Origin of the sequence: Actinomadura sp. RB99 (assembly GCF_014706005.1) — a bacterium.
In the GTDB taxonomy this organism is placed as follows: domain Bacteria; phylum Actinomycetota; class Actinomycetes; order Streptosporangiales; family Streptosporangiaceae; genus Spirillospora.
The window spans coordinates 108,579-223,921 of record NZ_JABMCA010000004.1 but is presented as its reverse complement, the minus strand read 5'-3'; the positions used below and the strand labels follow the sequence as shown (position 1 = coordinate 223,921).

Genomic DNA, 115,343 nt, shown 5'->3' with positions numbered 1-115,343 from the left:
CCGCCAGTACTACGCACCAGGCCATGCGAGGCCGCGAGGCTCGGCAAGGCCCGCCGAGAACGTCTCCACCGAGCGCCGAGCGCCGAGCGCCGAGCGCCGAGCGCATCGCCCATCTGCACATCCGAGGAAGGCAGCATCTGGGCGGAATCCTCAACGAGTTACGAACATGCCGATTGACCTGCGCGGATGTACTTCTCGGTGAGCGCGGCGTTCTTGCCCACTTCAGATGGGCGGTATCAGATCGCTCCAGCTGATGGTGTACGTCAGCGGGGGATAGACGAAGTCCGTTTCGTTGTTCTCACGGCGCCGTAGCCGGTAGAAGTCGCGCCTCTGCTCTTCGTCGGCCAACGTGAGGCGCGCACCCTGCGGAAGGAATGCGTGCCCGTCACGAAACCGAACGAGGGTCTTTGACGTCCGGAAGGTCGCGCCTAGCCATTGGTTGTCGGTCGCCTGGGCGGACGGGTCCAGTACGATCTTGTGTTTGAGTCGCCGATTCGAGTCGGTGGAGAATGCGACGATGCTGTTGTGGCCCAGGGTGATCTCGAATTTCTCGTCACCGCCCCCCTTCGATTCGAAGATCAGCTTCCTCGAAGGGCTCGCTTCGGCGTGCTGATAACAGGAGAAGACGGCGATGAACGACCCGTCGGCCAGATCGAGGGCTTGGTCGGAGTGGCTGCTCATGGTTTTGTAAGCGTTCGTGTAGCTCTCGATGAGAGCGTTGTTGAAGCCGACCGGAAGTGCCGCACGTTCTTGGATCTGTTGAGCTAGGCGTTCGTGGACCGCGCGAAAACGCTGCGTCGGGCTGCTGTATTGAGTGGTGGTACGTACGAGAGGCACGCCTCCCGCCTCGTCGACCCTGGTGAGCACGCCGCCGCGCCGACCCTTTCCCACGTCTTCCAAGCGAATCGACGCTGACAGTTCTGCGAAGAGGTTCCCTCCGGACGGCAAGGCGTACGAAAGGATCTCAGTCGAGATGCTAGACCTGGGGGGCACTGTAGTCTCCCGTGTTCATGCTGAAGAAGAACGCGTCGCCGTAATCAATGAAGGACGAGGTCTTGTTCTCCTCGGCGTACAGTCTGCGCAGTTCGTTCATGCCTGCCTGGGTGGGCGGCTCCAGCCTCACCAGATCACCGTCGACTTTGAGGAATATGCAGCCGTCCTTGTGGACGGCTTCGGCGCTCGAACAGCGCACCACATATCCCAAGCGGGTGGGGAGTAGTTCGGCGTCCAACGTCGAGGGGCGGATCTCGTGCGTGTACAGGCGGTTGATGGACAGTGGCATGAAGAACACGGATCCGGGATAGAGAGTCACCGTGAACTGCGGAGGGAACGCGACCCCGTCGCGTTCTCCGGTCGGCTCCTTGAGGCGAAAGTGGAGCTTGGTCAGACCGCTCGCACCCTTCACGCCGTAGTCGAAGGGGTCTTCGGCCAGAGGTTGCAGTTTGTCGAGCCGGTCATAGAAGGTACAGAAGGCCATGATGCCGTTGACGGGCATGTCCTTGGTCTTGTCGGCATGTGCTGAGATCTTGGCCTTGGATTGCCTACGTTCGTCCGTGGCAGGGGTGTTGTGGTAGATCTGAGCGAGGACGTGGTTCAGCTGCGCCTGGTTCCGGAAGACGGCGGCGGCCTCGCGGTTCAGTGTCTCGACGATGCGCGTGTCGGTCGAGCGAAAGCCCTCGGTCGGCCCGGACAGATTCGTTGAGCACCGGAGCAGGCGGAAATGCAGTTCGTCGCCGTTTCGCGTGACCGGCGTCAGATAGATTCCGCTGCGATGGGCCGTTCCGGGTTTGGTGGACTCCGTCAGGGACTGGAACTCATGCTCTGCACGGATCCGGTTGAAGTGATCGGAGTCGAGGTCGAAAAAACGCCGATAGTACACGCCGGCGCCGTGTACGCGGATGGGAACCCGACCGAGGTCGATGAGGGGCCAAGGTTCGTCACCGTCCTCGTGATACCCGTGGGAAAGCTCCCGGATAACGAATACCCGGGCCGCCGTCTGCAGTTGGTGGCCGCTGATACCGGATACGTCACCACACAGGTAGATGGTCTTCTGTGCGAGGTCGGGGGAACCAGAAGCCAGATCGTCTTGCGTGATCACGGATCCGAAAAAGTCCCGGATCAAGTCATGGTCTCGCAACGTCGAAGGCGCAACCAAGATGGTGCGAATATCCTCAAGGCAGGCTTCTGCTGGTTCCGTCGTGGACATTGAGTTGTACCCGCCATTCGCGCTCTGGGACACGAACCCGCAGAGCCGACCGGATGCCTGCCGGTCCGTTCGCCCCGTTCCCTGATCTTCCGGACGGTAGAGGACGCAAGATTATCACCTTTTGGTCGGTCACGACTTGGCTGAACGGTGATCGGCGCCCGGAGGCATATTCACAAAGTTCGGCGAGCGTGTGCACGGCCTTCTCGAAGACGCCGGAGCCCTGTCGGCCATCGTCGACGCGGCGCAGGTCGCGTGAGAGCCGACGTGCGCTTCGCGGGCGCGGCCTTTACTGAGTCGCGGCAGGCGGGGGGAAACTGGTGGCGGTGCGCAGCCGTCGTCGCGTACGAGGTGCATGTGTACGAGGGCATGGCCGAGCGCGCCAAGGCCGAGCGGACGGAACGCCGCGCAGGCTTGGGCGGCACTTGGCGACCATCACCGGTGTCTGCAGGAACAGCCGCTCGAACGACGCCTTCCAGACGTAGGCCGACCTATCCAGCCTGAACGGCGCGCCCTCGGCGTCGGGATCGGCGTCCTCTGGCAGCTCGAAGCCGAGGTCCCGTTCCAGGCCGAGGCCCTGCACTGGCTGGCCTCCCGTCGCCAAGGGCGCCGGGGCGGCGTCGTCCCCTGAGTCCGAAGCGCATGCCGTCGACCCCGGTAGGGAGAGGTCAGTCCTGGTCAGGGCTGGTCCAGCGCGACTGGCGGCCGGAGGGCCGAGGGAGCGTGCCGCGGGCGAGGATCTGCTCGTGTATCTGATCGAGGGCCGTGTGCAGCGGCGCGAGCAGGTCGGGGTCGAGCCCGTCGAAGAACATCTGCTTCACCAGGGCGGCATGTCCGGGGGTGGCGCGGCGCAGCGCCGCGGCGCCCGTCGGGGTCAGCGCGGCGTCGGTCGCCCGGGCGTCGCTGCTCGACGGGCGGCGCTCGACCAACCCGCGCGCTTCCATGCGCAGCACCTGGTGGGAGACCCGGCTGCGCTCCCAGCCGATCCGGATCGCCAGGTCGCTGAGCTGCAGTCGCCTGTCCGGGGAGTCGGCCAGCGCGTTGAGGACGTGGAAGTCCTGGTGGGAGAGGTCGGCGTCGACCTGCAGTTCGCGGTTGATCTCGTAGTTGAGGCGCAGCGCCACCCGCATGTACGCGAACCAGGTCGCTTCCTGCTCGGCGGTCAGACCACCGGCCTCGCGGGGCGCCGACCCGTCCGCGCGGTCCCGCCGGTCCTTCGCCTTCGCCATGCGGCCTGCCCCTCTGCGAGATCACCGGCGTCGCGCTCAGGTTAGCCAACCAGGTGCGCAAGACGCGCCGGGACTATTTACGTGACACATCACGTTAGGGCATGCGTGACACATCACGTAAAGCCGCAAGGGCGGCGGATGGAGACGGTGATGACGAAGGCGATCGTGCTCAGTGACTACGGAGCCCCCGAGGTGCTGGTCCCGAGCGAGGTGGAGGTCGGGTCACCGGGGCCGGGGCGGATCCGGGTGAACATCGCGTTCGCCGGGGTGGGCCCGACCGATCTGGCGATCCGGTCGGGGCGGCTGAAGGGCGCGTTCGGCGCGCACCCCGGGTCGGTCCTCGGCTTCGAGGCGGCCGGCACGGTCGACGCGGTCGGCCCGTCCGTGGACGACGTTCGGCCAGGTGACCCGGTCGCCGTCTTCCTCCCCGGACTCGGCGGCTACGCCGAGCAGGTACTGGCCCGTCACTGGGTGCGAGTGCCGGAGCAGGTCGGTCTGCAGGACGCCGCGGCGCTACCGGCCTCGGGGGAGGCTGCGGCGCGCGTGGTCGATGAGGTCGGCGTCGCCTCTGGCGAGACGGTGCTGGTCGTCGGGGCGGCGGGGTCGGTCGGGCTGATCGCCGCCCGGCTCGCGGCCGCGCGCGGTGCCCGGGTGCTGGCCGCGGTCCGTCCCGAGGACTTCGCCCTCCTGGAGAAGGCGGGCGCCACCCCGGTCGCCTACGGTCCCGCGCTGGCGGCGAACGTCCGGGCGGCCGCCGGGCGGGTGGACGCGGTCATCGACGCGTCCGGCGCCGGCGTGCTCGGTGCCGCGGTCGAGCTGGCCGGCGGGCCCGGCCGGGTGGTCACCCTGTCCGACCCGCACGCCGCCGACTTCGGCGTCCGGCTGTCCGGACCGGACGGCCCGCGCATCGACGAACGGCTGCGCGACGTCATGACGGCGCTGGCCACGGGAGAGATCACGCTGCGGTCCCGGACCGTCGCGCCGCTGGCCGACGCCGCGAGGATCCACCGCGAGCTGGAGACCGGCGGGCTGCGGACCAAGGTCCTGCTGTCCGCGCGGGCCTGAGACATCCGAGAGGAGCATCGATCATGGGTCAGCTGGACGACAAGGTCGCCCTGGTCACCGGTGGTACATCGGGGATCGGTCGGGCGACGGCGCAGCGGTTCGCCGACGAGGGCGCGTTCGTCTTCGTCACCGGGCGCCGCCAGGCCGAACTCGACGCGACCGTCGAGACGCTGGGAGCCAACGGCCGGGGAGTGCGCGGCGACGTGTCCCGCGCCGACGACCTCGAGGAGATCTTCGCGCAGATCCGCCGGCACGGACGCGGCCTCGACGTGCTGTTCGCCAACGCCGGCGGCGGCTCGTTCGCGCCCCTGCCGGACGTCACCCCCGAGCACTTCGATGAGACGTTCTCGATCAACGTGCGCGGCACGCTGTTCACCGTGCAGAAGTCGCTTCCGCTGCTCAACCCGGGAGCGTCGGTCATCCTGGCCGGTTCGACCGCGGCCACCAGCGGCACGGCGGCGTTCGGCGTCTACGCCGCGAGCAAGGCCGCGATCCGGTCGTTCGCCCGCACCTGGGCCGTGGAACTGGCGGACCGGGGCGTCCGGGTGAACACGATCGTGCCGGGCCCGATCGAGACCGAGGGGCTGCGCGGCCTGGCCCCCGACGAGGCCGCGGCCGACGACCTCGTGCGGCAGTTGGGCGAGGCCCTGCCGCTCGGCCGTCCGGGACGGCCGGAGGAGGTCGCCAACGCGGTGCTGTTCCTCGCCTCCGACCAGAGCAGCTTCGTCACCGGCAGCGAACTGTTCGCCGACGGCGGCGACGAGCAGCAGTAGTCCCCCGGGGCCGCCGGCTGAGCCCGGCGCTGTCCGGAGCGGTCCCATGCGGGACCGCTCCGGACACACGGGCGATGAGCAAAGAGCGTCGGCGGGTTCGATCGCCGACCGCCGGACCCGGCGTCCGCTCAGGCCGGTGCGGGATCACCGCCAAGAGCGTGCCCGTGAACACCGGGCGCGCTCGCAACGGCCGCCGCCAGGCGGACGGCGTGGTCCTCCTGGAAACGCGTGAGCCGCCACACCACCAGCGCGCCGAACACGGCCGCGGCCACCCCGTCCACCGCGACCGGCACATAGAGGGTGAGCACGTTGCCGATGTGCCCTCCGGTACCGGCGAGGGTCAGCCGCGACGACAGCCGGACGCCCGCCAGATAGACGAGCCACGTCGCCCACCACGCGTTGACCTGCCAGATCGACGCGCCGGGCGGGGCGTTGGCGCGCCATACCGTGCCGACGATGGCGCGCGGAACGCGCAGGTTCAGGAAGGGAACGAACCAGCCGAAGATCACCCACGGACGGCCCCAGCCGTCCGGGATGTCGATGACGTCGGCGTTCGTCCGTGCCCGCCACAGCCAGACGATCACGGGGACGGCGGTGAGGAGGGTCAGCCCGTACTCCGCGGCCGATCCGACCGCCAGGACGTCGCACACCCGGTCGGCCGTCGACGTGACGCCGCCCCCGCTGAGCAGCGCGATCGCCCAGATCGCCGTCCCGGCGAGGACGGCGAGCAGCAGCGCGTTCGCGGCGAGCCCGGCCAGCGCCGCCAGCGCCGCCGCCCGCGGCGGCTTGATGATCTGATGCGTCACGGGTGGACCGTACCTTTCGCCTCCGGGGGAAAACGAAAAGTGATCTTTGCAGAAGCGGCCGGTGCGCGGAACCGCACGAAGATCACAAGACAGTGACGGCTCAGGCCGCCGGTAATTTCGGCGCGTCCGATTCCGGAAACCGATGTAGCTCACCGCAACTACGGAGGGTCGCGTTTCTCGTTCGGGCCGAACGCGAACCGAGCTGCCGACCGAGATCGACGGCCCCGAACGTGCCCTCTCGAGCTGCTGAGCGGCGGGGCCACGGCCTGCGTCCGGGCGGCGAACTACCGCTGTCTCACCGCCGATGTGACTGCCGAAAACCATGTCCATGCGGATGAAATCGACGGGCCGGCGGGGCTCCACCATGGGACTCGATCAGCCGTAAAGAAAGAGCGCCGATAGTTCTGGTGCTGCGGCATCAGATCGGCGTACAGGAGCATCAGCTTGCCGTTTCACTGCGCTGGACGTCGCTGGCGGCGCTGCCGCACCGGCGGTGGCGACACCTGCTCAGCGCGTCGGACGGCGACACTGCCGTCTCAACGGAGTTGGCCTCCTGCCGCACCGTGGCTAAGCTACACGCACAACAGTTTGATCTTGAGCGGAGGCCATTCGTGCCCGAGGACGGTCCATCACCGGAGATCGACACCACTCGGCCGAGTGTCGCCCGCATGTACGACTACTACCTGCACGGCAAGGACAACTTCCAGGTCGACCGCGACGCCGCGGACCGGGTCGCGCGGGCCATGCCGGAGATCGGCGAGCTGGCCCTGGAGAACCGCTCCTTCCTGCGCCGCTCCGTGCGGTACATGGTGCGCCGGGGAATCCGCCAGTTCCTCGACATCGGTTCCGGGCTGCCGACCGTCGGCAACACCCACGAGGTGGCGCAGGAGATCGTCCCGGACGCCCGCGTCGTCTACGTCGACAGCGATCCGATCGTGCTGGTGCACGGGCGCGCGCTGCTCGCGACCAACGAGTTCACCACCGTCGCCCAGGCCGACATGCGCCGGCCCGCGGACGTCCTGGAGCACGCCGCGACGACCGGTCTGATCGACTTCTCCGCTCCGGTCGGCGTTCTGATGATCGCCATGACCCACTTCCTCACGCTGGACGAGCGAGAAGGCGTCATGGCGCCTCTGCGCGACGCCCTGGCGCCGGGCAGCCATCTCGCCGCGACGCACGTGACGACGGAAGGGCACGACGCGGCGGCCGTCGAGCAGATCGAGGCTGCCTACGCGGCCACCCCGACGCCCATCTATTTTCGCGGCAAGGCGGATATCGCACTGTTCTTCGAGGGCTTCGAGTTCGTCGATCCGGGTCTGGTCACCATCGACGCGTGGAATCCCGAAGACGATAAGACGGACAGGCCGGCCAAGGATGTCGGTAAATGGCTTTACGGCGGCATCGGCCGCAAAATCTGAGTCCACGCCACGCCGTTCGTCGAGGCGGCGGCGCGTTTCCGCCTCCTATTCGGCCATGGGCGGCAGGCCCACTCGGGCGCGGCGGTCGTGCAGTCCGTCGGGATCCTCGATCGGCCGCGGTCCGTACCCCGTCGCGGTCATGCCGTACTGGGTGCCGTACCGCTGAGGCAGGCCGGCATTGACCCGGACGCGATCCTCCAGGTAGGCGAGATCCTTCGGATCGGCGTCGCCGCGCTCCACCGCCTCTCGCATGGCCCGCAGGAAACGGCGTTGCGCCCGCCGGCGCCAGTCGGCGTGCTGGGCGAGCCGCCAGGCGGCGTGGGCCGCGTCCCTCCCGACCAGCGCGGTCCCGGGCCACTCCCGCCGCCGGACGACGCGGTCGAGCCACGCGGTGTTGCCGCCGTCGACCCAGACGAAGCGCAGGGCCTTGAGAGGCGAGAGGAAGGTCTGCGGGGTCGATGCGCGGACCCTCTGGTCCCGCGCGGCCCGGCGCAGCAGATCCGCCCGCAGTCTCCGATCCACGACCCCACTATCCCTCTCCGGGCTCCCGGTACGGTCGGGGGTCATGACCGACCGCCTGGACCGATCCGGCGACCCGTGGCAGCGGCGGTGGACGTGGGACCGGCGGTTTCCACCGCGTTGGCTGCTCGTCGGATTCACCGGCACACCGCAGTTCCCCGACGACGACGCCCTGGCGTTGTGCGCCGACATCGACGGGTTGTTCGTCGACCTGCCGCCCCGTCCGCGGGAACGCTTCACCCTCCTGGACTGCGTGCCGGACGGCGCGCTCGCCTCGGTGATCGACTCGCCGGCCTCCACCACCGCGGGGTCAGAACGAGCGTGGCTGGGCAACCTTTGGCTGTCGTCCAGACCCGATGACCCTGCGGCACGGCGCGGCTGGATCGGTGAGCAGTTGCTGGACGTGACGGTCGTGGGCCACCGGCCGTCCAAGACGTCCCCGGAACACCTCGACATCGACCTGGAGGGCCTGGCCGATGTGCAGGACCGCACCGACGGTGTCGCCCGTCCTGACGACGTCATCGGATTGGTGTTGAGCGGTCCGGACGGCGCTCCGTGCGGTGTCTGCGCCGACATCACCGGCCTGTTCCGGGAACCCGCCGAGCCGCCGGTACCGCACATCACCCTGGTCGGTTGCCGGCCCGAGCCGCCGCTGCTGACCGCGATCGCTGCGGCACACCAGACGACGAAGGCCGGGCTGCGCCGCCGCCGGATGTCGGCGGACGTGGGAGCGGTCGCCGCCGACGGTTCGGCGGTACGTCTGGTCGGCGGCAACGTGTCCGGCACTGTCATGTCGAGCGTCCCGTCCGCGCTCGGTCCCGACCTCCTGGACGTCACCATCGCCGCCGACGCACGCGAACCGCACCCTGCCGCGACCCGCGACATCGTGGACCTGTGGTTCACCGGTCGGCCCACCGAACGCAACCTGTGGGCGCGCTATGACCGGACGCTGCGGCACGAGTGGGCCGGCGTGGCGCTGGCCCATCACCGTTACAACGACCCCGACCAGCGGGCAGGAACCGTCTTCCACCTCGACGGCCGCTTCGTCACCGACATCGAGGGCTTCTACTGCGCCATCGGTGAGGCGATCAACGGCCCAGGCGGCTACTTCGGCTGGAACCTGGACGCCCTCGACGACTGCCTGAGCGGGAAGTGGGGCGCCGCGGCTCCCTTCCGGCTGGTCTGGCACGACTCGGCGGTGGCCCGCCGGCACCTCATCGCCGGCCACGACCGCCACCGACACGCGCCGGCGGTGCCCCTCGACACACTCCTGGAGATCCTCACCGCCCACGGCATCGACGTCGAACTACGCTGAACATCGACACGCGATGGGCCGGGGCGGGAGCGTCCTCAGCGCCAGCCGAGCTCGGGTGCCACGTGAGTCAGGATGTTCTCCAGGACGTGCACGTTGTAATCCACGCCGAGCTGGTTGGGAACCGTGAGCAGAAGCGTGTCCGCCGCCTGGATGGCCTCGTCGCCGGCGAGCTGCTTGACCAGCACGTCCGGCTCGGCCGCGTACGAGCGTCCGAAGACCGCCCTGGTCTTCTCGTCGATCATCCCGATGTGGTCGTCCGAGTCGGCGCTCCGGCCGAAGTAGGCGCGGTCCAGATCGCTGGTCAGCGCGAAGATGCTGCGGCTCACCGAGACGCGCGGGGTACGTTCGTGCCCGGCGTCCTTCCACGCCTGCCGGTAGGCCTCGATCTGCTTGCGCTGCTGGACGTGCAGCGGCTCGCCGGTCTCATCGTCCTTGAGCGTGGAGCTCTGCAGGTTCATGCCCAGCTTGGCCGCCCACACGCTGGTGGCGTTGGAGCTCGAGCCCCACCAGATGCGGTCGCGCAGGCCCTCGGAGTGCGGCTCGACGCGCAGCAGCCCGGGCGGATTGGGGAACATCGGCCGCGGGTTCGGCTCGGCGAAGCCCCTGCCCTGCAGCACCATGAGCAGCACCTCGGTGTGCTTGCGCGCCATGTCGGCATCGGTGTCGCCCTCGGGGGGGTCGTATCCGAAGTACCGCCATCCGTCGATGACCTGCTCCGGCGATCCCCGGCTGATGCCGAGTTGCAGCCGCCCGCCGGAGATCAGGTCGGCGGCCCCGGCGTCTTCGGCGAAGTACATCGGGTTCTCGTACCGCATGTCGATCACGCCGGTGCCGATCTCGATGCGCGAGGTCTTCGCACCGATCGCGGACAGCAGCGGGAAGGGAGAGGCCAGCTGCCTGGCGAAATGATGCACCCGGAAGTAGGCGCCGTCGGCGCCGAGTTCCTCCGCGGCCACGGCGAGGTCGATCGACTGCAGCAGCGCGTCCGCCGCGGACCTGGTCTGCGAGCCCGGGCCGTCACTCCAGTGACCGAACGAGAGAAAACCGATCTTCTTCACACCGTCGTCAACCGTCCCGACGCCCACGAGATTCCTGGACGCCTGACCACGGCCGTGCCACGATCATCGACCGTCGCACACCCAGCCCAGTGGGACCCCTCCGTTCAGGGTGCCGGCGCGGGGCTGGGCGGGAGCTGCACCGTCGTGATCAGGTCGCAGGGACTGGTGCCGGAGCCGCTGTAGGCGTGGGTGATCTGGTCGGCGGTGGTGATGCGAACGGCGCGGTCTTCCGGCGGCCCTTGCATGAGAGGGACGAAGATGCCGAGGGTGTCGGCCAGGTGGACCAGAGTGGCGAGGTTGCGGTTGCCCTGGCGCTGACCAGCTCGCTGGCCTACGGGTGCGCCGATCTCCTTGGCGTCCGCGAGCCTCGTGGTGGAGCTGGCTGCAGCAGGCGCCCGGCGGTAGCGGAGTCGCCCCGCTGGTCGGCGGCCGGCGGGGTGCTCGACTCGATCGCGAACCTGCTGATCCTGCTCGCCGCGCGCAGCGGCGACCTGTCGGCCGTGGCGGTGATCGTCGCCCTGTACCCGGCCGGGACGGTCCTGCTCGCCCGCGGCGTCCTGCGCGAGCGGATCGGCCGCGTCCAGATCGCCGGACTGGGCACCGCCGCCGTCGCGGTCAGCCTGCCGGCCCTCACCTGACCCGGATCCTGCCTCTCATCGCTCCCGATCAGGCAAGGGCGGCCATCGCCGACACCGGCCCCGGCCTCAGAGGCGGTGGGCGGGCAGGGTGGGGACGGTGTCGGTCCAGCCCTGACGGCGGACGAGGGTGTACCCGTCGAGCTCGCCCGCGAGGCGGCTCTCCACGGCGAGGGGGCGTCCCGTCCGCGGGTCGATGATCAGCCTGGTGTCCATGGCTCCGGTGGCGGTCCAGAAGGCGACGCCGTGGCGGCCGAGGCGGTCGGTGACGGTTCCATGGCTGCGGTCGATCGGAAGGCCGGCCAGCACTCGGTACAGGGCGGCCTGGACGGCGGGCGGCGCGGGGGCGCCGACCAGCAGGTCGGTGATCTGCTGGAACGTGACGTCCGGCGGGGGAGTCCGGCCGGCCTTCGGTTCCGTCGCCGGGGTGGTGGAGCCGAGCCACAGCTCGTCCAGCGCCGTCTTGAGCGCCGTGGGATCGGTGGGCAGCACGGCGATCTGATCGAGGGTGATGGGAGCGCCCGCCGCGCTCGGATAGGTCGGTTCTTCCTGCCGGGTCGTGCGCATGGTGCGTTGCAGGGCGAGCGCTGCGGGTGGGGCCGTCCGCAGCCCGACGCTCATGCCGTGGATCTCGCACGTGCCGGGACGCGGCGCGCCGGCCCGCCGCCAGGCGCGTTCGTCGGCGCCGCTCAGCCTCCGGTCGGTGACCGCATCGACGACGAGCCAGCTGGTGTCGCGCCCGGATCGGGCTGCCCAGAGCCGAGCGTGGCACGTCGAGGAGAAGCGGTACAGAGGTTTCGCGGTGGGGGGCGGCGGCCCCGCGGCGGCGTCGCCCAGGTAGCTCGCCGTGGTGTAGGTGCTGAGGTCGGCCGTCCAGTACCGTCCGGTCGCCGTGTCGCCTTCCTGGAGTGTCGTGGCGGCGGCGAGGAGGGTTCGGCGTGCCGACGGCGGATCGGTGTCCTGACCGGTCGGGCGTGCTACGACGATCAGCCCGGCGACCAGGGCCGCCGCCGCGACGATGGCGCCGCCGTACCGGACGCGCCGTCCGGGCGCGCGGGCGGGGACCCGGCCCGGCTCCGGTCCGGACATCGCGCGGGCGCGGATGCGTTCGAGCCGTCCGGGATCGGCGGGCGGGTCGAGCCGGTCCGGCCGGACGGCCGCCATCGTCGCCAGCAGATCAGTCTTCCTACTCATCGGTGTCACCTTCACTTCCCGGATCCGCGTCGCGCGCCGCGTCGTCGATGTGGCGGTCGAGGTGGCGGCGCGCCCGGTGGACGCGCATGGCGAGCGCGGGCCGGGAACAACCCAGGACCTCGGCGGCCTCGCGCGGCGACAGCCCGTGCCAGCCGAGCAGCATCAGGACCTCGCGGTCCCGTTCGGGCAGCGCGGCCAGCGCCCGCAGCAGGACGGTCCGGTCGACGATCAGCTCGGCGACGTCCCCGGCGACCGGCGGCGAGGTCGCCGCCCAGGCATGCAGTTCCGCGGCGATCAGGTCCTGCCGCACCTCCTGCCGCCACTGCTCCCGGATCACGTTGCGCGCGACGCCGATCAGCCAGGCCAGCGGGACGTCCGGCACCACGTCGCGCCGCCGCCACGCGATGACGAACGTCTCGCTGGCCACCTCCTCGGCGAGCGCGCCGCCGACCCGCGTCACCGCGTAGGCGTACACGCGGGCGAAGTACCGGCCGAACAGCTCGTCGAACCATTCGGTCGACCCCCGGTCCGCGCGCTCGGCGCGAGGCTCCCGACCGCTCACGCCACGCTCGTCCAATCCCGTCACACTGAGAAGTGAGCAAAACCGGCCCGATATCACTGAGACAGGAAAATGATCCTCCGCTCGCCCGGGAACGGTGCCGGAGGCCAAGGACGCACGGCTGCGTGCGGACGCTCACGGGGGGACGCGGCGACGCGGTGGCTCTCGACGGCCGTGGCCGCGGGGTCATAACACCGGGATCCACCGGACAGGCCCTAGAGTCGATGGCTCCCGGTCACTGCAGGGAAGGTGCGCGATGGTGGGCTCTGTGGGATTGGACGCCGGTGCCGTCGGCGAATGGTGCGCACGTGCGTTCACCGGGGCGCCGACGGTGGCCGCGCGGTTGCCGGCCGGTTCCGGCAGAGCGCACGGCGAATGCACCGAGCGGGCACTTGCCCTGCGCATGGGCGCTCTTGTGCAACAGGCGCCGCCGTATCGCGCGCTGCGCGGCCTGCAGGCGGTCGTTCCCGACGGGTGGGCGGACCGCATGGCGCGGCGGTACGCATCGCACGCGCAACTGGTCCCGCCCTTCCGGGAAAAGGCCGCCGATATGCGGCCCACTACGTACGGGTGGGTCGACAGCCTGCGGGAACGGGACCTGAGGAAAGCGTTCATCGCGTTATCCAGCCCGCCGGAGCCCGGTCCGGTGGAAGCGGTCCTGTCCGAGCTGATCGACCGCGTCCGGCGCTATTTCACCGCGCACTCGAGAGTCGGCGTGATCGGCGGCGCGGAGACGGGGCTGGCGCGGCTCTGCCTGATGCTGGCCCGGTTCGAGGCGGGTGTGCTGCCGGAGGCGGACGCCACCGTCGAGCAGATTCACCGGAGCGTCCCTGAGGACGAGGTGCGCGAGCTGGTCGGCCTCGTCCGGAAGCTGCCCCGCGCCCTGGGCGCCCGGCTGGGCCGGCCGGGCACCATGCGGGGCGTCGCCGAGCCCGTGTTCGTGCACGGGCTCGCGGAGGGCGACCTGATGATCGGCGACACGCTGGTCGCGGTCAGCCTCGGCGGCGCGGCCGAGGTGGCCCGGCGGCTCCGGCACCTCGTCGCGCACGCGTGGCTCGACACCGGCGACCTCTATGGCGTCCGCACGGTGGGGGTGTACCTCGCGGACTCGGGCGCCCTGGTGACCTGGCCGGTCACCGACCTCGCCGCCCGGTTGCTGTCCGGCGCCGACCCGGGCGCCGCCCGCGCCGAGTTCCGTGCTCTGGCCGAACGGGAGATCGCGGCGCCCAGGCCGGTGGCGCGTGCGGACGCCGCGCTCCGGCACCGGCGCGACTGCGCCCTGGTCGAGACGACGATGCCCGCCTCCGGTGGGCGGCCGCGCCCCGGCTGGTCGGTGACGCCCAACGGACCGACCTGCCCCAGCCGGGACCTCGCCGAGCTGGCCATGCCGTTCTGCGCCGGCCTCCCCGACGGCTGGCGCCTCGACTACTCCGAGGACCCCTACGGCACCATGCCCCCGCACTGGGAAGTCGTCAAAGGGCGCCAGAAGTACCCTTCGCCCGGGACCGATGCCGACGGTCTCGCCCTCGTCCACTTCTTCGCCACCGTGCACGAAAGCCGGAGTGCGCCGGTCAAAACGGAGGAGCCCATTCGCGCGACTCCGAAGAAGGCCACCGTCTACGGGCCGGAAGTGTGGAACACCGCCTTCGGTGCCGAGTGGACATACTGGGACCTGTGGTTCAGCGCCGTGTGCGTCGCGGACCACAACGGCGACTGGGACGAACTCGACGCGAGCCTCTTCGCGAAACCCGCCAACCGGGATTTCGCCGAGCGCATGTGGTCGCACCTGGTCGACCTCAGGAAGCGTCTCACCGCCGTCGGGAGAACCGCCGCGGATCTCGCCGGTGCTCTGGCCACCGACCGCAAGACGCTGACCAAGGCACGGTCGAAGGTGAAGAAGGGCACGGGTGTCCGGGACAAGGACCATTCACCCGCCATGCGCGACACCCCGAGCCAACGGCACATCGTTCGGGCGCACTTCGGTAGCTGGGATCTGTACCCGGTCTCACCGCGCCCGTTCTACAAACGACTTTCCGCGGCCGCTCCGTTCGACCTCGAAGCTCCGGGCTGGGGCGTTTCGGCCTTGGAGAAGGTCAGTCCCCTGTTCGACAGGCTGAACGAACTGGAGGACGAGCACGCCGACGATCCGCCCGTCCTGCTGGCCGTCCGCCGGGCCGGGCTCACCGCCGCTTCGCTGGCCTTCCACCGTTGCGACGACTCCTACGGCGTACTCGGCGACGATGCCTCCGCCGCGATGCTGCGCTTCACCTGTACCGACTGGCGCGCCACCGGCATCGACCCCACCATGTTCTGGCGCGACGTCCTCGAAATTTTCGCTGTTCTGGCCGACTTCGGAGCGACGTACAAGCACGAGAGCGAGTTGATGGCGAATCTCGGCGCGGACCGCGACCGGGCGTTGCTCGACGCGGTGGTCGAGGACCTGCGCAGCTCGTACATCGCCGACCGGCTCGACTGGTTCGCGAAGGAGGTCGCAAAATTCCGGAATTCCTTCTAGGAACCGTCCTAGGAGGATGTCTCGGCCATGACCGTGCACCAGTGGGCCGCTGCACGCAGAGGCCCATCTGCGGACGGGGATCGGTGCCCCGGGATCCGGAACCCGCCTGGTCAGGCATCGTCCGCCGGCGACTCGGGTTCGTGCGACCGGTCCTTGAGCTGCTAGACATCTGGCGCATGGAACAACGAACCGTGCGCTGTCACCGCTATCTGCTGATCATGACGGCGCTGGTGGTGTTCCTGGCCGTCAGTGCCGGCCTGCTGGTGCGAGCACTGCTCCGGGGTCTGGCGTACCTGGAGACGCTCGGCGCGATCCTCCTCCTGGCCGTTCTCGCCGCGGCCCTCGTGACGGCCGTCGGCGCGCTGCGCAGCCGCGCCATCGTCGACGACCAGGGCGTCACGGTCGTGGGTGCACTGCGCCGCTGGCGCTACGCCTGGGACGACGTCACCGAGATCACCCTGCACGCATCGCTGCGCTACTGGGAGGTGTACCTGCGCACGGCCGACGCCGAGCGCCGGATCTTCTTCTATCCGGTCGGGGTGTTCGCTCCTCCGGCTTCCGGGGAGCGCTACTCCACACCCCCGCCCTACACCCCGCCCGGCCTGGCGAGGCTCTACGCGCGCCTTACAGACCCGGCAGGGCACCCGCGTCCCCGCCCGTAGCGGCCATCCCGGAGTGAACAAGATCAAGCCACACGTCCTGAGCTATATGCTGACCTGCGCAGATTTCGCCTAGCAGGATCGAACAGGGTGACGGGACAGCGATGCCGACGCACGAGTGGACCATGGCCAACGACGATCACGGCTCGCGTCCGCGCCCCGGGCGGCGGAAGTACTTGATCTTCGCCTTGGGCTTGGCGGGGGTCCTGGGGCTGTTCGCCGTGCTGTACCTGATCGGTGGGCAGGGAGGAAGCGCCCAGTCCCTCGGCCCGAAGAGCTACAGCACCCACGTGGAATGCCAGGTGAACACGTCCGGATCGCAGGGCACGGTGACGGTCAGCGGCACGATCACGGGCAATGCGACCCGCTACGCGGTCACCGTCGAGGTTCTGGACGCGGCCTCTCACCAGCGGATCGGCCTGCAGACCTTCGAGGTTCGAGGTTCGACGACCTTCGGCGGAACCACCGCGGCGCAAGCTCCGATCGGACCCGCGGGCATCGAATGCAAGATCACGAAGGTCGCCTAGGACGCCGTCTCCTACGGTGCCGGTCTGGCGGATGGCGTCGCGCGGTCCTCGGCACCTGAGGCGGGGGAGGGGGCGCCGGCCTCCTCCAGGCTCACGCCATTGGTCTCAGGGGCCCACAGGGCGGTGAAGACCATGCCCAGCAGCAGGGTCGCGGCCGTGGCGACCATCACGGCGCCGACTCCGCCGTGGTCGAGCATCACCGGGAGCAGGAAGGTGCCGGCGGCCGCCCCGACGCGGCTGATCGCCGCGGTGACACCGAGGCCGGAGGCGCGCAGCGCGGTCGGGAACAGCTCGCTCGGGTAGATGAACTCCAGGTTGCCCGCCAGCGCGAGGACGACCGCGAACAGGACGAACACGATGATCGTCAACCATGCGGGGCCCGGCAGGAGACCGACCCACAGGCTGAGCACCGCCAGCACGCCCATCGAGTACAGCAGGGCCGGACGGCGGCCGATCCGGGGGAGGACGGCCAGCCCCAGCAATGAGCCCACCACCGCGAAGGCAAGCGGCAGCACCGTGCCCCAGAACTCGTCGCGGACGTCCAAGGCGTTCAGGACGTCGGGGAGGAACACGAACAGGGAGAAGTTCGGTACCGCGAGCGCCGTCCAGAACAGGCCGCCGACCAGGGTCCGGCGCCACATCGCGCGGCCGAACAGGTCCCGCCAGGGACGCTGCTCGGCGGTGTCCGCCGCTTCGTCGAGCGACACGTTGGAGCCGAGCCACCTGTCCACGACGGCCCGCGCCTCGGCGCCGCGGCCCTTGCTGATCAGCCAGCGGGGCGACTCGGGCGCGCCGACGCGCATCAGCAGCACCACGGCCGCCGGCACCGCGCTGGACGCGAGCGCCCACCGCCACCCCTCGTCCCCGGCCTCCCGGACGATCACGTAGCCGACCACGGCCGCGGCCAGGTAGCCGACCGCCCAGAGCGCGTTGAGGGAACTCATCACCGAACTGCGCAGCTTGCGCGGGGTGAACTCGGCGAGCAGCGCGGGGCCGATGGCGTAGTCGGCCCCCACGGCGAGCCCGAGGACGAGGCGGACCACGCCCAGCTGCGCGGGGCCGGAGGCGAACAGTTGGAGCGCCGAGCCCACCAGCAGGAGCAGCAGGTCGAAGGTGAACAGCCGCTGGCGTCCCACGCGGTCGGTCAGCCAGCCCACGACGATGCCGCCGATCACGACGCCCAGCAGCGGCGCGGCGGCGACGAGGCCGTCCCACCAGGAGTTCATGCCGAAGCCCGCGGGGATGGCGGGGAAGGCGAAGATGACGGCGCCGAGCAGGTAGCCGTCGATGAACGTGCCGCCGCTGACGATGGCGGCGGTTCTCAGGTGGAACGGCCGGAGCGGCATGTCGTCCAGTGTCACGGAAGGTGGCGATGGGCTCATGGGGGTCACCGTTCGAAGAAGCGGATAGGGCGAGCGTTCCGGGACGGGAGCGACGGCCGGACCGTGCGGGGCGGGGGACGTGGTGCGCGGGGGAGCGTGTCAGATGGCCCGCGAGTCGACGACCTCGCCGAGCGGGAAGTCGAAGGCGTGGCGGTCGACGCGGGCGGCCAGCACGTCGAGCCCGCCGAGGACGTCGAGGTCGTCGCGGGGGCCGCTGGTGACCTCCAGGGTCGCGGTCGCCCGCGTGCTCTCGTACTGGACCGAGTTGGGGTAGTCGATCCGGAGGACGTCGGCGTGGTCGGGGACGCCGAACGGCGTGGGTGCGTAGTGGCGGACCTGGAGGCTGGACGGCCCGATCGGCGGGTACCCGACCTCGTCGGGCCAGCCGTCGGCCGCCTCGTCGCCGAGGGTCACCGTGCTGCGGAACAGCAGGTCGCCGTGGCGGCGGCAGTCCAGGCGCAGGCGCGGGCCGTCCTGCTCCCAGACGAAGTCGCCGCCCTTCTTGGGGTACGACCAGTACTCGCGGCCCGCGGCGAGGCCCATGTCGAGGTCGATGTACTCCAGCACGCAGCACTTGCCGGTGTGCTCTCCCACGCGGGCCGGGACGCTGACGGCCACGTTCTTGCTGCCGGCGTAGCCGTCGACGTCGCCGATGAGCAGCCAGCTCACCAGGATGACGTCGCCGGCCGGCTCCAGCGGCGTCGGCAGCAGCCTGCCGGCGAGCCCGTCCTCGCCCCGGCAGGCGAGCAGGACGCGGGTGCAGTCGGCGAGCTCCTGCTGCGGCCGCCGGCGCTGCAGATCCTGCGGACGCTCGGGGACGACCTGCTGCACTACGCCTTCAGCAGGCCGCCGGAGGAGACGGACGACTACCTCACCGAGGTGAAGATCGCCATGCGCAGTTACTGCCGGACGATGCTCGGCGGCCCCGACGCCGCGCTGCGCCGCGCGAACGCGCCCGGCCGGATGTCCCTCACGCCCTGACCGGCGCCGCGGACCGGCCCGTCCGTGTGGTCACGTTCACGGGATGGCCAGGTCCAGGACGGTCTGCGCCGCCTCGTCGAGGGCGCCGGCTCGCGTCAGACGGCGCACCCGCCTGGCATCTTTCCAGCGCAGCAGTATCCAGAGCATCCGCTTGGCGACGTCGAGCGACGCTTCCAGGCGAGGCGAGTACACGTCCGGGACGGCCTCGGCCAACTCCCGGTGCAGCGCCACGGACTCGCGGATGGACGCGAACCCCCCGAGGAAGTCGCGTCTCCGGGCCTGGGCCACGGAGAGGGTGTAAAGGGACATGGCGAGGTAGCGGGTGAAGCTCCCCGGATCGCTCGCGGCCAGCGGCCGGCACAGGTCGACGGACTCGCGGGCCGCGTCCAGCGCGTCGCGCCCGCGTTTCAGCTCGCCCAGGATCGCCGCGAGGTTGTTGAGCGTCTCGGCGAGATCGGCCTGGTAGGCGCCGGGCGTCGCCTCGGCCAGGTCGCGGTAGATCCGTACGGACTCCTCGGTGACCGCGGCCGCTTCCTTGTTCCGTCCGGTCTCGGAGAGAACGGCGCCGAGGTTGCTCAGCGACATCGCGACGTCCGTCATGTACGCGCCGGGGGCCGCCTCGGCCAGCCGCCGGTACCGGTCCACGGCCTCCCGGCCCGGCGCCAGCGCCTCCTGGAAGCGGTCCAACTCGATCAGCCTCGTGCTGAGGTTGCTCAGGGAGTTGACCAGTTCCGGTTCGAACGCGCGGGGATGGGCCTCGGCCAGCCGCCGCCGGATGTCCACCGCCTCCCGTGCCGCGTCGAGGGCCTCCTCGAACCGTCCCAGCTGCCCCAGCCTCGTGCCGAGGTTGCCCAGTGCCAGGGCCAGGTCGGGCTCGAACGCGACGGGGTCCGCGGCGGCCAGCCGCCGCCGGATCGCCACCGCCTCCACGGCGACGTCGAACGCCTCCTCGTACCGGCCCAGTGCGGCCAGGTCGATGCCGAGGTTGTTGAGGGACGTGGCGAGGCCCGGTTCGAACGCGGCCGGGTTCGTGCGGGCCAGCCGCCGCCGGATGTCCACCGCCTCCCGCGCGGCCGCGGCCGCCTCCTGCCGCCTCCCCACCGCGTTCAGCGTCGTGCCGAGGTTGTTCAGGGTGGCGGCGAGCCCGGGCTCGAACGCGGAGGGGTCGGCGCCGGCGAGCCGGCGCTGGATGACGACGGCCTCCTGGGTGGCCGCGAGCGCCTCCTCCCGGCGGCCGAGCTTCCACATGTTGCCGCCGAGATGCTGCAGCGTCGCCGCCAGATCCTCCTCGAACCGGGACGGGTCCGCCTCGGCCAGCCGTCTGCGGATCCCGACGGCCTCCAGCGTCGCCGCCAGCGCCTCGTCCCGCCGTTCGAGCGCCAGCAGGATCGGGCTGAGGTTGTGCAGCGAGGTGGCCAGGCCGGACTCGAACGCGGCGGGGTCCGCGTCGGCGAAGCGCCGCCGGATGGCCACGGACTCCTGGACGGCCTTCAGCGCCTCCTCACGGCGGCCCAGTTGCAGGAGCGTCCCGCAGAGGTCGTTCAGCGACGTGGCGAGGAGGGGCTCGAAAGCCTCCGGATCGGTGCCCGCCATGCGCCGGTACAGGTCCACCGTCTCGGCGATGGCTTCGAGGGCCTCGCCGTGCAGTCCGGCGTAGCCGAGGCGCACGCCGAGCTCGTGCCGGATGCCGGCGATCCGGCCGGGATCTCGGACGGTGGCCAGCCGGTGGGCGGCCAGGCGCCGGGTGAGGGCCGCGATGCCGACGTCCAGGTCGACGTGGCGGCGGCCGGGCACGTGGGGCTCGATGGCCTCCAGGAGGCCGACGGGCACTTCCGCCGACTCCGCCAGGGACGCCAGGGCCGTGCCGCCCGCCTCCAGCGCCAGCCGCGGCCGGTCCCGCAGCAGCGGGTAGACCTGGTGCTCCGCGACCCGGCGCCACCTCCGGCCCGTCTCGATCAGCGTGATCACCGCCTGCCGGGTGTAGGGGAGGGCGCCGGGGCCGTCCTGGTCCGGGGCGAGCAGCCGGACGGGCGCCGTGGACGTCCACGGGTCGGTGGCGTGGTAGCCGGCCTCGTCCTCGGCGCCGGGCAGGGTGAGGGCGAGGAAGTCCTCGCCGAGCCGGTCGGGGTAGAGCGGTTCCAGGAGGAGCGCCGGATCGGCGGGCGGGTAGCAGCGGGAGTGGTCGCGCAGGATCCCCTCGCGTGCGGGCGCGGTGTCGGCGACACCGGCGCGCGCCAGCGCCGCTTCCGCGTCGGCGGGCGGCAGCGGGCGGGTGAGGACCGCGACGTACACGGCCTTCCCCATCGTCGCCGCCGGTGTCCCTAGGGGGCCGTTCCCGCCGTCATGGGACGAGCGCCAGTGGTCGTGCTCGCGGTCCAGCAGGTAGGACGACAGGCGGGCCTGATCGCCGCCGGTGGGCGCGGCCGTCCCCCGTGAGGCGGCGTCGACGTCGGCCAGCGCCCGCATGTGCAGGGTCAGCGGCGAGGCGAATCCCGGGTCGTCGAAATCGGCGGGGCCCGCGATCGCGTCCGGGTCCGGGACGTCGAAGATCTCCGCGAAACGGTTCCGGGCGGCGGCGTACATCGCGGACCGCACATCGGACCCGCCGGGGAGCGCCCGCATCCGCACCGCCTCGGCGTCCGGCACGTCGAGCTTGGCGAACTGGTGCGCGAGGCCCTGCCACCAGGTGCCGGCGGGCCGTGCCAGAAGCAGGACCCGCAACCGGTCCCGGGCCGCGTCGCGATGCCGGCGCACCAGCGCGACCAGGTCGCCGAGCGGCCACCGTTCGGCGTAGTCGACGACCAGGACGAGGCCGGGCGCCCGCACCGTCAGGTGCACGTCGCCGCCGTCCGCGGAGGCGACCTCGCTGACGTGGCGCGCCAGGGCGACCGTCCATCCGGCGGCCGCCGACCGCGCGGCGAACTCGGCGGCGAGCCGCGTCTTGCCCTGGCCGCCCTCGCCGTGGACGAGCCGCACGGACAGTTCCGTCCCGGCGTCCTCCCGCCACGCCTCCAGCAGGTCCAGTTCCGGCCGGGGGAAGTACGGCACCACCTGGTGGCGGGCCATCAGCAGGCGGCTGGGGACCCGCGCCAGGTCGGGCAAGACCGTCGCAGGCCCCGGAAGGGGGAACGGCTCCACGCGGTAGGGCGGTGCGCCGCGGTAGATGTAGTTGTACTGGTCGCCGTGCTGGACCGCGTTCACACTGCCATCACCGGCCGCCGCGACGTTCTGGGTGAACACCGGGCGGTCCGGTCGTCCGGTCGGGTCCGTCGGGTCCGGCCCGCGATCGGTCACGCCTCCGCCTCGCCATCACCCGAACCCGCGCCGCTCCCGTCCTGCGCGGGCCGTCCCGGAGCGGGCGCGTCCATGTAGAAGGTGTACTGGTTGCCGTGCTGCACCGCGTTGACGACACCATGATCGTCGGCGGTGTTGTTCTGCAGCCAGACCCGCTGGGTGACGGGGAGCTCTCCGCTCACGTCGTCGATCAGCGCGCGAAGGTCGGCCTCGGACTCGGGGAGTTCACGCAGGAGCGCCGCGAACCGCCGCTTCCACGGCCCGACGAGGTCCCGCCGCGCGCCGTCCGGATCGTCCTCGCTCCGGACGAGTTCCGCGTCGCCGTCGAGCTGGGCCTCGACCGCCGACGCGGCCCGCCCCTGCCGGTGGAACAGCCGGGCCGTTCTGGTGCGGGTCGCCTGCCACGCCTCGGTCGCCATCGCCGCCACCACCGTCGTGGCGCCGGTGAGCGCGAGCGCCTCGACCACAGCCTGAGCGTCCTGAGGGTCCGTCATCGATATCCCCTTAGAGCGAGCCCGCCCGCCGACCGGTTCTCCCGGCGAGGACGCGGGAAGCGCGTCACGCCGATTGGACGTCTCGACCCCGCTCACCGGTACTCCCGCGCGTCGTCCGCTTCCGGTCAGTCGCAACCCCGCCGGTCGCGATCGACGAGGACGCCCGAGTGGACCGGCACCGCCGACCGTACGCGCCGCCGAGCCGTCATGACGCGAGCGATGTGCCGCAAGGGGAACCCGTTCCGGGCTTGCGAGGAATCATCCATGACGGATCCCCGGCACAGGAGGCCAAAGTGCACAGAACGACGACCCGGCGGGGACGGACGTGACTCTCATCGACGAACCGGACCGGTGCATCGCCGCCGCGTCCGAGGACCCGAACGGGTCAGGTGCCGTCGACGCCGATCCGGTCGCGCACTCCGGCGCGGAACCCGGGGACGCGGTCCTCATGGCGCGGTCGCTGGCGCAACCCGAGCAGTTCGCGCCGCTGTTCCACCGGCACGCGCCCCGCATCCACCGTTACATCGCCCAGCGGCTCGGGCCGGACGCCGCCGACGACCTGGTGGCCGAGACGTTCCTGGTGGCGTTCCGGAGCCGGCACCGTTTCGACCCCGGCCGCGCCGACGCCCGGCCCTGGCTCTACGGCATCGCCACCAACCTCATCGCCCGGCATCGGGCGGCCGAGGTCCGCACGTATCGGCTGCTGGAACGCGCCGCGCCCGCCGGCGGCCCCGCCGCGCGGTCCGGTGACGAGGTGGGCGAGCAGGTCGCCGACCGGGTCACCGCGCAGAGCCTGCACGGTCCGCTGGCAGGGGCGCTCGCCGGGCTGCCCGCTCGCGTCCGCAACGTCGTGTTGCTGGTCGCGTGGGCGGACCTCAGCTACGACGAGGTCGCCGAGGCCCTGGACATCCCGGTCGGCACGGTGCGGTCCCGGCTGCACCGCGCCCGCCGCCGCCTCCGCGACGCGCTCGGCGGCGCCGACCCCACCCTGATCTCGGAGGAGGACACCCCGTGAACGAGCTGGACATGCTGCGCGCGGCGCAGCCCGACGTGCCCGCACCGAGCCGGGAGTCGCTCGACGGCGCCCTCGCCCGGATCCTCGCCGACGGGCCGGAGGCCGGGCCGACCGGCCGCCGCGCCGTGCTGCCGCGGCCGGGCCGCCGGGCGGTGCTCGCCGGGGGAATCGCCGCGGCCGCCGCGGTGGCGGGCGGTGTCGTGCCGGTCCTCGGCGGGCACGGCTCCGCGCCGGCCGAGGCCGCCGTCGTGCTGCGCCGGGCGGCCGCCGCCACCCGCGCCGGGACCGACGCCGCCGCCCGCCCCGGCCAGTGGATCTACGTGGAGTCGACGGTCCGGGGCGTCCCCGGCGCAGGCGTGATGTGGGCCCCTGGCGAGGACGCCGACACCCCGCACCCGACCACGAGCTTCCACATCCGCAGCTGGTATCCCGCCACCGGCGGGAAGATCCGCGACTGCAAGCCCGCGGGCGGCCGCCACGGCTGGTGCGCGATCGACCCGGCCATGGTGGTGCGCCAGGTGAACGGGCGCGAGGAGAAACTCGCGCTGTTCCCCGACCAGCATGGCTGGGATCCCGACAACGAGGAGTTCGTCCGTTCGCTGCCCACCGACCCGGCAGTGCTGCGCGCGCGTGTCTACGCGCAGGCCGACGAGAAGTCCTTCCTGCAGAACTTCGACCGGGACCAGGCGGCCGTCGAGACGGTCGCCGATCTGATGCAGGGCCACATCCCGCGCGACCTGCGGGCCGCGCTGTACGACGTCCTCGCCCGCGTCCCGGGCGTCCGCCTGGACAAGGACGCCGTCGACAACGCGGGCCGGCACGGCATCGGTTTCGCCCGTACCGGTCAGGGTGAACGCCTCCAGATCATCGTGGCGCGCGGAAGCTACCGCTACCTCGGCGACCGGCTCACCGCGGTCGGCGACCTGCCCGGCGGCGTCAAGGCGGGCACCCTCCTGCGCTGCAGCGCCCAACTGCGCGTCTCCGTGGTCGACAAGCCGAGGCAACAGCCCGCCTGATCGGGGGGAGCCGCAGCGCGATGGTCGGCGACCGGGCTCACATCGCGGGGCAGGCGCTGGTCAGGCTCCCCCTCTGTGCCGTCAGCCGGACGCGCCGGTGGTAACGATGATCTTGCCGGGGGCCTGCTGGCCGCTCTCCAGGTACCGGTGGGCCTCGACGATCTCCTCCAGCGCGAACACCCTGTCGACGGCCGGGTCCACGGCGCCGCTGCGCAGGCCGGCGAAGAGGAACGCCGCGATGCGCCGCACGGCCGCGGGATCGAGGGTGTGCTCGAAGCTCATGTAGCGGTGGGTGGTGATGGCGTTCGAGGGGTAGGGCGCGGGCCGCGGGTCGAGCCATCCGACGGTGACGAGGGTGCCGGTGAAGCGCTTGGCCGCCGCGGCCAGGTCGGCGAGTCCGGGACCCATGACGGAGTCGAGGATGACGTCGGCCCCGGCGCCGCCCGTGAGCAGGGAGGCGGTTTTCGCGAGGTCGTCCTGGTCCGCGGCGATGACGGCGGCGGCGCCCGCGGCAAGGAGTTCGTCCCTCTTCGCGGTGTGCCGGGTCACCGCGATGGGGACGGCGCCGATCTGGTTGGCGATCTGGATGGCCGCGAGGCCGACGGTGCCCGAGGCGGCGGTGATCAGGACGTTGTCGCCCGGCTGCATCTTGGCCTTCTCCACGAGCGCGCCATAAGCGGTGGAGTAGGCGACCCAGAGCGCGGCCGCCTTGGCGGGGGTGAGGCCCGCAGGGCGCTTGACGACCCGCGCGGCCGGAAGCACGGTGTAGTCGGCATAGGTGCCGTTGGACGTCATGTCGGGCACTGCGGTGATCAGGACGGCGTCGCCGACGCCGAGCCCGTCCACGCCAGGGCCCAGGGCATCGACGATGCCCGTTCCCTCGCAGCCCAGCCGGGCGTGAGGGAGCCGGATCGGCACGGGGGAGGCGCCGGAGCGCGTCAGTTCGTCGAGCCGGTTCACGGCGAACGCCTCGATCCTGAGGCGCACCTCCCCGGGCCCCGGTTCGCCGGCCGGCTCCTCGACGACGCGCAGGACCTCCGGGCCGCCGATCTCATCGAAGACAACGACTCGCGCCATAGGACGACTCTCCTTGAACGGGGCGGGCGTCACCTTCCGCGGTGCCGCCGCTTGCCGGCCCCGCTCCATTCTTTGTACGTTCGTTCTATTAAGTCAAACCGGATCACCAGGAGGCGGCGGTGGCAGGACGGCCCGTGGACCATCGGCGACGCGCCGAGTTGCTCGACCGCGTGGTGGACTACACGGTCGAGCACGGGTTCAACGACCTCTCATGGCGCCCCATCGCCGCCGCTCTCGACGTGTCGCCGACCACGCTCGTCCATCGCTTCGGTTCGAAGGACCAGATGCTCCAGGACGTCCTCGGGCGCCTGCGGGAGCGCATCTTCACGGCCATCGGCGAGGCGGCCGACCACCGGCCCGGACTGGCCGGGGCGGCGCGGGCGGTCTGGGAGCGGACGTCCGACCCGCGGCAGGAGGCGGAGTTCCGGCTGTTCTTCGCCGTCTACGGTCGTGCGCTCCAGGCCCCCCGGCAGTTCTCCGACTTCCTGGACCACGTCGTCGCCGACTGGATGGATTCCCTGTGCGACGCGCAAGGCCCGCACGTCGACCCGTCGACGGCCGCTCGCGAGGCCACCCTCACCATCGCGACGATCCGCGGTCTGCTCCTCGATCTCCTGGCCACCGGGGACCGGGCCAGAGTCCAGGACGCGGCGGAGCACTTCCTTGCAGGACTCCAGGGCAACCCCTAGCAACGCTGTGAACCGCCGGCGGTGAACGCGTCCCTCGCGGTGACGGGCCGCCGACTCCCGCACCGCTGATGGAGCGTTCCAGGTCGGCCCCGGAACGATCAGCCGAGCCTGCGGAAGGCGCTGGCGTGGAAGACGAGGGGCGGGACGTCCGCGGCCGCGTCCAGGTCGTGGACGCGGAAGACGACGATGTCGTGGTCGCCTGAGCGGACCTGCTGCTCGATGGCGCAGTCGAACCAGGCGGACGCGCCTTCGACCAGCACGCAGCCGTCGGCGGTGGACCGCCAGGCCACACCGGCGAAGCGGTCGCCGGTGCGGGCGCCCAGGCGCCGGCCCACATGCTCCTGGTGGGCGCCGAGCACGCTGATGCCGATGCGCGGCGACTCGCGCAGCAGCGGCCAGGTCGTGGAGGTGCGGGCGACGCACACCGACACCAGCGGCGGATCCAGGGACACCGGGACGAACGAGCTGGCGGCGATGCCGGCCGGTCGTCCGCCGACGAGGCCCGCCACCACCGCCACCCCGGTCGGGTAGGCGCCGTAGACGCGGCGCAGCTCCAAGCCGAGCGTCGTCATCGTGAGGTCCCCTTCGCCGGCACATTTCCTACTATCCCTACTCGCATAGTGAAGATTGTGAGGGTTCGTCGGCTTTCGGTCAACGCCGTGATCGTCCGCGCCGTGCGGGTCCGGCGCGCCTCCTCGCTGGTGGGCGCGCGGGCGAGCGATCAAGGAGTGGCCTTAATCTCTACTAAACAGGTCTGTTTTAGGGTAATCTCCTCGCCGTGTCCCAGGCAGCTGACCTCTACGGTCGGCGGTACCTCGACTTGTGCCGCCTGTTCGGTTCGCGCTGTCGCTGAACCTCCCGGTAATACGGCTCCCAGCCCCGTCCGTGCCGCCGTCCCCACCAGGTGCGCGGCGCGCCGATGACGCGCGCCCGCCGACCCCCTTCCCCGGCCAGCACCGAGAGGTCCCCTCACCATGACCACAGACGAATCGACCCTGCACGAAAAGCGGCCGCCGTCCCCGCGGCCCGCCCCGGCCGCCCCGGCGGGGGAACTCCGCGCGGACGCCGTGTCCGGCCTCGGCGTCTTCGCCCAGGGCCTGGCCGCCGCCGCGCCCAGCGTCGCGATCGCCGGAGTGCCCGGCTCGCTGTTCCTCGTCGCCGGGAAGGGCGCCTTCTGGGCCGCCATCGTCGGCGGCGTCCTCGCGTACCTCATCGCCGCGGTGATCGCGCTGCAGGCCCGCCGGACGGTGTCGTCCGGATCGCTCGGCACCTACGCCGGGAACGGCCTCGGGCCGGCGGCGGCCTTCGTCACCGGCTGGGCGCTCATCATCGGCTACATCGGGTTCGCCGCCGGCGGCGTGCTCGGCGCCGTCCTGTACTTCAACTCGTTCCTGCAGGAGATCGGCCTGCACACCGACCACCTCGCGGTCAAGGTGCTGCTGCTCGTGCTCGCGTCGGCCGTGGCGTTCCTCATCCCCTACCGCGGGGTGAGCCTGTCGGTGAAGGCGGGCCTCGCCTTCGAGGTCGTCTCGCTGCTGGCGATCTCCGTCATCCTGGTCGCCTCGTACGTCCACTACGGCGCGCACGTCGACTCCGGCCAGTTCGGCCTGGACCACCTCGGCCGCAGCGTCACGCTGATCGCTGCGGTCACCGCCGTCGGCTCGTACGCCGGCTTCGAGAGCGCCGCGTCGCTCGGCCACGAGGCCAGGGACGCTCACCGGAACGTTCCACGCGCGATCCTGCGGCTGGTCATCGGCCTTTCGCTGGTCTACCTGATCGCGACCTACCCCGAGGTGCTCGGCTTCCAGGGGCCGCACAGGTTGGACGCCGACAGCACCCCGCTGCCGGTCGTCGCGCGGAACGCCGGCGTCCACTGGGTGACCTACGTCGTCGACCTGTCGCTCGGCACCGCGATGATCGTGTTCTCCTCGGCGGTCATCAACTCGGGTGCGCGCAGCCTGTTCACCCTCGCGCGCGAGCGGGCGCTGCCGAGCGCGCTCGGGCGCGTGCACGCCGGCTTCCGCACGCCGCACGTCGCGATCGCGTTCGTGAGCCTCGTCGGCTTCGCGGTCGGCCTGATCGGCACCGTCAGCGACGTCGGCCGGTTCAAGTGGGACGTCTACGTCAGCATCGTGTCCAGCTACTCCTACCTCTTCGCCTACCTGCTGGTGGCGATCGCCACCCCGCTGTGGCTGCGCGGCATCAGGTCGCTGACGCCCGCCGGCCTGGCGGTGTCGATCCTCGCCGTCCTCGGCATCGGATACGTCATCTACAAGAACCTGGTCCCGGTTCCCGAGGGCGCCTACCGGTACCTGCCGTACGTGTTCCTGCTGCTGATCGCCGCCGGTCTCGCCCGCTACCTGTGGCTGCGCGCCCGACGGCCGGACGTCGCCGCGCGGGTGGGATCGATCCAGACGCTGTCGGAGGCCGAGCAGGAGCGCCTCGCCTCCCTCGGCATCCTCGACGCCGCCCGCGCCGGAAGGCGCACCCGGCGCGCGCCGGAGTGACCGGCGCCCACCATCCGCCCACCGAGAACGAGGGATCAGACCGTGCCCATCCACCTGCACTGGTACCTGCCGACGAACGGCGACAACCGCGACATCGTCGGCTCCGGCGACGGCTCGCAGAAGACGCTGTCCGCCGTCCGGTCCGGCTTCCGCCCGCCGACCGTCGAGTACCTCGGCGGCATCGCCCGCGCCGCCGAGCAGCTCGGCTTCGAGGCGGTCCTCACCCCGACCGGGACGTGGTGCGAGGACGCCTGGATCACGACCGCCGCGCTGTCGGGGGTGACGAGCCGGCTGAAGTTCCTGGTCGCGTTCCGGCCCGGGCTGGTCTCGCCGACGCTCGCCGCGCACCAGGCCGCGACGTTCCAGCGGATGTCGGGCGGACGCCTGCTGATCAACATCGTCACCGGCGGCGACTCGGTGGAGCAGCGGCGCTTCGGCGACCACCTCGACCACGACCGGCGCTACGAGCGGACGGAGGAGTTCCTGCGGGTCTTCCGCGGCGTCGCCGACGCCGCGGAGCCGTTCGACTTCCGCGGCGAGCACTACGACGTCGAGGGGGCGGCGATCCCGTTCGCGCCGTACACGCCGCCGCCCGTCTTCTTCGGCGGCGCGAGCCCGGCGGCGGAGCGGGTCGCGGCGCGGACCGTCGACACCTACCTGGCGTGGGGCGAGACGCCGTCGCAGATCGCCGAACGCCTGAAGCGGATGCGCGGGCTGGCCGAGGAGGCGGGCCGCACGCTGTCGTTCGGGATCCGCTTCCACGTGCTCGGCCGCGACACCTCGGCCGAGGCGTGGGCGGAGGCCGACCGGCTGCTCGACCGGATCGACGAGTCCCGCGTCCGCGCGACGCAGGAGGCGCTCGCGGCCAGCGAGTCCGTCGGGCAGCGCCGGATGCTCGCGCTGCACGGCGGCGACCGGCGGAACCTGGAGGTGTACCCGAACATCTGGGCCGGCTACGGCCTGGTCCGCGGGGGAGCGGGCACCGCGATCGTCGGCAGCCACCAGGAGGTCGCCGACCGGATCGAGGAGTACCACGACCTCGGCATCGACCACTTCATCCTCTCCGGGCAACCGCACCTGGAGGAGGCGTACCACTTCGCCGAGGGCGCCGCCGCCGAGCTGCGGAGCCGCGGACTCGTCGCGCCCGCCGCCGGCGCGCCCGCGGCGCGGCCCTGACATGGGCTCCACCACTTCACACCCCGAAAGGACCGACATGACCGCAGGACCCGCCGTCGACATCGCCTACTACGCCGGTGTCACCGATGAGGAGTTCGCCACCTGGACCTCGGTGGCCGAACGCGTCGCCGCGGAGCTCGCCGAGACCGCGCTCGCCCGGGACCGGGCCAACCAGAACCCCGTGGCGGAGCTGCGCCTGCTCCGCGAGGCCGGCCTGCTCGGCTTCGCGGCGCCCCGCGAGCTCGGCGGGGGAGGCGGCAGCCTGACGCAGGCGCTCAAGCTGTCGCGGATCGTCTCCGCGGCGGACGGCTCGATCGGGCAGCTGCTGACCTACCACTACTCCAACGGGGTCTGGACGCACATCCTCGGCACGCCCGAGCAGCGGGAGCGCATCGCCCGGGGCGTCGGCACCGAGGGCTGGTTCCAGGGCAGCGTGAGCAACCCGCGCGACCCCGGTGTCACCGTGGAGCGCGACGGCGACGGCTACCGGATCACCGGCCGGCGGACGTTCGCGACCGGCGTCGCCGTCGCCGACCTGATCACCGTGCTGCTCTACGGCGACGAGCCGGTGAACGTCGTCATCCCGCCCGACCGTCCCGGCCTCTCCTTCGGCGACGACTGGGACAACCTCGGCCAGCGGCTGACCGCGAGCGGGAGCGTCACCTTCGACGGGGTCGTCGCGCACGCCGACGAGGTGCTCGCCGGGCTCGGCGACGGCGCGGCCGACCGGCGCCGCGACGGCCTGCGCGGCCTGTTCAGCCAGCTGATCTTCGCCCACCTGTACGCCGGCATCGCCGACGGCGCGCTCACGGCGGCGGCGCGGTACGTGCGGGAGAAGGGACGGCCCTGGCCGGAGGCCGCCAGCCGGGACGTCACCGAGGACCCCTACCACCTGCAGCTGCTCGGCCGGCTGTCGGCGTCGCTGGCCGCCGCGACCGCCCTCGCCGACGCGGCGAGCGAGGAGTTCGAGGCCGCCCTCGCGCTCGGCGCGGACCTGACCGAGGAGCGGTGGGGGCGGCTGGCGATCCTCATCGACCAGGCCAAGGCCGTCACGACCGAGACGGTCCTGGACGTCACCCACAACATCTACCAGGCGACCGGCGCGCGCTCCACGGCGAACGCGGTCGGGCTCGACATCTACTGGCGCAACGCCCGCACACACACCACGCACGACCCGCTGCCCTACCGGCAGCGCGAGATCGGCCGCCACGTCCTGACCGGCGAGCTGCCGCGGCCCCGGCAGTTCGCCGACCTCGCCAAGGCGGCGGACGTCACGCAGGGCGCGGCGGCGGGCACCGCGACCGGCACGACCGCCGCGACCGGCCCGGAAGCCGTGGAGCGATGAGCGTCGAGTTCCGCACGCTGACGGCGCCCGACGAGGTCAACGCGGCGTTCCGGGTCTTCCTGCGGGCCATGGTCGGCCTGCCCTTCCGGGACGTCGACGCGAGGGAGATCACGGAGGAGGGCCGCTACCTCGGCGCCCTCGACGCGGGCGAGGTGGTGGCCGGCGCCGACTCCTACACCAGCCGGCTCGTCGTCCCGGGCGGCGCCCGCGTTCCGCACGCGGCGGTGACCCATGTCGGCGTGCTGCCGACGCACCGGCGCCGCGGCATCGTCAGCCGGCTCATGGAGCGGCAGCTGCGCGACGCCGCCGGCCGGGGCGAGGCCGTCGCCACGCTGCGCGCGTCCGAGGCGGTCATCTACGAACGCTTCGGGTACGGCGTGGCGTCGTCGGCGCAGCCGGCGCGCGTGACCCTGGACCGGGCGCGGCTGCGTCCGGAGGTCCCGGCGGGCGGGAAGGTCCGGCTCGCCGACGGGGCCGCCACCGTCGAACTGCTGGCCGGCGTCTACGAGCGGGCCGCGTGGACCGGCGCGATCGACCGGCCGGACGGCTGGTGGAGGCTGCAGCACCGGCTCCGCGAGTCCGACGCGGTGGCGCACTACGTCGCCGTCCACAGCACGGGCGGCGTGGACGACGGATACGCGATCTACCATCCGCTGGACACGGCGGGCTGGTTCACCAGCTCCGAGCGCGTGGTGGCCGTCACCGACTTCGTCGCGCTCAACGACGGCGCGCGCGCCGGGCTGTGGCGCCACCTGTTCTCGCTGGACCTGATCGACGTCGTCGCGTTCGACTCCCTGGCCCTGGACGACCCTCTGCCGCTGGCCGTCACCGACCGTCGCTCGGTCGCGCTGGGCCCGCCCCGCGACGAGACCTGGCTGCGGCTGGTCGACGTCGAGGCGGCGCTGCGGGCGCGCGCGTTCGGCGGCGAGGACCCGGTGGTGCTCCGGGTGAGCGACCCGCTGCTGCCCGGCAACGACGGCGCCTACGAGATCGGGCCCAAGGGGGTGCGGCGCACGTCCGCGCCCGCGGACCTCGGCGCCGACGTCGCGACGCTGGCGGCCGCCTACCTGGGCGGGACGCGCTGGCGGCACCTGGCGGCGACCGGGCGGGTGGCCGTCCACGACCCCGGCGCCGTCCGGCGGATCGACGCGCTCTTCGCGGTCGACGCGCTGCCGTTCTCGGGCACGGTCTTCTGATGCCCGGACGCCCCGGCGCGCGCGCCGCCCTCCCCGTCCCGAGGCTCGTGAAAGGCGGTGACCTGCCGTGACCCGGCCCGACCCGTTCATCCTGTCAGCGTTCACCATGTCGACCGTGTCGCACGGCAACACCGGCCTCTGGCGGCACCCGGACGACCGGACCGCCGGCTACACCGAGCTGTCCTACTGGGTCGACCTCGCCCGGCGCCTGGAGGCCGGCGGGTTCGACCTGCTGTTCATCGCCGACGCGGTGGGGCAGCTCGACGTCTACGGGGGCAGCGCCCGCGAGGCGCTCGCCCGGGCCGTGCAGACCCCGGTGACCGACCCGCTGCTCGTGGTCTCGGCCATGGCGGCCGCGACCGAGCGCCTCGGGTTCGGCGTCACGGTGTCGACGACCTACGAGCACCCGTACCTGCTCGCCCGCAAGTTCAGCACGCTCGACCACCTGACGGGCGGGCGGATCGGCTGGAACATCGTCACGTCCCTGCTGGACAGCGCGGCGCGCAACATCATCGCCCGCGAACGCCAGATCGGCCACGACGAGCGGTACGCGATCGCCCAGGAGTTCCTGGAGGTCGTGTACAAGCTCTGGGAGGGGTCCTGGGAGGACGGCGCGGTCCTGCGCGACCGCGACGGCGGTGTCTTCACCGACCCCGACCGGGTCCACGGCATCGGTCACGCCGGGCGGTACTTCTCCGTCCCCGGCGCCCATCTGGTCGAACCGTCACCGCAGCGGACGCCGCTGCTGCTGCAGGCGGGGACGTCGGCCGCGGGCCGCGCGTTCGCGGCGCGCAACGCCGAGCTCGTGTTCGCCGCCGACCCCCGTCCCGAGGCGCTGCGCCGCAACATCGACGACATCCGGCGGCGCGCGGTGGAACTCGGGCGCAGGCCCGAGCACATCAAGTTCATCACCTCCGTCACCGTGGTCGTGGACGAGAACGACCGGGCCGCCGAGGCCAAGGCCCGCGACCTGCGCCGGTTCCGCGACACGCGCGGCGGCCTGGTGCTGCTGTCGGCGCTCAGCGGCGTCGACTGGTCCGGGCACGACCTCGACCGGCCGATCGGCGAGTTCGCCACCGACGCCAGCCGCTCGGTGCTGGCCTCCGTCGCGGACCCCGCCGTCCGCGAGCGGCTCACGCTGCGCGACTACGTCGACGGGCTGGGCGGGTTCGGCGGGGACGCGCTGGTGGGCGGACCGTCCACCGTCGCCGACGCGCTGGAGGACTACGCGGCGAGGACGGGCGTCGACGGGTTCAACTTCGCCTACCTGGTGACCCCGGGCAGCTTCGACGACCTCGCCGAGCACCTCGTCCCGGAGCTGGGCAGGCGGGGCCGGGTGCGGGAGCGCGGCGCGCCGCGTCCCGTTCGCGACGCGCTGTTCGGCACGGGCCCCCGGCTTCCCGACGACCATCCGGGCACCGCCTTCCGCCATCGCGCCCTTCGACCGGCCTCTACTCGATAAAAACGGTAGGAAAAATGAAGAATAAGAGCTCGTCCACGTCCCCTCGGCGCGCCGCGTTCGCGTGGACCGCCGCGCTCGCCGTATCGGCCCTCCTCCTGTCCGCGTGCGGCGGGTCGGGGAGCGGCGCCGCGGCGGGCTCCCGGCCCCGTGACGGCGGCACCCTCGTCGTCGGCCAGTACCAGGAGGTGACGCAGTTCGACCCGAACCGCCAGTACTCCTGGGAGACCTGGCGCATCGACCGCAACATCTACGAGACGCTCGTCGACGAGGACCTGTCCTCGCCCACCGGCGTGCCGAAGATCGTGCCCAGGCTGGCGACGTCGTGGAAGGTGAGCGACGACGCCAGGACCTACACGTTCACCCTGCGGCAGGGCGTGAAGTTCAGCGACGGGACACCGTTCGACGCCGAGGCCGTGCGGTTCAACGTCCGCCGCTTCTCCGACCCCGCGTTCAAGTACTACGACAAGGTCAGCGCCGCCACCATGTCGCTGGTCTACGGCGACCTCGCGTCGGTCGAGGTCGTCGACGACCACACGGTGCGGTACTCCTTCAAGCACCCCTTCCTGGACTTCCTCCGGCAGATCCCGAACAGCGGCAACGCGGCGTCCGGCATCTTCAGCCCGGCCGCGCTGGAGAAGTACGGCCAGGACGGCCTCGCCGACCACCCGGTGGGCACCGGGCCGTTCACCTTCCAGGAGCGGGTCCGCGGCGACCACACGACCCTGGTGCGCAACACCGGCTACTGGGGCGCCCGCCCCCACCTCGACAAGGTGGTCTTCAAGCCCGTCGGCGACGACCAGAGCCGGGTCGCCGCACTGCGCAGCGGCGCCGTCGACCTCATCAGCCGCGTCCCGCCGGACTCGGTGGCGTCGCTGGAGAAGGCCGGCTTCACCGTGCCGGAGAACAAGAGCGTCCCGCAGATCATCTACTACAGCTACAACTTCCAGAACCCCTACCTGCGGGACAAGCGCGTCCGGCAGGCCATCGCCCAGGCCGTCGACCGCAGGCAACTCGCCGCCAAGATCTACAAGGGCTACGCCGAGGCGGCGACCTCGATCATCAACCAGGGCAACGAGGCCTACGACCCCTCCGCCGTCGATCACCCGTACGACCCGGCGGCGGCGAAGAAGCTCATCGCCGACGCCGGCTACCGGCCCGGCCAGGTCACGTTCACGATCCTGAGCGACACGACCGGGCAGCCCACGGCCGAGTTCATCCAGCAGGGCCTCAAGGCCGTCGGCATCGACGCGAAGGTCGAGTCCTTCGAGTGGATCACCTACGGGACCCGCACCGCCAACCTCACCCCGACCGACGGGATGTACCTGGGGGAGTGGGGCTACGTCGCGGCGAACTGGGTGCGGATCGCGCACGACCACAGCGTGGTCGCCCACGACGGCGACAAGTACTCCGACACCAGCGACGCGACCAACAAGGCGATCGAGGCGGCCGCGCACAACGCCGACCCGGCCAAGGCCGCAGGACTGTGGCAGGACGCCGCGCAGGCGTGGGCCAAGGACGCCACGATCCTCCCGCTGTTGTCGTTCAACCGCTACTACGCCGTCTCCTCCCGCGTCGGCGGGTTCGTCTGGCCGCAGCAGGACCACTACGACCTGTCCAGGATCTGGGTGGCGAGCTGACGATGGCGCGTCGGATCCTGTGGCGGCTGGTGAACGTCGTCCCGCTGCTCTTCGTCATCAGCCTCCTGGTGTTCTTCATCTCGCAGGCGGGCCCGGCCGATCCCGTCCGCGGCGCGCTCAGCCAGAAGATGTCGCCCGCGCAGATCGAGCGGATCCGGCAGGCGTACGGGCTGGACCGGCCGGCGTGGGCGCAGTACCTGAGCTGGCTGAAGGACATGGTCGCGCACGGCGGCGGCGTCTCGCTCAGCCTGCGCAGCCCCGTCTCCGGGATCGTGTTCCCGGCCTTCCGCAACACCCTCCTGCTCGTCGCCGGCGCCACGCTGCTGACGGTCGTGCTCGGGGTCGCGATCGGCTTCGTGGCGGGGATCCGGCACGGCCGGCTCGCCGACCGGGTCACGATGCTGTTCGTGCAGATCGGCAGCAACCTGCCCATCTACTGGCTCGGTCTGATCATCATCTACCTGACCGCGGTCGAACGGCGGTGGCTGCCCGCCGGCGGCATGCACGACCTGCGCGGCGACGGCGGCTTCGGCGACCTGCTGCTGCACCTGGTCGCCCCCGCGTTCGCCGCGTCGCTGGTGTCGACGCTGATCATCGCGCGGTTCGTCCGGGCGGCGGTCATCGAGAGCGAGCGGTCGGACTACGTCCGCACCTACCGGTCCCAGGGGTTCGGCCGCGCCGCGATCCTCGGCAAGCACGTCGGCCGCAACGTCCTGCCGCCGATCGTGAACATCACCGGGCTCACCGTCGGCTCGGTGATCACCGGGGTGGTCTTCGTCGAGACGATCTTCTCCTGGCCGGGCATCGGCAGCGTCCTGCTCAACGCCATCGCCGCGTCGGACTACCCGGTGATCCAGTCGGGCGTGCTGCTGGTCGCGGTGACGTTCGTGCTCGTCAACCTCGCCACCGACGTCGCGCTCGACCTGCTGAACCCGCGGCTGAGGCACGGTGCCGCATGAGCGCGCCCACCGTCTCCACCGCCGGCGCCGAAGGGGCGGCGCCGCCGCGGCCGCGGCGCTCCGCCTTCGCGCGGTTCGCGCGCGACCGGCAGGCCGTGCTCGGGTTCGCCGTGATCGCCGTCGTCGTCGCGGTCTCGGTGCTCGCCCCGTGGCTGGCGCCGCACGACCCGAACGCCGCCGACGCCGAGAGCGTCCTCGCGCCCGCCGGATCGGCGGGGCACCTGCTCGGCACGGACGAGCAGGGCCGGGACGTGCTGAGCCGCCTGGTCTACGGCGGCCGGACCGCGCTCGTCGTGTCCGTCGCGTCCGTCACGGCCGCCCTGGTCGCCGGGACGGCCGTGGGCCTGTTCGCCGCGTTCGCGGGGCGCCGCGCGTCCGGGGCGCTGATGCGGCTCGTCGACCTGATGTTCGCGTTCCCGGTGATCCTGGTGGCCCTGTCGCTCGCCGCGGTCGTCCGGCCGGGCGCGTGGGTGCTGGCCGGGACCGTCGTGTTCGGCGCCGTCCCGTACGTCGCCCGGATCGTCTTCGCCGAGGCCCGGGTCGAGCGCGAGAAGGACTACGTCGAGGCGGCGCGCTCGCTCGGCGCCTCCGAAGTGGCCCTCGTGTGCACCGAGGTGCTGCCCAACCTCGCCTCGTCCGTCGTGATCTACGGGACGAGCCTGGTCGGGGTGAACATCGTCTTCACCGCCAGCCTCAGCGCGCTCGGCCTCGGCGTCCAGCCGCCCGACGCGGACTGGGGCCGGATGATCTCCGAGGGCGCCAAGGTGCTGGTCACCGGCAGCCCCGGCGTGGCCACGTTCCCCGCCGCCGCCGTCCTGCTGGTCTCGCTGGCCTTCAACTGGCTCGGCGACGGCCTGCGCGACGTCCTGAACCCGTGATCCCGGCCATGACCGCGCCACGAGACCCCGGAGGTCGGAAATGAACGCCGTGCTCACCGTGCAGGGCCTCAGCGTCGAGTTCACGCTGCCCGGCGCCCGGGTCGAGGCGGTGCGGGGCGTCGACCTGGAGATCGGCGAGGGCGAGGTGCTCGCGCTCGTCGGCGAGTCCGGATCGGGCAAGAGCGTGACGGCCGCCGCGATCCTCGGGCTGCTGCCCCGCGGCGCCCGCGTCACCGCGGGCAGCGTCCGCTTCCGCGGCACCGAGCTGGTCGGGCTGCCGGAGCGGCGGCTCAACGCCCACCGCGGCTCCGGCATCGGAATGATCTTCCAGAACCCGGTCACCTCGCTCGATCCCTCGTTCGCCGTCGGCGGCCAGCTCGGCGACACCGCCCGCCTGCACCTGGGCGTCTCCCGGAGCGAGGCGGCACGGGTCGCGGGCGGCTGGCTGGAACGGGTCGGCATCCCCGACCCGGACCGCGTCCTGCGCTCCTACCCGCACGAGCTGAGCGGCGGCATGCGGCAGCGCGTCATGATCGCGCTCGCCGCGCTGTCCGGCCCGGACCTGCTCATCGCCGACGAGCCGACGACCGCGCTGGACGCCACCGTGCAGAAGCAGATCCTCGACCTGCTGCTCGGCCTGTCCGCCGAGACCGGGACGGCGGTGCTGCTGATCACCCACGACTTCGGCGTGGTCGCGCACACCGGCTCCCGCGTCGCGGTGATGCGCGAGGGCGCGATCGTCGAGGTGGGGGACACCCGGCGGGTGCTCGGCGCGCCGTCGCACCCCTACACGCGGTCGCTCATCGAGTCGGTGCCCGAGATCGGGCGGGGCCGGCCGGGCGCGGGCCGCCGCCCGCCCGCCGCCCGGCGCGCGGGCGGGGCGCCGCCCGGCGGGGCACGGCCCGGCGGCGCGTCCTCCGGCGAGGCGATCCTGGAACTGCGGGGCGTGTCGAAGGAGTTCGCCGTCGGCGGCTTCGGGACCGGACGCCACCGGAGCGTGGTCCGCGCCGTCGGCGACGTCTCGCTGAGCGTACGGCGCGGCGAGACGTTCGGGCTCATCGGCGAGTCCGGGTCGGGCAAGTCGACGCTCGCCCGGCTCTCCGGCGCCCTGCTCCGGCCCACCGCCGGGTCGGTCCTGTTCGACGGCGCCGACGTCGCCGCCGCGGACGCCCGGGGCCGCCGCGACCTGCGGCGCCGCTTCCAGTACGTCTTCCAGGACGCGGCCACCGCCCTGAACCCCCGGCTCAAGGCGGGCGACCAGATCGCCCGGCCGCTCGTCCGGCTGGGGAAGGCCGCGAACCGCCGGGAGGCCGCCGCCCTCACGGCCCGCGCGCTGGAGCTGGTCGGCCTGCACGCCGCGCACGCCGACCGCTACCCGCGCGAGTTCTCCGGCGGGCAGCGCCAGCGGGTGAGCATCGCGCGGGCCATCGCGCTGGAGCCCGACCTGCTCGTCCTCGACGAGCCCACGTCCGCCCTCGACGTGTCCACCCAGGCGAGCATCCTGGACCTGCTCTTCGACCTGAAGGACGAGCTCGGCCTCACCTACCTGTTCATCGGCCACGACCTCGCGGTGATCGAGTCGGTCTGCGACCGCATCGGCGTGATGCGCCGCGGGTCGCTCGTCGAGACCTTCCCGGTGGACGACCTGTCCGCCGAGGACCGCCATCCGGCCACCCGCGCCCTGCTCGACGCCGTCCTCCCGATCGGCGCCGCGCACGAAGCCAAGGAGATCTCATGACCACGCGTCCGCTCATCCTCAACGCCGTCGAGATGAGCACGGCGGGCCACATCGCCTTCGGCCTGTGGCGCCGCCACTCGCCGGCTGCGCGCGACTACACCGACGTCGGCTACTGGGTCGAGCTCGGCCGGGTGCTGGAGGACGGCGGCTTCGACGCGCTGTTCCTCGCCGACGCGCTCGGCCAGCTCGACACCTACGAGCGCTCGGCCGACCGGGCGCTCACCGACGCCGTCCAGACGCCCCTGGACGATCCGCTGCTGGTGGTGTCCGCGATCGCCGCCGCCACCAGCACCCTGGGCATCGGCGTCACGGTGTCGACGACCTACGAGCAGCCGTACCTGCTGGCCCGCAAGTTCACCACGCTCGACCACCTCACCCGCGGGCGGATCGGCTGGAACATCGTCACGTCCCAGCTCGACAGCGCCGCGCGCAACCTCGGCCTCGACCGCCAGCTGCCCCACGACCGGCGCTACGAGCTCGCGCAGGAGTTCCTCGACGTCACCTACAAGCTCTGGGAGGGGTCCTGGGACGACGGCGCGGTGGTCAAGGACCGCGAGCGAGGCGTCTACGCCGACCCGTCGAAGGTGCACGCGATCGGCCACTCCGGCGAGTACTTCTCCGTGCCCAGCGCGCACCTGTCCGAGCCGTCGGCGCAGCGCACGCCCGTGCTGTTCCAGGCGGGCTCGTCGCCGCGCGGGCGCGCGTTCGCCGCCCGCAACGCCGAGGTGGTGTTCGTGGCGGGGATCGAGCCGGTGGCGCTGCGCCGCAACATCGAGGAGATCAGGAGGCTGGCGGCGCTGGAGGGGCGGGGGCCGGACGCGATCCGGTTCGTCGGCCTGGTCACCGTCATCGCGGACGCGACGGACGAGGCCGCTCACGCAAAGCTGCGCGACTACCAGCGCTACCGCAGCGTCGAGGGCGCCATCGCCCACTTCTCCGCCATCACCGGCATCGACTGGGCGCAGTACGACCTCGACGCGCCGCTGGAGTATATCGAGACCGAGAGCAACCGGTCGATCCTCGCGAGCCTGACCAAGGACGTCCCCGGCACCTCGTGGTCGCTCCGCGACGTGTTCGGGTCCCCGGACGGCGTCGGAGGCTACGGGCGGCCCATCGTCGGCGGCGGCGCGACGGTCGCCGACCGGCTCGAAGCGCTCGCCGACGAGTCGGGGCTCGACGGCTTCAACATCGCCGGAGCGGTCGCCATCGAGGACTACCGGGCGTTCGGCGAGTACGTGACGCCCGTCCTCGCCGAGCGGGGCCGCGTCAGCGAGAAGGCGCCCGGCCGCACGCTCCGCGAGGCGCTGTCCGGCGCGCCGTCGCCGCTGCTCCCCGCCGACCACCCGGCGGCGCGCTACCGCGGCGCGTTCGCCGGCCGGCCGTCCGCGGCGCCTCCGCTCCTCACCGCCACCGGCACGAAGGGCTGACCATGACGACCGGTGCCTCCGGCGCCCGGCCCTCCCCGCCGGCCTGCTCAGGCGGGGAGGGCGACCGCGGAGGGGCCGGGCGTGGGCGAGGCGGCCCCGAAGTGCTCCCGCAGCGTGCGGGTCTCGTACTCGTGCCGGTAGAGGCCCCGCGCGCGCAGCAGCGGCACCACCTCGTCGACGATGACCTCCAGCCCGTCGATGAGGCGGTCGGGCTGGAGGTTGAAGCCGTCGATCGCGCCGGAGCGGAACCAGTCCTCGATGTGGTCGGCGAGCTGCTCGGGCGTCCCGACGAACCCCGCGTGCCCCGACCCGGTGTAGCGGGTCTGCCGCAGGTACTCGCGGACCGTCGGGTTCGTCCGGCGGATCTGCTCGACGATCGACTCGCGGAACCCCAGGCTGCCGGTGAAGGTCTGCGGGTCGGCGGGCGCCGCGAGGACCTCCTCGGGGAACGGCTCGTCCAGCGGCAGGGCGGACGCGTCGAACCCGATCGCCTGGGACAGCCACTGCGCCGAGTAGGACGCCGGCCCGAGGTCGTGCAGCTCGTCGCTGCGGCGCCGGGCCTCCTCCTCGGTGCTGCCGAGGCTGAGCAGCAGCCCCGGCAGGATCCTGACGTCGTCGGGACGCCGGCCGAACGCGACGGCGTTCCGCTTGACCTGGCGGTAGTGCTCGATCGCGCCCTCCTTGGTCAGCTCGGCGGCGAAGACGCCCTCGGCGAACCGGCCGGCGAGCCGGCGGCCCTTCGGGGAGCCGCCGGCCTGCAGCAGCACGGGGCGGCCCTGCGGCGACGGCGGCACCCGCAGGCGTCCGGCCAGGTCGAGGAAGCGCCCGTGGTGGTCGACCGGCTCCCCGGTGCGCGCGGACTCCCACAGCGCGAGCACGGCCTCGACGAACTCCTCGGCGCGGTCGTAGCGGTCGTCGCGTCCGGGCACGTCGGCCAGGCCGAAGTTGCGGGCGGCCGCGGCGCCGCGGGTCGTCACGATGTTCCAGCCGGCGCGCCCGCCGGAGAGCAGGTCGAGGGACAGCAGCCGCTCGGCCAGCTCGAACGGGTCGTTGAAGGTGGTGGACGCGGTGACGACCAGGCCGACGCGGCGTGTGGCGGCCGCGACGTGCGCCCAGGTGACCGTGGGCTCCAGCCGGCCCGCGTTGGCGTCGTGGGAGGGGTCGCCGAGCGCGGGGCCGTCGGCGAGGAACACGGCGTCGAGCGTCCCGCGCTCGGCGAGGCGCCCGATCGTGCGCCAGTACTCGGGATCGACGAAGGCGTCCGGCCCCAGCCGGGTCGACTGCCACGCGGCGGGCAGGTAGCCGAGGACCAGGACGTTGACGCCGAGCAGGACATGGCCGGTGCGGGGTCGGGACACGGACGCTCTCCTCGATGCCATAAACTCTATTAATCCTACCTATAATATCGGAAATTAGGAGTTCTCATGCCGGATCTCGACGGCGCACGGCCGCGTCTCGCGCTGGCGCTGACCGGCGGTCAGGCGCTCGCCGTGCAGGCGGAGGACGCGCTCGCCTCGCTGCTCGACCGCGCGCCGCTGGCCTTCACCGTCGTCGGCGCCGACCGCCTCGCGCCCGCCGAGGCCGGTGCCGACCGCACCGTGGACCCGAGCATGCTCGCGACCGTCCTCGCGGCCCGCACCACCACCGCCGCGTTCCTCTTCGCGTCGTCGCCGGTGCGGGACCACCCGTACAACCTCGCGCGGCGGGTCGCCTCCCTCGGCCACCTGACGCGCGGCCGGGCCGGGCTCGTCCTGGGCGTCGCCGATCCGCTCGCCGCCGCCGGCCGGGCTCGCGGCGAGGGCCCCGAGCTCACCCGGCGCGCCGGTGCCGAGGAGGCGCACGACCTGGCCTCGGCGACCCGCGAACTCGAGCAGACCTGGCCGTACGACGCCATCGTCGCCGACCGCGAGCAACGGATCTTCGCCCGCGGCGACCGGATCCGCCGCGCCGACCACCAGGGCGTCTACTCGGTCGCGGGCCCGCTGACCCTCCCCGCGCCCCGCGACGGCGCGTCCGTCGTCGGCTGGTGGGCGAACCGTGCGGACGAACTCGAGGCCGCCGCCGACGTGGCCGACGTCGTGATCGTCCCGCAGGGGCTCGTGTCCGGGGCGCGGTCCGCGGTCGACGCGGCCTCCGGCCGGTACTTCGCCGATCCGGGCCGCCGTCCCCTGCTGTTCGCGGTGGTCGACGTCCCGCCGGGCACGACGGTCGCCGACGCGCGCGCCTCGATCGCCGCCGCGTCCGAGGCGGACGGCATCGTGCTGCGTCCCACCGGCTCCGACCCGAGCGCGGCCATCGGACTCGCCGGCCGGCTGCACGCCCGCGAGCGTCTCCCCGCGGGCCCGCTGCGCGCCCGGCTGGGACTGCCGGAGGCCGCGGACCTGCTGCCCGACGGCCCCGGCGTGTTCCCGGCCCCCGTCCCCCAGCCCTAGATGAGCGGGTAGCGCGGCGGGTTCGTCCCGTTCAGGGTGTGGTTGCCGATGTGGACGTACTTCCAGCGGGCGGGGTCGTGCAGCGAGTGGGTGCGGACGTTGCGCCAGTGGCGGTCCAGGCCGTGGCTCGCGTCGGCGGCGCTGGTCCCCGCGAGTTCCAGGACATCGGTGGCGATCCGGACGGCGACCTCCTGCGCGTACGCCTTGGCCTCGGCGACCGCCAGCGAAGCGGCGGCGGTGTTCTCGTCCGTCAGCGCGGGGGCGGCCAGTGCGGCGTCGACGGCGCGGCCGCCGCGCTCGAACAGCGCCTCCAGCGCGTGCAGCAGCGTGGTGAGCCGGCCGAAGCGCAGGACGGCGTGCGGCTCGTCCGACACCCGCTCCACACCGGACTCGAACCAGGGGCGCGAGCGGTCCCGGACGAAGGCGGCGCCCTCCTCCAGCGCCGCGCGGGCGATGCCGACGTCAATGGCCAGGTGCAGGAGCTGGTCGTAGGCGCCGAGGATCAGCGGCGGCGGGTCGGCGGGCACCGGCCCGAGGTGCAGGACCCGCTCGGCCGGGACGTGGACGCCGGTGAACACGATCGATCCGCTGGCCGTCGCGCGCTGCCCGAACGCCGTCCAGTCGTCGGCGAACTCCACGCCCTCGGCGTCGCCCGGTACGAACGCGGTGACCGGAAGGTTCTGGTCGCCCTCCAGGGAGGCGGCCACGCCGATCCACTGCGCGCCGAGCGCGCCGGTGGTGTAGTACTTGCGGCCGTCGAGCCGGTACCCGCCCGCCGGATCGGGTGTCACCGCGGTCAGCCGGTCGAAGACGTGCTTGGTGCCGCGCTCGGCGGTCGCGTTGCCGATCCGCGCGCCCGCGGTGATCCGCCCGTAGAAGAACTCCTTCTGCGGCTCGGTGCCGGCCTGCCCGAGCAGGGCGGTCAGCACGAAGTGCGCGAGCACCAGTTGGGCCACCGACGGGTCGGCCGCGGCGATGATCCGGAACACCTCGGCGACGGTGCTCGCGGCGACCCCGCCGCCGCCGTACTCGCGCGGGACCGAGACGGCCAGCAGCCCGGTGGCGGCCAGCTCGTCCAGCTCGGCGGCCGGGTGCCGGGCCTCGCGGTCCCGCTCGATCGCTCCGGGCGCGATCCGGGCGGCATAGGCGCGCGCCGCCTCGACCGCCGCGGCGTCGGAGAGCGCCGGAGGCGCTGTCGTGGTCGGACTCGTCATCGTCATCCTTTCCTATTAACTAGGTCGGTTATACATGGAATTAGCCGAGGCGGCCATCGCCCGCACCCTCCGGGAGGGGTGCCGTCGGGGGAGGGGGCGGGGTGCCGCCCGCCGGGCCGTGGCAATTTCCTACTTTAATGGTAGGTATTGACGGCAACAGTGAGCGGTGCCTACTGTTCCCCGCAGGGCTTCGGGGCCGCCCGGCGGAGGACGGCTCCCGACCGTGAACCGGAGGGTGCCGCATGAGTGAACCCCGCCTGCCGACGGCCATCGAACTCGACGGCGACGGCGCCCATCCGGCCGCATGGCGGTACTCCGGGCGACCACCCGGCGCGGTCCTCACCGCGGGAGCGCTGCGCGACGGCGTGGCCGCCGCCGAGGCCGCCGGCTTCACGCTGGCCACGTTCGACGACGCGCCCGTCCCGCCGCACGCGGGCGTCAACGCCGCCGGGCGGCTGGAGGCCGGCACCCGGGCGGCGTTCGCCGCGACGATCACCGAGCGGATCGGCCTCGCGCCGGCCCTGCACGTGACGACCACCGAGCCGTTCCATCTCGCCACCCAGCTCGCGAGCCTCGACCACGCCGGCCGCGGCCGGGCGGCGTGGCTGGTCGGCGCCGCGAACGACCCGGAGTCGCTCGCGACGATCGGAGCGGCCCCGCTCGCCCCGGACGAGCTGCGGCGGGAGGTGCGCGACGTCGTCGACGCCGCCCGGCTCCTCTGGGACTCCTGGGAGGACGGGCCGTCATCAAGGACGCCGCCACCGGACGGTTCCTGGACGCCGACCGGGTCCACCACATCGACTTCGCGGGGGCCCGGTTCACGGTCAAAGGCCCGCTGATCACGCCCCGGCCGCCGCAGGGCCAGGTCGTCGTCCTCGCCCCGGCCGCCCTCGGCCTCGGCGCCCACGCCGACATCGCCCTCGTCGGCGGGCACGACACGGCCGCCCTCGCCGAACGCGCGGCGGAGGCGCGGGAGGCCGGCGCCTCGCTGGCGTTCGCCGAGATCGAGGTCGTCCTGGGCGGGACCGACGCCTCCGCCGCGGCACGCGCCGCCCGGTTGGAGGAGTCCGCCGCCTGGCCAGACACCGGCCGGTTCCGGTACGTGGGGTCCGCCGGCGGGTTCGCCCGCCTGCTGCGGTCGCTCGCCGGGACCGTCGACGGGGTGCGCCTGCATCCGGCCGTCCTCGCCGCCGACCTGCCCCTGCTCGCCGAGCACGTGCTGCCCGCCCTCGCGGCGGCCGGCCTGCACCGCCCGCCCGCGACGGGCGCGACGCTGCGGGACGCCCTCGGACTGCCCCGCCCCGCGAACAGGTTCACCGCCGCCTCCTGAGGGGAACTCGACCATGACCGAAGCCGCCACGGGCGCCCCCTACGATCCGCACGCCCGGGTCCACCTCGGCGTCTTCTACACCGGTGTCGGCCCGCAACTCGTGTGGAACGATCCGGCCGCCGCCGACCATGTCGCGATCGAGACGTTCGTCGAGGTCGCCCGCCTGCTGGAGCGCGGGCTGTTCGACGCGTTCTTCCTCGGGGAGGGGCTGCGGGTCCGGGAGAACCGGGGCCGCGTCCACGACCAGGACGTGGCCGGCCGTCCCGACGCGATCACGCAGCTGTCCGCCCTCGCCGCGGTCACCGAGCGGATCGGGCTGGTCGCCACCCAGAACGCCACCTACAACTTCCCGGCCGACCTGGCCCGCAGGCTCGCCAGCCTGGACCTGCTGTCCGACGGCCGCGCCGGCTGGAACATCGTCACCACCGACAACGCCTGGACCGGCGCGAACTTCCGCCACGGCGGCTGGCTGGAGCACGAGCGCCGCTACGACAGGGCCGGCCAGTTCGTCGACGCCGTCACCGCGCTGTGGAACGCCTGGGAGCCGGACGCCGTCGCCGCCACCGGGGAGGTGAAGAGCTGGGCCCGGCCCGGCTCCATCGGCGAGGTCGCCCGCAGCACCGACCTGGTCGACCTCCGCGCCGTCGCCACGGTGCCCGCGAGCCGGCAGGGTCGGCCGGTCCTCTTCCAGGCCGGCGACTCCGACGGCGGCCGGGAGCTCGCCGCGTCCCGCGCCGACGTGGTGTTCTCGGCGAACACCCCGTACGACAAGGCCGTCGCCTACGCGGCCGACCTGCGCGCGCGGCTGGCCAGGTATGGACGCTCGGCCGACTCCCTGCGGATCCTGCCCGGCGCCTCCGTCGTCCTCGGCGACACACCGGACGAGGCCCGCGAGCGCGCCCGCCGGGTGCGCGAGGAGCAGATGTCGGCACCGCGCGCGATCACGTTCTTCGAGCAGTACTGGGGGACGGACCTGTCCGGGTACGACCCGCACGGGCCGCTTCCCGACATCGACCCCGTCGAGGGCGAGCTCGACCCGTCGCGCGGCACCATCCCCATCGAGCGGCGCACCGGCAAGCTCGCGCTGATCGCCCGGTGGCGCGAGCAGAGCGAGCAGCGCGGCCTGTCGATGCTGGAGCTGGCGCGGGAGGTCGCGCCCGGGCACCCCGCCTTCGTCGGCACGCCGTCCCAGGTCGCCGACGAGTGGGTCCGCTACGTCCGCACCCGCGCCGTCGACGGGTTCAACATCACGCCGTACCTGATCCCCTCCGCGCTGGAGGACATCGTCGACAAGCTCGTCCCCGAACTGCAGGAGCGCGGCGCGTACCGCACCGCCTACGAGGGCGAGACGCTGCGCGAGCACCTGGACCTGCCCCCGCTGAACCCGTAGGAAGGGGCCCGGATGGTCAGGGGACCCAGCGGCGGGCCGTGAACCGCGTGCCGTCGCGGCCGATCTCGACGGCGCCGGGCCCGCAGAAATGGGCCGGTACGACCAGCGCGGCGGTGTCCGCGGCCCGTTCGAGGAGGCGGCGGCGGGTCCGGGCGGCGGCGGACGGGTCGTGGCAGAAACAGCTGGAGGCGTCCGGCGCCAGAAGCTGGACGGGCGTGTGGAGCAGGTCGCCGACGAACAGCGCGCGCTCGCCCTCGGACTCCACGGCGAGCACCCCGTGCCCGGGCGTGTGCCCGGGGGCGAGGTCGAGCCGCAGGTTCTCGTCGATGAGGAAGCGGTCCTCCCAGACGACCGCCTGCCCCGAACGCAGCACCGGCTCCACCGACCGGGCATGGACGGCGGCGCTGCGCCCGGGCTCCTCCACCAGCGTGTCCGGGGCGAAGAAGGCGAGGTCGGCGGCGGAGAAGAGGTACCGGGCCCGGGGGAAGAACGGGACGTGCCCGCCGTCGTCCTCGCGGGTGTTCCCGCCGACGTGGTCGGCGTGCAGATGGGTGCACACCACGAGGTCGACGTCGCCCGGCGCCACGCCCGCGGCGGCGAGCGCCGCCGGCAGGTCGCCGCCGGCCGGCACACCCTCCTGGCGGGGGTCGGGGGCCAGACCGGTGTCGATGAGGATCGTGCGCCCGGCACTGCGCAGCAGCCAGCTGTGCACGGAGACGCGGACGCGGCCGGAGCCGGGGTCCCAGTGGTCGGGAGCGAGCCAGGAGCGGTTCGCCTTCCAGAGATCCGGGCCGGTGCCGGGGAGCAGCTCGGCGGGGGTCAGGGGCAGATTCTCGAAATGCGGGATGCGGGTCACCGAGACCGCGCCGATGTCGAACGTGCGCATACGCTGATCTTGGTGACGCCCAGGCGGGACCGGAAGAAGGAACTTTCATGTCCACTGACGTGCCGTCCGCTCGCCCGGTGACGTCCGGAGCGGTGGAGCGAGGGGTCGTCGTCACCGCCGCCGAGTACGGCGCCTGCCCGGTGACGGGCGTCCTGCGGCGCGTCGGCGACAAGTGGAGCCCGGCGGTCATCCGGCTGCTCGCCGACCGGCCGCACGGCTTCAACGAGCTGGACCGCGCCATCGAGGGGATCAGCCGCCGCGTGCTCACCCGCACCCTGCGGACGCTGGAGGAGGAGGGGCTCGTGAGCCGCACTCCTGCTCCCGGCAGGGCGGGCCGCGTGGAGTACGCCCTGACCGAGGTCGGAGCGTCGCTGCGCGAGCAGCTCGCCGCGCTGGGCCGGTGGGCCGCCGAGCACGCCGCCGAGCTGCCCCGGATGGCATATATTCCTACTGATTAACTTGGAAAAGCCTCGATCCTCTGGGGGATGTCCGATGCGGATGGTGGATGACCTGGGCTACGAGGTGCGCGCCACCGGCTGGGACGATCCCGACGCCGCGAAACTGCGGGACGCGATGCAGGCGGAGATGGAAAGCCGGTACGCCGACCGGGTCGCGGAGATCCTCGCCGCGGCGGCGGACCCGGAGCGGAAGGTGGACGGCACGCTCGGCGTCGAGGCCGAGCAGGTGGTGTACGTCGGCGTCGCCTACGCTGGCGGGACCGCGATCGGCCACGTCGCGTTGCGGCGCTACGGCGACGGCGTCGAACTGAAGCGGATGTACGTCGCGCCCGCGCATCGCGGTTCGGGGGCCGCCACCGCGCTGCTGGCCGCGGCGGAGAGGGCCGCCCGGTCCCTCGGAGCGTCCCGCGTCGTCCTGCAGACGGGGGACCGGCAGCCGGACGCCGTCCGGCTGTACGAGCGCGAGGGCTACACCCGCATTCCGGTCTTTCCGCCGTACGAGTGGCTGACTTTCTCGATCTGCATGGAGAAAACCCTCTGACGGTGCCGCACCGCGACCGGCGACGGACGGCCGGATTGCGGTACCCCGGCGAATTCACCGTTCGCGTTTCATCCGGACGATAAGGGGGGCCTACAGGGGACGCGGACGCGCGGTCCATCGCTTTGATGGGGCGAGGAGCGTGCTTCGTGGCGCCGCCTGGAGGCGATGATGGGTGACTCCCAGGACCTGATCCTGGAACTGGTCCGCGAATACCACCGTGAGAGGGAACGGAGCCGGCGTTTCGTCCCGGGCGAGACGCTCGTGATGCCCTCGGGCGCCGACCTGAACGAGGACGACCGCGTCGCGCTGGTCGAGGCCGCGCTCACCATGCGCATCGCCGCGGGCCCGAGCGCGCTCGCGCTGGAGCGGGAGTTGGGACGGACCCTGCGGCGCCGCAAGGTCCACCTGACCAACTCGGGGTCCTCGGCCAACCTGCTGGCGCTGACCGCGCTGACGCAGCCGGAGATCGGCGCCGACCGGCTGAAGCCCGGCGACGAGATCGTCACGGTCGCGGCGGGGTTCCCGACGACGGTCAACCCGATCCTGCAGAACCAGATGGTGCCGGTCTTCGTCGACGTCGAGCTCGGCACCTACAACACCACGGCCGAGCGGGTCGCCGAGGCGATCGGCCCCCGGACCCGCGGCATCATGATCGCGCACGCGCTCGGCAACCCCTTCCCGGCGGCCGAGGTGGCCGAGCTGGCCGCCGAGCACGGCCTCTTCTTCGTCGAGGACAACTGCGACGGCGTCGACGCGAAGTACCGGGGGCGGCCGACCGGGACGTTCGGCGACTTCAGCACCGTGAGCTTCTACCCCGCCCATCACCTGACCATGGGCGAGGGAGGCTGCGTCACCACCGACCGGCCGAGGCTCGCGCGGATCGTGGAGTCGCTGCGCGACTGGGGCCGGGACTGCTGGTGCGAGCCGGGGGCCTGCGACACCTGCGGCAAGCGCTACACCCAGCAGTTCGGGGACCTGCCGTACGGCTACGACCACAAGTACACGTTCTCGCACGTGGGCTACAACCTGAAGACGACGGACCTGCAGGCGGCGCTGGGGCTCTCGCAGCTCAAGCGGCTGCCGGAGTTCGGCGCCGCCCGGCGCCGCAACTGGCGGCGGCTCCGCGAGGGCCTGGACGGCCTGCCGGGGCTGCTGCTGCCCGAGCCCACGCCCGGCGGCGATCCCAGCTGGTTCGGCTTCGTCATCACCGTCGCCGCCGACGCGCCGTTCGACCGGGACGAGATCGTCGCCCACCTGGAGGACCGGCGGATCGGCACCCGGATGCTGTTCGCCGGCAACCTCACCCGGCAGCCCGCCTACCGGGGCCGGGAGTACCGGGTGTCGGGGAGCCTCGCCAACAGCGACGTCATCACCGCGCGCACCTTCTGGATCGGGGTCTTCCCCGGCCTCACCGACGAGATGATCGACTACGTGATCGGCACGATCAGGGACTTCGTCACGAGCCGGCGGTAGCCCGCGGCACGCCGCGTCACGCCCGCGGCTCGGTCGGGACCCGGGCCGCGGGCTCGGCGTGCTCGGCGTGCTCGTCCTGCCGGGCGGCCTCGCCGCCGTCGTAGGCGGCGCGCGCGGCGGCGATCTTCGCGTGGTTGTTCTCGGCCCAGGCCGAGAGGGCGCGGGTGGAGGCGAAGAGCTCCTCGGCGAGGGCCGTGGCGGTGTACTCGACCTGCGGGGGCACGGTGGGGTGGACGGTGCGGGTGATGAGCCCGTCGCGCTCCAGCGTGCGCAGCGTGAGGGTCAGCATGCGGCGGCTGATGCCAGGGATCGACCGGTGCAGTTCGGCGAACCGGATGGGCCCGTCGCTCGCCGCCGCGATGATCGCGATTCCCCACTTGCTGCCGACCCGGTCGAGGGCGTCGCGGAAGGCGGCGCACGTGTCGGGCTCGACGTCGTCGGGCAGCCGAGATCCTGCTGTCATCGGGTTCCCTTCCCCGGTGCGGACGCCTCAGCGTCGCACGCGCCCGTCCGTGCGGGCAACCGATGCCCGCCCGGCAGGGGCGGGTCAGGGGGGCGGATCGGGGAGTGCGGTGCGCAGGACCGGCGCCACCTCGGTCGCGAGCAGTTCGAGGGAGGTCCGGTGGTCGTGCTCCGACAGGCCGTCGGGGTCGACGCTGACCACGAGGAGCGAGTGGCCGAACACCTCGTGCTGGCGGTGCACCTTGTCGATGATCTGCTCGGGGCTGCCGACGAGCGCCGGCGAGCGCGCGACGAACTCCTCCACGGTGGGGAACGCCGGGTGGGCGCCGATGCCGCGCTGCATCGCGACCAGGCGCTCGTAGGCCGGACGGTACGCGGCGATCGCCGCCTGCGAGGTCTTCGCCACGAGGAACCCCGGCGTGCCCGCCCCGGTGAAGAGCCGGTCGGCGGGACGGCCGTGCCGCGCCCATTCGGCGCGGTAGTGCTCGACCAGGGGCCGGGCGCTCTCGCTGGACAGGCCCGCGTTGGAGAACACCACGGGGTCGCCGTACTCGGCGGCGAGGGCCACCGACTCCGCCGACGACGAACTCCCATGCCAGATTCTGGGCCGCCCGCGCAGCGGCCGAGGGAGGGTGCGTACGCCGTCCAGGCGCGGCCGCCGCCCCGCCGGCCAGGAGACCTCGTCCCTGGTCCACAGCTCGTGCAGGAGCCGGAAGTTGTAGGCGAGGGCGGGGCGCTGCTCGTCGGGCGCCAGGCCGAACATCGCGCCGCCCGGCCCGGCGCCCTTGCCGACGATCAGCTCCAGCCGCCCGCCGGACAGCTGGTCCAGGGTCGCGTAGTCCTCGGCGACCCGCACGGGGTCGAGCATCGACAGCAGGGTCACCCCGGTGAACAGCCGGATCCTGCTGGTCAGCGCCGCCACGTGGGCGAGGACGACCGGCGGCGCGCTGGAGAGGAACGGCCAGTGGTGGCGTTCGCCCACCCCGAAGCCGTCGAAGCCGAGCTCCTCCATGTACCGGGCGGTGGCGACCGTGCGGCCGAAGCTCGCGCGCGTCGCGGCGGGCTCGTCCGCGCCCGCGGAATCCAGGAAACGGATGGGAGCCACCCCGAAGAACTTCACGATCGGTACCGCCGTATTCCCATTCGTGCGCGCCCGCGATTCCGTTGAAGGCGGATCGCCTTTCTCCAGTCGCCAAACGTAGGCGGTGGGCGACGGCGCCGGAAGAAGGAACATTGCTGTTACCACCCCGTCCCGTGCTTTCCTGTGCGCACACGCGATCTGGAATGGTCCGAAAGGGGGTGCGGTGTGTCCGCGCCGACCGATCTGCGGCTGGAGCACCGGCCCGCGGCGCTGGGGCTGACCGAGCGGTCGCCCCGGCTGAGCTGGCGGCTGCCGCCCGGGACCCGGACGCAGCGGGCCTACCGGATCCGCGGCCGGGCGGGCGACCGGCCGTGGGACACCGGGTGGGTCGCGTCGGACCGCAGCCTGTTCGTCCCCTACGGCGGCCCGCCGCTCGCGTCACGGGAGCCCGTGCGATGCGCGGTGCGGGTCCGCACCGACGCCGGCAGCAGCGCCTGGTCGGAGCCCGCCGCCTGGGAGATGGGCCTGCTCGATCCGGACGACTGGGCCGCCGCGTGGGTCGGGCCCGCGGAGGACGAGGTGCCGCCGGCGGGCTTCCGGCCCGGCTACCTGCTGCGCGGCGAGTTCACGGTCGACCGCCCGGTGGTCCGGGCGCGGGTGTACGCCACGGCGCACGGCCTGTACGAGCTGTTCCTCAACGGCGAGCGGGTCGGGGACGCCGAACTCGCCCCCGGCTTCACCGCCTACCGCGACCACCTGCACGTCCAGGCGTACGACGTGACCGCCGCGGTCCGCGCCGGCGCCAACGTGCTCGGCGCGGTCCTCAGCGACGGCTGGTTCCGCGGCCGGACCTCCTACCACCGCCTTCCCGACGGGTTCGGCGACCGCACCGCGCTGCTGGTCCAGCTGCACGCCGACCACGAGGACGGGACGTCCACGGTGGCGGGGACGGGCCCGCGCTGGCGGTCGGCGGTCGGGGCCGTCAAGGCGGCCGACTTCTTCGACGGCGTCGCCGCCGACCTCCGCGACGAGCTTGCCGGGTGGAGCACCCCCGGGCCGGTCGAGGGCGGCTGGGCGCCGGTCGCCGTGCGCGAGCGCCCGGCGGCCCGGCTGGTGTCCTCGCCCGCTCCGCCGGTGCGGCGGCTCCAGGAACTGCGCCCGGTCGCGATCACCCGGCCGGAGCGGGGCCGGCACATCATCGACTTCGGCCAGAACCTCGGCGGATGGGTACGGCTCACCGACCTCGGACCGCGCGGGACGGTGCTGTCGCTCACGCACGCCGAGGCGCTCACACCGGACGGCACCGACGTCAACACCGCCAGCGGGCAGGCCACCCTGCACTGGTACACGCCGGCGCGCGGGATCCAGACTGACCGGGTGGTCTCGGCCGGTCCGGACGGCCCGGCCTTCGAGCCGCGGCACACCCGGCACGGCTTCCGCTACCTGCGCGTGGACGGGCATCCCGGCCCGATCAGCGCCGGCGGCGCGACGGCGGTCGCGGTGAGCTCCGACCTGCCCCGCACGGGCTGGTTCCGGTGCAGCGATGAGCGCCTCGACCGGCTCCACGAGATCGCCTACTGGACCTACCGCAACCAGGCGTGCGACGTCCCGACGGCCGAGATCACCCGCGAGCTCGCCGGCTGGACCGACTTCGGGTGGAACATCCGGGGCGCCCGGCTGCTGAACGACGTGTCCGGGCTGAGCGCCAAGTGGCTGGCGGACCTCGCCGCCGACCAGTGGCCGGACGGGACGGTGCGCAACTACGCGCCCGACCCCCTCGGCCCGCGCAGCCTGACGGCGCGGTTCGCCATCCCGCACGGCCAGGCGGGCTTCGGCGACGCGGCCGTGGTGGTGCCCTGGGAGACGTGGCGGGCCTACGGCGACGACGGCCTGCTGGAGCGGCAGTACCCGTCGATGACCGCGTGGGTCGACCGCGTGGCCCGGATCGCGCGGGACCGCAGGCACCCCGACCGGCGCGCGGCGCGGCCCGTCCCGGCACCGCACGAGGAGTTCCTCTGGGACACCGGCTACCACTTCGGGGAGCACCTCGAACCCGCGCCGCCGCAGCGCCCGGTGTCGCCGCAGCGCCCGGTGTCGCCGCGGCGGCCGGCGTCGCTCGGCGGGCGGCGCACCACCTGGGCCACCGACCTGGACTCCTTCACCGCCGCCGTGGTCGAGGAGATGGAGTCCCGCGACCACGCGGCGTTCGCCACCGCCTACTTCCACCGGTCGGCCCGGCTGCTGTCCAGGATCGCGGGCGTCCTCGGCCGGACCGGGGACGCCGAGCGGTACGGGCGCCTCGCCGATGACGTCCGCGCCGCGTGGCAGGCCGAGTTCATCGCCGCCGACGGGCGGCTGGCCTGCGACACCCAGGCGACGCACCTGCGCGCGCTCGCCTACGGCCTGGTGCCCGAGGCGCTGCGGGCGCGGACCGCGGACCGGCTGGCGGAGCTGATCCGCGCCGCCGGCACGCGGCCCGGCACGGGGCTGCCGACGACGCATCTGCTGCTGCCCGTCCTCGCCGACAACGGCCACCTCGACCTCGCCTACGAACTCCTGCTGCGCTCCGGGCCGCGGTCTTGGATGTCGGTGATCGACAACGGCGGCACCACGTTCTGGGAGACCTGGGACGGCATCGCCCCGAACGGCGCCACGATGCTGGCGCTGAACATGCCGACGCGGGCGAGCGTCGTCGAGTTCCTGCACGGCCACGTCGCCGGCGTACGGCTCGACCCCGAGCTGCCAGCCTACCGGCGGTTCCGGGTCGAGCCTCGGCCGGGCGGCGGCCTGACCTGGGCCGAGGTGAAGTACGACTGCCCCTACGGGCGGATCGAGGCCGGGTGGCGCGCCGAGCGGGGCCGCTTCTCGCTGGAGGTCACGGTCCCGCCCGGCACGACGGCCGAGGTGGTGCTCCCCGACGGCACGCGGGCGGAGGCAGGCCCCGGCGCCCATGCGTTCGCCGCGCGGGCGGCGCCCGCTGATTCAGGGGTGGCGTAGGGGGTCGCGGAAGGGGGTCCGCATCTGCCGTTCACGGCAGCCTGGGCATGGATCGGAATCGCCGGAACCGCCGGCGGAGGAAGGGCTTCGAATCGATGGCGCGGTTTCTGGGCGGACGAGTGCTCCAAGGGCTGTTCGTGCTCTGGGCGGCCTACACGCTCTCGTTCGCCGTTCTGTACGCGCTGCCGAGCGACCCGGCGGCGATCGCGGCCGGCGCCAACAACAGCGTCACACCGGAGCAGCTCGCCCAGCTGCGGCATGAGATGGGCCTCGATCGCCCGCTGGTGGAGCAGTACCTGACCAAACTGGGCGGGGCGCTGCACGGGGACCTCGGGCGCTCGCTCCAGTCCGGCGAGCCGGTGACGTCCCTGATCGGGCGGGCGCTCCCGCCGACGCTCGCGGTGGCGGGGGCGGGGCTCGTCCTCGGGGTGCTCCTCGGGACGGCGCTGGCGGTGCTGGCCACCGTGACCGGCTCTCGCCGGCTCCGGCGGACGCTGCTGAGCCTGCCGCCCCTCGGCGTCGCGATCCCGGCCTTCGTCATCGGGCTGCTCCTGCTGCAGTGGCTCTCCTTCACCTGGAACGTCTTCCCCGCGATCGGGGAGGGCGGGCTCCGCGGGCTGGTGCTGCCCGCCGTCACCATCGCCGTCCAGCCCGCGGCGCTCATCGGGCAGGTCCTGGCGAAGAGCATGGGCGACGAGCTCGGCAAGGACTACGTGGCCGTCGCCCGCGCCAAGGGCGCGGGGCCGCTCCGGACGAACGTCCGGCACGTCCTGCGCAACGCCGCGCTCCCCGCCCTGACGCTGGCCGGGCTGCTCGTCGGCGGGCTGCTCACCGGCGCGATCGTGGTCGAGGCGGTGTTCTCCCGCAACGGCCTCGGCCAGGTCACCCAGGGCGCGGTGGCGGCCGAGGACCTGCCCGTCGTGCAGGGCGTGGTGCTGCTGGGCGCGCTGGTGTTCGTCAGCGTCAACCTCGCCGTCGACCTGCTCTACCGGGTCCTCGATCCGCGGCTCGCGGTCGCGCGGCGCCCCGCCGGGCGCTTCGCGCTGTCCGGCCTCGCGGGCCGGGGGTGAGCGGGATGTCGGTCACCGACGTCGCCCTGCCGGCCGGCGAGCGCTTCCCGGAGCCGGGTCCCGCGCCGCGGAGCGCGGGCGGCCTGCTGCGCTCGCTGGCGCACCTGCTGCGCGACCCCGGGCTCGCCCTGGCGCTCCTCTGGGTCGGCCTCGTCGTGGTCGCGGCCGTCGCGCCGGCGCTGCTCGCCCCCGGCGACCCGCTGGCCGTCGACACCGCCGCGCACCTGCACGCCCCGTCGCCCGGCCATCCGTTCGGCACCGACCGGCTCGGCCGCGACCTGTTCGCCGAGACGGTGCACGGGACCGGCCGGACGCTGCCGGCGGCGGCGCTCGCGACGGTGATCGGCCTCGGCGCGGGCACGGTGCTCGGCCTGCTGGCGGGGTTCCTGCGCGGCGCGGCCGACCTGGTGATCATGCGCCTGGTCGACGTGCTGCTGGCGATCCCCGGCCTGCTGCTGGCACTGATGCTGGTCTCGGTGCTCGGCAAGGGCGACACGGTCGACGTCGGGATCGCCATCGGCGTGGCCGCCATCGCCAGCACCGCGCGGGTGATGCGCGCCGAGGTGCTGCGCGTCTCCGAGAGCGGGTTCGTGGAGGCCGCCCGGACGGGCGGGGCGCGGTGGACGCGCGTCGTCCTCCGCCACGTCCTGCCGAACTCGATGGGGCCGGTGTGGGTGCTCACCCTGCTGCTGTTCGGCGAGGCGATCCTCGGCGTGACCACGCTCAGCTTCCTGGGGTTCGGCGCCCAGCCGCCGACGCCGGAATGGGGGTCGCTGGTCTCCTCGGGGCGCGACTTCCTCGGCAGCGCCTGGTGGCTGTCCATCCTGCCGGGCACGGTGGTCGCGCTGACCGTGCTGGCCGCCAACCGGGTGTCGCGCGCCTTCGACGGTGAAAGGACGGGACCGCGATGAGCCCGCGTCTCCTGGAGGTCGAGGACCTGGCGGTGCGGTACCGCACGCGCCGCTCGGCCGTCCGCGCGGTGGAATCCGCCAGCTTCGCGGTGGGGGAGGGCGAGACGGTCGCGATCGTCGGCGAGTCCGGGTCGGGCAAGTCCACGACGGCGTACGCGCTGCTCGGCCTGCTGCCGCGGTCGGCCCGCGTCGTCCGCGGGCGGATCGGCTTCGACGGCCGGGACCTCGCGGGACTGCCCGAACGCCGGTGGCGCGAGCTGCGCGGCCGGGAGATCGCGCTCATCCCGCAGGACCCCGGCACGTCGCTCAACCCGGTGCAGCGGGTCGGCGCCCAGGTCGCCGAGGCGCTCCGGCTGTCGGGAGGCGCGGACCGGCGCACCGCCCGCGCGCGCACGCTGGAGCTGCTCGCCGACGCCGGGCTTCCCGACCCCGAGGTCCAGGCGCGGCAGTACCCGTCGCAGCTGTCGGGCGGCATGCGCCAGCGCGCCCTCATCGCGATCGCCATCGCGGCGCGCCCCCGGCTCATCGTGGCCGACGAGCCGACGAGCGCGCTCGACGTCACGGTCCAGCGCCGCATCCTCGACCACATCGGCGCGCTGGTCCGCGAGTCGGGCACCGGCATGCTGCTGATCACCCACGACCTCGGCGTCGCCGCCGAGCGCGCCGACCGCGTCCTGGTGATGCGGTCCGGCGCGATCGTGGAGCAGGGCACGCCGGGGGAGGTGCTGTCCGACCCCCGCGACCCGTACACCAGGTCCCTGATCGACGCCGCGCCCGGTCTCGCGCGGACGCCGCGCCGGCACCGCGTCCGGCTGACCGCGATCCCCGGCGGCGCCCCCGGCGACCCGTTCGCCGAGCCGCGCCCCGCCCGCCCGCCGGAGACGGGCGACGGGCCGGACGCGCCCGTCCTGCGCGTCGAGGACCTGGTCAAGGAGTTCCGGCCGCCCCGCGCCGGCGGCCGCGCCGCCGCGATCCGGGCCGTCGACGGAGTGAGCTTCACGATCCCCCGGGGGCGGACCTACGGGCTGGTCGGCGAGTCGGGATCGGGGAAGTCCACCACGGCGCGGCTGATCCTCCGGCTGGCCGATCCGACCGGCGGGCGCGTGTTCCTCGGCCAGGAGGACATCACCGGGACGCGGGGGTCCGCGCAGCGCCTGCTGCGGCGCCGGATGCAGATCGTCCAGCAGAACCCGTTCGCGTCGCTGGACCCGCGGCGGTCGGTCGAGCAGATCGTCACCGACCCGCTGACGTCCTTCGGGCTGGGTTCGCGGGCGCGGCGCCGCGGCCGGGCGAGGGAGCTGGTGGACCTCGTCGCGCTGCCCGCCTCGGTGCTGGGCCGCCGGCCGGCCGAGCTGTCCGGCGGGCAGCGCCAGCGCGTCGCGATCGCGCGGGCGCTCGTGCTGAACCCCGAGCTGGTCGTGTGCGACGAACCGGTGTCCGCGCTCGACGTCTCCGTGCAGGCCCAGATCCTCGACCTGCTCGCCGCGCTCCAGGCCGAGCTCGGCGTGAGCTACCTGTTCATCTCCCACGATCTGGCGGTGGTCCGGCACATCGCGGACGAGGTGGGCGTGCTGCACCGGGGCCGGCTCGTCGAGTCCGGCCCCACCGAGGAGATCTTCGCGGCCGCACGGCACGGCCACACGCGGGAGCTGCTCGACGCCATCCCCGGCCGCCGCTGACGCGGCCGACCCTCATGACAAGGAGAACCCGGACCGTGTTCCAGATAAAAACGGTCGGAATATTCAAGATAGCGCCGGCCGCCGCGGCCGCGGCGCTGCTGCTGGCCGCGTGCGGCGGCGGCTCGTCGGACGGGGGCTCCAAGGCGGGCGGTCCGCCCAAGGCGGGCGGCACCCTCACCGTCGCGCTCGCCGGCGACCCGGTCAGCATCGACCCGCGCGCCGTCACGCCGCTCGTCCGGGAGGTCTCGCGCCCCATCGTCGACTCGCTGCTGGCGCTCGACCCGGCCACCAAGAAGCCCGTGCCCTGGCTCGCCGAGTCCTTCAAGGCCAACGCCGACGCCACGGAGTTCACCTTCAAGCTGCGCAGCGGCGTCACCTTCTCCGACGGCACGCCGCTGACCGCGAAGGTCGTCAAGGACAACTTCGACGACGTCATCGCCAACAAGGCCAAGGCCGCGGGCTCCACGTCCGTCTCGCTGCTGGAGCAGGGCGGCTACAAGGGGACGGACGCGCCCGACGAGCACACGGTGGTCCAGCACTTCGCCAAGCCGTACCCGACGTGGCCGCTCTGGGCGGCGGGCACCGCCTTCGGCATCCTCGCCCCGAAGACGCTCGCGCTGCCGGTCGCCGACCGCTTCGACAAGATCGTCGGGACGGGGCCGTTCGTGCTCCGGTCGTACACGCGCAACAGCCAGGTGGTGCTCACCAAGCGCAAGGGCTACGCCTGGGGCCCGCGGACCGCTAAGCACGACGGGGACGCCTACCTCGACAAGGTCGTCTACAAGGTGATCACCGAGCCGAGCGTCCGCACCGGCGCGCTGAAGACCGGCCAGGTGCAGCTCGCCGGCGCGCTCAACCCCTCCGACATCGCGCCGGTCCGCAGGGCCGGGTTCTCCATCGTCGCGCAGCGCAACCCGCGGCTCGCCGAGGGCCTGGTGGTGACCGGAGCCGACCGCCCGCCGCTGGACGACGCGGCCGTCCGGCAGGCGCTGGTGAAGGCCGTCGACACCCGGCAGATCCGCGACACGCTGCTCACCCCCGAGTGGGGCGTGCCCAACAGCGTCGTCACCGGCGCGGTCGTCGGCCACGCCGACGAGAGCGCGCTCCTCAATCCGGACCAGAAGGCCGCGGCTGCGCTGCTCGACAAGGCCGGCTGGGTTCCCGGCGGCGACGGCATCCGGGCCAAGGGCGGCAAGCGCCTCACCCTGTCCCTGGGCTGGCTCGACCGCGGCAACCCGTGGGACCAGCCGCTCGTCGAGCTCGTCACCGCCCAGTACAAGAAGATCGGCGTGGAGCTGAAACCGCAGCTCGCGACCGCGGCCCAGTCGGTGGAGGCGCTGAAGGCGCACAAGTGGGACCTGTTCCTGTCCGGCGTCGCCGGCGGCCTGGACGCCGGGGTGAGCCTGCTCGGCACGTTCAGCACCGCGCCGCCGAACTTCTACAACGTCCAGGACGCCCCGCTGCAGCCGCTGCTGGCGAAGCAGGCGACCACCACCGACGAGGCCGCCCGCGCCAAGATCCTGGCCGACGCCCAGCAGCGCATCATCTCCCAGGGGCTGTACACGCCGCTGGTGGAGGACACCGCCGTGGTCGCGGTCGGCAAGAAGGTGCACGGCTTCGCCCTCGACGCCGACTCCCGGCTGCCCACCCTGCAGGACGTCTGGCTGTCGTGACCTACCGCATCGCCGTGGACGTCGGAGGCACCTTCACCGATCTGGCGCTGCTCGGCCCGGACGGCGTGGAGCTGGACCACAAGACCGGCTCCACGCCGGACGAGCCGGCGGACGGGGTCGTCGCGGGCCTCGGCGGCCTGGCCGAGAAGGCGGGGCTGCCGCTCGCCGGGCTGCTCGCCCGCACCGGCGTCATCGTCCACGGCACGACCATCACCACCAACGCGCTGGTCACCGGCACCGGCGCGCGGACCGGGCTGCTGGCGACCGAGGGCCTGCGCGACGTCCTGCTCGCGCGGCAGGGAGCGCGTGCCGAGCAGTTCGAGTCGCGGTCGGCGCCGCCCGCGCCGCTCGTGCCCCGCCACCTGATCGAGACCGTCCGGGAGCGGGTGGACCGCACCGGCGAGGTGACGGTGCCGCTGGACGAGGAGGGCGTGCGGCGCGCGGCGCGGCGGTTCCGGGAGGCCGGCGTCGAGGCGGTCGCCGTCGCCTTCGCCTTCTCCTACCTCAACGACGCGCACGAGCGGCGGGCGGCCGGGATCCTCGCGGCGGAGCTGCCCGGGACGTTCCTGTCGGTGTCGTCGCGGGTGGCGCCCGAGGTCCGGCTGTACGAACGCACCTCGACGGCGGTGCTGAACGCCTACGTCGGTCCGGTGCTGCGCGACCACCTGGACCGGCTGGCACGGCGCCTGGCGGACCTCGGCCACGCCGGGCGGGTGCTGATCGTCCAGTCCAACGGCGGGGTCGTGGATCTGGACCGGGCCGCCGAGCGGGCCGTGGACACGCTCCTGTCGGGGCCGGCGGGCGCGCCCGCCGCCGTGGCGCGCGTCGTCGCCGAGTTCGGGGTGCCCGAGGCCCTGACGATGGACATGGGCGGCACGAGCTTCGAGGTCAGCCTGTCGTCGGGCGGCGCCACCGGGATCACCACGCGGGCCGAACCGGCGGGCCACCCCGTCTCGGTGCCGATGCTCGACATCGCCACGATCGGCGCGGGCGGGGGTTCGGTGGGCTGGACGACCCCCGGCGGCCTGCTGCGCGTCGGCCCGGCCAGTGCCGGGGCGGACCCCGGCCCGGCCTGCTACGGGCGCGGCGGCCGGGACGCGACGGTCACCGACGCCGACCTGCTCCTCGGGCATCTCGCGGGCGGGTTCGGGGACGGCCTCGAACCGTCGGCGGAGCTGGCGGGCCGCACGATCGGGGACCTGGGGCGGCGCCTCGGGCTCGGCGCGGTCGAGACGGCGGCGGGCGTCCGCCGCGCGGTCGACGCGGAGATGGCCGACGGCCTGCGGCTGGTGATCGCCCGGCACGGGCTGGACCCGCGCCGGCTCGCGCTCGTCGCGGCCGGCGGCGCCGGGCCCGTGCACGCCGTGCAGCTGGCCCGCGACCTCGGGATCCCGCTGGTCGTGGTGCCGGCGGGCGCGTCGGTGCTGTGCGCCCGCGGCATGCTCCGCGCCGACCTGGTCCGCTACTACGTGCACACGCTGCTCGGGCGCGGGCGTGACCCGCGCGCCACCGGAGCCGGCGCGGACGAGGTCGTCGCCGCGTTCGCCGGGCTGGAGGAGCGTGCGAAGGCGGATTCGGCGGCCGGCGGGCCGGCGCCGGCGGACCTCCGGTTCACCCGGCTGGCCGACGTGCGGTACGTCGGCCAGGTCCACGAGGTCACGGTGGCGTTCCCGCCCGGAACCCGCGACGGCGCCGCGGCGCTGGACGGGCTCATGGCCGCCTTCCACGAGAGCCACGAACGGCTGTACGGCTTCGCGCAGCCGGAAGCGCCTGCGGAACTGGTGAACCTCCGGCTGGAAGCGCGCGCGCCCACCCCCTCGCCCCCGTCCACGGGCGTTCCGGCGGCCGCCCGCGCACGGCCGGGCGGGGACGGGACGCAGCGGGCCTGGTTCGACGGCGCCTTCCGCGAGGTGCCCGTCCGGAGCCTGGAGGCGGTGCCGGTGGACGAACGTCAGAACGGGCCCGCGCTGCTGGCCGGCTCGGGCACGACCATCGTGGTCCCGCCCGGGTTCGCGTACGAGGTCACCGCAGGCGGAACGACCCTGATGTTCGCGGCCGGCCGCGAACGGGCCGAGGTGCTGGCCGCGCTGCGCGGCGTGAAGGAGGCGGTCCGGTGACGGCGGCGATCCTGGCCTCGGTGGTCGACAACCGGCTGCACGCCATCGCCGCGCGGATGGCCGACGCGATGCTGCGGTCCTGCCGGTCCGCGGCGTTCCAGAGCCGCGACTTCGTGACCGGGATCTTCGACGCCGACGGCGCGTGGATCGCCACCAAGGACTTCATCCCGGTCCTCGCCGGGTCGCTGCCCAGCGCCTACGAGGGCGTCCTCGCCAAGTTCGCCGGCGACGTCGGCGAAGGCGACGTCTTCGTGCTCAACGACCCGTACCACGGCAACAACCATCCGCCTGACGTGACCGTCCTCAAACCGGTCTTCCACCGCGGCGTGCTCCGCTTCTGGACCGCGACCAAGGGCCACCACGCCGACGTCGGCGGCAGCGGCGGCGAGCTCGGCTACAACCCCGGCGCCCGCGACTGCTACGAGGACGCGCTCCGGATCCCGCCCGTCCGGCTGTACCGGCGCGGCGTCCGGCAGGACGACGTCTGGGACCTGATCCTGCTGAACCTCCGGCTCCGCGACGCGGTCGAGGGCGACCTGCACTGCCAGATCGGGGCGGCCGCGCTCGGCGAGCGCGAGCTGGTCGCGATGCTCGACGCGTTCGGCGTCGAACCGGTCCTGGAGGCCGTGCGGTTCCAGCTCGCGGCCGCGGCCCGGCACATGCGGTCGGAGATCGCCCGCTGGCCGGACGGGGTGTACGAGTCCGTCCGCCACCTCGACGACGGCGGCGAGCACCACCGCGAGCCGATCGCGGTGCGGCTCCGGCTCACCGTGGCGGGGGAGCGCGCCGTCTTCGACTTCACCGGGTCCGACCCGCAGGTGACCGGGTACGCGAACTCGACCCGCGCCAACACCGTCGCCTCGGCGCTCGTCGCGCTGTTCGCGGTGACCGACCCCGCGCAGCGCCGCACCAGCGGCGCCCTCTCGGCGATCGACGTGCTGACCCGCCCCGGCACGATCGCGCACGCGGTCGAGCCCGCCGCGACCACGCTGTGCACGATCACCGCGTGCGAGGCGATCGTGGAAGCGGTGTGGCTGGCCCTCGCCCAGGCCGACCCGGCGCTCACCCACGCGGGCTGGTGCCGGGGGTACGCGTTCGCCGCCGTCGGGATCGACGAGCGGACCGGCCGGCCGTTCGGCGCCACCGGCGCGCTCAAGGGCGGCTCCGGGGCCGTCCTCGGGTTCGACGGATGGGACGCGATCGGGCCGCCGGTCGCCATGGGCGGCGGCCGCGAGGTGGACGTCGAGCTGCACGAGCTCGCCGCGCCCGCGACCATCCTGCACCAGGGCTTCGCGACCGACTCGGCGGGCGCGGGACGGTGGCGCGGAGGGCTCGGCGGGTTCTCGCGGTGGCGCATCGACCAGGACGGCGTCCGCGTCGTCTGCATCGGCTCGGGCGCGCTGGAGCAGACGGTGCCGTACGGCCTGGCGGGCGGCCTGCCCGCTCCGGCGAACCGCGGCGTCGTGCGGCACCGCGACGGGCGGGTCACGGTGCCGCGCACCAACAGCACGCTCGTGCTGGAGCGCGGCGACGTCATCGAGATCCACACCTCCGGTGGCGGCGGCTACGGCGATCCCCGGGAGCGGTCGCGCGAAGCCGTCCTCGCCGACGTCCGCCACGGCCTGGTGTCGGAGGCCGCCGCCCGGGACGTGTACGGCCTCTCCCCCTGACGTGCCTCTTCGCCTGACGTGCCGCGCGGCGGCGGATCGGAGCATCGCCATGACCCTGCACCTCCTCGTCCTCGACATCCCGTCCAACGGGCACGTGCTGCCGAAGCTCGACCTCGTCGACCGGCTGGTCCGGCGCGGTCACCGGATCACCTACGTGGTGGCGGGCGGCCCCGCCGACCGGGTGCGGCGCTTCGGAGCCGAGGTCGTCACCTATCCCTCCCTGAACCCTCTGGCGAGCCTGGCCGAGGACGACCCGGCCGCGGCCACCCGCGCGTTCTTCCGCGAGAACCTGGAGATCCTGCGCGCCGCGCGCGAGCACTTCGGCGACGAGCGCCCCGACGCCGTCGCCTACGACGAGGCGGCCTTCCAGGCGGGACGCCTCCTGTCCGGCCTGTGGGGGCTGCCGCCCGTCCTGCTGACCCCGAGCGTCGTGTCGAACGAGCACTACTCCTACTTCGACCACATGGAGCGCCTCGCGCCCGGCCACCGGCTGGCCGACCCGGTCGAGGAGATCGCCGAGGCGCTCGCCGGGTTCGGGCTCGGCGACCGGCTGGAGGACTTCCTGTGGAGCACCCGGCGGGTCCGCGAGCTGACGATCTCGTTCGTCCCGCCCCGCATGCAGCCCGAGCACGAGACCTTCGACCCCGAGCAGGTCGTGTTCGTCGGGCCGAGCGTCGAGAAGCGCGACTTCCTGGGCGCCTGGACCCCGCCGGCGGGCGCCGGCCGCGTGGCGCTGGTGTCCCTGGGCAGCGTCCGCAACGGCGACGCCGGATTCTTCGAGACGGTGGCCCGCGCGTTCGCCGGGACGGCGTGGCACGTCGTCGTGACCGTGGGAGACGGCCTCGATGACGCCGACGTCGAGCGGCTCGCCGGCCTCGCGCCGAACGTGGAGGTCCACCGCTGGGCGTCCAACGTCAGCGTCCTCGAGCACGCGGACGTGTTCGTGACCCACGGCGGCAGCGGCTCGCTGGTCGAGGCCTGGTACACCGCGACGCCGGTCGTCATCGTCCCTCCGGCCGCCGACTTCCTCCCGTATGCCGACCGGACCGTGGAGCTGGGCGCGGGCCGCGTCATCGACCCCGCCGAGCTGGACGCGGACCGGCTCGTCGCCGAGGCGACCGCGGTCGCGTCGGACGCCGCGGTGGTCCGGCGGATGCTGGAGCTCCAGGCGCACGCCCGGGCCGCCGGGGGCGCGCGGCGCGCGGCGGACGTCATCGAGGCCCGTCTCGGCGTCCCGGCGCGGGAGGCGGCGTCGTGACCGCGCGGCCGCCCGCCGGAGCGGTGATCGTCACCGGCGCCGGGTCGGGGGTCGGGGCGAGCACGGCCGTCGCGCTCGCCGAGCGCGGCCACCGGGTCGTGGCGGCCGTCCACTCCCTCGACCGCGTCGCGGGCCTCGACGCCCTGACCGCCCGGTCCGGCGCCGAGATCCACGTCGCCGAGCTCGACGTCACCGACGAGGCCTCGATCGCGCCGTTCGTGGACGGCGTCGCGGCCCGCCACGGCGGCCTCCACGCCGTCGTCAGCAACGCCGGCGTCACGGGCGTCGACACGTTCGAGAACGAGGACCTCGCGAGCTACCGCAGGATGTTCGAGGTCAACGTGTTCGGCCCGGTCAAGCTGCTCAAGAGCGGCCTCCCGCACCTGCGCGCCGGCGGCGGCCGGTTCATCGCGGTCGGCAGCGTCGCGGGCGTGCTCGGGCTGCCGTTCCAGGAGGCCTACGCCGGGTCGAAGTTCGCGCTCGAAGGGATCCTCGAAGGCTGAGCGCCCGTGGCGCGGCGCGTCGGGGTCGCGGTGTCGGTCGTGGAGCCGGGTCCGATCGACACGGACGCTGTCCGGAAGACGGACTGGGCGCGCGTCTTCGCCGGGGCCGGGCCGTACGAGCGGGTCCTGCGGCAGTACGTCGACAACGCGGCCGCGGGGCAGGGCGCGCTGCTGGGGTTGCCCGCCGCCCAGACGGCGGCCGAGGTCGCCTCCGCGATCGCCGATCTGCTGGCGTCCGCTGATCCGCCGTTCCGCTGCCAGACCTCCGCCGGCGCCCGCCTCCTCGTCGCGCGGAAACTCGCGGACGTGGACGGCTCGGCCGCCGCCGCGGTCATCGGCCGGTGGCTGGACGCCGCCCCTCCCGGACCGGGGGAATAGGGGGGTGATCAGGGGAGTCCGGGGACCGTTCCCGAATATACCTTTGCCGCATGGCTGAGAAACTCGATGAGAAGACCCGGGCATTCGTCGACAACAAGAATTTCCCCGTGGTCGCCACCGTGAACGAGGACGGGAGCCCGCATTCCTCGATCGTGCTGATCAAGCGCGACGAGGACGACTCCCTGCTGTTCGTGACGCACGCCGGCCGCCGCACCGAGCGCAACATCTCCCGCGACCCGCGGGTCAACCTCTCGGTGTTCGACATCGAGAACCCGGTCACCTCGATCGAGATCCGCGGCACCGCGAAGGTCCTGGAGGGCGGCGGCAAGGAGCTGGCCGACGAGCTCACGCTGAAGTACCTCGACGAGGTCCACGACGTGGACGACGTCTCGCGGGTGGTCGTCCGCATCGTCCCGCACAAGGTCATCCCGTTCCCGCCGGAGCCCGCGAAGTGACGTCCGGGCCCTGCGACGGCGAGGGCGGGCGCCCGGTCGGACGCCCGCCCTCGCCGTGCGGGGCTCACTGCCGGACGGTGGCCAGCGCCTTCGACCAGGACTCCAGCTGGTTCAGCACGCGCTCCAGCTCGGCCTCGCGGAACTCCTGCGGGGCGAACTCGGGGTAGTTCGGGAAGTCGCCCGGGATGAGCAGGGTGACCTGCGCGGCCACCGACGCCACGCCCAGCTCCGTCGCGACCAGCCGCAGCTGCTCCACGGCCCGGGCGGCGCCGACGGCGCCGTAACCGACGAAGCCGACCGCCTTGTTCGCCCACTCGGCGTGCACGAAGTCGAACGCGTTCTTCAGCGCGGCGGGCGGCGCGTGGTTGTACTCCGGCGTGATGACGAGGAAGCCGTCGTACCCGGCGACGATCCCGGCCCAGCGCTTGGTGTGCTCGCCGGCGTACTGGCCGACGGCCGCGGGGATCTGCTCGTCGTAGAGCGGCAGGCCCTGCTCGGCGAGGTCGACGATCTCGTACTCGGCCTCGGTGCGCTTGGCCGCGACCTTGTGCACCCACTCGGCCACCGGGCGCCCGATCCGGCCCGGCCGCGTGCTGCCCACGATAATGGCGATCTTCGTCATTTCTTCCACTCCCTGTGCTTCGGGTGGGTCCATCCTTCACCACTCTCCGAGAAGGGCGGAAGAAGGCACTTTTCCTTCCCGTGGTTACATCGATGTTCCTTCTTTTCGAATGCTGCTCCGGGTGGCACGATCACGGCAAAAGAATGGGAGGCGGGATGGACGTCGCGGAGACCGCGGTACGGACCGGGCGCTCCCCCTGGCCCGCCCTGGCGGTGCTCGCCACCGGGCAGCTGATGCTGATCGTCGACGGGACGGGCGTGGCGGTGGCGCTGCCGCGGATCCGCGCCGACCTCGGCCTCGCCGGCGCGCAGCTGTCCTGGGTCGTCAACGGGTACCTGGTCGCCTTCGGCGGGCTCCTGCTGCTGTGCGGCCGGCTCGGCGACCTCCTCGGGCGGCGGCGGGTCTTCCTCGGCGGCATCGCGGTGTTCACGGCGGCCTCGGCGGCGTGCGGCGCGGCCGGCGGCGCGACGGCCCTGGTGGTCGCGCGGTTCGTGCAGGGCGTCGGATGCGCGATGGCGGGCTCGGTGATCACCGGCATGGCGGTGGTGCTGTTCCCCGAGGGCCGGGAGCGGGTCCGGGCCATCACGGTGATCGCGTTCGTCGCGGCGGGCGGCGGGTCGGTCGGCGCGCTCGGCGGCGGGCTGCTCACCGAGCTGCTCGGGTGGCCGTGGATGTTCCTGGTCAACGTGCCCATCGGCGCGCTGCTGCTGCTCTTCGGCCGCCGCACGCTGCGCCCGGACCGCGGCATCGGCTGGGCGGCGGGCGCCGACCTGCTCGGCGCGGCGCTGGTCACCGCAGGGCTGATGCTCCTGGTCTTCGCGATCGGCTCCCTCGGACCCGGCGGCTCCGGCGCGGCGGTCACCGCCGTGCCGGCCGCGGCCGGGCTCGCCCTGCTCGCGGGCTTCGTGCTCCGCCAGCGGCGGGCCGCGGCCCCGCTGCTGGACCTGGCGGTCTTCCGCTCCCGGGCCTGGACGGGAGGGAACGCGCTGCAGGCGCTGTTCGTCGGCGCGATGTTCGGCTTCCAGTACCTGGTCACGCTGTACCTCCAGGAGGTGCTCGGCCTCGACCCGCTGGAGACCGGGCTCGCCTACCTGCTGGCGTCCGCCGTGATCGGGGCGACCTCGCTGGCGCTCGCGGAGCCGCTGATCGTCCGCTTCGGGGTCGGCCGCGTCCTGCCGGCGGGGCTCGCCGCCGGGATCCTGGCATTCGGCTGGCTGGCGCGGGCACCGGCGTCGGGCACCTACGCGGTGGACGTGCTGCCCGCGATGCTGGCGCTCGGCGTCTCGGCGGGCCTGGTCCTGCCGGCGGCCACCGCGCTCGCCATGACGGGCGCGTCCGCCGCCGACTCCGGGGTCCGCTCCGGGGTGATCGGCACCGCGCAGCAGGTCGGCGGGGCGCTGGGGCTCGCGGGCATGGCGGCGCTGGCCGCGGCCGGGACCCGGCACGCCGGAGCGGCGGACGGGCCGGCCGCGCTGACGCACGGGTACCGGATCGGCTTCGCCGCGGGCGCGGTGCTGCTCGCGCTCGCGCTGGTGATCGCCCTGCTGCTGTCGCGGGGCGGCCCGGCGGCGGCTCAGCGGTAGGTGGCGACCGGTGACCCGTCCACGCGCCGGGGCAGCGGGCGGTGGAACGCGGCGGCCCAGGACGGCGCGGCGCGGGCACGCCCGCGGCGCAGGTCGTGGGCAGCGCGCCGGCACCGGGCGGCGGTGTCGTGGGCGCCCGCCGCGGCGGCCCGGCGCTCGGCGGCGAGGAGCGCGTGATGGGCCTGCCGCGCCGTGTCGTACGCCAGGTCGGGCGAGTTGAGGATCACGAGGAGCCGGTAGTGGTGGACGAGGAGGTCGGCCTGGTCCGCGGGCAGCGAGTCGACCCAGTCGATGGCGCGCCGGTGCCGGGCGATCCGCTGGCTGCGCGGCAACTGGGCATGGGCGACCTCGCGGAGGAGCGGCTGCCGGATGGCGTACTCCGGCGCGCCGGAGCGGTCCGACGGCCGCCGCACGAGGAAGTCCTTGCGCTCCAGGGCGTGCAGGGCCTCGGCGGTCTCCTCGATGGTGCGGGCGGAGACGGCGGCCACGCCCTCGGCCCGGAACCCGCTCTCCGGGAAGGTCGTGGCGTCCCGCAGGACGGCCCGTTCGGGGAGCGGGAGCGTGTCGATCCGGGCGGCGACGAGGGCGCGCAGCGGCCCGGGGACGGGGGCGCCGTCGTAGGCGCCGTGGCAGCCGTCGCCGGCGTACCCGCGCACGGCCCGCGCGTACTCCTCGGCGTGCCGCGGGTTGCCGCCGACCAGCGTGAGCATCGCGGGGTCGGCGGGCCGGGGCAGGAGCGCGCGCGCCTCCTCGTCGGACAGCGGGTCCAGCGTGAGCGTGGTGACGTCGCGCTTCCCGCATCCCCAGCGCGTCCTGCGCTGCCGCAGTTCGGGCCGGGCGGTCGCCACGATGAGGACCGGCACCCGGGCGAGCTGCTCGGTCAGGTCCTCGACCTGGTCCAGCAGGACCGTGCCTGCGCGGTGCAGGTCCTCCAGGACGATCGTGAGGGGGCCGTCCAGCGCGAGGTCGGCGACGTGCCGGCGCCAGGCGGCCGCTCCGGCCTCCGCGGGAAGGCGCTCGATCAGCCGGGCCGTCTCGGCGCCGTCCGGCCGTGACCGCACCGCGTCGGCGAGCGGGGCGAGGACCCCGCCCGCGTACGGCGGGGTGCGGCCGACGAGCACGGACCCGGGGACGTCCGCGGCGAACTCGGCCATCAGGCGGCTCTTGCCGATGCCGGGCTCGCCGAGGACGGTGACGAGGTGCGGGCGCTGCCTGCGGCGCACGTCGCCGAGCAGGCCGCGGAGGATCTCCAGGTCCCGGTCCCGGCCGACCAGCGGCCCGGTGCGCGCCGGGACGGGCGTCCACGGCAACGGTCCGTGCCCGGGTGCGACGGGGACGCCGCCGGCCGGGTCGTCCTCCGGCGCGGCGGCGTGCAGGCCGGCGGCGCGGGCGGTCACCGGGCAGACCCGGATACCGCCGGGCGGCGCGTGGGCCAGCAGCCGCTCGGCGGAGTGCGGCACCGTCCCCGCCAGCTGCGCGGGAGACGGGTCGTGCTCGTCCCGGTAGGTCGCGAGGACGTCGCCGGTGGCGACGGCGATTTGGACGCCGAGGAACGTCGCGACCCGGTCGTCGATCCGCGCGCGGACGGCGCGGGCCGTGCGGACGGCGCGCTCGGGGTCGTCCTCGTGCGAGCGCGGGAAGCCGAACAGCACGGGGCGGACCGAGCCGAGCGTCTCGCGCACGGCCCCGCCGAAGCGGCGGGCCTCCTCGGCGATGATCCGGGCGAGGTCGTTGAGCGTCTCGTCGACGCATTCGGACGAGCCGTGCACCACGTCCACGCGGGTGCGCACCAGCAGCACGCTGGCCCGCTTGCGCTCGGAGACGGGACGCTCGGAGACGGGGCGCTCGGCGTCGCCGGCGCGACCGCCGCCGGGGACCCGTTCGCGCGCGTCGGCGGCCTTGCCGCACGGCGTCCTGGCCGGCGGCGCGATCCCGGCACGGTCCGCCGTGCTCTCCGGACCCGCCGCGCCCTCCGGACCCGCCGCGCCGGGAGCCGCGCCTTGCGGCAGGGGGCCGCCCGCCCTGCCGGGGGCCGTCGTGAGGGCGAGCCGCGGGTCCTGGTTCAGGATGTCGCGTTCCAGCCGCCTGAGCTCGGGGCCGGGGTCCAGCCCGAAGCCGTCCCGCAGGACGTCGCGGAGGTCCTGGTAGACCGCCAGCGCCTCGCGCTGGCGCCCGCCCCGGTAGAGCGCCAGCATCAGCAGGCCGCACAGCCGCTCGCGCGCGGGCTCCTCGTCGACCAGGGACGTCATCTCGCCGATCAGCTCGTGGTGGCGGCCGAGGGCGAGTTCGGCCTCGAGACAGTCCTCCAGCGCGGCGAGCCGCGCCTCCTCGAGGACCGTCAGCTCGGGCCATGCGGTGACGGAGTCGATGACGTCGGCCAGCGCGGGGCCGCGCCACAGCGCGAGGGCCTCGCGCAGGCGCCGGGCCGCGGGCTCCCACGCCTCCGCGCGGAAGTCGGCGCGGCCCCGTTCCACCAGCGTGCGGAAACGGGTGACGTCGATGAGGCCGGGGTCGAGGCGGAGCAGGTATCCGGGCGAGGCGGTCTCCAGCGCGCAGGAACCGTCGGCGGGGAGCGCGCGGCGCACTCCGGCGACGGCGTTCTGCACCATCTTGCGCGCGGTGGGGGGCACGGGATCGTGCCACAGGGCGCGGATGAGGTCGCCGGTGGACACCACGGTCCCGGCGTGCAGCAGCAGGTAGCCCAGGACCGCGCGCTGGTTGACCCCTCCGAGCGGGACGGGCCGGCCGTCCCGCACCACCTCCAGCGGACCGAGCAGGCTGAATCGCAAGGGGGTCCCCCTGTCGACCGTCTCGTCTTGGCGGGTATTTCATACTAATTCTATCGATATTGGCTGCAATTGGAAGCGGTCAACCCCCGAGGCCGAAGTAGGACGCGTAACACTCCAGCTGGTGATCGAGCGTGTGGGATCCGTGATGGACCGCGCGGCCGTGCGCGGCCGCGGCCCGCAGCAGCGGCGTCTCGGCGGGGCTCATGACGATGTCGGCGACCACCCCGCCCGGCGGCACCAGGGCGGGGTCGAAGGGCGGCGGGTCGCCCGCGCGCATCCCGAGGGGGGTGGCGTTGACGGCGATGTCCGCGTCCTCGACCCGGGGGACGGCCGAGCCGGACGCGCGGCCCGGCCAGCGTGCGGCGAGGCGGGCGAGCAGCGCGCCGAGGCGCCGGGCGTCGGTGTCGCAGACCGACAGGCGGGCCGCCCCGTTCTCCAGCAGCGCCGCCGCCAGCGCGGCGCCCGCTCCGCCCGCGCCCACCAGCGAGACGCGCCGGCCCGCCGGGTCGTGGCCGCACGCGCGCAGCCCGCGGACGAAGCCGACGCCGTCGAAGTTGTCGGCGTGCCAGCGGCCGTCCGGCTCGCGGCGCAGGGCGTTCGCGCTGCCGGTGAACGCGGCCGCCGGGCCCAGCTCGTCGGCGTACCGGCAGATCTCGATCTTGTGCGGCACGGTGACCAGCAGGCCGTCCAGGTTGCCGACGCGCCGCAGCCCGCCCACCACCGGGGCGAGGTCCGCCGACCGGACGTGCACCGGGACCAGCACCGCGTCCCGGCCGAGCCGCTCCAGCAGCGGGTTGACCAGCGCCGGGGCCCGCACCTGCTCGACCGGATCGCCGAGGACGGCCAGCAGCCGGGTCGTGCCGGTGATGCGGCCCATGTCAGTCCTCTCCGGCCGGCATCCCCGCGAGCGCGGCGGCGGCCTCGGACTCCGGCACCCCCGTCACCAGCTCCGCGCCGCGCGGGCCGTCCAGCACGAACGCGAGCCCGTCCGCGGCCTTCTTGTCCAGCCGCATCAGGCGCACGAGCGCGTCCCGGTCGGCGTCCGCGGGCAGGCCGGTCGGGAGCCCGAAGGCCGCGACGACGGCCTGGTGCTCGGCGACGCGGGCCGCGCCGATCCGGCCGAGCCGGCCGGCGAGCCGCCCCGCGTAGACCGTGCCGATCGCGACCGCCTCCCCGTGCCGCAGCCGGTAGCCGGTGGCGCGTTCGAGCGCGTGGCCCAGCGTGTGCCCGTAGTTGAGCACGTGCCGCCGCCCCGCGTCGCGCTCGTCGGCCGCCACGACCGACGCCTTGAGCGCCACGCTCGCCGCGATCTGCTCGTCCACCGGACGCCCGTGCAGGCCGGGCGCGCCGATGAAGTGGCAGCGCGCGATCTCCCCGTACCCGTTGGTCCACTCGCGGCGGGGGAGGGTCGCGAGGTAGTCGGTGTCGCAGAGGACCGCGCGCGGCTGCCAGTACGTCCCGACGAGGTTCTTGCCGTGCGGCAGGTTCACCGCCGTCTTGCCGCCGATGCTCGCGTCCACCTGCGCCAGGAGCGAGGTCGGCAGGTGCACGACGGGGACGCCCCGGTGGTAGAGCGCCGCCGCCAGGCCCACCAGGTCGGTGGTGGTGCCCCCGCCGCACGACACGACCGCGTCCGCGCGGGTCAGCCCGAGATCGGCGAAGCGCCGGCACAGCTCCTCCACCTGCGACAGCGTCTTGTGGGTCTCGCCGTCGCGCACGGGGACCACCGTGGACGGCACCCCGGGATCGGGCGTCCACTCCGCGGGCCTGGCCGAGACGACCACGGCCCGCCGCGCTCCGATCCCGGCGATGACGCCGGGGAGCGCGGCGCGCACCCCGGCCCCGATGCGCACCTGGTAGGAACGCTCGCCCAGCGCCACGTCCACGCACCGCGACGCCGTGGCCGTCCCCTCATCCCGTCCGGTCACTCCGGGCCTCCTCCCGCTCCGCCAGCAGCAGTGCTCCGTGCAGGGACGACAGCGCGCCCAGCGCCGCGGGCCGCACCGACGGCGGCGCGAACCCCGGACGGGCGTATCCCGCGACGCGCTCGGCGACCGCCTCGGTGAAGCCGGGCAGCCCCGCGGCGACGCCGCCGCCGATCACGGCGATCTCGGGACGCAGGAGCTCGCCGAGGCCCGTGACGGCGGCGGCGAGCGCGTCCCATGCCGGCTCCAGCGCGGCCGCCGCCCACCGCGCCCCGTCCGCCAGCCCGTCGCGGAGCCCGGCGAACGGGACCGGCGAACCCCGCAGCCGGGCCGCCCGCCGGAGGATCGCGGGACCGGAGGCGGCGGCCTGGACGCAGCCGAACCGGCCGCAGTCGCACCGCTCGTCCCGCGCCGACCGGTCGACGACGAGGTGGCCGGCCTCGCATCCGGGCACCGGCCGGCCGTCGAGCACGGCGCCACCGCCGACGCCCGTGCCGACCCCGAGGTACACCGCGTTCCGCGCCCGCGCCCGCTCGGCCTCCGCGAGCGCCGCCACGTCGCCGTCGTCGGCCCAGCGCACGGCGGCCCCGGGGAACAGGGCGCGCAGCCGCGCCCCCACGTCGAGACCGACCCAGGCGGGGCGGCCGGGCCAGGCGGTGACGCGCCCGGCGGGGTCGACGGCGGCGGGCAGCGCGACCCCGACGGCCGCGATCGGCGGGTCCGCCCCGGCGCGCAGCTGCGCGACCTCCCCGGCCAAGGCCGCCCAGTCCTCGGCGGGGTCCGCCGGTGCCGGCCAGCGGAACGCGGCGTCGCGCGGCGGCCGGTGCGCGGCGGCCAGCCGGAGCGCGACCTTGGTCCCGCCGACGTCGATCCCGAGGCGGGTCATTCCGGCACCAGCGCGAGCAGGGCGCGGGCGGCGAGCCGGTAGCCGAGCGCGCCGAGCCCGACGATCACCCCGTCGGCCACCGGGGCCAGCACCGACTCGTGGCGGAACGACTCGCGCGCCCACACGTTCGACAGGTGCACCTCGATCCACGGGCGCGGGTAGGCGGCCAGCGCGTCCCGCAGCCCCCAGCCGGCGATCATCAGCGCGCCCGGGTTCACGATCGCGCCGACGGTGTCCCACCGGCCGTGCAACGCCTCGATCAGCGCGCCCTCCGACTCGCGCTGCACCGGCACCACCTCCCAGCCGCGCGCCGCCACCTCCGCGCGGACGGACGCCTCGATGTCGGCCAGCGTGTCGGTCCCGTAGATCTCCGGCTCCCGGCGCCCGAGAATCCCCAGATTCGGTCCGTTCAGCAAAAGCAACTGCACGTCCGCCGTTATAACATGCGCTGCGCATTTGGCGCGAAGAATCTCCGTGCGACATTCGGGCAAGGGAAATATAGGGGGTGCGATAGGGGATGGGAAATGCCCTCCTCGCTTGGGTACCGTGCCGAAGAAATCCCCGCTGGGGACGGTTTGTGAAACGGTCGGAACGCATGACGCGGAGGATGTGGAGCACATGAGTGATATCGGGTTGCCGGAGTGGCCGCAGTACGACGAGCGGGAACGCGCGGGACTGGTCCGCGCGCTGGAGCAGGGCCAGTGGTGGCGCATGGGCGGCGGCGAGGTCGACGCCTTCGAGCGCGAGTTCGCCGAGCACGAGGGCGCCGCGCACGCGCTCGCGGTGACGAACGGCACGCACGCGCTGGAACTGGCCCTGCAGGTGCTCGGGATCGGCGACGGCGACGAGGTCCTGGTGCCGGCGTTCACCTTCATCTCCTCGTCGCAGGCCGTGCAGCGGCTCGGCGCGGTGGCGGTACCGGTGGACATCGACCCCGGCACCTACAACCTGGACGCGGCGGCCGCCGCGGCGGCGGTCGGGCCGCGCACCCGGGCGATCATGCCGGTGCACATCGCCGGGCAGCTCGCCGACATGGACGCACTGGCCAAGCTGTCCGCCGACAGCGGCGTCCCGCTCGTCCAGGACGCCGCCCACGCGCACGGGGCCCGCTGGAACGGCCGCCGCGTCGGGGAGTTCGGCACGATCGCGGCCTACAGCTTCCAGAACGGCAAGCTCATGACGGCGGGGGAGGGCGGCGCGGTCACCTTCCCCGACCGCGACTCCTACGAGGAGGGCTTCCTGCGGCACAGCTGCGGGCGCCCGCGCGACGACCGCGGCTACCACCACCGGACCTCGGGCTCGAACTTCCGCCTGAACGAGTTCTCCGCCGCGGTGCTGCGCGCCCAGCTGAGCCGCCTGGACGAGCAGATCGACACGCGGGAGCGGCGCGCGCCCGTGCTGGCCCGGCTCCTGGCCGAGATCCCGGGCGTCGTGCCCCAGGACCGGGACGCCCGCGCCGACCGGGTGCCGCACTACATGGCCATGTTCCGGGTGCCGGAGCTGGCGGGCGAGCGCCGCGACGCGCTCGTCGACGCGCTCGTGGCGCGCGGCGTGCCCGCCTTCGTGGTGTTCCGCGCCGTCTACCGCACGGCCGCCTTCTGGGAGACCGGCGCGCCGGACGCGACGCCCGAGGAGCTGGCGGCGCGCTGCCCGAACGCCGAGGCGCTCACCGGCGACGGGATCTGGCTGCACCACCGGACGCTGCTCGGCACCGAGGAGCAGCTCCACCGGGTCGCCGAGATCGTGGCCGACGCGGTGAGGGCGGCATGAGCGGCCCCGCGCGCGTCCGCGTCGCCCTGGTCGGGCTCGGCTGGGCGGGGCGCCGGATCTGGCTGCCCCGGCTGCGCGAGCACGAGCGCCACACCGTCACCGCCGTCGTCGACCCCGACCCGGCCGCGCGCGCCGCGGCGGGCGCGCCGGTCGCGCTCGCGACGGTCGACGAGCTCGACCCCGCGACCGTGGACCTGGCGGTGGTCGCGGTCCCCAACCACCTGCACGCACCCGTCGCGACCCGGCTGCTCTCCAAGGGCGTGCCGGTGTTCCTGGAGAAACCGGTCTGCCTCAGCGTCGCCGAGGCGGACCGGCTCGAGGAGGCCGAGCTGGCGGGCGGCGCGGTGCTCCTCGCGGGCAGCGCCGCCCGGTACCGCGCCGACGTCCGGGCGCTGCTGGACGTCGCCGCCGGCCTCGGCCCGATCCGCCACGTCGACCTGTCCTGGGTGCGCGCGCACGGCGTGCCCACGGCGAGCAGCTGGTTCGTCCGGCGGGAGCAGGCGGGCGGCGGCGCCCTGCTCGACCTCGGCTGGCACCTGTTCGACGCCGTGGAGCCGCTGCTCGGGCCCACGGCCTTCGACCGGGTGCTCGGCACGGTCTCGTCCGACTTCGTCAACGACCCCTCGCGCCGCGCGCGGTGGAAGCAGGCCGGGCCCGGCGCCCCCGCCGCGGACGGTGCCGCGGCCGCCGGCGACGTCGAGGACACCGCCCGCGGGTTCCTGGTGACCGACCGCGGCGTCTCGGTGGCGCTGCGGGCGAGCTGGGCGTCGCACGAGACCCGCGACGTCACCGCGATCACCGTGGAGGGCGCCGCCGGGACGGCCGCGCTGCGCTGCACGTTCGGGTTCAGCACCAACCGGCAGGAGGCGCCCACGCTGGTCCGCACCCGGCACGGCGTCGCCCGGCCCGTTCCCGTCCCCAGGGAGCCGATCGGCGTGGAGTACTCGCGCCAGCTGGACGAGCTGCCCGCCCTGCTGGCCGACCCCGGGCGCCGCGGCGCCGCGGTCGCGCGCGCCCGGGAGATGATCGCGGCGATCGGCCGGCTGTACGACTCGGCCCGGCCCGCGGCCCGAACGCCGGTGGCGGCGGGGGCGGGCCATGTCTGACGCCGCCAGGGGCCGCCCCGCGGTGCGCGCGGTGATCTTCGACCTGGACGGCGTCATCGTCGACAGCTTCGACGTGATGCGCCGGGCGTTCCAGACGGCCTACGCCGAGGTGATGGGCGACGGCCCGGCGCCCTTCGAGGAGTACAGCAGGCACCTCGGCCGCTACTTCCCCGACATCATGCGCATCATGGGCCTGCCGCCCGAGATCGAGGAGCCGTTCGTCCGGGAGAGCTACCGGCTCGCCGGCGAGGTCACCGTCTTCGAGGGCGTCGGGCCGCTGCTGGCCGGGCTGCGCCGGCGCGGCCTGCGGCTCGCCGTCGCGACCGGCAAGAGCGGGCCCCGGGCGCGCTCGCTGCTCGCCGTCCTCGGCATCGCCGGGTACTTCGAGCACGTGATCGGCTCGGACGAGGTGGCACGGCCCAAGCCCGCGCCCGACATCGTCGAGCGCGCCCTCGGCCTGCTCGGCGCCCGCCCGGACGAGGCGGTGATGGTCGGCGACGCCGTCACCGACCTGCGCAGCGCGCGGGCCGCCGGCGTCGGCGCGATCGCCGCGCTGTGGGGCGAGAGCGACCCCGCGCCGCTGCTGGCCGAACGGCCGGACGCGGTGCTGCGCAGCCCCGCCGACCTGCTCGGCCTGCTGACCCCGCCCCGTCCCCCGGTCCGGACGTGAGTAAGGACCATTAGGGGGGCGGTTAGGGGATTGTCCCGACCATTCCTTGATGAGACTGGGCGCAGCCGCCGGCACATTTCTTGCGGGCGGTTCCGCACCGTCACCTCGCATTGGGGGATGCGCCGGAATGCTGCGCACGGAGCTGATTCGGCCACTGCCCGAATTGCTGGACGAGCACGCCCGCCGGGCGCCCCGGAAGATCGCTTTCCGGGACGCCCGGCGCGGCGTCACCTACGCCGAGCTGGACACGCGGACCCGGCGCCTCGCGGGCCATCTCGCGGAACGCCGGCTGCAGCCCGGCGACCGCGCGGCCCTCCTGCTCGGCAACCGCGTCGAGACGGTGGAGGGCTACCTGGCCCTGGTCCGGGCGGGCGCGATCGGCGTCCCGGTGAACCCACGCGTCACCGAGGCCGAGCTGGCCTACCTGCTGGACGACAGCGGCGCCCGGCTGGTGATCACCGACCCGGAGCACGCCGCGCCGCTGGCCCGGGTGCTGGCCGGGCGGCCGGACGTCGCCGTCGTGGTCACCGGCGACGCGCCGCCCGAGGCGCTGCCCGCGGCGGTGCCCTTCGAGTCGCTCGCCGGCACCGAGCCCGGCACGCCCGCCCGCGACGACCTCGGCCTGGACGAACCGGCATGGATGCTCTACACCTCCGGCACCACCGGGCGGCCCAAGGGCGTCGTCTCCACCCAGCGCAACTGCCTGTGGTCGGTCGCCGCCTGCTACGTGCCTGTCCCCGGCCTGTCCGCCGACGACCGCGTGCTGTGGCCGCTGCCGCTGTTCCACAGTCTCTCGCACATCGCGTGCGTGCTCGCCGTCACCGCGGTCGGCGCGACCGCCCGCATCCTGGACGGCTTCAGCGCGGGCGAGGTGCTCGGCGCGCTCCGCGAGGACGACAGCACCTTCCTCGCGGGCGTCCCGACGATGTACCACCATCTCGTCCGGGCCGCGCGCGAGGAGGGTTTCACGGCGCCGCACCTGCGCATGTGCCTGGTCGGCGGCGCGGTCACCACGGCGGAGCTGCGCCGGGCGTTCGAGGAGGCGTTCGGCGCGCCGCTGCTGGACGCCTACGGCAGCACCGAGACGTGCGGGTCGATCACCATCAACTGGCCGACGGGCGCCCGCGTCGAGGGGTCGTGCGGGCTGCCGGTGCCGGGGCTCGGCGTGCGGCTGGTGGATCCCGAGACCGGCGCCGACGTCGGGGCGGAGGAGGAGGGCGAGGTCTGGGTTCGCGGCCCGAGCGTGATGGTCGGGTACCACGGCAGGCCGGAGGAGACCGCCGAGGCGTTCCGCGACGGCTGGTACCGGACCGGCGACCTGGCCCGGCGCGACGCCGCCGGCTACTTCACCATCACCGGCCGGATCAAGGAGCTCATCATCCGGGGCGGGGAGAACATCCACCCCGGCGAGGTGGAGGAGGTCCTGCGAGGGCGGCCCGGCGTCGCGGACGTCGCGGTGGCGGGCCGTCCGCACGAGGTGCTCGGAGAGGTTCCGGTGGCCTTCGTCGTGCCGGGGCCCGAGGGCCTGGATCCCGAGGCGCTGTTCGCCGCCTGCCGGGAGCGCCTCGCCTACTTCAAGGTGCCCGAGGAACTGTACGAGATAGCCGAGGTCCCGCGCACGGCCTCCGGCAAGGTCGCGCGCCGCCTGCTGCTGGAGCGTCCCGCCCGGCTGCGCGCGACGGGCGGCGGGCGCCATGAGTCGCTGTTCCGCCTGGACTGGATCCCGCTTCCCTCGGTGCCGGGTCGCTCCGGCACGGGAGACGCGCGGCCCGAACTGGTGGTGACCTCGGCGGACTCGAACTCGGACTCGGACGCGGGCGAGCTCTCCGCCCGGCTCAGGGCCTGGGCGTCCGGCGACGGCGAGACGGGCGCCCACCGGGTCGTCGTCACCCGCGGGGCGGTCGCCGTGGAAGGGACCGGCACCGCGATCGACCGCGCCCAGGCGGACGTGTGGGCGGCGGTGCGCGGCGTCCAGGCCGCGTACCCGGGCCGGTTCACGCTGCTCGACCTGGACGCCGGGGCCGACGCCGAGCGGTGGGCGGCCGAGGCGCTGTCCGCGGGGGAACCGCAGGCGGCCGTCCGCTCGGGGGTCCTCCTGGTGCCGCGCGCCGTCCGTGCCGCCGCGCCGCCGGACGCGGCCCCGCGCGGTCCGGTCGGGGCCGGCCGGACCGTGCTCGTCACCGGCGCCGACGGCGAACTCGGCGCGGCCGTGGCCCGCCACCTGGCCGTGGCCCACGGAGCCGATGTCGCCACCATCGCCGACGACGCCGCAGACCGGGACGCCCTCGTCGCACTGCTCGCCGCGAGCGGCCCGATCGGTGCCGTCGTCCACGCGCCCGGCGGACGGGACCCCGAGGCCGCCCGGGCGGGGGCGGTGAACCTTTCCGAGCTGACCGCGGCCCATGACCTCGACGCGTTCGTGCTGCTCTCGCCCGCCACGGGACTGCTCGGAGCCGCGCGGCGCGAAGGGGAGGAGGAGGCCGCCCTCGGCGCCTCCTTCGACGCGCTGGCCCGCCGCCGCGCGGCCGGCGGGCTGCCCGCGCTGTCCTTGGCCCTGGGGCCCGTCGAGGGCGACGGCCGTCCGCCGCCGCCGGGCGTCGGGCGCCTGACGGCCCGGGACCGCATGTCGGCGCTGGACGCGGCCCTCGCCTCGGAGGAGGCCTGCCTCGCCGCTTTCCGCCTCGACCCGGCGGCGGTGCGCGCCGACGGGGTCCCGGCCCCGCTGCGCGATCTGATCGAAGCCCCGGCCCGTCCGGTGGCCGCGGACGACGGCGCGGCCGCGGACCTGCGCCGCCGGCTGCTGGACCTGCCCGGCCGGGCCGACCGCGACCGGCTGCTGACGGACCTGGTCCGGACGGCGGTCGCCGACCTGCTCGGAGCCGGCGGCGACCTCCAGGCCGACGCGGCGTTCCGCGACCTCGGGCTCACCTCGCTGACCGCCGTCGCCCTGCGCGACCGGCTGGCCGCCGCCTGCGGGCTGCCGCTGCCCGCCACGCTCGCCTTCGACCATCCGACCCCGCTGGCCGTCGCACGCCACCTGCGGGCGGCGCTGCTCGCCGAGCCCGTCACCCGGGACGCGGCCGTGCCGCACGCCCTGTCCGGCGAGCCCGTCGCGATCGTGGGCATGGCCTGCCGCCTGCCGGGCGGGATCGCCTCGCCTGAGGACCTGTGGCGGCTCGTCGCCGACGGCGCCGAGGCCATCACGGAGTTCCCCGCCGACCGCGGCTGGGACGTCGACTCCCTGCGGACCGCCACCCGGCACGGCGGATTCCTCCACGACGCCGGTGACTTCGACGCGGGCTTCTTCGGGATCTCGCCGCGCGAGGCCCTCGCCATGGACCCGCAGCAGCGGCTGCTGCTGGAGGTGTCGTGGGAGGCCCTGGAGCGCGCGGGCATCGACCCGACCTCCCTGCGGGGCCGCGACATCGGGGTCTTCTCTGGCCTGATGTACCACGACTACGCCACCGACCTCGCCGAGGTGCCCGCCGACCTTGAGGGCTATCTCGGCACCGGCAATTCCGGCAGCGTCGCCTCCGGCCGCGTGTCCTACACGCTGGGCTTCGAGGGGCCCGCGGTGACGGTCGATACGGCGTGCTCGTCGTCGCTGGTGGCGTTGCATCTGGCGGCGCAGTCGCTGCGGTCGGGGGAGTCCTCGCTCGCCCTGGCCGGGGGAGTGGCCGTGATGGCCCGGCCCACCTCGTTCGTCGAGTTCACCCGCCAGGGCGCCCTCGCGGCGGACGGCCGGTGCAAGGCGTACGCCGACGCCGCCGACGGGACGGGCTGGTCCGAAGGCGTCGGTGTGCTCGTCCTGGAGCGGTTGTCGGATGCGCGCCGCAATGGTCATGAGGTGCTGGCGGTGGTGCGTGGTTCGGCGGTGAACCAGGACGGTGCGTCCAACGGCCTGACGGCACCGAACGGGCCGTCGCAGGAGCGGGTGATCGGTCAGGCGCTGGCCAACGCGGGTCTGAGCGCCGCCGATGTCGATGCCGTCGAAGGCCACGGGACCGGCACGCGGCTGGGCGACCCGATCGAGGCGCGGGCGCTGCTGGCGACCTACGGCCGGGATCGTCCCGCCGATCAGCCGTTGTGGTTGGGCTCGCTGAAGTCGAACATCGGTCATGCGCAGGCGGCGGCGGGTGTGGCCGGTGTGATCAAGATGGTGCAGGCGCTGCGCCACGGCGTACTGCCCAAGACGCTGCACGTGGACGCGCCGAGCTCCCAGGTGGACTGGTCAGCGGGCGGTGTGCGGCTGCTGACCGAGGCGCGGGCGTGGCCCGAGGTGGATCGGCCGCGCCGGGCCGGGGTGTCGTCGTTCGGCGTCAGCGGCACCAACGCCCACGTGATCATCGAACAGGGGCCGGACGCCCCGCCCATCGGCGACGCCCTCGCGCCCGAGCCGGAGGCGGTGGCCCTGCCGGTCTCCGCCCGCGCCGTCCCGGCACTGCGCGCGCAGGCGGAACGGCTGCGGGACGACATGCTCGCGCGCCCGGAGACGCGGCCGGCCGACCTCGGGTCCTCGCTGGCCACCACCCGCGCCGCGCTCCACCACCGCGCCGTGGTCGTGGCGGCCGACCGGAGCGAGGCGCTCGCCGGCCTCGGCGCGCTGGCGGCGGGCGAGCCGGCGCCGACCGTCGTGTCCGGCGTCGCCGACGTCGACGGCAGGACGGTGTTCGTCTTCCCCGGGCAGGGGACGCAGTGGGCGGGCATGGGCGCGGAGCTGCTGGAGACGTCCCCCGTCTTCGCGGCCCGGCTGGCCGAATGCGCCGACGCGCTCGCCGCCCACGTGGACTGGTCGCTCACCGAGGCGCTGCGCGGGCCGCTGGACCGCGTGGACGTCGTGCAGCCAGTCGCCTTCGCGGTCATGGTGGCGCTCGCCGAGGTCTGGCGCGCGCACGGCGTCCGTCCTGATGCGGTGGTGGGGCATTCGCAGGGTGAGATCGCGGCGGCGTGTGTTGCGGGTGCGTTGTCGTTGGAGGATGCGGCGCGGGTGGTGGCGTTGCGGAGCCAGGCGATTGCGCGTGGTCTGGCGGGGCGTGGCGGGATGGTGTCGTTGGCGGTGCCGGTCGAGGCGGTCTCGTCGTGGTTGGGCGATGGGTTGGAGGTCGCGGCGGTCAACGGTCCGGGGTCGGTGGTGGTCGCGGGTGAGCCGGATGCGTTGGACGACCTCATTCTTCGGGCTGAGGCCGAGGGTGTGCGGGTGCGGCGGATCCCGGTGGATTACGCCTCGCACACCTCGCACGTGGAGGCGATCGAAGCCGAGCTGGCGGGTCTGCTGGACGGGATCGCTCCGCGAGCATCGAACATCCCGTTCTTCTCCACGGTCGAAGGGCGCTGGCTGGACACCACCGAACTCGACGGCGGCTACTGGTACCGCAACCTGCGGCGCCAAGTCCGTTTCGCCGACGCCGTCCAAGCGCTGGCCGAAGACGGGTTCCGGACGTTCGTCGAGGTCAGCGCCCACCCCGTCCTGGTGCCGAGCATCGCGGAGATGGTCACGGAGCCGTCCGTGGCGGTCGGGACCCTGCGCCGCGACGACGGCGGCCTGCGGCGCTTCCTGCTCTCCCTCGCCGAACTCCACGTGCGCGGCGTGCCGGTCGACTGGACGGCGGTCTTCGCCGGATCCGACCCGCGGCGGGTCGCGCTCCCGACGTACGCGTTCCAGCGCGAGCGGTACTGGCTCCTACCGGCCCGCGGCCCGGCGGCCGGGCCCGAGCCCGCGGGCCATCCGCTGCTCGACGCGGTCGTCCCGCTCGCCGGCTCCGGCGGTGCGGTGTTCACCGGGCGGCTGACCGAACGCGACCACCCCTGGCTCGCCGACCACCGGGTGGCCGGGGCCGTGCTGCTGCCGGGCACCGCGCTCCTGGACGTCCTCCACCACATCGGCGCCCTGCGCGGCGCCCCGGCCGTCGCCGAGCTCACCGGTTCGACGCCGATCGTGCTGCCCGAGGGCGGGGCGCTCGACGTCCAGGTTCGCGTGGAGGAGCGGTCCGTCCGCGTCCACACCCGCAGCGGGCCCGACGGGGAGTGGACCGAGAACGCCACCGCGACGCTCGGAGAGGACGACCGGCCGGGCGCCGCCGTCCCCTGGCCGCCGCCTGCCGGCGCGCGCCCTCTCGACCTCGACGGCTTCTACGAGAGCCTCAACGTCGAGTACGGTCCCGCCTTCCGCGCCGTCCAGGCCGTCTGGGCGGGCGACGGGGAGGCGTGGGCCGAGCTCCGGCTGCCGGAGGAGGCGGACCCGGACGGGTTCGGCCTGCATCCCGCGCTGCTCGACGCGGCCCTGCACCCGATCGCCGCCGCGGCGCTGCTGCCCGGCCCCGACCGGCCGCGCCTCGCCTTCTCCTGGTCCGGCGTGCGCCTGCACGCGACCGGTGCCCGCGCACTGCGCGTCCACCTGACCGCGACCGGGCCCGACAGCGTGGCCATCAGCGCGGCGGACCCGTCGGGCGTCCCGGTGGTCGGCGTCGAGTCGCTCGCGCTGCGCCCGCTCGACCCCGGCCGGTTCGCGGCGGGCGGGGCGCGCGACCGGTTGTTCGAGGTCGCGTGGGTCCCGGCGGGGAGGGCCGGGCACGCGGCGCCGGACGTCGTCGTCCACCGCGTCGCGAGCGGTGACGCCAGGCGGCCCCTGCCCGAGCGCGTCCGCGCGGTGGGGTGGGAGACCCTGCGCCTGCTGCGCGACTGGCCGGACGGCCCGCGCGCCGCGTCGGCCCGCCTCCTGGTGGTCACCTCGCCGGACGACCCGGTGCACGAGGCGGTGCGGGGCCTGCTCCGCAGCGCGCAGTCCGAGCACCCCGGCCTCTTCGCGTCCCTGGTCACCGACGATCCCGGCAAGGGGTCGGTCGCCGCCGCGCTGCCGCTGATCCCCGAAGAACCGCAGATCGCGGTGCGCGACGGGCGCGTCCTCGTGCCGCGGCTGGCCCGCGCGCCGCTCCCGGCCCCGCCGGAGCGGTCGCGGCTGGCCGGCGGGACCGTGCTGGTGACGGGCGCGACGGGCGGTCTCGGCCGCCTCGTCGCCGAGCACTTGGTGCGGGCGCACGGCGTCGCGGAGCTGGTCCTGCTGTCTCGGACGGGCGCCCCCGCCGAATGGATCGGGGAACTGTCCGATCTCGGGGCGGAGGTGCGATCCGTCGCCGCCGACGTGGCCGACCGGGCCGCCCTCGCCGAGGCCCTCGGGCAGGTCGCGGACCGCCTGACCGGGGTCGTGCACGCGGCCGGGGTCGTCGCCGACGGCGTCCTGGCCTCGCTCGGCCCGCAGGAATGGGACGCCGCCCTGGCGCCGAAGGTGGACGGAGCCTGGCATCTGCACGAACTCACCCAAGACCTCGACCTGGCCGCCTTCGTCCTGTACTCGTCGGCGTCCTCCACCTTCGGCAGTCCCGGGCAGGGCAACTACGCGGCGGGCAACGCCTTCCTCGACGCGCTCGCCCGGCACCGCCGCGAGCAGGGCCTTCCCGCGGTCTCCCTCGCGTGGGGACTGTGGGGCGGCGCAGCCGGAATGGGCGGCCGCCTCTCCGGCACGGACCTGGCGCGGATGGCCCGCTCCGGTACGCGCCCGCTGACCGCCGAAGAGGGCCTGGCGCTGTTCGACGCCGCGCTGGAGAGCGACCGGCCGGCGCTGGTGCCGATCCGGCTGGACCTCGCGGCCGTCCGCGCCGCCGGGGAGGCGCCCCCGCTGCTGCGCGCCCTGGCACCCGCCCGGCCCCGGCGGCCGGAGGCGGCGGCGCCCGCCGGCTCGGACGCGGTCGCGCCCGCCGACCTGCTCGGCGTCGTCCGCGCGACGGCCGCCGCCGTGCTCGGGCACAGCGGCGCCGACGCCGTCGAGCCCGGACGCGCCTTCAAGGACCTCGGTCTCGACTCGCTCACGGCGGTCGAGCTGCGCAACCGGCTGTCCGAGGCCACCGGCCTCCGCCTGCCCGCGACCCTGGTGTTCGACCACCCGACACCCGCCCGTCTCGCCGAGCGGCTGCGAACCGAACTGTCCGGGACGGCGCCCGAGGCAGCAGCGGCGCCGACCACCACGCCCGGCCCGGACGGGGACGCCATCGCCATCGTCGCCATGGCGTGCCGCTTCCCAGGTGACGTGGACTCGCCGGAGGACCTCTGGCGCTTCGTCGCCGAGGGCGGCGACGCGATCGGCGGCTTCCCGACGGATCGCGGCTGGGATCTCGACGGCGTCCACGACCCCGATCCCGACGCGCCCGGCGGCACCTACGTGCGGGGCGGCGGTTTCCTGCGCGGCGCGGCCGACTTCGACGCGGGCTTCTTCGGCATCAACCCCCGCGAGGCTCTGGCGATGGATCCGCAGCAGCGGCTGCTGCTGGAGGTGTCGTGGGAGGCCCTGGAACGCGCGGGGGTCGACCCGACGTCCCTGCGCGGAACGCCCACCGGCGTCTTCGTCGGGACGCACGGCCAGGACTACGGGACCGGCGGCGCGCGCGGCCGCGCGGACGAGGGGTACCTCGTCACCGGGAACGCGGCGAGCGTGCTGACCGGCCGCGTGTCCTACACCCTCGGGTTCGAGGGCCCGGCGGTGACGGTCGACACGGCGTGCTCGTCGTCGCTGGTGGCACTGCATCTGGCGGCGCAGTCGCTGCGGTCGGGGGAGTCCTCGCTGGCGCTGGCGGGCGGGGTGTCGGTCATGTCCACGCTGGAGGGCATCATCGGCTTCAGCCGGCAGCGCGGGCTGGCCGCCGACGGGCGCTGCAAGGCGTTCGCGGAGTCCGCCGACGGCTTCGGCATGTCGGAGGGCATCGGCATCCTGGTGCTGGAGCGGTTGTCGGATGCGCGCCGCAACGGCCACGAGGTGCTGGCGGTGGTGCGCGGCTCGGCGATCAACCAGGACGGCGCGTCCAACGGCCTGACCGCGCCGAACGGACCGTCGCAGGAGCGGGTGATCCGGCAGGCGCTCGCCGGAGCGGGCCTGACGGGCGCCGAGATCGACGCCGTGGAGGCGCACGGCACGGGCACGCGGCTGGGCGATCCGATCGAAGCGCAGGCGCTGCTGGCGACCTATGGCCAGGACCGCCCGGCCGACCGGCCGCTGTGGCTGGGGTCGGTCAAGTCGAACATCGGTCACACCCAGGCGGCCGCGGGCGTGGCGGGCGTGATCAAGATGGTGCAGGCGCTGCGCCACGGCGCGCTGCCCAGGACCCTGCACGCGGAGGAGCCGACGTCGGAGGTCGACTGGTCGGCGGGCGGCGTACGGCTGCTGGACGAGGCGCGCGACTGGCCCCAGGCCGATCGGCCCCGGCGGGCGGGGGTGTCGTCGTTCGGGGTGAGCGGCACCAACGCCCACGTGATCATCGAAGAGGCCCCCGGCGTCGGCGCGGACGCCTCCGCTCCGGACGAGGAGCCCGCCGCCGTGGTGTGGCCGGTCTCCGCGCGCGGCGCGCGAGCGCTGCGGGCGCAGGCCGCGCGGCTCGCCTCGTTCGTCGCCGACCGCGGGGACCTCACGGCTGCCGAGATCGGGCACGCCCTGGCCACCGCCCGCGCCGCGCTGGACGAGCGCGCGGTCGTCCTCGCGGCCGACCGGGAGGAGGCCGCGGCAGCACTCGAAGCGCTGGCCCAGGGCGCTCCCGCACCGGCCGCCGTCACCGGGACGGCGAACGTCACCGGCAAGACCGTCTTCGTCTTCCCCGGCCAGGGAGCGCAGTGGGCCGGGATGGCGGACGAGCTGGCCGGCGCGTCGCCGGTCTTCGCCGATGCGCTGGCGGAGGTGGGAGCGGCCCTGGAGCCGTACGTGGACTGGTCGTTCGAGGACGCGCTCACCGGCCCGCTGGAGCGGGTGGACGTGGTGCAGCCCGTGTCGTTCGCGGTGAACGTGGCCCTGGCCCGGTTGTGGGAGTCGTTCGGTGTCCGTCCTGACGCGGTGGTGGGGCATTCGCAGGGTGAGATCGCGGCGGCGTGTGTTGCGGGTGCGTTGTCGTTGGAGGATGCGGCGCGGGTGGTGGCGTTGCGGAGCCAGGCCATTGCGCGTGGTCTGGCGGGGCGCGGCGGGATGGTGTCGTTGGCGGTGCCGGTCGAGAAGGCTTCGTCGTGGTTGGGCGATGGGTTGGAGGTCGCGGCGGTCAACGGCCCGGGGTCGGTGGTGGTCGCGGGTGAGCCGGATGCGTTGGACGACCTCATTCTTCGGGCTGAGGCCGAGGGTGTGCGGGTGCGGCGGATCCCGGTGGATTACGCCTCGCACACCTCGCACGTGGAGGCGATCGAAGCCGAGCTGGCGGACCTGCTGGACGGGATCACTCCGCGAGCATCGAACATCCCGTTCTTCTCCACGGTCGAAGGGCGCTGGCTGGACACCACCGAACTCGACGGCGGCTACTGGTACCGCAACCTGCGGCGCCAAGTCCGTTTCGCCGACGCCGTCCAAGCGCTGGCCGAAGACGGGTTCCGGACGTTCATCGAGGTCAGCGCCCATCCCGTCCTGGTACCGAGCGTGCAGGAACTCGTGGACGAGCGCACGTCGGTGGCCGCCGGGACGCTGCGCCGCGACGACGGCGGCCTGCGGCGCTTCCTGCTCTCCCTCGCCGAACTCCAGGTCCGCGGCGTGGCCGTCGACTGGTCGCCGGTCCATGTGCCTCGTGGTGGACGGCGGGTGCCGCTGCCGACGTACGCGTTCCAGCGCCGCCGCTACTGGATCGAGGAGGCCGACCCCCTTCTGGACACCATCGCTCCCGACCCCGACACCGGAGGCGTAATCGCCGGAGGCCGGCTGTCACTGGGAAGCCGCCCCTGGCTCGCCGATCACACGGTGGCCGGACGCGTGCTGCTGCCGGGCGCGGTCTTCAACGAACTGGTGTTCCAGGCCGCCGCCGAGACCGAGGCGGCGACCATCGAGGAACTGGTCATCGAGACGCCGCTGGAACTGCCTGAGCACGGGACCGTCCGCGTCTCGGTCACGGTCGGGGAGGAGGACGGGTCCGGGCGGCGCCCCGTGAGCGTCCACTCGCGTCGCGAACCGGACGGCCCGTGGACGCGGCACGTCACGGGTCGCGTTTCGGCGGACGTCCCCGACGCCGCGCCGGCGCCTTCGCAGTGGCCGCCGGCAGGTGCCGAACCGGCCGCCGTCGACTCCTTCTACGCCGGTCTTGCCGAACGCGGATACGAGTACGGTCCGGCCTTCCGCGGGCTGCGCGCCGCCTGGACGCGCCAGGACGAGGTGTTCGCGGAGGTGGAACTGCCCGACGGGGTCGAGGCGGAGGGCTACGCCTTGCATCCGGCCCTGCTGGACGCCGCCCTGCAAGCGGCCAACCTCGGCGCGGCGCCGCGTCCGGCCGGCGGCGGAGCGCTCCTCCCGTTCGCCTGGAACGACGTCGCGCTCCACGCGACCGGCGCCACCGCGCTCCGCGTGCGCGCCGCACGGGCGGGCGACGACGCCGTCACCTTCGCGATCATCGACCGGTCGGGCCGGCCCGTCGCCGAGATCGGGTCGCTGGTGCTCCGGCCGGCGTCCCTGCCCGCCGCCGGCGCGGACTCCGACGCGCTCCACCGCATCACGTGGACGCGGGTCCAGGCGGCATCGGACGCGGCGCCGCTCGCGGCCGGCGACGTCCTGGACCTCACCGGCGTCCCGGCGGGGCCGCCCGCCGAGGCGGCTCGCGACCTGGTCGTCCGGGCGATGCGGCGCATCGCCGAGGACCCGCCGAAGGCCGTCCTGACCGCCGGAGGGCCGGCGGGCGCCGCCGTGGCGGGCCTGGTCCGCACGGCCCGGCTCGAAGTCCCGGACCCGATCACGCTGGTGGAGGCCGACGACCCGGGCGCCGCGCGGGCGCTGCTGCCCGCGGCGGTCGCCTCGGGGGAGCCGGAACTCGCGGTCCGCGAGGGCGGCCTGTACGCGCCCCGCCTGGCCCGTGCGCGCGCCACCGGGGAGCCGCCCCGGCTCGACCCGGACGGCACCGTGCTGATCACGGGCGGCACGGGGACGCTGGGCGGGCTGGTCGCCCGCCATCTGGCGGCCTCCCACGGCGCCCGCCACCTGGTGCTGGCCGGACGGCGGGGCCCGGCGGCCCCGGGCGCCGGTGAACTGGCGGACGACCTGCGCGCGGCGGGCGCCGACGTGCGCATCGTCGCCGCCGACGTCTCCGACCGGGACGCGCTGGCGGGCGTCCTCGCGGAGATATCCCCCGAACATCCGCTGACCGCCGTCGTCCACGCGGCGGGCGCGCTGGCCGACGGGGTGCTCGCGTCGCTGAGCCCGGAGCAGGTGGAGGCGGTGTTCCGCCCGAAGGCGGACGCCGCCTGGCACCTGCACGAGCTGACCCGCGACCTGGACCTCGCGGCGTTCGTGCTGTTCTCCTCCGGTGCGGGGATCTTCGGCAACGCCGGGCAGGGCAACTACGCGGCGGCCAACGGGTTCCTGGACGGGCTGGCCCGGCTCCGGCGCGCCGAGGGGCTGCCCGCCCTCTCCCTGGCCTGGGGTCTCTGGGAGCAGGCCAGCGGGCTGACCGGCCGCCTCGGGGAGGAGGGCCGCGACCGTCTGGCCCGTGGCCTGCAACTGGCGCTGCCGACCGACGAGGCGCTCTCGCTCCTGGACCTGGCGCTGCGCGTGGACGGCGAGGCGGTGCTCGTCCCCACTCGCCTCGACCATGCGGCCCTGCGCGGCCGGGCCGGCGAGGGCACGCTCCCGGCGCTGCTGCGCGGCCTGGTGCGGACCGCTCCGCGCCGGACCGCCACCGCGACCACGACCGACGACGCGGCGGAGCCGGCCCGCGAGCCCCTGGCCGACCGGCTGGCCCGGCTGCCGGAGCTCGACCAGCGGCGCGAGCTGGTCGGGATCGTCCGCGCCGCCGCCGAGGACGTGCTCGGCCTGCCCGCCGGCGAGACCCTGCGCGCGGACCAGGCGTTCAAGGACGCCGGATTCGACTCGCTCACGGCCGTGCGGATGCGCAACCGACTCGCCGAGGCGACCGGCGTGCGGCTCGCGGCCACCGCGGTGTTCGACCACCCCACCCCGGCCGCGCTCGCCGAGCACCTGCGCGCGGAACTCGGCGTCGCACCGCGCGAGGCCGTCCCGCCCGCGCTGGCGGAGCTGGAACGGCTGGAACGCGCGCTCGGCGAGCCGCCCGAGGACGGCGCGCTCCGGGACCGGATCGTCGCGCGGCTCGACGCGCTGACCGCCCGCCTCGCCGGGCCCGCCGAGCCCGGCGCCGACCTGGAGACGGCGACCGACGACCAGCTCTTCGCGCTCATCGACCATGAACTCGGACAGGGCTGAGGAAAGGCACATGGCGAACGACGAGAAGCTGCGCGAGTACCTGCGCCGGACCCTCGCCGACCTGCAGCGCACCCGCCGGCGGTTGCACGACGCCGAGGCGCGCCGCACCGAGCCGATCGCGATCGTGGGCATGGCCTGCCGCCTGCCGGGCGGGATCGCCTCGCCGGAGGACCTGTGGCGGCTGGTCGCCGGAGGGCGCGACGCGATCGGCCCGTTCCCCCGCGACCGCGGCTGGGACCCGGACGACCTCTACGACCCCGACCCCGACCGCGCCGGGCGGACCTACGCGAAGGAGGGCGGCTTCCTCGCCGAGCCCGGCGGGTTCGACGCCGCGCTCTTCGGGATCTCGCCGCGCGAGGCCCTCGCCATGGACCCGCAGCAGCGGCTGCTGCTGGAGGTGTCGTGGGAGGCCCTGGAGCGCGCGGGCATCGACCCGACCTCCTTGCGCGGCACGCCCGCCGGGGTCTTCACCGGGCTGATGTTCCACGACTACCGGGACAACCTCGGCGCCCTCCCGGAGGGACTCGAAGGCTACTTCGGCATCGGCAACTCCGGCAGCGTCGCCTCCGGCCGCGTGTCCTACACCTTCGGTCTGGAAGGGCCGGCGGTGACGGTCGATACCGCGTGCTCGTCGTCGCTGGTGGCGTTGCATCTGGCGGCGCAGTCGCTGCGGTCGGGGGAGTCCTCGCTCGCCCTGGCCGGGGGAGTGGCGGTGATGGCGACCCCCGAGGTGTTCATCGACTTCTCGCGGCAGCGCGGCCTGGCCCCGGACGGTCGCTGCAAAGCGTACGCGGACACCGCCGACGGGACGGGCCTCTCCGAAGGCGTCGGCGTGCTCGTCCTAGAGCGGTTGTCGGATGCGCGCCGCAATGGTCATGAGGTGCTGGCGGTGGTGCGCGGTTCGGCGGTGAACCAGGACGGTGCGTCCAACGGCCTGACCGCGCCGAACGGGCCTTCGCAGGAGCGGGTGATCGGACAGGCGCTGGCCAACGCGGGGCTGAGCGCCGCCGATGTCGATGCCGTCGAAGGACATGGGACCGGGACCCGGCTGGGCGATCCGATCGAGGCGCGGGCGCTGCTGGCGACCTACGGCCGGGACCGTCCCGCCGACCGGCCGTTGTGGCTGGGGTCGTTGAAGTCGAACATCGGGCACACCCAGGCGGCGGCGGGCGTGGCGGGTGTGATCAAGATGGTGCAGGCGCTGCGCCACGGCCTACTGCCCGAGTCGCTGCACGTGGACGCGCCGAGCACGCAGGTCGACTGGGAGACCGGTGCCGTCCGCGTGCTGACCGAGGCGCGCGCGTGGCCCGAGGTGGACCGGCCGCGCCGGGCCGGGGTGTCGTCGTTCGGCGTCAGCGGCACCAACGCCCACGTGATCATCGAACAGGCCGCCGAAGAGCCCCGGCCGGAAGCGGGGGACGGCGCGGCACCTGGCGCGGTCCCGTGGCTCATCTCGTCCCGGACGGCCGAGGGTTTGCGCGCGCAGGCGGAGCGGCTCGCGTCGTTCCTGCGCGAGCACGGCGACCCTACGGCGGCGGAGATCGGGCATGCCTTGGCGACCGGGCGGGCGACGCTGGAGCACCGGGCGGTCGTGGTGGCTGCCGACCGCGCCGAGGCGATCGCGGCCCTGGCCGAAGTCGAGTCCGCCGGCCCGGCGGAGGTCGACGGCAAGACCGTCTTCGTCTTCCCCGGGCAAGGCGCGCAGTGGACGGCGATGGGCGTGGCGCTGGCCGAGTCGTCCCCGGTGTTCGCCGCCGCCCTGGCGGAGGTCGAGACGGCGTTGGAGCCGTACGTGGACTGGTCGCTCGCCGAGGAGCTGCGCGGCCCGCTGGAGCGGGTGGACGTGGTGCAGCCGGCGTCGTTCGCGGTGAACGTGGCCCTGGCCCGGTTGTGGGAGTCGTTCGGTGTCCGTCCTGACGCGGTGGTGGGGCATTCGCAGGGCGAGATCGCCGCCGCGCACGTCGCCGGCGCGTTGTCGTTGGAGGACGCGGCGCGGGTGGTGGCGCTGCGGAGCCAGGCCATCGCGCGCGGCCTTGCCGGCCGCGGCGGCATGGTGTCGGTGGCGCTCCCGGTTGGCGAGGCCGCCGCCCGCCTGGCGCCCGGCCTGGAGATCGCCGCGGTCAACGCGCCCGCCTCGGTCGTCGTCGCCGGGGAACCGGAGGCCCTGGACACCCTCCAGGCGGCGCTGGAAACCGAGGGCGTGCGAACGCGCCGGATCCCTGTGGATTACGCCTCGCACACCTCGCACGTGGAGTCGATCCAGGGCGAACTGGCCGACCTGCTTGACGGGATCGCTCCGCGAGCATCGAACATCCCGTTCTTCTCCACGGTCGAAGGACGATGGCTGGACACCACCGAACTCGACGGCGGCTACTGGTACCGCAACCTGCGGCGCCAAGTCCGCTTCGCCGACGCCGTCGAGACCCTCGCCGGCGACGGGTTCCAGGCGTTCGTCGAGGTCAGCGCCCACCCCGTCCTGGTACCGGGCATCGCGGAGATCGTCGCGGAACCGTCCGTGGCCGTCGGCACGCTGCGCCGCGACGCCGGCGGCCTCGACCGGTTCCTGCGCTCGGCCGGGGAGGCGCACGTCGCCGGGGTCGCGGTCGACTGGAGCCGCGCGTTCGGGCCCGGCCCGCACAGGCGCGCGGACCTGCCCACCTACGCCTTCCAGCACCGGCGCTACTGGCTGGAGGGCGGGCGCGGCCAGGGCGACCTGACCGCCGCCGGGATCGAGGACGTGCGGCACCCGCTGCTCGGCGCCGCCGTCCCGCTGCCCGACGGCGCCGTCCTCACCGGCCGCCTCTCGCTCCGCGACCACGGATGGCTCGCCGACCACGCCGTCGCGGGCACGACGGTGCTGCCCGGATCGGCGCTGGTCGAGCTGGCGCTGCGCGCCGGCGCCGAGACGGGTCGCACCACGCTGGACGAGCTCGTCATCGAGGCGCCGCTGACCGTTCCAGGAGACGACGACGTGGAGATCAGGGTCGTGGTCGCCGATCTGGACGTGGCGATCCACGCGCGGCGCGGCCGGGGCGGCTGGACCAGGCACGCCACGGGCCGGCTGTCCGACGGGATCCTCGTCGCGGAGCGGCTCCCGTGGCCGGTCGCGGATGCCGAACCTGTCCCCGTCGAGGACTTCTACGAGCGGAAGGCCGCGGAGGGCTACGAGTACGGGCCCGCCTTCCAGGGACTGCGGGCCGCCTACCGGCGCGGGGAGGAGGTCTTCGCGGAGGTGGAGCTGCCCGGCGGGAGCGGGGCCGGGGGCTTCGGCCTGCACCCGGCCCTGCTGGACGCCGCGCTCCAGGCCACCGGCCTGCTCGGCGCGACCCCTCCCGCGAACGGGCGGATACCGCTGCCGTTCGCCTGGACCGGCGTGCGCCTGCACGCGCCCGGCGCCTCGGCGCTGCGCGTGCACGCGACCTTCCAGGGCCCGGCGTCCGGATACGCGATCACCCTTGCCGACCGGGACGGAAAGCCCGTCGCCTCCATCGACTCCCTGCGGCTCCGAGACGTGGACCCCGGCCGGCTGACGCCCGCGCACGACCTGCTCCACCGGATCGACCGGGTGCCGGTCGTCCTTCCCGGCCCGGCCGCCGCGCCCGTCCCGGGCGAGGACGTCCTCGACCTGACCGACCGCGGCGGCTGGACCCCCGGCGCGGCCCGCGAGCTGACCGCGGAGGCGGTCGCCTTCCTGCGCGACCGGCTCGCCCGCGACGGCGGACCGGTCGCGGTGCTCACCGGCGACGCGCCCTACGACCTCGCCGCGTCCGCCGTCCGCGGCCTCGTGCGCGCGGTGCAGCGCGAGCAGCCGGGGCGGATCGTGCTGGTGGAGGCGGAGTCGGGGGAGGAGGCCGGGGAGCTGCTGCCGCGCCTCGTCGCCTCCGGTGAGCCCGAGGTCGCGCTGCGCGCGGGACGCGCGCACGCGCCCCGGCTCGCCCACGCCGGCGCCGGCGCGACGGGCCGGGCGTCCCTCGATCCGGACGGCACGGTCCTGGTCACCGGCGGCACCGGGACGCTCGGCGGCCTGGTCGCGCGCCATCTGGTGCGGGAGCACGGCGTCCGCCGGCTCGTCCTGGTCGGCCGGCGCGGCCTCGCCGCCGCCGGCGCGACCGAGCTGTACGCGGAGCTGCGCGAGGCCGGCGCCGAGGTGACCGTGGCGGCGGCCGACGCCGCCGACCGGGAGGCGCTGGCGGAGGTGATCGCGGCGATCCCGGCCGGGCATCCGCTGACCGCCGTCGTCCACGCCGCCGGCGTCCTGGACGACGCCCTGCTGGACGACCTCGGCCCGTCGCGGCTCGCCCCGGTGTTCCGCCCGAAGGCGGACGCCGCCTGGCATCTGCACGAGCTGACCCGCGACCTGGACCTGGCGGCGTTCGTGCTGTTCTCGTCCGGCGCGGGGGTGCTCGGCAACGCCGGGCAGGGCAACTACGCGGCGGCCAACGGATTCCTGGACGGGCTGGCTCGCATGCGGCGTGCCGAGGGCCTGCCCGCCGTGTCGCTCGCATGGGGACTGTGGTCGCAGGCCAGCGGCATGACCGGCCATCTCGGCGGCGCCGCGCTGGGCAGGCTGTCGCGCGGCGGTCTCGGGGCGCTCTCCACGGCCGAAGGGCTGGCGCTGTTCGACGCCGCCCTCGCGGCCGGGGACGCCGTCGTCGTCCCGGCGCGGTTCGACGCCGCCGCGCTCCGCTCGCTCGCCGCCGACGGCGACCTGCCGCCCGTGCTCCGCGGTCTCGTCCGGGCGCCTCGCCGGGACGCGCCGCCGACCGGCGGGGCGCCCGCCGCGTCGTTCGCCGACCGGCTCGCCGGACTGTCCTCCCCCGAGCGGACGAGCACCGTGCTCGACCTGGTCAGGCGGCACGCGGCCGCCGTGCTGGGGCACGACGCCCCGGACGACGTCGGCGCGGCGCGGGCGTTCAAGGACCTCGGGTTCGACTCCCTCGCGGCGGTCGAGCTGCGCAACCGGCTCGCCAGGGCGGCGGGGGTGCGGCTCCCCGCCACGCTCGTCTTCGACCACCCGACCCCGGCGGACCTGGCGCGGCGGCTGCTGGAGGAGCTCGCGCCGGAACCGCCCGGCGGGGCGGGCGAGACCGCCGGCATCGCCGCGGCGATCGCCGAGATGGACGTGGACGACCTGGTGGAACGGGCTCTGGGAGGGAACCGATGACCGACGACAAGGTCGTCCGCGCGCTGCGCGCCGCGCTGGTCGACAACGAGCGGCTCCGCGAGGAGAACGACCGGCTGAGAGGCACCGCCGCCGCCGACCCCGTCGCCGTCGTCGCGGCCGCGTGCCGCCTGCCCGGCGGGATCGCCTCACCCGAGGACCTGTGGGAGCTCGTCTCCGAGGGACGCGAGGGCCTCTCGCCCTTCCCCGGCGACCGGGGCTGGGACCTCGACGGCCTCTTCGCCGCCGACGCGGACCGTCCCGGCACCTCCTACGTGCGGCGGGGCGGCTTCCTGCACGACGCGGGAGCCTTCGACGCCGCGCTGTTCGGCATCTCGCCGCGCGAGGCGCTCGCCATGGACCCGCAGCAGCGCCTCATGCTGGAGGTCTCGTGGGAGGTGCTCGAACGCGCAGGCATCGCGCCCACGGCGCTGCGCGGCGAGCGCGTCGGCGTCTTCACCGGCGTCATGTACCACGACTACGCCGCCGGGCTCGCCGAGGTGCCGGACGACCTCGAAGGGCTGCTCGGGACGGGGACGTCCGGCAGCGTCGTGTCCGGGCGCGTCTCCTACACGTTCGGGCTCGAAGGGCCCGCCCTCACCGTCGACACCGCCTGCTCGTCCTCCCTGGTGGCCGTGCATCTGGCGGCGCGGGCGCTGCGCGACGGCGAGTGCCGGCTCGCGCTCGCGGGCGGCGTCGCCGTCATGGGGCGGCCGTCGCCCTTCGTCGAGTTCTCCCGGCAGCGCGGCCTCGCGCCCGACGGTCGCTGCAAGGCGTTCGCCGACGCCGCCGACGGCACCGGCTGGGCCGAGGGCGCGGCGGTCCTCCTCCTGGAGCGGCTGTCGGACGCCCGCCGCAACGGCCATCCCGTGCTCGCGCTGGTGCGCGGCAGCGCCGTCAACCAGGACGGCGCCTCCAACGGGCTCACCGCCCCCAACGGGCCGTCCCAGCAGCGCGTGATCCGCGCGGCGCTGGACGCGGCGGGCCTGGCGCCCGCCGACGTCGACGCCGTCGAGGGGCACGGGACCGGCACGCCGCTGGGCGACCCGATCGAGGCGCAGGCCCTCCTCGCCGCCTACGGCCGCGACCGCCCGGCCGACCGGCCGCTCTGGCTGGGGTCGCTGAAGTCCAACATCGGGCACGCGCAGGCCGCCGCGGGCGCCGCGGGGATCATCAAGGTGATCGAGGCGCTGCGGCACGGCGCGCTGCCCGCCACGCTGCACGTGGACGCGCCGTCCACGAACGTCGACTGGGACGCGGGCGCGGTCCGGCTGCTCACCGAGCCGCGGGACTGGCCCGATCCGGGACGTCCCCGCCGGGCCGGGGTGTCGTCCTTCGGCGTCAGCGGCACCAACGCGCACGTGATCATCGAAGAGGCGCCGGTGAGCACCGAGGAGGCCCCGCCGCCGGACGCGGGCCCGGCGCCCCGGCCCTGGGAGATCTCCGGGGCGACGGCGGACGCGCTGCGGGCACAGGCCGCGCGGCTCGCCTCCCACCTCCGGGAACGTCCCGCGCTGGAACCCGCCGACGTCGCCGCCTCGCTGGCGTCCGGCAGGGCTTCCCTCGCGCACCGCGCCGTCGTCGTCGCGGCCGACCGCGACGAGGCGCTGGCCGGGCTGGACGCGGTCGCGGCAGGAGAGCCCGCACCGACCACCGTCACCGGCGTCGCGGACGTCGAGGGGCGCACGGTCCTGGTGTTCCCCGGCCAGGGGACGCAGTGGGCGGGCATGGGAACCGAACTGGCCGACCAGTCCGAGGTGTTCGCCGCCGCTCTGGCGGACGTCGAGGCGGCGTTGAAGCCGTACGTGGACTGGTCGCTCGCCGAGGAACTGCGCGGCCCGCTGGAGCGGGTGGACGTGGTGCAGCCCGCCTCTTTCGCGGTGAACGTGGCCCTCGCCCGCCTCTGGGAGTCGTTCGGTGTGGTGCCCGACGCCGTGGTGGGGCACTCGCAGGGCGAGATCGCCGCCGCGCACGTCGCCGGGGCGTTGCCGCTGGAGGACGCGGCGCGCGTGGTGGCGCTGCGCAGCAAGGCCATCGCCCGCGGCCTGGCCGGACGCGGCGGCATGGCGTCGGTCGCGCTGCCCGAGGACCGGGTCGCCGCGCGGCTCGCGCCCGGCCTGGAGATCGCCGCCGTCAACGGGCCCGCGTCGGTCGTCGTCGCCGGCGACGCCGGCGCCCTGGCCGAGCTGATCGAGTCCTGCGAGGACGAGGGCGTGCGGGTCCGCCGGGTGCCCGTGGACTACGCCTCGCACACCTCGCACGTCGAGGCGATCCGCGACGAGCTTCACGGTCTCCTGGACGGCCTCGCCCCGAAGCCGTCCCAGGTCCCCTTCTTCTCCACCGTCGAAGGGGGGTGGCTGGACACCACGCGGCTGGACGCCGCCTACTGGTACCGCAACCTGCGCGGCACCGTGCGGTTCGACGCCGCCGCCCGCGCCCTCCTGGACGACGGTTTCCGGTCGTTCGTGGAGGTCAGCGCGCACCCGGTACTGGCGGCCGAGATCAAGGACGCCGCCGGGCGGGCCGCGGCCGCGGTCACCGGCACGCTGCGCCGGGGCGAGGGAGGGCTCCGGACGTTCCTGCTCTCCGCGGCGGGACTGCGCGTCCGCGGCGGCGGCGTCGACTGGTCGGCGTCCCTGGCCGGGCGGCCCCGCGTGGACCTCCCCACCTATGCCTTCCAGCACCGCCACTACTGGCTGGAATCCGCGCCCACCGCCCCCGCCCGCCCGGCCCCGTCACCTCCGGAGGAAGCGGAGGAAGCGCCGTCCCCGCTCGACGGGTTCGAAGAGCTCGACGAGGACGGGCGCCGGAACGCGCTGCTGGACCTCGTCCGCACGGAGGCGTCGGCGGTGCTCGGGCGGCCGCCCGCCGAGACGCTCGCGCCCGGAGACGTGTTCTTCGAGGTCGGGTACGTGTCGCTGACCGCGGTGGAGCTGCGCAACCGGCTCTCGGCCGCGACCGGACTGGAGCTCCCCCCGATGCTGATCTTCGATCGGGCCACCCCGGCCGAGCTGGCCGACCACCTGCTGGCCGAACTGACCGTCACCGGACCCGCCGAGACCGCACCCGCCGAGACCGCGGAGGACTGACCCATGGGCTTCGACGCCGGCACCTACCTGGAGGCGCTCGGCCATCGCGGGCCGGCCGCGCCCACGCTGGAGACGCTGCGCTTCCTGCACCACCGCCACCTGCGGACCTTCCCGTACGACAGCGCGCTCAACGCGGGCCGGGGCACCGCGCTGTGGGCGGGGGTCGACATCGACCTGGACACCGCGTTCGACGAGATCGTCGTCGGCCGGCGCGGCGGCGTCTGCTACGAGCTCAACGGCCTCTTCCGCGCCCTGCTGGAGGAACTGGGCTTCGACGTCGGCGTGTTCGGCGCCGGCATCCGGCAGATGGACGGATCGTTCGGCCCCGATCTGGAGCACGTCTTCAACCACGCCCGCCTGGACGGCGAGCTGTACCTCGTGGACGTGGGCTTCGTCGGCCCGTCCTACCTGGAGCCGCTGCGCGTCACCGCCCAGGTGCAGCGGCAGCACGGCAACCGGTTCCGCGTCGTCCCGGCGGACGGCTACCACGTGGTCGAGCGCAGCGGCCGGTCCGGGATCTGGCAGCCGGTGTACCGGTTCCGCGACAAGCCCCGTGACCTCGCCGAATGGCAGGACCCCTCGGCCGAGCTGGAGGCGTTCGCCCGGGCGCTGGCCGGGGCCGGGATCCTGGTGCGGGGACGGTCCTTCGCCACGGGCCAGCGCGTCCTCATCGGTAAGCGCCTGCTCACCGTGGACGACGGCCACGAGACCGTCCGGGTGCTCACCGACCCGGCCGAGCACGAGCGCGTCGTCGCCGAGATCCTCGGCTCGCCCGCCGCCGCGACGGCCGCGAACGCGAGCGGCGCGACCGCCGCGGGGAGCGGGCGGTGAGCCGGGCGGGCACCGACGTCCTCGTCGTCGGGTACGGGCCCGTCGGACAGGTGACGGCCACGCTGCTGGCCGGGCGTGGGCACCGCGTCACCGTCGTGGAGCGGCGGCCGGAGCCCTACCCGATGCCGCGAGCGGTGTCCTTCGACGGCGAGTCCGCCCGCATCCTCGCCGCCGCGGGCATCGCCGAGGCCCTGCGCACCGTCGCCGAACCGTCCCGCGACTACGTCTGGACGAACGGGGCGGGCGCGACGCTGTTCGAGGTGGACGTGGCCGAGCAGGGCTGGTCCGGATGGCCGGACTCGCTCTCGATGTACCAGCCCGGGATCGAGGCCGCCCTGGCCGCGCGCGGTGCGGCGCAGCCCACGCTGCGCGTGCTGCGCGGCCACCGCGTGACCGGCCTGCGCGACGAGGGCGACCGGGTGGCGGTCACCGTCGACGGCCCCCAGGGCGGCGTGCTGACCGCCCGGTATGTCGTGGGCTGCGACGGGGCGAACGGCATCGTGCGCGACGCCCTCGACGCCACCGCCACCGACCTGCGGTTCTTCGACGACTGGCTGACCTGTGACGTGCGGCTGCACGAGCCGCGCCGCTTCGTCCCGAACAACCTGCAGGTCTGCGACCCGGCGCGGCCGCGCACCGCCGTCTCGGCCGGGCCCGGCCACCGCCGCTGGGAGTTCATGCGGCTGCCCGGTGAACCGCCGGACGAGTTCGGCCGCACCGAGAACGTGTGGCGCCTCCTCGCGCTGTTCGGCATCGACGAGAGCAGCGCGACGCTGGAGCGGCACGCCGTCTACACCTTCCAGGCGCGGTACGTCGACCGGTGGCGGGCCGGCCGGATCCTCATCGCGGGCGACGCGGCCCACCTGATGCCGCCGTTCGCCGGGCAGGGCATGTGCTCGGGGTTCCGGGACGCGGCCAACCTGGCCTGGAAGCTGGACCTCGTTCTCACCGGCCGGGCCGGCGAGGCGCTGCTGGACACCTACACCGACGAGCGCCGCGAGCACGTCCGGCACGCCGTCACCATGTCGGTCGACCTCGGCCGCGTGATCTGCCAGACCGACCCGGCCGCCGCCCGCGACCGCGACGAGGTCATGATCGGCGTCCGGGAGCGGGGCCTCGCCGCGCCGCCGCCGTCGGCCGTCCACCCGCTGACCCGGGGGCTGATCGCCCGGGACGCCGGCGGCGGCCCGCGCGGCGCGGCGGGCGGGCTCACCCCGCAGGGCCGCGTCCGGATCGGCGGCCGCGAAGGGCTCCTCGACGAGGTCGCCGGCGCCCCCGGCTTCGTGCTGCTCACCACCGAACCGCCCGGCGAACTGCTCGACCCTGCCCTCGCCGCGGCCCTGGCCCGGCTCGGCACGCGGTTCGTGACGCTGGACGCGGCGGCCGACCTCGACGGGGTGCACCTGCCGTACCTGGCGCGCGCCGGGGCGGTCGCGGCGCTCGTGCGCCCCGACTTCTACCTGTTCGGGACGGCCGCCCACCGGAACGCCGCGAACGCCCTCGTCGAGGAACTGCTCGCCGGGCTCGGCGCGGGCACGGACCCCGGCGCGGGCACGGACCTCGACGCGGGCACGGACCTCGGCGCGGGCGGCGCGGTCAGCCGGTCTTCCTGAGCCCCGCCCACAGGTCGGCGGGCAGCTCCTTGCGGCGCCGGATGCCGAGCTTGCGGTAGATGCGGGTGAGGTGCTGCTCGACGGTGCTGGGGGTGATGTAGAGCTTCGCGGCGATCTCCCGGTTGGTGTTGCCGACCACCGCCAGGGACGCGACCCGGCGCTCGGAGTCGGTGAGCGACGCGATGCCCTCCAGCCCGTCCGCCATCACCTCCGCGCCGCCCAGGTCGGCCTGCACCGACAGCAGCTCCCGGGCGAGCGGCCGCATCCCGCACATGTTCGCGACGTGCAGGGCCTGGCGGAGCAGCAGGCGGGCGCGCCGCCGGTTGCCCACCGCGTGGACGCGGCTGAGGTCGGCGAGGACGCGGGCCTGCTCGAACCGGTCGCCCGACGCCTCGGCGAGGTCGACCGCCTCCGTCAGCAGCGGCAGCCGCCGCCCGGCCGGGCTCGCGGCGGCGAGGACCCGCAGCGCGGGGCCGCGCCCGTCGGTCCGCGCGAGCTGCTCGCGGACGAGCCGGCGGGCCTGGTCGCGGTTGCCGAGCCGCAGCCACGCCTCGGCCGCGTCGGTGCGCCACGGCACCGGCCCGGCGGTGTCCAGGCCCCAGCCGCGGATCAGCTCGCCGCAGCTGAGGAAGTCGGCCAGGGCCGCGTGGGCGTGGCCGGACGCGAGGTGGTGATGGCCCCTGGCGTACAGGTAGTAGAGGCCGTGGCGGCTCTTGAACATCGCCTCGGGGACCGACAGCGCCAGGCACCTGGCGGCCTCGTCGTGCTCGCCGGCGCGCGTCGCGGCCAGGACGCAGGTGCCGAGCGGGTACCCGATCGCGACACCCCATGACTTGGGGCTGAGGCGCGCCAGCGCTTCCCGCGCCTCCCGCAGCGCGCTCGGCAGGTCGCCCGTCCGCAGCGCGACCTCCGCGCGCGCCGCCGCGAAGAACGCCGCCTGGGTGCCGCCGCCCCCGGCCTCGCCGTCCCGCCCCTCACCGGACGGCGCCTCGCACCACGCCGCCGCGGCGTCGAGCCGGTCCGCGCGCAGCAGCACCTGCACGGCCAGCAGGGCCGCCTCGACCGTCCACGGGTTGCGCGGGTGCAGCGGGAGGTCGCGCAGCACCTGCTCGGCGCGGCCCGCCACCGCGTGGCTCCGGCGCCGGGTGAGCCCGTCGGCCAGGATCGCCGCCGCGTGCAGCTGCGGGTCACCGCCGAGGGCCGGGACGGCGAAGGCCTTCTCGGCGGCCAGCACCGGCGTGCGCCGGTCGCGGGCGAGCGGCGGGTGCGCGTAGGCCAGCCACACCTCGGCGTCCCGGAGGCCGCCGCCCTCGGCGCGGGCGTCCGCGCGCAGCCGGTCCAGCACCCGCACCGCCTCCTCGCCCCGCCCGAACCAGAGCAGCCGGCCGGCGAGGGCCAGCCCGTCGGCGAGGCCGAGCCGGCCGCCGAGGGCCGCGGTCACCAGCGGGGCCAGGTGCCGGGCGGCCGACGCCGGCGCGGTCTGCCACTCGGCGCCGGCGAGACGCGTCCGGACCGCGGCGCGCTCCCCCTCGTCGGACAGGCCGCGGTGCGCAAGGCGCAGGAAGCGCGCCCCCTCCTCGGTCCGGCCGTCGAGCAGCGCGTGCTCGGCCGCCTCGGACAGCACGGCCGCCGCCCACGGCTCCTGGGCGTGATCGGCGTGGACGAGGTGCCGGGCCACCCGGGTGGCGGCCGCGCCCTGGTCGTGCAGCAGGCGCGCGGCGCGGCGGTGCAGCTCGGCCCGCTCCGCCGGGGCCAGGTCGTCGAGCACCGCGTCCCGCGCCACCGGATGGCGGAACCGGCCGCCGTCCAGCAGCCGGGCCGCGTTGAGCGCGCCGAGGGCGCGCTCGCCGTCCTCGGGCTTCAGCGAGACGAGCCGCCACAGCTCGGCCGGCCCAGCGTCCTCGCCCATGACCGCGAGCGCCCGCGCCACCGCCGGTGTCGCGGGATCGCCCCGGTGCAGGCAGCCGAGGAACGCCAGCCCGTACCCCTCCGCGCGGGGAGCGCCGGCGGCCCTGACGTCCTCGGCCAGCGCGTCCAGCAGCAGCGGGTTGCCGCCGCTGATCGCGTGCAGGTCCGCCGCCGGGGCCGGCGGGGCGCCGGACGGCCCGGACGCCGCGCGGGCGGTCCCGGCGGGCGACAGCGGTCCCACCCGCAGCCGGTGCAGCTCCGGCCTGCGGAACAGCTCCGCCAGGAACGTCAGGTGCCGCGGCCGCGGGACCGGCTCGTCGGCGAGCACGACCAGGACGGGCGCCGACGCCAGCCGCCGGACCAGGTGGAGCAGGAGGTGCAAGGACGGGACGTCCGCGTAGCGCAGGTCGTCCACGGTGATCAGGAGCGGCTCGCGCTCGGCGTGCCCGAGCAGGGCCAGCACGAGCTCGTGGTGCGTGCGCACCGCGTGCGGCGACGCGGGGCCGGCGTCCGGGACGTCCGCCGCCGCCGCGAGCCGTTCCAGGAGGCGCCCGGACGGATCGTCCGGGTCCTCCGGCCGGGGCACGTCCCGCAGGAGCTGGCCGGCGACGCCGTAGGGGAGCTCTTGTTCGGCCGGGGAGCAGGAGGCGCGCAGACACCGGAATCCGGACCGTTCGGCGCGTTCGGCGAGCCCGCGCAGCAGCGCGGTCCGGCCGGTGCCGATCGGCCCCTCGAGGAGCGCGACCCGGCCGCGGCGCGCCGTGCAGTCCGCGAGCAGGCTGTCGAGTTGCTGGATCTGTTCGTCTCGTTCCACCAGTGCGACCACGGATCCGATGATCGAAGACGCCCGCCCACTGCCCGGCAATCGCCCGCCTATCGGACGACCGAATCCCGGGGTGGGACGCCGGCCGGCCCGCTCCGGTTCACCCGTGACGCGCACGTTCTTCCACTGTCGGGGCCGCCGTAAACCCGAGAGGCCGGCGCGCGAACCCCTGAATTCCGGCCCGCCGATGGAGCCGGCGCCGGCGCGGGCGAAGGATCGGCTGCGCCGCCCATGCCCGCAGAGGAGTCCCCCCATGCCCAGCCGCCGTCAGTTCATCGCCGGATCGGCCGCCGGTATCGGCGTGGCCGTCACCGTCCAGGCGAACCTGTCCGCGTTAGCCGCCGCCTCCCGGGTGTTCCGCGGGGCTCCCGCCGACCTCGCGAAGTTCGCCGACCCGCTGCCCATCCCGGCGGTGCTGAAGCCCGACACCGCGCTGACCCTCCGGCAGCGCGCCGGCACCGTGAAGCTGCACTCGCAACTGCCCGACACGCCCGTCTGGGGCTACGAAGGCGCCTACCCCGGGCCGGTCATCGACGTGCGGCGCGGCCGGCGCGTCAAGGTGAGCTGGCAGAACCGCATCCAGGGCACGTTCCCGGTGACCGCCGTCGAGGTCCCCTTCACCGGGCTCGACTCGATCCTCAGTCCCGGGCGCGGCGGCGCCGAGCCGCTTCCCGACGTCGCCGACCTCGCCCCGTGGGTGGTCACCCACCTGCACGGCGGCGAGATCAGCGGCGACAGCGACGGCTGGCCCAAGAACGGGATCTCCTACGGCCAGGCCCAGGCCGCCGAGTACCCCAACGCCCAGCGGGCCGCGACGCTCTGGTACCACGACCACGCGATGGACATCACCGCCTTCAACGTCTTCGCCGGCCTGTCGGGCCTCTACCTCGTGCGCGACTCCGAGGAGAGCGCCCTGGGGCTGCCGTCCGGCGCCTACGAGATCCCGCTGATCATCGCGGACCGCAACCTCGACACCGACGCCGACGACGCCTTCAACGGGCGGCTGCTGCACAAGGTCGGCTACTACGACACCAACGGCCGGCGGGTCTCGCTGCCGTTCGCAGGCCCCTACAACCTCGTCAACGGGAAGATCTGGCCGTACCTGAACGTGGAGCCGCGCTGGTACCGGTTCCGCGTCCTGAACGGCGCGAACGGGCGCACCTACACGCTGGAGCTGAGCAAGGAGAACGCCGACGGCACCAGCACGCCGGTGACCGGCGCGCTCGTCCAGATCGGCACCGAGCAGGGGCTGCTCGGCGCCCCGGCCAAGCTGGACCGGCTCACGCTGTCGCCGGCCGAACGCGCCGACATCCTGATCGACTTCGCCGCGTTCAGGGGCGCGCGGCTCCGGCTGTCCAACACCGACACCGTCACCTCGCCGCTCGGCCCGGAGGTCATGCAGTTCCGGGTCGGCGGCACGGCCGTGACCGACCCGTTCACCCTGCCGGCCAAGCTGTCGCCCACGTTCACCCGGCTGACCGCGGCGAAGGTCCCGGCGGGCTACACGGAGCGGTACGTCGCGACCGCCACCCATGACGGCACGAGCAGCGGCCACCCCGAGATGTGGGAGCTGGCCGAGACGCCCGCCGGCTACGTCCCGCAGAAGGGCGACCGCATCGTCACCATCGTCAAGGACGGCAAGAGCACCACCTACCGGAAGGCGGCGAGCACCTTCGACGAGGCCGTGACGTTCCACGTCTCCCTCGACGGCTGGGAGGTCTGGAACTTCATCGACCTCGCCGGGCCGAACCACCCGATGCACATCCACCTGGTGTCGTTCCAGGCGCTGGCCCGCGACACCTACACGGTCGCCGTGACGTCCGACACCGCCAACGACATCTACACCTACACCGCCACCTACAGCGCTCCGAAGGGCCTCGGGCCCGACGAGCAGGGGTGGAAGGACACGATCCGCATGGACGAGCACGAGCACGTGGCGGTCGCCGGGCGGTTCCACGGCGGGACGGGGAACTACGTGTACCACTGCCACATCCTCGAACACGAGGACCACGGCATGATGCGCCCGTTCGTCGTGGCGCCCAAGACGGTCCAGACCGCGATGGCGGCCAAGATGCGGGCGGCGGCCCGGCCCGCCTCGCCCCTCGGCCACCACCACGGCTGACCGCCCGGGCGGGCCGGCCCGGCGTCACTCCGGCCGGCCCGCCAGGCTGTGCAGGCAGGCGACCAGGCTGCGGGCCTCGACGTTGACGTAGTGGCTGTGGCGCAGCAGCCCGACGAGCTGGTGGAGGGTCAGCCACCGGTAGTCGGGGCCCGGGTCGGGCGCGTACCCGGCGTCCACCTCGATGATCGTGTAGCGGTTGCGGGCGTGGTAGAACCGGCCGCCCTCCTCCGACAGCACGCTCGAGAACCGGACCCGGCCGGGCGGCGCGGACAGCACGTCGTCCAGGAAGGGCGGCCGCGCCGCGTCCGGCAGCCAGGTGTAGTTGCCGGGCGTGCACCGGACGGTCGGGCCGAGTTCGAGGACGTCGAGATAGCCGGGCTGGACGCCGGCGTGGACCAGCGCGTGCAGCACGCCGTCCACCTGCTTCACCAGGAACGCGTTGACGCCGACCCCGATCGGCTCCACCAGCGGCTGGTGCCAGTGGGAGACCTCGCGGTGCCCGCTCCGCACACTGGCCCCGATCACCCGGAAGAACAGGCCGGACTCGTGCTCGATGGCCTCCTCGCCGCGGTGCCACAGCCGGGCCTCGCGCAGCGGCACGCGGTGCGCCAGCACCTCGTGCCGGCTGCGGGACTCGGTGATCCAGCTCAGGATGTCGCCGATGCCGTGCAGCCCCGCGAACTCCTCGCTGCAGGAGCGCAGCACCGACCGCCGGAACTCCTGGTCGCCGGACGGGGAGGACGACGACAGCCCGACGCCCGAGAACGGCAGGCACGACAGCACCGTGCGGGCGTCCATGTTGACGACCGTGTCGTCCGCCAGCAGCCGGTGGAGCTGGCCGAGCGTCAGCCACGCGAAGCCCTCCAGCGGCTCCACCTCGTCGTCGGTCTCGACGATGATGTTGCGGTTGCGCTTCTGGAAGAACCAGGCCCCCTGCTCCGACTGGAGCACGTCGGCGATCACGCGGTGCCGGCGGGTGTCGCGGAAGTAGTCGAGATAAGGGACCGGGGCGCCCTGGTGCACCCGCATGTAGTTGCTGCGCGTCGCCTGCACGGTGGGCGAGATCTCCACGCCCTCGGGGTTGCCGGGCTCGTTCTTGGCCTGCATGAGGAAGTGCAGGACGCCGTCGATCTCCTTGGCCAGGATGCCGAGGATGCCGATCTCCGGTTGCAGCAGGATGGGCTGCGTCCACGCGGGGACCGCGGCGCCGGGGACCTCGGCCGCCAGGCCCGTCACCGTGAAGAACCGGCCGCTGTCGTGGCGGATGTCGCCGGTGCCGGGATCGGTGCCCCAGCGCTCCAGCCGGTCCAGCGGCACCCGGTCGACCCGCGAGACGTCGCCGCGGCGGCGCTCGGCGAACCATGCGCGGACCTGCTCCCCGGTCATGGCCCCGGCGGCCGCCCCGGCCGACTCGGCGATCCGCACGGCCCTCCGGTGGTCGGCCGTCAACGCCGTGATGATCCCCGACATCGCTCCTCCTGGAAATGGTCGCGGCAAGGATTCCAATATGCCGATGCCGGTCCATTCGCGGGTGCCGCGGAATAATTGACAGGGGGTGTTCAGGGGGGTCGTCCGGGGGCGATAATGCCATGTCAGGGGTAACGTCGCCGCCTGCCGTGCCTAGCCTCGTCCTGAATTGACGAGGTGGGCAAAGGAAAGGTGTTCGGTGAATTCGGGACCGTTGAGAATCGGCGTCATCGGCTGCGCGGACATCGCCTGGAGGCGGGCGCTCCCCGCGCTGGCGGCCCATCCGGGCGTCCGGCTGACCGCGATCGCGAGCCGGGACCCGGCCAAGGCGGCGCGCTTCACCGGGCGGTTCGGCGGCGAGCCGGTGCACGGCTACGAGGCGCTGCTGGACCGCGCGGACGTCGACGCGGTGTACGTGCCGCTGCCCGTGCACCTGCACGCCGAGTGGGTCGGGCGGGCGCTCCGGTCCGGGCGGCACGTGCTGGCGGAGAAGCCGCTGACGGCGTCCGCGGCGGAGACCGAGGCGCTCGTCGCGCTCGCCGCCTCGCGCGGGCTGGCGCTGCTGGAGAACTTCATGTTCCTGTGCCACTCCCAGCACGCCCGGTTCCGCGACCTGGTCGCGCAGGGCGCCATCGGGGAGCCGCGCACGCTCACCGCCGAGTTCGCGTTCCCGCCGTCGGCCGACGGCCGCAACCTCTACGACCCGGGCCTCGGCGGAGGCGCGCTGGCGGAGGTCGGCGTCTACCCGCTGCGCGCCGCCCTCCTCCACCTCGGGACCGCTCTGGACGTGCGCGGCGCGCACCTGCGGGTCGACGAGGCGCGCGGCGTGGACGTGGCGGGCGCGGCCCTGCTGGCCGACCCGTCCGGCCGCACCGCCCACCTGACCTGGGGCGTCGAGCACGCCTACCGGTCCCGGTACGCGCTGTGGGGGAGCGCGGGCCGGGCCGAGCTGACCTGGGCCTTCACCCCGTCGGCGGCGCACCGCCCGGTCGTGCGGATCGAACGCCAGGACCACGTCGAGGAGCTGACGCTCCCCGCCGAGGACCACTTCGCCGGCGCGGTCGCGTCCTTCGTCGACCGGGTCCGCGACGGTGTGCCCTCCGTCCTGGAGGGCGAGGCGGTGGTGGAGCAGGCGCGGCTGGTGGACCGGGTGCGGCGGCACGCCGCCGACGCGGGCGGGCCGGTCAGACCAGCGGTTCCCACCAGCGCCGGTTCTCCCGGTACCAGCTGACGGTCGCGGCCAGCCCCTCCGGGAAGGGGGTCCGCGGCTCGTAGCCCAGCTCCGCGCGGATCCTGGTGTCGTCGACCGCGTACCGCCGGTCGTGCCCCTTGCGGTCGGGGACGCGCTCGACCCTGTCCCAGCCCGTCCCGGTCGCCTCGAGGAGGAGGCCGGTGAGCTCCCGGTTCGTCAGGGACGTCCCGCCGCCGATGTTGTAGACCTCGCCCGGCGCCCCCTTGGTGCGCACCAGTTCCAGGGCGCGCGCGTGGTCGTCCACGTGCAGCCAGTCCCGCACGTTCAGGCCGTCGCCGTACAGCGGGACGCGCCCCCCGTCCAGCAGCCGCGTCACGAACAGCGGGATGATCTTCTCCGGGTGGTGGTACGGACCGTAGTTGTTGGAGCAGCGCGTCACCCGCACGTCCAGGCCGTGGGTGCGGTGGTAGGACAGCGCGAGCAGGTCGGCGGCGGCCTTGGACGCCGCGTAGGGCGAGTTGGGGCTGAGCGGCGCGGTCTCCGGCGTCGCTCCCGCGTCCACCGAGCCGTAGACCTCGTCGGTGGACACGTGCACGAACGTCCGCAGACCCGAGCGGAGCGCCGCGTCCAGCAGCGTGCCCGTCCCGAGCACGTTGGTGCGCACGAACGCCGAGGCCGCCGCGATCGACCGGTCCACATGGGACTCGGCCGCGAAGTGCACGACCTCGTCGTGCTCGGCGACCAGCCGGCCCGCGAGCCCGGCGTCGCAGATGTCGCCGTGCACGAACCGGAAGCCCGGACGGCCCTCGACGGCGGCCAGGTTGGCGAGGTTCCCCGCGTAGGTGAGCGCGTCCAGCACCGTGACCGACACGTCCCCCGGGCCGTCGGGGCCGAGGAGGCGACGGACGTAGTGCGACCCGATGAACCCGGCGCCGCCGGTGACCAGGATCCTCGTCATGCGATCCGCACCCGGCTGTAGTCGCCGAGGACGAGGCGGTGGGCGGCGCGGGTGCGCGCGGCGGGGGTGACCTCGACGGCGCGGCCCACCAGGGACGCCTCGATGGGCCGCACGCCCTGGATGGTGGACCCGTCGAGCACGATGGAGTACTCGATCTCGCTGTCCTCCACGCGGACGCCGTCGCCGATGGAGGTGAACGGCCCGATGTAGGAGTCCACGACCCGGGCGCCGGTGCCGATGATCGCCGGGCCCACGATCCGGGTCCCCTTCACGATCGCGCCGGAGGCGATGCGCACCCGGCCGATGATCTCGGTGTCGCCGTCGACCTCGCCCTCGACGCCGTGCTCCAGCCCCTCCAGGACGGTGCGGTTGGCCTCCAGCATGTCATCGACGTTCCCGGTGTCCTTCCAGTAACCCGTGATGACCGTCGACCGCACGTCCAGGCCGGCGTCCAGCAGCCACTGGACGGCGTCGCTGATCTCCAGCTCGCCCCGCGCGGACGGCGCGATCGCCCGGACGGCGCGGTGGATCGCGGGGCCGAACAGGTACACCCCCACGAGCGCCAGGTCGCTCTTCGGGCGCTGCGGCTTCTCCTCGATGCCGACGATCCGCCCGTCCGGCCCGAGTTCGGCGACGCCGAAGCGGCCCGGGTCGGGCACCTCGGTGAGCAGCAGCCGGGCGTCGGCCGGGCTCGCGCGGAACCCGGCGACGATGTCGGCGATGCCGCCGACGATGAAGTTGTCGCCGAGGAAGAGCAGGAAGTCCTCGTCGCCGAGGAAGTCGCGCGCGATGAGGACCCCGTGCGCCAGGCCGAGCGGCGCCTCCTGCCGCAGGTACGTGACGCGCAGGCCGAAGCGCGAGCCGTCGCCGACCGCCCGCCGGATCTCGGCTTCCGTCTCGCCGACGACGATGCCGGCCTCGGTGATCCCGGCTTCGGCGATGGCCTCCAGCCCGTAGAAGAGGACCGGCTTGTTCCCGACGGGCACGAGCTGTTTCGCGGACGTGTGCGTGATGGGGCGCAGCCGTGTTCCGGACCCGCCCGAGAGGACCAGGGCTTTCATGGTGCCCATCGTCGGGTGAGGCGCCGATGCTCCGGCCCCTGACGTCCACCCCGGAACCCCTAGGAGGGCAGGCGCATTCCCCATTTAAACGGTAGGAACAATTGACTGCTCGTCCGGGCCGGTGATTCGCTACCACTGCTCCCGTTCCATCTCCTCGAACCCCTTGGAGGCCCGTCCGATGACCGCGACGACCGGTGGTGCCGTGTACGCCGACCCTGTGGACCTGGACAAGCACGGTGTCTACGGGGCGACCGCGCTGAAGGTGGAGAACGGCGGCTGGAACCGGCCGCGCTACCCGTTCCAGGGGCGCATCACCGCCGACGGCTCCAGCGGATACAAGGCCGAGCCGGGGCGCTACCACCTGTACGTCTCGCACCGCTGCCCCTGGGCGCACCGCACCGCGATCGTCCGGATCCTGAAGGGGCTGCAGGACGTCGTGTCGCTCTCGTACGTCGACGACGAGCGCGACGGGCGGGGCTGGGCGTTCCGGGAGAAGCGCGGCGCCGACCCGGTCAACGGCTTCCGGTTCCTGCGCGAGGCCTACGAGGCTACCGAGCCCGGCTACGAGGGGCACGTGTCGGTACCCGTCCTGTGGGACCGCGAGACGGGCCGGATCGTCAGCAACAACTTCTTCGACATCACCATCGATCTCGGCACCCAGTTCGAGGCGTACGGCGATCCCGAGGTCCACCTGTACCCCGAGGAGTTGCGCGGCGACATCGACGAGCTGAACGAGTACATCTACGTCAACTTCAACGATGGCAACTACCGGGTCGCCGGCGCCGCCTCCGACGAGGCCTACGCCGACCTGCGCGGCCGCGTGATCTCCGCCCTGGAGCGGCTGGACGAGCGGCTGTCCACCCGGCGCTTCCTGTTCGGCGACTCGGTCACCGAGTCCGACGTGCGCTTCTGGGTGACGCTGGCGCGGTTCGACCTCACCTACAACCCGTTCGCCAAGATCAGTGAGCGGCGGCTGGTCGACTTCCCCCACCTGTGGCCCTACGCCCGCGACCTCTACACGCTCCCCGCCTTCCGCGACACCACCGACTTCAGCGCCTTCACCCATCTCGGCCCGCCGTTCCTGGACCCGGCCGTGACCCGCATCGACGTCGAACCCCACCGGGCCGACTGGGACGAGCCGCAGGACCGCCACCGCCTCGCCGCATGAGCGTCGCCGGACGGACCCGACACCCCCGACGGGCGAACGGAGGAGCCTCGAGTGCGGGTCATGTTCACCGTGTCCTCACAGGCGACCCACTACTCCGCGATGGTCCCCCTCGGCTGGGCGCTGCAGGCGGCGGGCCACGAGGTGCGGGTCCTGTGCACGCCTGACCAGACGGCGGCGGTCGGCCGGACGGGCCTGCTCCCGGTGCCCGTGCTCGACGGCATGAAGGTCATCACGAGGCTCCGGTTGCAGGCCCACAGGGAGGCCGTCGAAGGGAAGCGGCCCTACCCGTGGCCGCCCCCGCACCCCCTCACCGGGGAACCCTTGAAGGATCTCGCCGACTTCGACGCCGCCGGCTTCCGGGACGACGTCGCCCCCGTTCTGGCGGAGTGGGCCGCGCGCGGCTTCGACGCGGCCGTCGCGTTCGCCCGCGCATGGCGGCCCGACCTGGTCCTGCACGACCCGGGCAGCCTGGAGGGGCTGGTGGCGGCCCGCGTCACGGGCGTGCCGGCGGCGCTGTGCCTGTGGGGGCCGGTCGGCACCCGCGAACCCGACCACATGCGCATCATCCCGACCGACCACAGCGGGTCGTTCCCGCGCCACGGCCTGGCCGCGTTCGACCCGGAGATGATCGAGCGCGTCCTGGACCCCTGCCCGCCGTCGCTGGCGCCCCCGACCACGGCCGAGCGCGTGCGCTTCGGCTACGTCCCCTTCAACGGGACCGCGCCGGTCCCGCGCTGGGCGATCGAACCGCCCGCGCCCGGCCGCCCGCGCGTCTGCGTGACGTGGTCGACGGCGCTGACCGCGACCGCGGGACCCGGCTCCTACCTGCTCCCGGACATCCTCCGGGCGGTGGACGGCCTGGGCTGCGAGGTGATCGTCCTGGCCACCGCCGCGGACGCGGCCGCCCTCGGCCCCGTGCCGGACGGCGTCCGCGTCGCCGAGAACGCGCCTTTGCGGGCCGTCCTGCCCGGTGCCTCCGCCGTGATCCATCACGGCGGAAGCGGGAGCGCCATGACCGCGCTGTGGGCGGGCGTCCCGCAGTTGACCACCACGTTCGCCTCCGAGCAGGCGGCCACCGGCAGCCGGGTCGCCGCCGCCGGCGCGGGCCGCCACCTGCCCGGTCACGAGGCCGGCCCCGACGCGCTGCGGGCGGCCCTCCACGACCTCCTCACCGACACCGCGTACCGCGACGCCGCCGCCGGACTGCGCAAGGAGATGCTGGCCCAGCCGACCCCGGCCCAACTCGTCGGCACACTGGAGAACATCGCGGCACGGGGGAGCCGGTGACGGGGCCGGCGGCGATCGAGCGGCCGAGGCCGCGCCCGGTGCGCGTCAGGCGCGCACGGGTGGGGCGCCGCCGCCGGGAACCGTGCTGAGCAGGCGGTCCCATTCGGGATAGGCCGCCAGCTTCCTCCGGTGCATCGCGAAGATCTTGTCGTTGAGGCCGGGATCGGCGTCGTCCGACAACCGGACCTGGGTGAGCCGCGACAGGTACGGCAGGATCTCGAAGTCGCCTTCGAGATGCACCGGGTCGTACATGTAGCGGTCGAGCGCGTCGAGGTCTTCCAGCGCGACGCAGTATCCGTGCGTATAGCCCTCCGCGGGGTCGCCCAGGTCCGCTCCGACGAACGAGAACGAGGTCGACTCCACCTGGGAGGTGCGCCTCATCGCGGCCAGCACGGACTCCTTCCGCTCGGGCGTGGTCCCCGCCCGGAAACTGAAACGCAGCATGAGCACGATCACTTCGGCCGTCCCTTCGCTGATGTGATCACGACGGTAGGCCGATCGCACGAGACGACCAATGCGCCATGGTCTCGTTCTCATACGTCATCGTCTTTCCAGCTAGCCTCACCGTGTGGACGTGCTGAGCGACGTGATCGCCGTCATGCGCACCGGGGACCCCCGTTCCGCCCGCGTGGAACGGCATGCGCCCTGGGGGCAGCGGTTCCGGATCCCGCCCGGGACCGCCGGCTTCGAAGTCGTGCTCGCCGGGTCCTACCGGTTGATCCCGCCGGACGGCGACCCGGTGGCGCTCGGCGCCGGGGACGTGCTGTTCCTTCCGCGCGGAGGCGAGTACGGCCTGACCGACGCCCCCACCGCGCGATTCGTCGATCTCCCTTCCCCGTCGCAGGACCATCAGGCGCCCACCGGTCACGACGCTTCCGCCCGGCCGAGCGCGGTGGTGTTGTGCGGCGCCTACCAGCTCGACGCGGACCGCGGGCACCCCCTGCTGGAGGAACTGCCGGGCATCGTCCACATCCCCGCCGGCGTCGGCCGTCATTCCCGGTTGCGCGCCGCGGTCGACCTGCTCGGCGCCGAACTGCAGGAGCCCCGCCAGGGCGCCGCCGCGGTGGTGCCTTCGCTTCTGGACACTCTGCTCGTCTACGTCCTGCGCACCTGGCTCGAGGAGCAGCCGGCATGCGGCGGGACGACCGGATGGGCCGCGGCCCTCGCCGACCCCTCGGTGAGCGCGGCGCTCGACGCGATCCATGACGACCCCGCCCAGCCCTGGACCGTCGCGGAACTGGCCGCCCGCGCGGGGCTGTCACGGGCGGCGTTCGCCCGGCGTTTCACCTCGCTCGTCGGCCGGCCACCGCTGGCGTACGTGACCTGGTGGCGCCTGACCGTGGCGGCCCGGATGCTCCGCGATTCCGATTCAC

At 74.2% G+C, this 115,343-nt stretch carries 84 protein-coding genes (1 of these 84 only partly in view); 53 read left to right on the top strand and 31 right to left on the bottom strand.

The annotated features are described in order from the left end of the window. Positions 1 to 222: 222 nt before the first annotated feature. The 3 genes from amrb99_RS05960 to amrb99_RS05950 all read right to left on the bottom strand — a co-directional run bounded on the left by amrb99_RS05960 (position 223) and on the right by amrb99_RS05950 (position 3,432). Positions 223 to 891: a hypothetical protein gene (locus amrb99_RS05960; RefSeq protein WP_347256556.1), complete on the bottom strand. Its 669-nt coding sequence runs from the start codon at positions 889 to 891 to the stop codon at positions 223 to 225. Between the two features lie 85 nt (positions 892 to 976). Beyond that, positions 977 to 2,206: a hypothetical protein gene (locus amrb99_RS05955; protein ID WP_190853287.1), complete on the bottom strand. Its 1,230-nt coding sequence runs from the start codon at positions 2,204 to 2,206 to the stop codon at positions 977 to 979. A gap of 665 nt (positions 2,207 to 2,871) precedes the next feature. Beyond that, positions 2,872 to 3,432, bottom strand: a complete 561-nt coding sequence (locus tag amrb99_RS05950; protein ID WP_190853285.1) for a MarR family transcriptional regulator — start codon at positions 3,430 to 3,432, stop codon at positions 2,872 to 2,874. A gap of 150 nt (positions 3,433 to 3,582) precedes the next feature. Here amrb99_RS05950 and amrb99_RS05945 point away from each other — a divergent pair, with 150 nt between their 5' ends. Both amrb99_RS05945 and amrb99_RS05940 read left to right on the top strand, forming a co-directional pair. Next, positions 3,583 to 4,497 (top strand): alcohol dehydrogenase catalytic domain-containing protein, encoded by a 915-nt coding sequence (locus tag amrb99_RS05945; RefSeq protein WP_190853282.1) that lies wholly within the window; start codon positions 3,583 to 3,585, stop codon positions 4,495 to 4,497. Positions 4,498 to 4,520: 23 nt separating this feature from the next. Further along, a complete protein-coding gene (locus tag amrb99_RS05940) occupies positions 4,521 to 5,270 on the top strand; it encodes an SDR family oxidoreductase (RefSeq protein WP_190853278.1) in 750 nt (249 codons plus the stop codon). A gap of 128 nt (positions 5,271 to 5,398) precedes the next feature. On the opposite strand, the gene amrb99_RS05935 is transcribed toward amrb99_RS05940, so the two are convergent. Further along, positions 5,399 to 6,076 carry a DUF4328 domain-containing protein gene (locus tag amrb99_RS05935; protein ID WP_190853275.1) on the bottom strand — a complete coding sequence of 226 codons (678 nt, stop codon included), beginning with the start codon at positions 6,074 to 6,076 and terminating at the stop codon, positions 5,399 to 5,401. Between the two features lie 407 nt (positions 6,077 to 6,483). Here amrb99_RS05935 and amrb99_RS05930 point away from each other — a divergent pair, with 407 nt between their 5' ends. Continuing rightward, a complete protein-coding gene (locus amrb99_RS05930; protein WP_347256549.1) occupies positions 6,484 to 7,494 on the top strand; it encodes an SAM-dependent methyltransferase in 1,011 nt (336 codons plus the stop codon). A gap of 45 nt (positions 7,495 to 7,539) precedes the next feature. On the opposite strand, the gene amrb99_RS05925 is transcribed toward amrb99_RS05930, so the two are convergent. Further along, the gene (locus tag amrb99_RS05925; protein ID WP_190853272.1) at positions 7,540 to 8,016 is read right to left on the bottom strand and encodes a DUF6624 domain-containing protein; all 477 of its coding nucleotides are present in this window, start codon (positions 8,014 to 8,016) and stop codon (positions 7,540 to 7,542) included. Between the two features lie 43 nt (positions 8,017 to 8,059). On the opposite strand from amrb99_RS05925, the gene amrb99_RS50655 reads away from it, so the two are divergent. After that, positions 8,060 to 9,328, top strand: coding sequence for a barstar family protein (locus amrb99_RS50655; RefSeq protein WP_190853269.1), 1,269 nt, complete (start codon positions 8,060 to 8,062; stop codon positions 9,326 to 9,328). A gap of 35 nt (positions 9,329 to 9,363) precedes the next feature. Here the strand turns inward: amrb99_RS50655 and amrb99_RS05915 are convergent, their stop codons facing one another. Beyond that, a complete protein-coding gene (locus amrb99_RS05915) occupies positions 9,364 to 10,386 on the bottom strand; it encodes an LLM class flavin-dependent oxidoreductase (protein ID WP_190853460.1) in 1,023 nt (340 codons plus the stop codon). 104 nt (positions 10,387 to 10,490) lie between these two features. Continuing rightward, positions 10,491 to 10,631 (bottom strand): hypothetical protein, encoded by a 141-nt coding sequence (locus amrb99_RS49915; RefSeq protein ID WP_206699811.1) that lies wholly within the window; start codon positions 10,629 to 10,631, stop codon positions 10,491 to 10,493. A gap of 33 nt (positions 10,632 to 10,664) precedes the next feature. Here amrb99_RS49915 and amrb99_RS49910 point away from each other — a divergent pair, with 33 nt between their 5' ends. After that, positions 10,665 to 11,024: an EamA family transporter gene (locus amrb99_RS49910; protein ID WP_206699810.1), complete on the top strand. Its 360-nt coding sequence runs from the start codon at positions 10,665 to 10,667 to the stop codon at positions 11,022 to 11,024. 66 nt (positions 11,025 to 11,090) lie between these two features. Here the strand turns inward: amrb99_RS49910 and amrb99_RS05905 are convergent, their stop codons facing one another. Both amrb99_RS05905 and amrb99_RS05900 read right to left on the bottom strand, forming a co-directional pair. Further along, entirely contained in the window at positions 11,091 to 12,215 is a 1,125-nt protein-coding gene (locus tag amrb99_RS05905) for a hypothetical protein (protein WP_190853267.1), read from the bottom strand. After that, positions 12,208 to 12,777 carry an RNA polymerase sigma factor gene (locus amrb99_RS05900; protein WP_190853265.1) on the bottom strand — a complete coding sequence of 190 codons (570 nt, stop codon included), beginning with the start codon at positions 12,775 to 12,777 and terminating at the stop codon, positions 12,208 to 12,210. Before amrb99_RS05900 ends, amrb99_RS05905 begins: the two co-directional genes overlap by 8 nt. Before the next feature lie 265 nt (positions 12,778 to 13,042). Between amrb99_RS05900 and amrb99_RS05895 the strand changes: the two genes are divergently transcribed. The 3 genes from amrb99_RS05895 (at position 13,043) to amrb99_RS05885 (ending at position 16,475) form a co-directional block, all read left to right on the top strand. Continuing rightward, complete coding sequence (locus amrb99_RS05895) at positions 13,043 to 15,289, top strand: hypothetical protein (RefSeq protein ID WP_190853263.1); 2,247 nt, start codon at positions 13,043 to 13,045, stop codon at positions 15,287 to 15,289. 176 nt (positions 15,290 to 15,465) lie between these two features. Beyond that, on the top strand, positions 15,466 to 15,951 hold the full coding sequence (locus tag amrb99_RS05890) for a PH domain-containing protein (protein ID WP_190853261.1): 486 nt from the start codon (positions 15,466 to 15,468) through the stop codon (positions 15,949 to 15,951). A gap of 122 nt (positions 15,952 to 16,073) precedes the next feature. Continuing rightward, the gene (locus amrb99_RS05885) at positions 16,074 to 16,475 is read left to right on the top strand and encodes a hypothetical protein (RefSeq protein WP_190853259.1); all 402 of its coding nucleotides are present in this window, start codon (positions 16,074 to 16,076) and stop codon (positions 16,473 to 16,475) included. Between the two features lie 11 nt (positions 16,476 to 16,486). On the opposite strand, the gene amrb99_RS05880 is transcribed toward amrb99_RS05885, so the two are convergent. From amrb99_RS05880 to amrb99_RS05865, 4 genes are all read right to left on the bottom strand, one after another. Further along, the gene (locus amrb99_RS05880) at positions 16,487 to 17,821 is read right to left on the bottom strand and encodes an MFS transporter (protein WP_190853257.1); all 1,335 of its coding nucleotides are present in this window, start codon (positions 17,819 to 17,821) and stop codon (positions 16,487 to 16,489) included. 135 nt (positions 17,822 to 17,956) lie between these two features. Then, entirely contained in the window at positions 17,957 to 18,688 is a 732-nt protein-coding gene (locus tag amrb99_RS05875; RefSeq protein WP_190853255.1) for an acetoacetate decarboxylase family protein, read from the bottom strand. Positions 18,689 to 18,874: 186 nt separating this feature from the next. Next, on the bottom strand, positions 18,875 to 22,132 hold the full coding sequence (locus amrb99_RS52965) for a tetratricopeptide repeat protein (RefSeq protein WP_190853253.1): 3,258 nt from the start codon (positions 22,130 to 22,132) through the stop codon (positions 18,875 to 18,877). Then, on the bottom strand, positions 22,129 to 22,626 hold the full coding sequence (locus amrb99_RS05865) for a hypothetical protein (RefSeq protein WP_190853251.1): 498 nt from the start codon (positions 22,624 to 22,626) through the stop codon (positions 22,129 to 22,131). Before amrb99_RS05865 ends, amrb99_RS52965 begins: the two co-directional genes overlap by 4 nt. 325 nt (positions 22,627 to 22,951) lie before the next feature. Here amrb99_RS05865 and amrb99_RS05860 point away from each other — a divergent pair, with 325 nt between their 5' ends. Together amrb99_RS05860 and amrb99_RS05855 are read left to right on the top strand one after the other, a co-directional pair. Next, positions 22,952 to 23,641 carry an RNA polymerase sigma factor gene (locus amrb99_RS05860; RefSeq protein ID WP_347256548.1) on the top strand — a complete coding sequence of 230 codons (690 nt, stop codon included), beginning with the start codon at positions 22,952 to 22,954 and terminating at the stop codon, positions 23,639 to 23,641. Continuing rightward, positions 23,638 to 24,657: a CU044_5270 family protein gene (locus amrb99_RS05855; RefSeq protein WP_190853248.1), complete on the top strand. Its 1,020-nt coding sequence runs from the start codon at positions 23,638 to 23,640 to the stop codon at positions 24,655 to 24,657. Before amrb99_RS05860 ends, amrb99_RS05855 begins: the two co-directional genes overlap by 4 nt. 81 nt (positions 24,658 to 24,738) lie before the next feature. Here the strand turns inward: amrb99_RS05855 and amrb99_RS05850 are convergent, their stop codons facing one another. Then, the gene (locus amrb99_RS05850; RefSeq protein WP_190853246.1) at positions 24,739 to 25,734 is read right to left on the bottom strand and encodes a zinc-dependent alcohol dehydrogenase family protein; all 996 of its coding nucleotides are present in this window, start codon (positions 25,732 to 25,734) and stop codon (positions 24,739 to 24,741) included. A 134-nt stretch (positions 25,735 to 25,868) separates the two neighbouring features. Between amrb99_RS05850 and amrb99_RS05845 the strand changes: the two genes are divergently transcribed. After that, positions 25,869 to 26,423 (top strand): TetR/AcrR family transcriptional regulator, encoded by a 555-nt coding sequence (locus tag amrb99_RS05845; RefSeq protein ID WP_206699809.1) that lies wholly within the window; start codon positions 25,869 to 25,871, stop codon positions 26,421 to 26,423. 98 nt (positions 26,424 to 26,521) lie between these two features. Here amrb99_RS05845 and amrb99_RS05840 read toward each other — a convergent pair whose 3' ends face one another. After that, complete coding sequence (locus amrb99_RS05840) at positions 26,522 to 26,995, bottom strand: flavin reductase family protein (RefSeq protein WP_190853242.1); 474 nt, start codon at positions 26,993 to 26,995, stop codon at positions 26,522 to 26,524. A gap of 402 nt (positions 26,996 to 27,397) precedes the next feature. Between amrb99_RS05840 and amrb99_RS05835 the strand changes: the two genes are divergently transcribed. The 10 genes from amrb99_RS05835 to amrb99_RS05790 all read left to right on the top strand — a co-directional run bounded on the left by amrb99_RS05835 (position 27,398) and on the right by amrb99_RS05790 (position 40,748). Next, positions 27,398 to 28,930, top strand: a complete 1,533-nt coding sequence (locus amrb99_RS05835; RefSeq protein WP_190853240.1) for an APC family permease — start codon at positions 27,398 to 27,400, stop codon at positions 28,928 to 28,930. 42 nt (positions 28,931 to 28,972) lie between these two features. Further along, entirely contained in the window at positions 28,973 to 30,106 is a 1,134-nt protein-coding gene (locus amrb99_RS05830; RefSeq protein ID WP_190853238.1) for an LLM class flavin-dependent oxidoreductase, read from the top strand. Between the two features lie 37 nt (positions 30,107 to 30,143). Next, positions 30,144 to 31,451 carry an acyl-CoA dehydrogenase family protein gene (locus tag amrb99_RS05825; RefSeq protein WP_190853235.1) on the top strand — a complete coding sequence of 436 codons (1,308 nt, stop codon included), beginning with the start codon at positions 30,144 to 30,146 and terminating at the stop codon, positions 31,449 to 31,451. Then, positions 31,448 to 32,647: a GNAT family N-acetyltransferase gene (locus amrb99_RS05820; protein WP_190853233.1), complete on the top strand. Its 1,200-nt coding sequence runs from the start codon at positions 31,448 to 31,450 to the stop codon at positions 32,645 to 32,647. Before amrb99_RS05825 ends, amrb99_RS05820 begins: the two co-directional genes overlap by 4 nt. 67 nt (positions 32,648 to 32,714) lie before the next feature. Continuing rightward, positions 32,715 to 34,109, top strand: coding sequence for an NtaA/DmoA family FMN-dependent monooxygenase (locus amrb99_RS05815; RefSeq protein ID WP_347256547.1), 1,395 nt, complete (start codon positions 32,715 to 32,717; stop codon positions 34,107 to 34,109). Between the two features lie 14 nt (positions 34,110 to 34,123). After that, positions 34,124 to 35,746, top strand: coding sequence for an ABC transporter substrate-binding protein (locus tag amrb99_RS05810; RefSeq protein ID WP_190853231.1), 1,623 nt, complete (start codon positions 34,124 to 34,126; stop codon positions 35,744 to 35,746). 2 nt (positions 35,747 to 35,748) lie between these two features. Further along, a complete protein-coding gene (locus amrb99_RS05805; protein ID WP_190853229.1) occupies positions 35,749 to 36,705 on the top strand; it encodes an ABC transporter permease in 957 nt (318 codons plus the stop codon). Further along, entirely contained in the window at positions 36,702 to 37,583 is an 882-nt protein-coding gene (locus tag amrb99_RS05800; RefSeq protein WP_190853227.1) for an ABC transporter permease, read from the top strand. Before amrb99_RS05805 ends, amrb99_RS05800 begins: the two co-directional genes overlap by 4 nt. Before the next feature lie 40 nt (positions 37,584 to 37,623). Next, positions 37,624 to 39,321 carry an ABC transporter ATP-binding protein gene (locus amrb99_RS05795; protein WP_190853224.1) on the top strand — a complete coding sequence of 566 codons (1,698 nt, stop codon included), beginning with the start codon at positions 37,624 to 37,626 and terminating at the stop codon, positions 39,319 to 39,321. After that, positions 39,318 to 40,748: an NtaA/DmoA family FMN-dependent monooxygenase gene (locus amrb99_RS05790; protein ID WP_190853222.1), complete on the top strand. Its 1,431-nt coding sequence runs from the start codon at positions 39,318 to 39,320 to the stop codon at positions 40,746 to 40,748. Before amrb99_RS05795 ends, amrb99_RS05790 begins: the two co-directional genes overlap by 4 nt. Positions 40,749 to 40,795: 47 nt before the next feature. Here amrb99_RS05790 and amrb99_RS05785 read toward each other — a convergent pair whose 3' ends face one another. Next, entirely contained in the window at positions 40,796 to 42,106 is a 1,311-nt protein-coding gene (locus amrb99_RS05785) for an LLM class flavin-dependent oxidoreductase (protein WP_190853220.1), read from the bottom strand. 66 nt (positions 42,107 to 42,172) lie between these two features. On the opposite strand from amrb99_RS05785, the gene amrb99_RS05780 reads away from it, so the two are divergent. Then, a complete protein-coding gene (locus tag amrb99_RS05780) occupies positions 42,173 to 43,180 on the top strand; it encodes an LLM class flavin-dependent oxidoreductase (RefSeq protein WP_190853218.1) in 1,008 nt (335 codons plus the stop codon). Here amrb99_RS05780 and amrb99_RS05775 read toward each other — a convergent pair. Then, on the bottom strand, positions 43,177 to 44,394 hold the full coding sequence (locus amrb99_RS05775; protein WP_206699808.1) for an SfnB family sulfur acquisition oxidoreductase: 1,218 nt from the start codon (positions 44,392 to 44,394) through the stop codon (positions 43,177 to 43,179). The genes amrb99_RS05780 and amrb99_RS05775 overlap by 4 nt on opposite strands. Before the next feature lie 242 nt (positions 44,395 to 44,636). Here amrb99_RS05775 and amrb99_RS49905 point away from each other — a divergent pair, with 242 nt between their 5' ends. The 3 genes from amrb99_RS49905 (at position 44,637) to amrb99_RS05765 (ending at position 47,114) form a co-directional block, all read left to right on the top strand. Then, a complete protein-coding gene (locus amrb99_RS49905; protein ID WP_206699807.1) occupies positions 44,637 to 45,233 on the top strand; it encodes an LLM class flavin-dependent oxidoreductase in 597 nt (198 codons plus the stop codon). A gap of 218 nt (positions 45,234 to 45,451) precedes the next feature. After that, positions 45,452 to 45,724 carry a hypothetical protein gene (locus amrb99_RS49900; protein ID WP_206699806.1) on the top strand — a complete coding sequence of 91 codons (273 nt, stop codon included), beginning with the start codon at positions 45,452 to 45,454 and terminating at the stop codon, positions 45,722 to 45,724. 13 nt (positions 45,725 to 45,737) lie between these two features. Continuing rightward, positions 45,738 to 47,114: an NtaA/DmoA family FMN-dependent monooxygenase gene (locus amrb99_RS05765; protein WP_190853214.1), complete on the top strand. Its 1,377-nt coding sequence runs from the start codon at positions 45,738 to 45,740 to the stop codon at positions 47,112 to 47,114. Positions 47,115 to 47,130: 16 nt separating this feature from the next. On the opposite strand, the gene amrb99_RS05760 is transcribed toward amrb99_RS05765, so the two are convergent. After that, a complete protein-coding gene (locus tag amrb99_RS05760) occupies positions 47,131 to 48,000 on the bottom strand; it encodes an MBL fold metallo-hydrolase (RefSeq protein ID WP_190853212.1) in 870 nt (289 codons plus the stop codon). A gap of 47 nt (positions 48,001 to 48,047) precedes the next feature. On the opposite strand from amrb99_RS05760, the gene amrb99_RS05755 reads away from it, so the two are divergent. The 3 genes from amrb99_RS05755 to rfbH all read left to right on the top strand — a co-directional run bounded on the left by amrb99_RS05755 (position 48,048) and on the right by rfbH (position 50,472). Further along, positions 48,048 to 48,458 (top strand): helix-turn-helix domain-containing protein, encoded by a 411-nt coding sequence (locus tag amrb99_RS05755; protein WP_190853210.1) that lies wholly within the window; start codon positions 48,048 to 48,050, stop codon positions 48,456 to 48,458. A 34-nt stretch (positions 48,459 to 48,492) separates the two neighbouring features. Beyond that, positions 48,493 to 48,999 carry a GNAT family N-acetyltransferase gene (locus tag amrb99_RS05750; protein WP_241755270.1) on the top strand — a complete coding sequence of 169 codons (507 nt, stop codon included), beginning with the start codon at positions 48,493 to 48,495 and terminating at the stop codon, positions 48,997 to 48,999. Between the two features lie 168 nt (positions 49,000 to 49,167). Continuing rightward, entirely contained in the window at positions 49,168 to 50,472 is a 1,305-nt protein-coding gene (gene rfbH / locus amrb99_RS05745) for a lipopolysaccharide biosynthesis protein RfbH (RefSeq protein WP_206699805.1), read from the top strand. A gap of 16 nt (positions 50,473 to 50,488) precedes the next feature. Here rfbH and amrb99_RS05740 read toward each other — a convergent pair whose 3' ends face one another. Both amrb99_RS05740 and amrb99_RS05735 read right to left on the bottom strand, forming a co-directional pair. Beyond that, positions 50,489 to 50,935 carry a helix-turn-helix domain-containing protein gene (locus amrb99_RS05740; RefSeq protein WP_190853206.1) on the bottom strand — a complete coding sequence of 149 codons (447 nt, stop codon included), beginning with the start codon at positions 50,933 to 50,935 and terminating at the stop codon, positions 50,489 to 50,491. Positions 50,936 to 51,019: 84 nt separating this feature from the next. Next, on the bottom strand, positions 51,020 to 52,039 hold the full coding sequence (locus tag amrb99_RS05735) for an LLM class flavin-dependent oxidoreductase (RefSeq protein WP_206699804.1): 1,020 nt from the start codon (positions 52,037 to 52,039) through the stop codon (positions 51,020 to 51,022). 201 nt (positions 52,040 to 52,240) lie between these two features. Between amrb99_RS05735 and amrb99_RS05730 the strand changes: the two genes are divergently transcribed. From amrb99_RS05730 to amrb99_RS05680, 11 genes are all read left to right on the top strand, one after another. Continuing rightward, entirely contained in the window at positions 52,241 to 55,012 is a 2,772-nt protein-coding gene (locus amrb99_RS05730; RefSeq protein WP_190853202.1) for a family 78 glycoside hydrolase catalytic domain, read from the top strand. A gap of 95 nt (positions 55,013 to 55,107) precedes the next feature. Next, complete coding sequence (locus amrb99_RS05725) at positions 55,108 to 56,082, top strand: ABC transporter permease (RefSeq protein ID WP_190853199.1); 975 nt, start codon at positions 55,108 to 55,110, stop codon at positions 56,080 to 56,082. Between the two features lie 5 nt (positions 56,083 to 56,087). After that, a complete protein-coding gene (locus amrb99_RS05720; RefSeq protein WP_190853196.1) occupies positions 56,088 to 56,993 on the top strand; it encodes an ABC transporter permease in 906 nt (301 codons plus the stop codon). Then, positions 56,990 to 58,672: an ABC transporter ATP-binding protein gene (locus amrb99_RS05715; RefSeq protein WP_190853194.1), complete on the top strand. Its 1,683-nt coding sequence runs from the start codon at positions 56,990 to 56,992 to the stop codon at positions 58,670 to 58,672. Before amrb99_RS05720 ends, amrb99_RS05715 begins: the two co-directional genes overlap by 4 nt. Positions 58,673 to 58,707: 35 nt before the next feature. Further along, on the top strand, positions 58,708 to 60,345 hold the full coding sequence (locus amrb99_RS05710) for an ABC transporter substrate-binding protein (protein WP_206699803.1): 1,638 nt from the start codon (positions 58,708 to 58,710) through the stop codon (positions 60,343 to 60,345). Next, positions 60,342 to 62,462 (top strand): hydantoinase/oxoprolinase family protein, encoded by a 2,121-nt coding sequence (locus amrb99_RS05705; protein WP_206699802.1) that lies wholly within the window; start codon positions 60,342 to 60,344, stop codon positions 62,460 to 62,462. Before amrb99_RS05710 ends, amrb99_RS05705 begins: the two co-directional genes overlap by 4 nt. Then, complete coding sequence (locus amrb99_RS05700; RefSeq protein ID WP_190853189.1) at positions 62,459 to 64,132, top strand: hydantoinase B/oxoprolinase family protein; 1,674 nt, start codon at positions 62,459 to 62,461, stop codon at positions 64,130 to 64,132. The genes amrb99_RS05705 and amrb99_RS05700 overlap by 4 nt, the downstream gene beginning before the upstream one ends. Before the next feature lie 49 nt (positions 64,133 to 64,181). Beyond that, positions 64,182 to 65,390 carry a macrolide family glycosyltransferase gene (locus amrb99_RS05695; protein ID WP_190853187.1) on the top strand — a complete coding sequence of 403 codons (1,209 nt, stop codon included), beginning with the start codon at positions 64,182 to 64,184 and terminating at the stop codon, positions 65,388 to 65,390. Beyond that, complete coding sequence (locus amrb99_RS05690; protein ID WP_190853185.1) at positions 65,387 to 65,893, top strand: SDR family NAD(P)-dependent oxidoreductase; 507 nt, start codon at positions 65,387 to 65,389, stop codon at positions 65,891 to 65,893. The genes amrb99_RS05695 and amrb99_RS05690 overlap by 4 nt, the downstream gene beginning before the upstream one ends. Positions 65,894 to 65,899: 6 nt before the next feature. After that, on the top strand, positions 65,900 to 66,271 hold the full coding sequence (locus amrb99_RS05685; RefSeq protein ID WP_190853177.1) for a hypothetical protein: 372 nt from the start codon (positions 65,900 to 65,902) through the stop codon (positions 66,269 to 66,271). 50 nt (positions 66,272 to 66,321) lie between these two features. Then, positions 66,322 to 66,726 (top strand): TIGR03618 family F420-dependent PPOX class oxidoreductase, encoded by a 405-nt coding sequence (locus amrb99_RS05680; protein WP_190853174.1) that lies wholly within the window; start codon positions 66,322 to 66,324, stop codon positions 66,724 to 66,726. Positions 66,727 to 66,790: 64 nt separating this feature from the next. On the opposite strand, the gene amrb99_RS05675 is transcribed toward amrb99_RS05680, so the two are convergent. Next, positions 66,791 to 67,348, bottom strand: coding sequence for an NAD(P)H-dependent oxidoreductase (locus amrb99_RS05675; RefSeq protein WP_190853172.1), 558 nt, complete (start codon positions 67,346 to 67,348; stop codon positions 66,791 to 66,793). A 155-nt stretch (positions 67,349 to 67,503) separates the two neighbouring features. On the opposite strand from amrb99_RS05675, the gene amrb99_RS05670 reads away from it, so the two are divergent. Next, positions 67,504 to 68,931 (top strand): MFS transporter, encoded by a 1,428-nt coding sequence (locus tag amrb99_RS05670; protein WP_190853170.1) that lies wholly within the window; start codon positions 67,504 to 67,506, stop codon positions 68,929 to 68,931. On the opposite strand, the gene amrb99_RS05665 is transcribed toward amrb99_RS05670, so the two are convergent. The 5 genes from amrb99_RS05665 to amrb99_RS05645 all read right to left on the bottom strand — a co-directional run bounded on the left by amrb99_RS05665 (position 68,922) and on the right by amrb99_RS05645 (position 74,959). Beyond that, positions 68,922 to 71,720 (bottom strand): BTAD domain-containing putative transcriptional regulator, encoded by a 2,799-nt coding sequence (locus amrb99_RS05665; protein WP_190853168.1) that lies wholly within the window; start codon positions 71,718 to 71,720, stop codon positions 68,922 to 68,924. The two genes, amrb99_RS05670 and amrb99_RS05665, sit on opposite strands and share 10 nt — an antisense overlap. Positions 71,721 to 71,799: 79 nt before the next feature. Next, positions 71,800 to 72,597, bottom strand: coding sequence for a shikimate dehydrogenase (locus tag amrb99_RS05660; protein WP_190853167.1), 798 nt, complete (start codon positions 72,595 to 72,597; stop codon positions 71,800 to 71,802). Between the two features lies 1 nt (position 72,598). Next, complete coding sequence (locus amrb99_RS05655; protein ID WP_190853165.1) at positions 72,599 to 73,648, bottom strand: iron-containing alcohol dehydrogenase; 1,050 nt, start codon at positions 73,646 to 73,648, stop codon at positions 72,599 to 72,601. After that, the gene (locus amrb99_RS05650; protein ID WP_190853162.1) at positions 73,632 to 74,531 is read right to left on the bottom strand and encodes an ROK family protein; all 900 of its coding nucleotides are present in this window, start codon (positions 74,529 to 74,531) and stop codon (positions 73,632 to 73,634) included. Before amrb99_RS05650 ends, amrb99_RS05655 begins: the two co-directional genes overlap by 17 nt. Then, the gene (locus amrb99_RS05645; protein ID WP_190853160.1) at positions 74,528 to 74,959 is read right to left on the bottom strand and encodes a type II 3-dehydroquinate dehydratase; all 432 of its coding nucleotides are present in this window, start codon (positions 74,957 to 74,959) and stop codon (positions 74,528 to 74,530) included. The genes amrb99_RS05650 and amrb99_RS05645 overlap by 4 nt, the downstream gene beginning before the upstream one ends. A gap of 190 nt (positions 74,960 to 75,149) precedes the next feature. On the opposite strand from amrb99_RS05645, the gene amrb99_RS05640 reads away from it, so the two are divergent. The 8 genes from amrb99_RS05640 to amrb99_RS05605 all read left to right on the top strand — a co-directional run bounded on the left by amrb99_RS05640 (position 75,150) and on the right by amrb99_RS05605 (position 101,984). Beyond that, positions 75,150 to 76,301 carry a DegT/DnrJ/EryC1/StrS family aminotransferase gene (locus tag amrb99_RS05640; RefSeq protein ID WP_190853158.1) on the top strand — a complete coding sequence of 384 codons (1,152 nt, stop codon included), beginning with the start codon at positions 75,150 to 75,152 and terminating at the stop codon, positions 76,299 to 76,301. After that, positions 76,298 to 77,407: a Gfo/Idh/MocA family oxidoreductase gene (locus amrb99_RS05635; RefSeq protein ID WP_190853155.1), complete on the top strand. Its 1,110-nt coding sequence runs from the start codon at positions 76,298 to 76,300 to the stop codon at positions 77,405 to 77,407. The genes amrb99_RS05640 and amrb99_RS05635 overlap by 4 nt, the downstream gene beginning before the upstream one ends. Then, positions 77,400 to 78,077, top strand: a complete 678-nt coding sequence (locus amrb99_RS05630; protein WP_190853153.1) for an HAD-IA family hydrolase — start codon at positions 77,400 to 77,402, stop codon at positions 78,075 to 78,077. Before amrb99_RS05635 ends, amrb99_RS05630 begins: the two co-directional genes overlap by 8 nt. Before the next feature lie 127 nt (positions 78,078 to 78,204). Next, entirely contained in the window at positions 78,205 to 91,290 is a 13,086-nt protein-coding gene (locus tag amrb99_RS50645) for a type I polyketide synthase (RefSeq protein WP_190853151.1), read from the top strand. A 10-nt stretch (positions 91,291 to 91,300) separates the two neighbouring features. Continuing rightward, a complete protein-coding gene (locus amrb99_RS05620; protein WP_190853142.1) occupies positions 91,301 to 96,454 on the top strand; it encodes a type I polyketide synthase in 5,154 nt (1,717 codons plus the stop codon). Continuing rightward, positions 96,451 to 99,540: a type I polyketide synthase gene (locus amrb99_RS05615; RefSeq protein ID WP_190853134.1), complete on the top strand. Its 3,090-nt coding sequence runs from the start codon at positions 96,451 to 96,453 to the stop codon at positions 99,538 to 99,540. The genes amrb99_RS05620 and amrb99_RS05615 overlap by 4 nt, the downstream gene beginning before the upstream one ends. 3 nt (positions 99,541 to 99,543) lie before the next feature. Beyond that, positions 99,544 to 100,371, top strand: coding sequence for an arylamine N-acetyltransferase (locus tag amrb99_RS05610; protein ID WP_190853131.1), 828 nt, complete (start codon positions 99,544 to 99,546; stop codon positions 100,369 to 100,371). Next, on the top strand, positions 100,368 to 101,984 hold the full coding sequence (locus amrb99_RS05605; RefSeq protein ID WP_190853128.1) for a bifunctional 3-(3-hydroxy-phenyl)propionate/3-hydroxycinnamic acid hydroxylase: 1,617 nt from the start codon (positions 100,368 to 100,370) through the stop codon (positions 101,982 to 101,984). The genes amrb99_RS05610 and amrb99_RS05605 overlap by 4 nt, the downstream gene beginning before the upstream one ends. Here amrb99_RS05605 and amrb99_RS05600 read toward each other — a convergent pair. Next, positions 101,968 to 104,718: a LuxR family transcriptional regulator gene (locus tag amrb99_RS05600; RefSeq protein ID WP_206699800.1), complete on the bottom strand. Its 2,751-nt coding sequence runs from the start codon at positions 104,716 to 104,718 to the stop codon at positions 101,968 to 101,970. The two genes, amrb99_RS05605 and amrb99_RS05600, sit on opposite strands and share 17 nt — an antisense overlap. 250 nt (positions 104,719 to 104,968) lie before the next feature. Here amrb99_RS05600 and amrb99_RS05595 point away from each other — a divergent pair, with 250 nt between their 5' ends. After that, entirely contained in the window at positions 104,969 to 106,837 is a 1,869-nt protein-coding gene (locus amrb99_RS05595; RefSeq protein WP_190853124.1) for a multicopper oxidase domain-containing protein, read from the top strand. A gap of 24 nt (positions 106,838 to 106,861) precedes the next feature. Here amrb99_RS05595 and amrb99_RS05590 read toward each other — a convergent pair whose 3' ends face one another. Beyond that, the gene (locus tag amrb99_RS05590) at positions 106,862 to 108,307 is read right to left on the bottom strand and encodes an NDP-hexose 2,3-dehydratase family protein (protein ID WP_190853123.1); all 1,446 of its coding nucleotides are present in this window, start codon (positions 108,305 to 108,307) and stop codon (positions 106,862 to 106,864) included. A 196-nt stretch (positions 108,308 to 108,503) separates the two neighbouring features. On the opposite strand from amrb99_RS05590, the gene amrb99_RS05585 reads away from it, so the two are divergent. Next, positions 108,504 to 109,535 (top strand): Gfo/Idh/MocA family oxidoreductase, encoded by a 1,032-nt coding sequence (locus amrb99_RS05585; RefSeq protein ID WP_190853121.1) that lies wholly within the window; start codon positions 108,504 to 108,506, stop codon positions 109,533 to 109,535. Here amrb99_RS05585 and rfbB read toward each other — a convergent pair. Then, positions 109,489 to 110,454, bottom strand: a complete 966-nt coding sequence (gene rfbB, locus amrb99_RS05580; protein ID WP_190853119.1) for a dTDP-glucose 4,6-dehydratase — start codon at positions 110,452 to 110,454, stop codon at positions 109,489 to 109,491. The genes amrb99_RS05585 and rfbB overlap by 47 nt on opposite strands. Further along, positions 110,451 to 111,515: a glucose-1-phosphate thymidylyltransferase gene (locus amrb99_RS05575; RefSeq protein ID WP_190853116.1), complete on the bottom strand. Its 1,065-nt coding sequence runs from the start codon at positions 111,513 to 111,515 to the stop codon at positions 110,451 to 110,453. The genes rfbB and amrb99_RS05575 overlap by 4 nt, the downstream gene beginning before the upstream one ends. A 178-nt stretch (positions 111,516 to 111,693) precedes the next feature. Here amrb99_RS05575 and amrb99_RS05570 point away from each other — a divergent pair, with 178 nt between their 5' ends. Next, on the top strand, positions 111,694 to 112,683 hold the full coding sequence (locus tag amrb99_RS05570) for a glutathione S-transferase C-terminal domain-containing protein (RefSeq protein ID WP_190853114.1): 990 nt from the start codon (positions 111,694 to 111,696) through the stop codon (positions 112,681 to 112,683). A 60-nt stretch (positions 112,684 to 112,743) separates the two neighbouring features. Further along, positions 112,744 to 113,970 carry a nucleotide disphospho-sugar-binding domain-containing protein gene (locus amrb99_RS05565; RefSeq protein WP_194736606.1) on the top strand — a complete coding sequence of 409 codons (1,227 nt, stop codon included), beginning with the start codon at positions 112,744 to 112,746 and terminating at the stop codon, positions 113,968 to 113,970. 45 nt (positions 113,971 to 114,015) lie between these two features. Here amrb99_RS05565 and amrb99_RS05560 read toward each other — a convergent pair whose 3' ends face one another. Beyond that, positions 114,016 to 114,414: a Dabb family protein gene (locus tag amrb99_RS05560; protein ID WP_206699799.1), complete on the bottom strand. Its 399-nt coding sequence runs from the start codon at positions 114,412 to 114,414 to the stop codon at positions 114,016 to 114,018. A 124-nt stretch (positions 114,415 to 114,538) separates the two neighbouring features. Between amrb99_RS05560 and amrb99_RS05555 the strand changes: the two genes are divergently transcribed. Continuing rightward, positions 114,539 to 115,343: the 5' portion of a cupin domain-containing protein gene (locus amrb99_RS05555; RefSeq protein WP_190853106.1), read on the top strand. Its footprint extends 137 nt past the window's final position; 805 of the gene's 942 nt are visible here — the first part of the coding sequence; the start codon lies at positions 114,539 to 114,541; the stop codon falls past the right edge of the window.

Coding starts and splice junctions, on each gene's coding strand:
- amrb99_RS05955 (WP_190853287.1), bottom strand. CDS start 2,206: ATGTCCACGACGGAACCAGCAGAAGCCTGCCTTGAGGATATTCGCACC.
- amrb99_RS05950 (WP_190853285.1), bottom strand. CDS start 3,432: ATGGCGAAGGCGAAGGACCGGCGGGACCGCGCGGACGGGTCGGCGCCC.
- amrb99_RS05945 (WP_190853282.1), top strand. CDS start 3,583: ATGACGAAGGCGATCGTGCTCAGTGACTACGGAGCCCCCGAGGTGCTG.
- amrb99_RS05940 (WP_190853278.1), top strand. CDS start 4,521: ATGGGTCAGCTGGACGACAAGGTCGCCCTGGTCACCGGTGGTACATCG.
- amrb99_RS50655 (WP_190853269.1), top strand. CDS start 8,060: ATGACCGACCGCCTGGACCGATCCGGCGACCCGTGGCAGCGGCGGTGG.
- amrb99_RS49915 (WP_206699811.1), bottom strand. CDS start 10,631: ATGCAAGGGCCGCCGGAAGACCGCGCCGTTCGCATCACCACCGCCGAC.
- amrb99_RS05905 (WP_190853267.1), bottom strand. CDS start 12,215: ATGAGTAGGAAGACTGATCTGCTGGCGACGATGGCGGCCGTCCGGCCG.
- amrb99_RS05890 (WP_190853261.1), top strand. CDS start 15,466: ATGGAACAACGAACCGTGCGCTGTCACCGCTATCTGCTGATCATGACG.
- amrb99_RS05885 (WP_190853259.1), top strand. CDS start 16,074: ATGGCCAACGACGATCACGGCTCGCGTCCGCGCCCCGGGCGGCGGAAG.
- amrb99_RS05880 (WP_190853257.1), bottom strand. CDS start 17,821: ATGCCGCTCCGGCCGTTCCACCTGAGAACCGCCGCCATCGTCAGCGGC.
- amrb99_RS05865 (WP_190853251.1), bottom strand. CDS start 22,626: ATGACGGACCCTCAGGACGCTCAGGCTGTGGTCGAGGCGCTCGCGCTC.
- amrb99_RS05850 (WP_190853246.1), bottom strand. CDS start 25,734: ATGGCGCGAGTCGTTGTCTTCGATGAGATCGGCGGCCCGGAGGTCCTG.
- amrb99_RS05840 (WP_190853242.1), bottom strand. CDS start 26,995: ATGACGACGCTCGGCTTGGAGCTGCGCCGCGTCTACGGCGCCTACCCG.
- amrb99_RS05835 (WP_190853240.1), top strand. CDS start 27,398: ATGACCACAGACGAATCGACCCTGCACGAAAAGCGGCCGCCGTCCCCG.
- amrb99_RS05825 (WP_190853235.1), top strand. CDS start 30,144: ATGACCGCAGGACCCGCCGTCGACATCGCCTACTACGCCGGTGTCACC.
- amrb99_RS05820 (WP_190853233.1), top strand. CDS start 31,448: ATGAGCGTCGAGTTCCGCACGCTGACGGCGCCCGACGAGGTCAACGCG.
- amrb99_RS05810 (WP_190853231.1), top strand. CDS start 34,124: ATGAAGAATAAGAGCTCGTCCACGTCCCCTCGGCGCGCCGCGTTCGCG.
- amrb99_RS05805 (WP_190853229.1), top strand. CDS start 35,749: ATGGCGCGTCGGATCCTGTGGCGGCTGGTGAACGTCGTCCCGCTGCTC.
- amrb99_RS05800 (WP_190853227.1), top strand. CDS start 36,702: ATGAGCGCGCCCACCGTCTCCACCGCCGGCGCCGAAGGGGCGGCGCCG.
- amrb99_RS05795 (WP_190853224.1), top strand. CDS start 37,624: ATGAACGCCGTGCTCACCGTGCAGGGCCTCAGCGTCGAGTTCACGCTG.
- amrb99_RS05790 (WP_190853222.1), top strand. CDS start 39,318: ATGACCACGCGTCCGCTCATCCTCAACGCCGTCGAGATGAGCACGGCG.
- amrb99_RS05780 (WP_190853218.1), top strand. CDS start 42,173: ATGCCGGATCTCGACGGCGCACGGCCGCGTCTCGCGCTGGCGCTGACC.
- amrb99_RS05775 (WP_206699808.1), bottom strand. CDS start 44,394: ATGACGAGTCCGACCACGACAGCGCCTCCGGCGCTCTCCGACGCCGCG.
- amrb99_RS49905 (WP_206699807.1), top strand. CDS start 44,637: ATGAGTGAACCCCGCCTGCCGACGGCCATCGAACTCGACGGCGACGGC.
- amrb99_RS05765 (WP_190853214.1), top strand. CDS start 45,738: ATGACCGAAGCCGCCACGGGCGCCCCCTACGATCCGCACGCCCGGGTC.
- amrb99_RS05760 (WP_190853212.1), bottom strand. CDS start 48,000: ATGCGCACGTTCGACATCGGCGCGGTCTCGGTGACCCGCATCCCGCAT.
- amrb99_RS05755 (WP_190853210.1), top strand. CDS start 48,048: ATGTCCACTGACGTGCCGTCCGCTCGCCCGGTGACGTCCGGAGCGGTG.
- amrb99_RS05750 (WP_241755270.1), top strand. CDS start 48,493: ATGCGGATGGTGGATGACCTGGGCTACGAGGTGCGCGCCACCGGCTGG.
- rfbH (WP_206699805.1), top strand. CDS start 49,168: ATGGGTGACTCCCAGGACCTGATCCTGGAACTGGTCCGCGAATACCAC.
- amrb99_RS05740 (WP_190853206.1), bottom strand. CDS start 50,935: ATGACAGCAGGATCTCGGCTGCCCGACGACGTCGAGCCCGACACGTGC.
- amrb99_RS05725 (WP_190853199.1), top strand. CDS start 55,108: ATGGCGCGGTTTCTGGGCGGACGAGTGCTCCAAGGGCTGTTCGTGCTC.
- amrb99_RS05720 (WP_190853196.1), top strand. CDS start 56,088: ATGTCGGTCACCGACGTCGCCCTGCCGGCCGGCGAGCGCTTCCCGGAG.
- amrb99_RS05715 (WP_190853194.1), top strand. CDS start 56,990: ATGAGCCCGCGTCTCCTGGAGGTCGAGGACCTGGCGGTGCGGTACCGC.
- amrb99_RS05695 (WP_190853187.1), top strand. CDS start 64,182: ATGACCCTGCACCTCCTCGTCCTCGACATCCCGTCCAACGGGCACGTG.
- amrb99_RS05680 (WP_190853174.1), top strand. CDS start 66,322: ATGGCTGAGAAACTCGATGAGAAGACCCGGGCATTCGTCGACAACAAG.
- amrb99_RS05675 (WP_190853172.1), bottom strand. CDS start 67,348: ATGACGAAGATCGCCATTATCGTGGGCAGCACGCGGCCGGGCCGGATC.
- amrb99_RS05670 (WP_190853170.1), top strand. CDS start 67,504: ATGGACGTCGCGGAGACCGCGGTACGGACCGGGCGCTCCCCCTGGCCC.
- amrb99_RS05660 (WP_190853167.1), bottom strand. CDS start 72,597: ATGGGCCGCATCACCGGCACGACCCGGCTGCTGGCCGTCCTCGGCGAT.
- amrb99_RS05650 (WP_190853162.1), bottom strand. CDS start 74,531: ATGACCCGCCTCGGGATCGACGTCGGCGGGACCAAGGTCGCGCTCCGG.
- amrb99_RS05640 (WP_190853158.1), top strand. CDS start 75,150: ATGAGTGATATCGGGTTGCCGGAGTGGCCGCAGTACGACGAGCGGGAA.
- amrb99_RS05635 (WP_190853155.1), top strand. CDS start 76,298: ATGAGCGGCCCCGCGCGCGTCCGCGTCGCCCTGGTCGGGCTCGGCTGG.
- amrb99_RS05630 (WP_190853153.1), top strand. CDS start 77,400: ATGTCTGACGCCGCCAGGGGCCGCCCCGCGGTGCGCGCGGTGATCTTC.
- amrb99_RS50645 (WP_190853151.1), top strand. CDS start 78,205: ATGCTGCGCACGGAGCTGATTCGGCCACTGCCCGAATTGCTGGACGAG.
- amrb99_RS05620 (WP_190853142.1), top strand. CDS start 91,301: ATGGCGAACGACGAGAAGCTGCGCGAGTACCTGCGCCGGACCCTCGCC.
- amrb99_RS05615 (WP_190853134.1), top strand. CDS start 96,451: ATGACCGACGACAAGGTCGTCCGCGCGCTGCGCGCCGCGCTGGTCGAC.
- amrb99_RS05610 (WP_190853131.1), top strand. CDS start 99,544: ATGGGCTTCGACGCCGGCACCTACCTGGAGGCGCTCGGCCATCGCGGG.
- amrb99_RS05595 (WP_190853124.1), top strand. CDS start 104,969: ATGCCCAGCCGCCGTCAGTTCATCGCCGGATCGGCCGCCGGTATCGGC.
- amrb99_RS05590 (WP_190853123.1), bottom strand. CDS start 108,307: ATGTCGGGGATCATCACGGCGTTGACGGCCGACCACCGGAGGGCCGTG.
- rfbB (WP_190853119.1), bottom strand. CDS start 110,454: ATGACGAGGATCCTGGTCACCGGCGGCGCCGGGTTCATCGGGTCGCAC.
- amrb99_RS05575 (WP_190853116.1), bottom strand. CDS start 111,515: ATGAAAGCCCTGGTCCTCTCGGGCGGGTCCGGAACACGGCTGCGCCCC.
- amrb99_RS05570 (WP_190853114.1), top strand. CDS start 111,694: ATGACCGCGACGACCGGTGGTGCCGTGTACGCCGACCCTGTGGACCTG.
- amrb99_RS05565 (WP_194736606.1), top strand. CDS start 112,744: ATGTTCACCGTGTCCTCACAGGCGACCCACTACTCCGCGATGGTCCCC.
- amrb99_RS05560 (WP_206699799.1), bottom strand. CDS start 114,414: ATGCTGCGTTTCAGTTTCCGGGCGGGGACCACGCCCGAGCGGAAGGAG.